This is a genomic window from Desulfitobacterium sp. LBE, from assembly GCF_007830365.1.
In the GTDB taxonomy this organism is placed as follows: Bacteria; Bacillota; Desulfitobacteriia; order Desulfitobacteriales; family Desulfitobacteriaceae; genus Desulfitobacterium; species Desulfitobacterium hafniense.
On the sequence record NZ_VLKD01000001.1, the window covers coordinates 1,627,148 to 1,742,490 of the forward strand.

At 48.4% G+C, this 115,343-nt stretch carries 109 protein-coding genes and 1 pseudogene (1 of these 110 cut by a window edge); 24 read left to right on the forward strand and 86 right to left on the reverse strand.

The window, feature by feature from the left end; translation table 11 throughout:
- From DESLBE_RS07750 to DESLBE_RS07805, 12 genes are all read right to left on the reverse strand, one after another.
- Nucleotides 1-576: the 5' portion of an ABC transporter ATP-binding protein gene (locus tag DESLBE_RS07750; protein ID WP_144676161.1), read on the reverse strand. The gene continues 252 nt to the left of window position 1, outside the view; only the first 576 of its 828 coding nucleotides appear in the window; the start codon lies at nucleotides 574-576; the stop codon falls past the left edge of the window.
- Between the two features lie 15 nt (nucleotides 577-591).
- Nucleotides 592-1,659, reverse strand: coding sequence for an iron ABC transporter permease (locus DESLBE_RS07755; RefSeq protein ID WP_144676163.1), 1,068 nt, complete (start codon nucleotides 1,657-1,659; stop codon nucleotides 592-594).
- Nucleotides 1,659-2,711 (reverse strand): iron ABC transporter permease, encoded by a 1,053-nt coding sequence (locus tag DESLBE_RS07760; RefSeq protein ID WP_144676166.1) that lies wholly within the window; start codon nucleotides 2,709-2,711, stop codon nucleotides 1,659-1,661. Before DESLBE_RS07760 ends, DESLBE_RS07755 begins: the two co-directional genes overlap by 1 nt.
- 21 nt (nucleotides 2,712-2,732) lie before the next feature.
- Nucleotides 2,733-4,451 (reverse strand): ABC transporter ATP-binding protein, encoded by a 1,719-nt coding sequence (locus DESLBE_RS07765; RefSeq protein WP_144676168.1) that lies wholly within the window; start codon nucleotides 4,449-4,451, stop codon nucleotides 2,733-2,735.
- A gap of 94 nt (nucleotides 4,452-4,545) precedes the next feature.
- Nucleotides 4,546-5,532, reverse strand: coding sequence for an ABC transporter substrate-binding protein (locus DESLBE_RS07770; protein ID WP_144676170.1), 987 nt, complete (start codon nucleotides 5,530-5,532; stop codon nucleotides 4,546-4,548).
- Nucleotides 5,533-5,676: 144 nt separating this feature from the next.
- Nucleotides 5,677-6,498, reverse strand: a complete 822-nt coding sequence (locus tag DESLBE_RS07775; protein ID WP_144676172.1) for an AraC family transcriptional regulator — start codon at nucleotides 6,496-6,498, stop codon at nucleotides 5,677-5,679.
- A 262-nt stretch (nucleotides 6,499-6,760) separates the two neighbouring features.
- Nucleotides 6,761-8,227 carry a YcdB/YcdC domain-containing protein gene (locus DESLBE_RS07780; RefSeq protein WP_144676174.1) on the reverse strand — a complete coding sequence of 489 codons (1,467 nt, stop codon included), beginning with the start codon at nucleotides 8,225-8,227 and terminating at the stop codon, nucleotides 6,761-6,763.
- A 74-nt stretch (nucleotides 8,228-8,301) separates the two neighbouring features.
- Nucleotides 8,302-8,529, reverse strand: coding sequence for a type II toxin-antitoxin system HicA family toxin (locus DESLBE_RS07785; protein ID WP_018305155.1), 228 nt, complete (start codon nucleotides 8,527-8,529; stop codon nucleotides 8,302-8,304).
- Nucleotides 8,529-8,738, reverse strand: a complete 210-nt coding sequence (locus tag DESLBE_RS07790) for a type II toxin-antitoxin system HicB family antitoxin (RefSeq protein WP_018305154.1) — start codon at nucleotides 8,736-8,738, stop codon at nucleotides 8,529-8,531. The genes DESLBE_RS07785 and DESLBE_RS07790 overlap by 1 nt, the downstream gene beginning before the upstream one ends.
- A 132-nt stretch (nucleotides 8,739-8,870) precedes the next feature.
- Entirely contained in the window at nucleotides 8,871-9,155 is a 285-nt protein-coding gene (locus DESLBE_RS07795; RefSeq protein WP_026198675.1) for a DUF5316 family protein, read from the reverse strand.
- Between the two features lie 237 nt (nucleotides 9,156-9,392).
- Nucleotides 9,393-10,109: a hypothetical protein gene (locus DESLBE_RS07800; protein ID WP_144676176.1), complete on the reverse strand. Its 717-nt coding sequence runs from the start codon at nucleotides 10,107-10,109 to the stop codon at nucleotides 9,393-9,395.
- A 349-nt stretch (nucleotides 10,110-10,458) separates the two neighbouring features.
- Nucleotides 10,459-10,851: a tautomerase family protein gene (locus DESLBE_RS07805; RefSeq protein ID WP_144676178.1), complete on the reverse strand. Its 393-nt coding sequence runs from the start codon at nucleotides 10,849-10,851 to the stop codon at nucleotides 10,459-10,461.
- A 380-nt stretch (nucleotides 10,852-11,231) separates the two neighbouring features.
- On the opposite strand from DESLBE_RS07805, the gene istA reads away from it, so the two are divergent.
- From istA to DESLBE_RS07820, 3 genes are all read left to right on the forward strand, one after another.
- The gene (gene istA / locus DESLBE_RS07810; protein ID WP_144676180.1) at nucleotides 11,232-12,770 is read left to right on the forward strand and encodes an IS21 family transposase; all 1,539 of its coding nucleotides are present in this window, start codon (nucleotides 11,232-11,234) and stop codon (nucleotides 12,768-12,770) included.
- On the forward strand, nucleotides 12,770-13,513 hold the full coding sequence (istB, locus tag DESLBE_RS07815) for an IS21-like element helper ATPase IstB (protein WP_144676182.1): 744 nt from the start codon (nucleotides 12,770-12,772) through the stop codon (nucleotides 13,511-13,513). Before istA ends, istB begins: the two co-directional genes overlap by 1 nt.
- Before the next feature lie 377 nt (nucleotides 13,514-13,890).
- Entirely contained in the window at nucleotides 13,891-14,892 is a 1,002-nt protein-coding gene (locus tag DESLBE_RS07820; protein WP_144676184.1) for a choloylglycine hydrolase family protein, read from the forward strand.
- A 137-nt stretch (nucleotides 14,893-15,029) separates the two neighbouring features.
- On the opposite strand, the gene DESLBE_RS07825 is transcribed toward DESLBE_RS07820, so the two are convergent.
- Genes DESLBE_RS07825 through DESLBE_RS27250 form a run of 3 tightly spaced genes read right to left on the reverse strand, consistent with a single transcriptional unit; the run spans nucleotide 15,030 to nucleotide 16,050 of the window.
- Nucleotides 15,030-15,353 (reverse strand): DUF86 domain-containing protein, encoded by a 324-nt coding sequence (locus tag DESLBE_RS07825; protein WP_243131257.1) that lies wholly within the window; start codon nucleotides 15,351-15,353, stop codon nucleotides 15,030-15,032.
- Nucleotides 15,354-15,370: 17 nt separating this feature from the next.
- Nucleotides 15,371-15,661 (reverse strand): nucleotidyltransferase family protein, encoded by a 291-nt coding sequence (locus tag DESLBE_RS07830; RefSeq protein ID WP_005809266.1) that lies wholly within the window; start codon nucleotides 15,659-15,661, stop codon nucleotides 15,371-15,373.
- A gap of 50 nt (nucleotides 15,662-15,711) precedes the next feature.
- On the reverse strand, nucleotides 15,712-16,050 hold the full coding sequence (locus DESLBE_RS27250; RefSeq protein ID WP_005809268.1) for an L-lactate permease: 339 nt from the start codon (nucleotides 16,048-16,050) through the stop codon (nucleotides 15,712-15,714).
- A gap of 192 nt (nucleotides 16,051-16,242) precedes the next feature.
- On the opposite strand from DESLBE_RS27250, the gene DESLBE_RS07840 reads away from it, so the two are divergent.
- Entirely contained in the window at nucleotides 16,243-17,931 is a 1,689-nt protein-coding gene (locus DESLBE_RS07840; RefSeq protein WP_144676186.1) for a PucR family transcriptional regulator, read from the forward strand.
- Nucleotides 17,932-17,999: 68 nt separating this feature from the next.
- Here DESLBE_RS07840 and DESLBE_RS07845 read toward each other — a convergent pair whose 3' ends face one another.
- The 8 genes from DESLBE_RS07845 to DESLBE_RS07880 all read right to left on the reverse strand — a co-directional run bounded on the left by DESLBE_RS07845 (nucleotide 18,000) and on the right by DESLBE_RS07880 (nucleotide 27,317).
- On the reverse strand, nucleotides 18,000-19,571 hold the full coding sequence (locus tag DESLBE_RS07845; protein ID WP_144676188.1) for a carbon-nitrogen hydrolase family protein: 1,572 nt from the start codon (nucleotides 19,569-19,571) through the stop codon (nucleotides 18,000-18,002).
- A gap of 106 nt (nucleotides 19,572-19,677) precedes the next feature.
- The gene (gene mdh / locus DESLBE_RS07850) at nucleotides 19,678-20,640 is read right to left on the reverse strand and encodes a malate dehydrogenase (RefSeq protein WP_144676190.1); all 963 of its coding nucleotides are present in this window, start codon (nucleotides 20,638-20,640) and stop codon (nucleotides 19,678-19,680) included.
- 13 nt (nucleotides 20,641-20,653) lie between these two features.
- Nucleotides 20,654-21,988, reverse strand: coding sequence for a dihydroorotase (gene pyrC / locus DESLBE_RS07855; RefSeq protein ID WP_144676192.1), 1,335 nt, complete (start codon nucleotides 21,986-21,988; stop codon nucleotides 20,654-20,656).
- 49 nt (nucleotides 21,989-22,037) lie between these two features.
- Nucleotides 22,038-23,213, reverse strand: a complete 1,176-nt coding sequence (locus tag DESLBE_RS07860) for a M24 family metallopeptidase (RefSeq protein ID WP_144676194.1) — start codon at nucleotides 23,211-23,213, stop codon at nucleotides 22,038-22,040.
- 14 nt (nucleotides 23,214-23,227) lie between these two features.
- Nucleotides 23,228-24,340: an isocitrate/isopropylmalate family dehydrogenase gene (locus DESLBE_RS07865; RefSeq protein WP_144676196.1), complete on the reverse strand. Its 1,113-nt coding sequence runs from the start codon at nucleotides 24,338-24,340 to the stop codon at nucleotides 23,228-23,230.
- A 61-nt stretch (nucleotides 24,341-24,401) separates the two neighbouring features.
- Nucleotides 24,402-25,688 (reverse strand): TRAP transporter large permease, encoded by a 1,287-nt coding sequence (locus DESLBE_RS07870; protein WP_144676198.1) that lies wholly within the window; start codon nucleotides 25,686-25,688, stop codon nucleotides 24,402-24,404.
- Nucleotides 25,685-26,212, reverse strand: coding sequence for a TRAP transporter small permease (locus DESLBE_RS07875; RefSeq protein WP_144676200.1), 528 nt, complete (start codon nucleotides 26,210-26,212; stop codon nucleotides 25,685-25,687). Before DESLBE_RS07875 ends, DESLBE_RS07870 begins: the two co-directional genes overlap by 4 nt.
- Nucleotides 26,213-26,276: 64 nt before the next feature.
- Nucleotides 26,277-27,317, reverse strand: a complete 1,041-nt coding sequence (locus DESLBE_RS07880) for a TRAP transporter substrate-binding protein (protein WP_144676202.1) — start codon at nucleotides 27,315-27,317, stop codon at nucleotides 26,277-26,279.
- 488 nt (nucleotides 27,318-27,805) lie between these two features.
- Here DESLBE_RS07880 and DESLBE_RS07885 point away from each other — a divergent pair, with 488 nt between their 5' ends.
- The 4 genes from DESLBE_RS07885 (at nucleotide 27,806) to DESLBE_RS07900 (ending at nucleotide 31,424) form a co-directional block, all read left to right on the forward strand.
- Nucleotides 27,806-28,153: a GIY-YIG nuclease family protein gene (locus DESLBE_RS07885; RefSeq protein WP_144676204.1), complete on the forward strand. Its 348-nt coding sequence runs from the start codon at nucleotides 27,806-27,808 to the stop codon at nucleotides 28,151-28,153.
- The gene (locus DESLBE_RS07890) at nucleotides 28,150-28,608 is read left to right on the forward strand and encodes a DUF6530 family protein (RefSeq protein ID WP_144676206.1); all 459 of its coding nucleotides are present in this window, start codon (nucleotides 28,150-28,152) and stop codon (nucleotides 28,606-28,608) included. Before DESLBE_RS07885 ends, DESLBE_RS07890 begins: the two co-directional genes overlap by 4 nt.
- A 55-nt stretch (nucleotides 28,609-28,663) precedes the next feature.
- Nucleotides 28,664-30,718, forward strand: a complete 2,055-nt coding sequence (locus DESLBE_RS07895) for an AAA family ATPase (RefSeq protein WP_144676209.1) — start codon at nucleotides 28,664-28,666, stop codon at nucleotides 30,716-30,718.
- Between the two features lie 109 nt (nucleotides 30,719-30,827).
- Entirely contained in the window at nucleotides 30,828-31,424 is a 597-nt protein-coding gene (locus tag DESLBE_RS07900) for a helix-turn-helix domain-containing protein (RefSeq protein ID WP_144676211.1), read from the forward strand.
- A 73-nt stretch (nucleotides 31,425-31,497) separates the two neighbouring features.
- Here DESLBE_RS07900 and DESLBE_RS07905 read toward each other — a convergent pair whose 3' ends face one another.
- The 7 genes from DESLBE_RS07905 to DESLBE_RS07935 all read right to left on the reverse strand — a co-directional run bounded on the left by DESLBE_RS07905 (nucleotide 31,498) and on the right by DESLBE_RS07935 (nucleotide 39,223).
- Nucleotides 31,498-33,225 (reverse strand): ABC transporter ATP-binding protein, encoded by a 1,728-nt coding sequence (locus DESLBE_RS07905; protein ID WP_144676213.1) that lies wholly within the window; start codon nucleotides 33,223-33,225, stop codon nucleotides 31,498-31,500.
- On the reverse strand, nucleotides 33,222-34,964 hold the full coding sequence (locus DESLBE_RS07910) for an ABC transporter ATP-binding protein (protein WP_144676215.1): 1,743 nt from the start codon (nucleotides 34,962-34,964) through the stop codon (nucleotides 33,222-33,224). Before DESLBE_RS07910 ends, DESLBE_RS07905 begins: the two co-directional genes overlap by 4 nt.
- 68 nt (nucleotides 34,965-35,032) lie before the next feature.
- The gene (locus tag DESLBE_RS07915; protein ID WP_172625522.1) at nucleotides 35,033-35,506 is read right to left on the reverse strand and encodes a MarR family transcriptional regulator; all 474 of its coding nucleotides are present in this window, start codon (nucleotides 35,504-35,506) and stop codon (nucleotides 35,033-35,035) included.
- A gap of 52 nt (nucleotides 35,507-35,558) precedes the next feature.
- On the reverse strand, nucleotides 35,559-36,689 hold the full coding sequence (locus DESLBE_RS07920; protein ID WP_144676219.1) for an HD domain-containing phosphohydrolase: 1,131 nt from the start codon (nucleotides 36,687-36,689) through the stop codon (nucleotides 35,559-35,561).
- 213 nt (nucleotides 36,690-36,902) lie between these two features.
- Nucleotides 36,903-37,214: a P-II family nitrogen regulator gene (locus tag DESLBE_RS07925; protein ID WP_058491878.1), complete on the reverse strand. Its 312-nt coding sequence runs from the start codon at nucleotides 37,212-37,214 to the stop codon at nucleotides 36,903-36,905.
- Between the two features lie 52 nt (nucleotides 37,215-37,266).
- Nucleotides 37,267-37,593 (reverse strand): hypothetical protein, encoded by a 327-nt coding sequence (locus DESLBE_RS07930; protein ID WP_011461229.1) that lies wholly within the window; start codon nucleotides 37,591-37,593, stop codon nucleotides 37,267-37,269.
- Nucleotides 37,586-39,223 carry a DUF1538 domain-containing protein gene (locus DESLBE_RS07935; RefSeq protein WP_144676221.1) on the reverse strand — a complete coding sequence of 546 codons (1,638 nt, stop codon included), beginning with the start codon at nucleotides 39,221-39,223 and terminating at the stop codon, nucleotides 37,586-37,588. Before DESLBE_RS07935 ends, DESLBE_RS07930 begins: the two co-directional genes overlap by 8 nt.
- A gap of 220 nt (nucleotides 39,224-39,443) precedes the next feature.
- Here DESLBE_RS07935 and DESLBE_RS07940 point away from each other — a divergent pair, with 220 nt between their 5' ends.
- Genes DESLBE_RS07940 through DESLBE_RS07955 form a run of 4 tightly spaced genes read left to right on the forward strand, consistent with a single transcriptional unit; the run spans nucleotide 39,444 to nucleotide 43,003 of the window.
- Nucleotides 39,444-40,088, forward strand: a complete 645-nt coding sequence (locus DESLBE_RS07940) for a class I SAM-dependent methyltransferase (RefSeq protein WP_018305128.1) — start codon at nucleotides 39,444-39,446, stop codon at nucleotides 40,086-40,088.
- Complete coding sequence (locus DESLBE_RS07945) at nucleotides 40,085-40,987, forward strand: class I SAM-dependent methyltransferase (protein ID WP_018305127.1); 903 nt, start codon at nucleotides 40,085-40,087, stop codon at nucleotides 40,985-40,987. The genes DESLBE_RS07940 and DESLBE_RS07945 overlap by 4 nt, the downstream gene beginning before the upstream one ends.
- Entirely contained in the window at nucleotides 40,980-42,194 is a 1,215-nt protein-coding gene (locus DESLBE_RS07950) for a radical SAM protein (protein ID WP_144676223.1), read from the forward strand. Before DESLBE_RS07945 ends, DESLBE_RS07950 begins: the two co-directional genes overlap by 8 nt.
- On the forward strand, nucleotides 42,191-43,003 hold the full coding sequence (locus DESLBE_RS07955) for an alpha/beta hydrolase (protein ID WP_144676225.1): 813 nt from the start codon (nucleotides 42,191-42,193) through the stop codon (nucleotides 43,001-43,003). The genes DESLBE_RS07950 and DESLBE_RS07955 overlap by 4 nt, the downstream gene beginning before the upstream one ends.
- A 5-nt stretch (nucleotides 43,004-43,008) precedes the next feature.
- Here DESLBE_RS07955 and DESLBE_RS07960 read toward each other — a convergent pair whose 3' ends face one another.
- Together DESLBE_RS07960 and DESLBE_RS07965 are read right to left on the reverse strand one after the other, a co-directional pair.
- The gene (locus DESLBE_RS07960; RefSeq protein ID WP_144676227.1) at nucleotides 43,009-43,392 is read right to left on the reverse strand and encodes an FMN-binding protein; all 384 of its coding nucleotides are present in this window, start codon (nucleotides 43,390-43,392) and stop codon (nucleotides 43,009-43,011) included.
- A gap of 35 nt (nucleotides 43,393-43,427) precedes the next feature.
- Nucleotides 43,428-45,185 (reverse strand): FAD-binding protein, encoded by a 1,758-nt coding sequence (locus DESLBE_RS07965; RefSeq protein WP_243131258.1) that lies wholly within the window; start codon nucleotides 45,183-45,185, stop codon nucleotides 43,428-43,430.
- 145 nt (nucleotides 45,186-45,330) lie between these two features.
- On the opposite strand from DESLBE_RS07965, the gene DESLBE_RS07970 reads away from it, so the two are divergent.
- The 4 genes from DESLBE_RS07970 to DESLBE_RS07985 all read left to right on the forward strand — a co-directional run bounded on the left by DESLBE_RS07970 (nucleotide 45,331) and on the right by DESLBE_RS07985 (nucleotide 47,841).
- Nucleotides 45,331-46,224, forward strand: a complete 894-nt coding sequence (locus DESLBE_RS07970; protein WP_144676231.1) for a LysR family transcriptional regulator — start codon at nucleotides 45,331-45,333, stop codon at nucleotides 46,222-46,224.
- Nucleotides 46,225-46,315: 91 nt separating this feature from the next.
- The gene (locus DESLBE_RS07975; protein ID WP_144676233.1) at nucleotides 46,316-47,107 is read left to right on the forward strand and encodes a lipid II flippase Amj family protein; all 792 of its coding nucleotides are present in this window, start codon (nucleotides 46,316-46,318) and stop codon (nucleotides 47,105-47,107) included.
- 80 nt (nucleotides 47,108-47,187) lie between these two features.
- On the forward strand, nucleotides 47,188-47,613 hold the full coding sequence (locus DESLBE_RS07980) for an exoribonuclease R (RefSeq protein WP_144676235.1): 426 nt from the start codon (nucleotides 47,188-47,190) through the stop codon (nucleotides 47,611-47,613).
- 3 nt (nucleotides 47,614-47,616) lie between these two features.
- Entirely contained in the window at nucleotides 47,617-47,841 is a 225-nt protein-coding gene (locus DESLBE_RS07985; protein ID WP_015943656.1) for a hypothetical protein, read from the forward strand.
- 68 nt (nucleotides 47,842-47,909) lie between these two features.
- On the opposite strand, the gene DESLBE_RS07990 is transcribed toward DESLBE_RS07985, so the two are convergent.
- The 4 genes from DESLBE_RS07990 to DESLBE_RS08005 all read right to left on the reverse strand — a co-directional run bounded on the left by DESLBE_RS07990 (nucleotide 47,910) and on the right by DESLBE_RS08005 (nucleotide 51,167).
- On the reverse strand, nucleotides 47,910-48,134 hold the full coding sequence (locus DESLBE_RS07990; protein WP_144676237.1) for a hypothetical protein: 225 nt from the start codon (nucleotides 48,132-48,134) through the stop codon (nucleotides 47,910-47,912).
- Nucleotides 48,135-48,178: 44 nt separating this feature from the next.
- Entirely contained in the window at nucleotides 48,179-49,084 is a 906-nt protein-coding gene (locus DESLBE_RS07995) for a VanW family protein (protein ID WP_144676239.1), read from the reverse strand.
- 5 nt (nucleotides 49,085-49,089) lie between these two features.
- Nucleotides 49,090-50,001 (reverse strand): phosphotransferase, encoded by a 912-nt coding sequence (locus tag DESLBE_RS08000; protein WP_144676241.1) that lies wholly within the window; start codon nucleotides 49,999-50,001, stop codon nucleotides 49,090-49,092.
- Nucleotides 50,002-50,204: 203 nt separating this feature from the next.
- Nucleotides 50,205-51,167: an AraC family transcriptional regulator gene (locus tag DESLBE_RS08005; protein WP_144676243.1), complete on the reverse strand. Its 963-nt coding sequence runs from the start codon at nucleotides 51,165-51,167 to the stop codon at nucleotides 50,205-50,207.
- 197 nt (nucleotides 51,168-51,364) lie between these two features.
- Between DESLBE_RS08005 and DESLBE_RS08010 the strand changes: the two genes are divergently transcribed.
- The 4 genes from DESLBE_RS08010 (at nucleotide 51,365) to DESLBE_RS08030 (ending at nucleotide 56,016) form a co-directional block, all read left to right on the forward strand.
- Nucleotides 51,365-51,976: an MptD family putative ECF transporter S component gene (locus DESLBE_RS08010; protein ID WP_243131260.1), complete on the forward strand. Its 612-nt coding sequence runs from the start codon at nucleotides 51,365-51,367 to the stop codon at nucleotides 51,974-51,976.
- Complete coding sequence (locus DESLBE_RS08015) at nucleotides 51,973-52,671, forward strand: energy-coupling factor transporter transmembrane component T (protein ID WP_144676247.1); 699 nt, start codon at nucleotides 51,973-51,975, stop codon at nucleotides 52,669-52,671. The genes DESLBE_RS08010 and DESLBE_RS08015 overlap by 4 nt, the downstream gene beginning before the upstream one ends.
- Nucleotides 52,672-52,683: 12 nt before the next feature.
- Nucleotides 52,684-54,165: an energy-coupling factor ABC transporter ATP-binding protein gene (locus tag DESLBE_RS08020; RefSeq protein ID WP_144676249.1), complete on the forward strand. Its 1,482-nt coding sequence runs from the start codon at nucleotides 52,684-52,686 to the stop codon at nucleotides 54,163-54,165.
- A gap of 993 nt (nucleotides 54,166-55,158) precedes the next feature.
- Nucleotides 55,159-56,016: an MBL fold metallo-hydrolase gene (locus tag DESLBE_RS08030; RefSeq protein WP_243131261.1), complete on the forward strand. Its 858-nt coding sequence runs from the start codon at nucleotides 55,159-55,161 to the stop codon at nucleotides 56,014-56,016.
- Between the two features lie 11 nt (nucleotides 56,017-56,027).
- Here the strand turns inward: DESLBE_RS08030 and DESLBE_RS08035 are convergent, their stop codons facing one another.
- The 17 genes from DESLBE_RS08035 to DESLBE_RS08110 all read right to left on the reverse strand — a co-directional run bounded on the left by DESLBE_RS08035 (nucleotide 56,028) and on the right by DESLBE_RS08110 (nucleotide 72,968).
- Nucleotides 56,028-56,318, reverse strand: coding sequence for a DHHW family protein (locus tag DESLBE_RS08035; RefSeq protein ID WP_243131262.1), 291 nt, complete (start codon nucleotides 56,316-56,318; stop codon nucleotides 56,028-56,030).
- A 90-nt stretch (nucleotides 56,319-56,408) separates the two neighbouring features.
- Nucleotides 56,409-57,815, reverse strand: a complete 1,407-nt coding sequence (locus DESLBE_RS08040; RefSeq protein WP_144676255.1) for an MBOAT family O-acyltransferase — start codon at nucleotides 57,813-57,815, stop codon at nucleotides 56,409-56,411.
- Between the two features lie 11 nt (nucleotides 57,816-57,826).
- Complete coding sequence (locus DESLBE_RS08045) at nucleotides 57,827-58,456, reverse strand: SGNH/GDSL hydrolase family protein (protein ID WP_144676257.1); 630 nt, start codon at nucleotides 58,454-58,456, stop codon at nucleotides 57,827-57,829.
- A 260-nt stretch (nucleotides 58,457-58,716) separates the two neighbouring features.
- Nucleotides 58,717-59,991, reverse strand: a complete 1,275-nt coding sequence (locus DESLBE_RS08050) for an ABC transporter permease (RefSeq protein ID WP_018213435.1) — start codon at nucleotides 59,989-59,991, stop codon at nucleotides 58,717-58,719.
- A complete protein-coding gene (locus DESLBE_RS08055) occupies nucleotides 59,988-60,740 on the reverse strand; it encodes an ABC transporter ATP-binding protein (RefSeq protein WP_018305114.1) in 753 nt (250 codons plus the stop codon). Before DESLBE_RS08055 ends, DESLBE_RS08050 begins: the two co-directional genes overlap by 4 nt.
- Nucleotides 60,741-60,752: 12 nt before the next feature.
- On the reverse strand, nucleotides 60,753-62,126 hold the full coding sequence (locus tag DESLBE_RS08060; protein WP_018305113.1) for an efflux RND transporter periplasmic adaptor subunit: 1,374 nt from the start codon (nucleotides 62,124-62,126) through the stop codon (nucleotides 60,753-60,755).
- A 56-nt stretch (nucleotides 62,127-62,182) separates the two neighbouring features.
- A complete protein-coding gene (locus tag DESLBE_RS08065) occupies nucleotides 62,183-62,578 on the reverse strand; it encodes a hypothetical protein (RefSeq protein ID WP_243131263.1) in 396 nt (131 codons plus the stop codon).
- A 245-nt stretch (nucleotides 62,579-62,823) separates the two neighbouring features.
- The gene (locus DESLBE_RS08070; RefSeq protein ID WP_243131264.1) at nucleotides 62,824-64,602 is read right to left on the reverse strand and encodes an ATP-binding protein; all 1,779 of its coding nucleotides are present in this window, start codon (nucleotides 64,600-64,602) and stop codon (nucleotides 62,824-62,826) included.
- 99 nt (nucleotides 64,603-64,701) lie between these two features.
- Nucleotides 64,702-65,394, reverse strand: a complete 693-nt coding sequence (locus tag DESLBE_RS08075; protein ID WP_011461250.1) for a response regulator transcription factor — start codon at nucleotides 65,392-65,394, stop codon at nucleotides 64,702-64,704.
- Nucleotides 65,395-65,412: 18 nt separating this feature from the next.
- On the reverse strand, nucleotides 65,413-66,645 hold the full coding sequence (locus DESLBE_RS08080; RefSeq protein ID WP_018305110.1) for a TolC family protein: 1,233 nt from the start codon (nucleotides 66,643-66,645) through the stop codon (nucleotides 65,413-65,415).
- 20 nt (nucleotides 66,646-66,665) lie between these two features.
- Nucleotides 66,666-67,745, reverse strand: coding sequence for a TolC family protein (locus tag DESLBE_RS08085; RefSeq protein WP_015943643.1), 1,080 nt, complete (start codon nucleotides 67,743-67,745; stop codon nucleotides 66,666-66,668).
- 186 nt (nucleotides 67,746-67,931) lie between these two features.
- Complete coding sequence (locus DESLBE_RS08090) at nucleotides 67,932-69,668, reverse strand: HAMP domain-containing sensor histidine kinase (protein ID WP_018305109.1); 1,737 nt, start codon at nucleotides 69,666-69,668, stop codon at nucleotides 67,932-67,934.
- Nucleotides 69,665-70,351 carry a response regulator transcription factor gene (locus tag DESLBE_RS08095; protein ID WP_018305108.1) on the reverse strand — a complete coding sequence of 229 codons (687 nt, stop codon included), beginning with the start codon at nucleotides 70,349-70,351 and terminating at the stop codon, nucleotides 69,665-69,667. The genes DESLBE_RS08090 and DESLBE_RS08095 overlap by 4 nt, the downstream gene beginning before the upstream one ends.
- A 6-nt stretch (nucleotides 70,352-70,357) precedes the next feature.
- Nucleotides 70,358-71,107: a GGDEF domain-containing protein gene (locus DESLBE_RS08100; protein WP_242833948.1), complete on the reverse strand. Its 750-nt coding sequence runs from the start codon at nucleotides 71,105-71,107 to the stop codon at nucleotides 70,358-70,360.
- 11 nt (nucleotides 71,108-71,118) lie between these two features.
- Nucleotides 71,119-71,439, reverse strand: coding sequence for a hypothetical protein (locus DESLBE_RS26945; protein WP_242833947.1), 321 nt, complete (start codon nucleotides 71,437-71,439; stop codon nucleotides 71,119-71,121).
- 150 nt (nucleotides 71,440-71,589) lie between these two features.
- Entirely contained in the window at nucleotides 71,590-71,805 is a 216-nt protein-coding gene (locus tag DESLBE_RS08105) for a ferritin family protein (RefSeq protein WP_018305107.1), read from the reverse strand.
- Nucleotides 71,806-71,834: 29 nt separating this feature from the next.
- Nucleotides 71,835-72,968 (reverse strand): SpoIIE family protein phosphatase, encoded by a 1,134-nt coding sequence (locus tag DESLBE_RS08110; protein ID WP_005809348.1) that lies wholly within the window; start codon nucleotides 72,966-72,968, stop codon nucleotides 71,835-71,837.
- A gap of 223 nt (nucleotides 72,969-73,191) precedes the next feature.
- Here DESLBE_RS08110 and DESLBE_RS08115 point away from each other — a divergent pair, with 223 nt between their 5' ends.
- Nucleotides 73,192-74,517, forward strand: a complete 1,326-nt coding sequence (locus DESLBE_RS08115) for an alkyl/aryl-sulfatase (RefSeq protein ID WP_018305106.1) — start codon at nucleotides 73,192-73,194, stop codon at nucleotides 74,515-74,517.
- A 188-nt stretch (nucleotides 74,518-74,705) separates the two neighbouring features.
- On the opposite strand, the gene DESLBE_RS08120 is transcribed toward DESLBE_RS08115, so the two are convergent.
- From DESLBE_RS08120 to DESLBE_RS08245, 26 genes are all read right to left on the reverse strand, one after another.
- Nucleotides 74,706-75,104 carry a winged helix DNA-binding protein gene (locus tag DESLBE_RS08120; RefSeq protein ID WP_018305105.1) on the reverse strand — a complete coding sequence of 133 codons (399 nt, stop codon included), beginning with the start codon at nucleotides 75,102-75,104 and terminating at the stop codon, nucleotides 74,706-74,708.
- An 83-nt stretch (nucleotides 75,105-75,187) separates the two neighbouring features.
- Nucleotides 75,188-75,466, reverse strand: a complete 279-nt coding sequence (locus DESLBE_RS08125; RefSeq protein ID WP_005809352.1) for a YciI family protein — start codon at nucleotides 75,464-75,466, stop codon at nucleotides 75,188-75,190.
- Nucleotides 75,467-75,561: 95 nt separating this feature from the next.
- Nucleotides 75,562-76,512: a hypothetical protein gene (locus DESLBE_RS08130; protein ID WP_018305104.1), complete on the reverse strand. Its 951-nt coding sequence runs from the start codon at nucleotides 76,510-76,512 to the stop codon at nucleotides 75,562-75,564.
- A gap of 119 nt (nucleotides 76,513-76,631) precedes the next feature.
- Complete coding sequence (locus DESLBE_RS08135) at nucleotides 76,632-77,522, reverse strand: alpha/beta hydrolase (protein ID WP_018305103.1); 891 nt, start codon at nucleotides 77,520-77,522, stop codon at nucleotides 76,632-76,634.
- A gap of 85 nt (nucleotides 77,523-77,607) precedes the next feature.
- Entirely contained in the window at nucleotides 77,608-78,426 is an 819-nt protein-coding gene (locus tag DESLBE_RS08140) for an ABC transporter permease (protein ID WP_018305102.1), read from the reverse strand.
- Nucleotides 78,423-79,367 carry an ATP-binding cassette domain-containing protein gene (locus tag DESLBE_RS08145; protein ID WP_018305101.1) on the reverse strand — a complete coding sequence of 315 codons (945 nt, stop codon included), beginning with the start codon at nucleotides 79,365-79,367 and terminating at the stop codon, nucleotides 78,423-78,425. The genes DESLBE_RS08140 and DESLBE_RS08145 overlap by 4 nt, the downstream gene beginning before the upstream one ends.
- Before the next feature lie 145 nt (nucleotides 79,368-79,512).
- Nucleotides 79,513-80,583 carry a HAMP domain-containing sensor histidine kinase gene (locus DESLBE_RS08150; protein WP_018305100.1) on the reverse strand — a complete coding sequence of 357 codons (1,071 nt, stop codon included), beginning with the start codon at nucleotides 80,581-80,583 and terminating at the stop codon, nucleotides 79,513-79,515.
- Entirely contained in the window at nucleotides 80,580-81,257 is a 678-nt protein-coding gene (locus DESLBE_RS08155) for a response regulator transcription factor (protein WP_018305099.1), read from the reverse strand. The genes DESLBE_RS08150 and DESLBE_RS08155 overlap by 4 nt, the downstream gene beginning before the upstream one ends.
- A 159-nt stretch (nucleotides 81,258-81,416) precedes the next feature.
- Nucleotides 81,417-81,620, reverse strand: a complete 204-nt coding sequence (locus tag DESLBE_RS08160; RefSeq protein ID WP_018305098.1) for a hypothetical protein — start codon at nucleotides 81,618-81,620, stop codon at nucleotides 81,417-81,419.
- 111 nt (nucleotides 81,621-81,731) lie between these two features.
- Nucleotides 81,732-82,223 carry a pyridoxamine 5'-phosphate oxidase family protein gene (locus DESLBE_RS08165; RefSeq protein ID WP_018305097.1) on the reverse strand — a complete coding sequence of 164 codons (492 nt, stop codon included), beginning with the start codon at nucleotides 82,221-82,223 and terminating at the stop codon, nucleotides 81,732-81,734.
- A gap of 242 nt (nucleotides 82,224-82,465) precedes the next feature.
- Nucleotides 82,466-82,783 carry a hypothetical protein gene (locus DESLBE_RS08170; RefSeq protein ID WP_005809368.1) on the reverse strand — a complete coding sequence of 106 codons (318 nt, stop codon included), beginning with the start codon at nucleotides 82,781-82,783 and terminating at the stop codon, nucleotides 82,466-82,468.
- 118 nt (nucleotides 82,784-82,901) lie between these two features.
- Nucleotides 82,902-83,627, reverse strand: coding sequence for a type II toxin-antitoxin system Phd/YefM family antitoxin (locus DESLBE_RS08175; RefSeq protein ID WP_144678630.1), 726 nt, complete (start codon nucleotides 83,625-83,627; stop codon nucleotides 82,902-82,904).
- Nucleotides 83,628-83,737: 110 nt separating this feature from the next.
- A complete protein-coding gene (locus tag DESLBE_RS26950) occupies nucleotides 83,738-83,911 on the reverse strand; it encodes a hypothetical protein (RefSeq protein ID WP_243131265.1) in 174 nt (57 codons plus the stop codon).
- Nucleotides 83,908-85,428 carry a BCCT family transporter gene (locus tag DESLBE_RS08185; RefSeq protein ID WP_172625405.1) on the reverse strand — a complete coding sequence of 507 codons (1,521 nt, stop codon included), beginning with the start codon at nucleotides 85,426-85,428 and terminating at the stop codon, nucleotides 83,908-83,910. Before DESLBE_RS08185 ends, DESLBE_RS26950 begins: the two co-directional genes overlap by 4 nt.
- Before the next feature lie 116 nt (nucleotides 85,429-85,544).
- Nucleotides 85,545-86,213: a vitamin B12 dependent methionine synthase gene (locus DESLBE_RS08190; RefSeq protein ID WP_026198667.1), complete on the reverse strand. Its 669-nt coding sequence runs from the start codon at nucleotides 86,211-86,213 to the stop codon at nucleotides 85,545-85,547.
- A 30-nt stretch (nucleotides 86,214-86,243) separates the two neighbouring features.
- Nucleotides 86,244-88,220, reverse strand: a complete 1,977-nt coding sequence (locus DESLBE_RS08195; protein WP_243131266.1) for a hydantoinase/oxoprolinase family protein — start codon at nucleotides 88,218-88,220, stop codon at nucleotides 86,244-86,246.
- A gap of 37 nt (nucleotides 88,221-88,257) precedes the next feature.
- Nucleotides 88,258-89,058: a methyltetrahydrofolate cobalamin methyltransferase gene (locus tag DESLBE_RS08200; RefSeq protein ID WP_144676263.1), complete on the reverse strand. Its 801-nt coding sequence runs from the start codon at nucleotides 89,056-89,058 to the stop codon at nucleotides 88,258-88,260.
- Between the two features lie 130 nt (nucleotides 89,059-89,188).
- Nucleotides 89,189-89,821 carry a corrinoid protein gene (locus DESLBE_RS08205; RefSeq protein ID WP_144676265.1) on the reverse strand — a complete coding sequence of 211 codons (633 nt, stop codon included), beginning with the start codon at nucleotides 89,819-89,821 and terminating at the stop codon, nucleotides 89,189-89,191.
- Nucleotides 89,822-89,887: 66 nt separating this feature from the next.
- Complete coding sequence (gene caiT, locus DESLBE_RS08210) at nucleotides 89,888-91,414, reverse strand: L-carnitine/gamma-butyrobetaine antiporter (protein WP_005809382.1); 1,527 nt, start codon at nucleotides 91,412-91,414, stop codon at nucleotides 89,888-89,890.
- Between the two features lie 102 nt (nucleotides 91,415-91,516).
- On the reverse strand, nucleotides 91,517-92,947 hold the full coding sequence (locus DESLBE_RS08215; RefSeq protein ID WP_005809384.1) for a trimethylamine methyltransferase family protein: 1,431 nt from the start codon (nucleotides 92,945-92,947) through the stop codon (nucleotides 91,517-91,519).
- Between the two features lie 30 nt (nucleotides 92,948-92,977).
- A complete protein-coding gene (locus DESLBE_RS08220) occupies nucleotides 92,978-93,610 on the reverse strand; it encodes a corrinoid protein (RefSeq protein ID WP_018305090.1) in 633 nt (210 codons plus the stop codon).
- Between the two features lie 59 nt (nucleotides 93,611-93,669).
- Nucleotides 93,670-95,076 carry a trimethylamine methyltransferase family protein gene (locus tag DESLBE_RS08225; protein ID WP_144676267.1) on the reverse strand — a complete coding sequence of 469 codons (1,407 nt, stop codon included), beginning with the start codon at nucleotides 95,074-95,076 and terminating at the stop codon, nucleotides 93,670-93,672.
- 243 nt (nucleotides 95,077-95,319) lie between these two features.
- Nucleotides 95,320-96,768 (reverse strand): sigma-54-dependent Fis family transcriptional regulator, encoded by a 1,449-nt coding sequence (locus tag DESLBE_RS08230; protein WP_005809391.1) that lies wholly within the window; start codon nucleotides 96,766-96,768, stop codon nucleotides 95,320-95,322.
- A 337-nt stretch (nucleotides 96,769-97,105) separates the two neighbouring features.
- Nucleotides 97,106-98,593, reverse strand: coding sequence for an aryl-sulfate sulfotransferase (locus DESLBE_RS08235; RefSeq protein ID WP_172625406.1), 1,488 nt, complete (start codon nucleotides 98,591-98,593; stop codon nucleotides 97,106-97,108).
- Nucleotides 98,594-98,718: 125 nt separating this feature from the next.
- Nucleotides 98,719-100,167, reverse strand: coding sequence for a Na+/H+ antiporter NhaC (gene nhaC, locus DESLBE_RS08240; protein ID WP_015943625.1), 1,449 nt, complete (start codon nucleotides 100,165-100,167; stop codon nucleotides 98,719-98,721).
- 249 nt (nucleotides 100,168-100,416) lie between these two features.
- Nucleotides 100,417-101,109 carry a Crp/Fnr family transcriptional regulator gene (locus DESLBE_RS08245; protein WP_144676270.1) on the reverse strand — a complete coding sequence of 231 codons (693 nt, stop codon included), beginning with the start codon at nucleotides 101,107-101,109 and terminating at the stop codon, nucleotides 100,417-100,419.
- A 280-nt stretch (nucleotides 101,110-101,389) separates the two neighbouring features.
- On the opposite strand from DESLBE_RS08245, the gene DESLBE_RS08250 reads away from it, so the two are divergent.
- Nucleotides 101,390-102,763 carry a tyrosine phenol-lyase gene (locus DESLBE_RS08250; RefSeq protein WP_172625407.1) on the forward strand — a complete coding sequence of 458 codons (1,374 nt, stop codon included), beginning with the start codon at nucleotides 101,390-101,392 and terminating at the stop codon, nucleotides 102,761-102,763.
- Here the strand turns inward: DESLBE_RS08250 and DESLBE_RS08255 are convergent, their stop codons facing one another.
- The 4 genes from DESLBE_RS08255 to DESLBE_RS08270 all read right to left on the reverse strand — a co-directional run bounded on the left by DESLBE_RS08255 (nucleotide 102,764) and on the right by DESLBE_RS08270 (nucleotide 107,992).
- Nucleotides 102,764-104,353, reverse strand: coding sequence for a cell wall-binding repeat-containing protein (locus DESLBE_RS08255; RefSeq protein WP_144676274.1), 1,590 nt, complete (start codon nucleotides 104,351-104,353; stop codon nucleotides 102,764-102,766).
- Between the two features lie 127 nt (nucleotides 104,354-104,480).
- A complete protein-coding gene (locus DESLBE_RS08260; RefSeq protein ID WP_144676276.1) occupies nucleotides 104,481-105,701 on the reverse strand; it encodes an ABC transporter permease in 1,221 nt (406 codons plus the stop codon).
- Nucleotides 105,698-106,426 (reverse strand): ABC transporter ATP-binding protein, encoded by a 729-nt coding sequence (locus tag DESLBE_RS08265; RefSeq protein ID WP_018305082.1) that lies wholly within the window; start codon nucleotides 106,424-106,426, stop codon nucleotides 105,698-105,700. Before DESLBE_RS08265 ends, DESLBE_RS08260 begins: the two co-directional genes overlap by 4 nt.
- Nucleotides 106,427-106,438: 12 nt before the next feature.
- Nucleotides 106,439-107,992 carry an efflux RND transporter periplasmic adaptor subunit gene (locus tag DESLBE_RS08270; protein ID WP_144676278.1) on the reverse strand — a complete coding sequence of 518 codons (1,554 nt, stop codon included), beginning with the start codon at nucleotides 107,990-107,992 and terminating at the stop codon, nucleotides 106,439-106,441.
- A gap of 283 nt (nucleotides 107,993-108,275) precedes the next feature.
- Between DESLBE_RS08270 and DESLBE_RS08275 the strand changes: the two genes are divergently transcribed.
- Together DESLBE_RS08275 and DESLBE_RS08280 are read left to right on the forward strand one after the other, a co-directional pair.
- Entirely contained in the window at nucleotides 108,276-109,136 is an 861-nt protein-coding gene (locus tag DESLBE_RS08275; protein WP_144676280.1) for an AAA family ATPase, read from the forward strand.
- Between the two features lie 293 nt (nucleotides 109,137-109,429).
- Nucleotides 109,430-110,422: pseudogene (locus tag DESLBE_RS08280) on the forward strand (YibE/F family protein).
- On the opposite strand, the gene DESLBE_RS08285 reads toward DESLBE_RS08280, so the two are convergent.
- The 3 genes from DESLBE_RS08285 to DESLBE_RS08295 form a co-directional block, all read right to left on the reverse strand.
- Nucleotides 110,364-111,899 (reverse strand): GGDEF domain-containing protein, encoded by a 1,536-nt coding sequence (locus DESLBE_RS08285; RefSeq protein WP_242831841.1) that lies wholly within the window; start codon nucleotides 111,897-111,899, stop codon nucleotides 110,364-110,366. The pseudogene DESLBE_RS08280 and the gene DESLBE_RS08285 overlap by 59 nt on opposite strands.
- Before the next feature lie 244 nt (nucleotides 111,900-112,143).
- On the reverse strand, nucleotides 112,144-114,357 hold the full coding sequence (locus tag DESLBE_RS08290) for a hypothetical protein (RefSeq protein WP_144676282.1): 2,214 nt from the start codon (nucleotides 114,355-114,357) through the stop codon (nucleotides 112,144-112,146).
- A gap of 270 nt (nucleotides 114,358-114,627) precedes the next feature.
- Nucleotides 114,628-115,161 (reverse strand): hypothetical protein, encoded by a 534-nt coding sequence (locus tag DESLBE_RS08295; protein WP_144676284.1) that lies wholly within the window; start codon nucleotides 115,159-115,161, stop codon nucleotides 114,628-114,630.
- Nucleotides 115,162-115,343 lie beyond the last annotated feature (182 nt).

Below are 115,343 nucleotides of genomic sequence, written 5' to 3' on the forward strand. Positions count from 1 at the left end.
AGTGCAGCCCTGTTCCCGGTTGAGCTGGTAGAGCAGCTGCAGCACCTCCAGCTGATAAGACAGATCCAGATAGGTAGTGGGCTCGTCGAGAAGGATCAGATCCGTCTGCTGGGCCAGGGCCATGGCGATCCAGACCCGTTGGCGCTGGCCGCCGGAAAGATTATCCACGGCGGTCGTTTCCAGTTCCGTCAGCTTGGTTACCTCCAGGGCCCAGGCGATGATCTTCTTATCCCCGGCCTTAAGCTTGCCCATGCCCCGCTGGTGAGGGAAGCGCCCGTAGGCCACCAATTCACCTACCGTCAAACCGGCCGGAGCCTGGGGAGACTGGGGCAGAATCGCCATCTTCTGGGCCACTTCCCTGGTGGACAGGCGCCGGATATCCTCACCGTTCAGGTAGACCATGCCTCCCTTAGGCTTGAGGATGCGCCCCACAGCCTTCAAAACCGTTGATTTTCCGCAGCCGTTGGCTCCGATAATAGTGGTGATCTTTCCTTGGGGGATCTGCATATCCAGATTGTCCACCACCATTTTATCTTCATAGGCGATGGCCAGACACTCTGTGGCAATACTGTTCATCTACTTCAGCTCCTTTCATGCTGTTTTGCTTTTGGCCAGCAAGTAGAGAAAATAGGGTGCGCCGATCACGGCCACCACGATGCCGGTAGGAATTTCCGCGGGCTGGACGATCACCCTGGCGATGGTATCCGCCACCGCCACCAGGACCCCTCCCACCAAAACACAGGCAGGAAGCAAAATGCTATGCTTCGGGCCCACCAGCCGCCGGGCTAAATGGGGAGCGATCAATCCCACAAAGCTGATGCTGCCGCTGACCGCCACTGAGGAAGCTGCCAAAGCAACGGCTGCCCCAAGGAGCTTGCGCCGTTCCTGTTCCACCGCCACCCCCAGGCCGCAGGCCTCATCCTCACCCAGATTCAGCACATCCAGCACCCGGCTTTTCATCATGACATAGGGAATAAGCAGGAGCAGCCAGGGCAAAAGGGCCAGCACATAATTCCAGTTGGATCCCCAGATACTGCCCGCCTGCCAGGTGGCGACAAAGTCGAACTGGGTGTCGTCCAGCTTAACCACCAGAAGGGTGGTAAGAGCCGAAATCCCCGCCTGGACAGCCACACCGGTCAGGACCAGACGCATGGGCGCGATTCCTTCCCCTTTTTTGAAGGCCAGGATATAGACAAGAACCGCTGTAACCCCCGCTCCTATTAAGGATAAAAAGGGTAAAGTGAAGATGGACAAAAAGGACCGGGCGCCAAAAAACATAACATAGAGAATGACCATCAGTCCCGCACCGGCATTGATTCCCAGAAGTCCGGGGTCCGCCAGTCCGTTCCTGGAAATACTCTGGATAATGCAGCCGGATAAAGCAAGTCCCCCGCCGATGAGCATGGAGATCACGATCCGGGGCAGCCGGAAGCTGAATAAAATCAGATTTTCCTTGCCCGTGCCGCCCCCCAACAGAGTGCGCAGGGTATCCAGGGGAGTCAGCTTGGCATAACCCGAGTTCATACTGATCAGCAGGGAAAGAATGAGCAGTGCCACACATCCGGCGAGGATCACCCGGTGCCGCCGGGCTACTTTCCTTTTGTACATTTCGTTGTTTTGCTGTTGAATCTGTTGTTGAATGTTCAGTTGCGTGTTCATTACAATGCCCTCTTTTGCCTGCGTGCGAGATAGAGAAAGAAGGGGACGCCGACCACAGCGATCAGAGCGCCGACGGGTGTTTCAAAGGGCGGGTTAAGCCTCCGGGCCCCCAGATCCGCCAGCACCATAAGCAAAGCCCCCATGACCGCCGAAGAAGGGATGATCCAGCGATAATCCACCCCCACCAAATAACGGACAATATGGGGAATGATCAGCCCCACAAAACCCACGGCACCTACCACAGCAACGGAAGCCCCGGCCAGGATGACCACGATCAGAGAACAGAGCATACTGATGGTCAGGGTGTTCAAGCCCAATCCTTTGGCCACCTCTTCACCAAGGCTGAGCAGGGAGATGGAACGGGAAAGGATCACGGCCCCCAGCAGAGCACCCAGTATCCATGGTGTCATGATCTTAATCTGGACCCAATTGGAACCGGCTACTCCTCCCACCGTCCAGAACATAATATCCTGAGCTACCTCAAAATACAGAGCAATGCCCTGACTAAGGGCGATCAGAAGAGCGCTGACCGCGGCACCGGCCAGCACCAGCCGCATGGGAGTGGCCCCTCCCCGCCTCATGGAGGCGATGCCGTTGACTAGGGCCGCCCCCAGAGCCGCACCTAAAAAAGAAAAAAAGATCACCTGCATATACCCCATCCCGGGAAAAAAAGCGAAACAGATGGACAGGGCAAAACCGGCTCCGGCGTTGAGCCCCAGCAGCCCGGAATCCGCCAAAGGATTGCGGGTGATCCCCTGCATAATGGCTCCGGCCACAGCAAAGGCCGCCCCGACCAGAGCGCTGGCAATGACCCGGGGCAAGCGGAGATCCATGATAATTAAATGCTGGGTATTGGTAGTGTCAAAGCGGAACAGCACATCCTTGATTACGGAAAGAGGGATTTCCGCCGCTCCCTTGGTGATGGAAAAGGCCATCAGCAGTATAAGCAGTCCCGTTCCGCCCAGAATGATGAGGCTCCCCGCCCAGGTGCGGCCTTTTTTCTTCTCTTGTTCCACCTTAAGCAGTTGTGCGGACTCTTTGATATGTTTCATTGACTGACAGCCCCCTTGTTGCTATGCACCGACCTGCGCCCTATGCAAATTGCTGTAGATGCCATTTTTCTGTAAAAGCTCCTCATGGCCCCCTTCTTCGGCAATACCCTCCTCCGTCAGGACCACGATCCGGTCGGCATTGCGAATGGTGGCCAGCCGGTGGGCAATGATCAGAGTGGTACGCCCCTGGGCCAACTCCGCCAAGGCTTGCAGAATCGAAGACTCGGTCAGGGTATCCAGGGAGGATGTAGCTTCGTCCAGGATGAGAATGGGCGGATTTTTCAGGAACATGCGGGCAATGGCGATGCGCTGCCTCTGTCCTCCGGAAAGCTTTACCCCCCGCTCCCCGATCAAGGTATCCATGCCCTCGGGCTGCTCCCGGATAAAATCGTCCAGCTGGGCCCGGCGGGCCGCCTCCCATAGTTCTTCTTCCGTGGCACCAAGCTTGCCGAAGCGGATGTTCTCCCCAATGCTGCCGGAGAAAAGGAAAACATCCTGCTGCACTACACCGATCTGCTGCCTTAAAGAAGCCAGCTTAAGCTTGCGGATATCCATCCCGTCAATGGTGATGCGCCCTTCATTCGCTTCATAGAAGCGCAAAAGCAGGCTGCATAAGGTGGTTTTACCGGCGCCCGATGTCCCTACGAAAGCCACCGTTTCACCGGCCCGGACAGACAGATCGATAGTGTTCAGGACAGTGCTGTCCTCACGATAACCAAAGCTCACCTGCTCATAGCGGATATCCCCCCGCAGGGAGGATACTGCCACCGCATCCGGCGCATCCTTGATCTCCGGCTCCGTATCGATAATTTCCACAAAGTTCTTAAAGCCCGCCATACCGTTGGGAAAGCGGACGGAGAAAGCTGCCAGCATGCGGATGGGCATGACCATCACATTGGCAATGAGAATGAAGCTGAACAGCTCACCGCCGGTCATCCCGCCGTTCAAAGTAAACCAGCTTCCCCCCAACAGAGCCAGCACCGGCAGCAGGCTGATAAACATATAGGTAACGGCCTCGTTCTGGGCAACATTTTTGAAACCGTCAATTTTGGCTTCACAAAAACGCTGATTGTCCGACACAAACAGCTTTTTCTGATGGTCTTCGTTAGCAAAAGCCTGCACCACCCGGATGCCGCCGATACCGTCCTCCAGCCTAGACAAAAAACCGCCGACGGCGCCGAACATGCGCTTTCTGGTCACCACCAGCCGGCGCATAAAATGCATATTGATCGCCAGCAGGATCACCACAAACAGGCTCAGAGGCAGGGCCAGCTGCCAGTTGGCGTGAAACATCATCACCATGGCACCGGCCAGAGTGAAGGTGGAGATCAAAAAATGCTCCGGTCCATAATGGGCCATATTGCCGATATCCATGAGGTCGTTGGTGATCCGGGAGGCCAGTTGGCCCTGCTTATGATTATCAAAGAAGCGAAAGGACAGCTTTTGCAGATGGGTGTAAATCTCAATCCGCATATCCGTCTCGATGTAGAGTCCCAGTTTTTCTCCCCAATACCCCACCACAAATTTCAGCACCGTATTCACGATATAAATCAAGACGAGCAGGCCACAGGCCCCTAAAATCAGCTTCCAGTCTCCTCTGGGCAGGAGGGTATCGACAATATGTTGGACCGTAAAAGGAAAAAACAATTCCAGCAAGGCGGCCGCTACAGCACAGGAGATATCCAAGAGAAACAGTCCCTTGTAGGGGCTGTAGTACCGCAGAAACCGTCTGATCATCATGGTTGATTTGCCCCTTTTTTCGTCAATAGTTGAAGGTTTCAGCAAAGAGAAACCGAGCGTTGGCCGTCCGAACAGGCAACGCCCGGTAAATTTTCTACTTGCTTGTCAGTGCTTCAACAAGGGAGCGAATCCCGATTTCCATACCCAGAGGTCCGCCGGAAAAGGCAGAGCGATCGACAGGAATCACCTGCCCCGCTTTCACTGCCGTCAAAGACTGCCATACGGAGCTGTTGGCATTTAAATCAGCCAGTTTATCTTCATCCACGGTATTGGTTATTTCGTCATAGAGGATGATAAAGTCAGGATTCAAATCGGCCAGGCTCTCCAGGGATAATTGCCCCGGTTTTTCATAAGGGCTTTTCAGGCCGATGCCTTTTTCCGGATTAAAGGCAAAATCCGGCATCCAGGAATAGATATCCTTTTCCTGAAGTCTGATGAAGACAAAGGTTTTATCCTGATAAGGAGCAAGCTTTGCTTTGGCATCTGTCAGCAAGCCCTCTAATCTGGCAATTTCAGCCTCAGCTTTTGCTTCTTCACCCAACATCATGCCATACTCTCTGATCACCCCCTGCCAGGTGGACCAATTCTCTCCATAGCCGGGGATCGGTCCGCCGGCCACGGCAATGACGGGGGCTATTTTTTTCAAGTCTTCCACAATAGCGCCCTGGGTGCTGTCAATATAGAGGATGACATCCGGGTTAACCTCCACCAATTTTTCCAGATTGGGGGCTTTCGTGGCCCCTACATCAATAATTTCAAACTTCTCCGCATAAGGGATCAACGAACCCCACCCTTTGTAAACCGTCTCCGTATCCGTAGCCGCCACAGGAATCTGGCCTAAAGCCACGATGGGTTCGTAATTATGAAAATTCAGCAGAGCAATGCGCTCCGGCTTCTTATCCAGGACGATTTCATTGCCCACGGCGTCCACATAGGTCCTGGGCCAGGCAGCTTCCTCCCCTGTCCCCGGCGTATTTTCCGGCGGAACCTCAGCATTATTGTTGGCCGGTGCTCCGCCGCAGCCTGTAAGCAGCCCCAGCATCAGTGAGATGGACACTATCAGTACCATTAGTTTTTTCATTATCATACCCCTCCAATAGCGTTTGAGTTAGTTGCAGCTAACTCATCAGTGTCAGTATAGCAAGGGATACTTTAAATTGAAATGGACTAAAATTCAAAACCCTATGGATTTTTGCTGACTCTGCTCCTGCTTGGCTAAGCGAACTTATAGGGCAATGCCATCCCGGTATTCCGACGGCGAAACCCCCGTGTATTTCTTAAAGGCTTTGCTGAAATAAAGACTGTCCGTATAGCCGACCCATCCCGCCACCTGTTTCACAGAACAGCCTGGGGAGCCCAACAGCTCTTTAGCTTTGCTGATCCGGCATTCGATTAAGTAATGGATGGGACTCATTCCCGTATGACGTTTGAATAAATAGGAAAACTGCCGCCTTTCGGTGCTAAACTCATCAGCCACTTTTTGCACGGTCAGTTCATCGGCATAGTTCAAGCGGATATATCCCATGGCCTCTTCGATCAGCTTGCTGTCCTCGTGGCCAGGCTGCCCGCAGGCTGCTGTGAATATTTCCTGCAATAAGGAAAGGAAAAGGACTTTGGTCTGGAACTTTGCCGCCGCACCAGGCATGCTTTGGTTGTCGAGAATCTGCCGTACCAGATGGGGAACTTTGGCGCTGTGGCCATGAACCAGTGAAAAATCTTTGTGAAACAAGGGATATTCGTTCCTCTCATGCTGGGGAATATGGTAGTGAATCACAGCATACTCCCATTCCCGGTCACCGATGACTTCCTTGCTCAGCCGCATACCGGGACCGGCATGAACCACCATCCCCGGTTCTATAACATAAGGCTTGCCGTCGAAGGTAAAACAAGCGCTGCCGCTGAAAGGAATAACCAATCCTCCCCCAGCCGGGTTGGTCTGCCGGTTGAGGACTTTCAACTCGGGAGATATCCTCTCCCCAAAAGCTCCCACAAAAGATACATCCGCTTTGGCATAATAATCGATAATTTCATTAAGGCTGATTTCCAAGACGTTTTCCTCCAAAGGGCTTATTATTTTAGAAGCAATCGCTTTTTCTGAGCATGATAATCATTATCATTTAAATTAAAATATACTACACCCTTGTGGGGATGTCAAGGATGCTAAGTCTTTTTTGTGGATTACTTCCACCCATCTGTGCAATTGAAAACGGCTGCATTTTTTTCGTAATGCAACCGCTTATTTGGGAATTTACTGTCTCCAATTTTCCGACCTGTATTTTCATCCATTTTCCTTGAAAACTATTACCTGGCTAAGGGTTTCTTTTCCAGTGCCTAACTTCCCCGGTAATGGCATCAATATAGCGAATTGGAGTTCTTGATTTAACATCACATAGTCGGTAAACAAGTGTATCTGACTCTTCTTCGCCATAGTTATGATCCCATTTCAACTCAAAATCCAAATGACTCATAAATATTTCCTTGGCTCTCTCTTCTGTCAGTGCCGGTTTTATCGGCAACTGCTGCAGCTGTTCACTATCAAAATCAGGTCCGTTGTAGTAATCAACCAGCCCTGTGGTACGGTTGACAGTAACTGTGACTATGGAGTCTACAGGTATGCCATGACCATTGTGAGCTGTGAAAACGAACGCTTCCTTTATATCATCATCTATATCATCATCCCAATTTTCCTGTTCCTCATTTTCATCTCCAGCTTTGGGTACCGTTAGTTGAAGGAAGCCGAAATACTCCGGGATCACCCATTCTAAAAACTCAATGGCAATGGTATAGCATTCTTCGCGGGTCAGCTGCCTATCACCCTTCCGCTCCATAAACCAGATAAAGCTCCTCACTTTTCCAGAACGTTTGGAAACAAAAGCCTTAACCGTATCTTCTGTTTGCCGCCTGAAAAAGCCGTCCATGGACAAATCCTTTTCCATCACCTGCCAATTACGATCCCGCCAGACAATGCCCCTCTCTTTCCCCATATCCACTTCACGGATCATCTCAAGGTTTTCCGTAATACCCACCACTTCTGCAATTCCTAAGTCTCGGCGAACCTTCTTTAATGAGAAGGTTCGCAGGGGAACATAGGTTTCGCCTTCCCCTTCATCACTGCTCATCTTTGTTTCCGGACATAAATCAGCTGCTCGATATTTCTGGAAAACGGCATTTGGTTCATATACCAAATAAAGACCGCCTTGTTCCACATCATGGATCTCACTATGCAATAAATGAATCTTGAGTCGGAATTGAAGAGCATGGCCTATGTGTTCCTTCAATTTTTCTTTAGATATTTGAGTAGAAGGTATTTCCGGAATTCTCCTTACTCCTTTATAGGAAGAGGAAAAGGTTACAACCTCTCCTAATGAGTCTATATCCATATAACACCCGGCATGTTCTAAAGGTAAGCCCATCACGATTTGTTCGTAATAGAAACGATCAGCATGGGACAGTTTTTTTGTTTTAGAGAAGGTTAAATCTTTCCAAGCATCCGGGTAATGAGTACATAAAAAGAGCTCCGCACATTTTCTTTTTTCAACTTCATCCATGGCTATGGCAGCGGGTTCTTTCTCTTGCCGATCAATGGATAAATAGGTTAAGTTCCCTTGAGCATCAAGGTGAACAGAGATCGCCTCATCCCGCTTTTTATCGGTCCATAAGAAAATGGCTTCTCCTTCTGCCTTTTCGCTTTCAAGATAATCCTCAATAGTCAGCTCATAATCGTCAGGAATCTTTACTACTGAATTTGCGATTCTTAATAATTCCTTGTTCGGCAAACTTGTCACTCCTCTGTTATCTGACCTAGGAGGCCCCTATATTCAAAGGCCGCCAAGGATGGCGGCCCCTTTTACTACAGCTTTGTTGTAAATTCCTCTAAAGTAATTCCTGCCTGCTCAAGTATGCTCTGGAGCGTGCCTTTTGCTACCTCATAGTGATTAGGAACTATAACTGTCTTGATAACCGCTCCTTCTTTGCGAAGTTTTATATGACTTCCTTTCTGTGAAACAACCGAGAATCCAAATTGGTTTAATCCAGATATTATCTCACTTGGCTTTAATACCGGATACTTCGAACCCATTATACACTTACCTCCAGCATTGTAACAAACAACTGCTTCTGTTTGTCTTGGCCGATAGGTATATCTTCGTAATATAACTCCAGAGCTTCTTTAAGATTGTCTATAGCTTCTTCCACCGTCTTTCCCTGAGAAGCCACGCTATTCTCTAAGCACTTTGCAACATACCAATCGTCATCTTTCTGAACAATGACAGTCACTTTATAAGTCATACTTATCTCACTCTCCATATAGGATTCTAACCTTATTCTACCATAAACTCAGAGTATAATGTCATCTTATAAGACCTCTCTGAAAATGTTCCCGTACAAAATGAAGTGCATGGATGCGCTTCCCCCTGCGTCCTATGTCATAATGAAGTAAACTGCGAACGCCGTTAACAGAGATGGTAAACCCAGTAAAAACAGCTTTGTTGATATACTCATTCTTTTTCTAAAATCATCTTCACCAGAATAATTACCTCTCATTCTATCTCCGCTAACAAATACTCCGGCAAATAGGGCCGAAATCGCCGTCGGAATTAAGCCAATAATTAATAACGCATTTACTGTAATTTCCGGATTCCCAACCAACCACGAAATTATTAGTGTCGCTAAACTTACGATAATTCCAATTCCCAAAAACTTCATTTCCCATCCCTCCTTCGCAAAACTGAATTATCTTGCAATAAACTTACGATAATCATCCTCTAGAATGCCCATATAAATATCAGTTTCATATTTGCCTTCAACGACTGCACCCTCTCCGTCTATTCCCTCTATAACAAATCCACATTTCTCATAACACCTAATTGCTCTTTTGTTATATTCCAACACTCGTAAATATATATAAATTCCGACTGCTGTTAGCCTAGTCAATAGTTTCATCTACCCTTTAACATCTATCTGCCCATCTAAACGGACCGTAACTTGATTTATACCAACCTTTTCATTTAATTTTGCCTGGGAACCCAGGCAATTAATTAATTGCTGTTCTGCATACCGCCTGACTCCCTCTGGCACATTTGAGTTTGAGATAACTGCACTTGCACGCACAATAGCTTCAATGTTTCGAGCAGATTGTCCAATTTGTTCATTAAGAAATATTTGTCTGGCTCTTTCTTCTCTCTCCCCGGCATAAACCAAATCAATCAACGCCCCTACCGCGCCTTTAGCATCTACTTGGAAAGGTGATTGCTCGGTAAACGAAGTTATTCTTACTGCCTCAGGATAAGTAAAATCATAGAGGGGGATCTTCCGGTTTCCATTATTATAAAAAACTACTGGTCTTTTATAGCTGGAAATCACCTTCCAAAAACTATCAGGAGACTTTTCATTATCAGCCATAACTACATAATCCTTAAAAGTGCTGTCCAATAAAGATTCAGATGGAAAAATCTCCGCAGAACTTGCCGCTACTGAAAAACGACAATCTTCTATACCCCTGGCCGAAAGCTCGCAAATTCTTTGTACGGTAGTCAATTTCATGTGATTCAAACATGTTTGTTCAAGGTAATGAATAATCCCCCAAACCGGAACCCCTTCCTTACCTAAACAACTCACACTACCAATTTGTATTTCTTCAAACTCCGGATAATCTTCCATCTATTATTCTCCTCTTAAAAATTCTATATCTTTTTGATTTCGCTAAGGTAAGAGAAACGCGTATAAATTTAGCCATTTCCCTTTCTTTGTTCCATAATTTCTGTCTTATAGCTTTGATGTGTTCCTTTTCATGCAAAACTCCCCCCATACACTAAAGAACAATTTTTGTGAATTAGTACTTGGCTTTTAAGTCATTAGATGAATATATTCAACAGTACGCCACCAGATAGTCTGCAGTTCCGTCACCCATGCTCGTCAGATGCCCTGCAGGAAACATCAGATAACGTTTTCACCATTCCCGCAGCGTCATATACATTCATATTTTCTAAGTTGCGGGAAACGAGATACCCTAAACATCTATTTTGAACCCTAAATCAACTTCGTTTGCTGGCTTTCCACCTTTAATTCCCCAGTTTTCCATGGGGGGCTCATATATGACAATGGTAATATCGTTTCCATTAATACCTGGATTCTTTTCAAGGTTACGAACTATTGCAGAGTAAAGATGTCTCTTTGCTTCTAAACTCCGCCCTTTAAACACTGTTAACTCAATCAATATACACTGCTCACTTTTAGTATCGGGAATCTCAAAATGTTCGCTATCTAATTCGTAGAGTCTTTGGTTCCGATCATAATCTGGAATCTTAAATGCCTCCACTAACGCAGAATGAATCCCATCCAAAATAGCCTTTCTGTAATCAACACTTCTCCCTTTCAATATTTCTACCTTTACCAATGGCATATCACTGCCCCCTTTACCTAGATTGATGCTTGAAAAAGACGCCTAATGTCCCGCATGTTCCCGACCAGCCGCAATCCCTATGCACCCAAAAATGTCGCTGCCCGAATAATCAGTGACGACCGGCTTCAATGAAGTATCCGGAAAGTATGCATTCATTAATATAGTTTCTTATATATGGATGCTTCTCCTTCTTTTTGTTGTAAAATAGTTACAAGTGAATAATCCGGGCTAAAATGAGCCACTGTTCCGGACCGCGAGAGCCATGGCTCCGGTTTTTTTGAGCCACCCTTCCGGATGGAGAGCCACTGGGTCAGACTTCTTGGCAGAATGTGTCCAACACTCAAGAGAGGAGTGTTAATACATTCAAGGAGGTCCATCCCATGACCCATTACAGAGAGATTCTACGGCTCTTTAGCCAAGGAATCAGCCAACGGAGCATCGCAGTCAGCTGTGAATGCTCGCGCAACACCGTCGCAAAGGTATTAAACCGGGTCCAGGAACTGAACTTAAGCTGGCCACTCAACCCGGACATGACCAACGGCGAATTACAGAAACTTCTCTTTCCAGAATCTGCGTTACCTTCCACGCGAAAGCGCCCAGACTGCGAATATCTTCATAAGGAGATGGCTAAAAGCGGCGTAACCCTTAGCCTCCTCTGGAATGAATACTGTGAAGCGTGCCGCCTGAGTCATGAGATCCCTCTCATGTACTCTCAGTTCTGCTATTACTATCAGCAGTATGTGTCCAAAACCAAAGCCACAATGCATATTAGTCACAAACCGGGCGAGCAGATGGAAGTCGACTGGGCTGGGCAAACGGCGGGTATCATCGACAGCGATACGGGCGAGATCATCACCGCCTATGTTTTTGTCGCTGTCCTCTCCTGCAGTCAATACGCATATGTCGAGGCGTTTCTGTCCCAGAATCAAGAGGCCTGGATTTCAGCCCATGTCCATGCGTTTGCGTATTTTGGCGGGGTTACCCGAATCCTCGTCCCGGATAATCTAAAAACGGGTGTGGAGAGGGTAGCCTGGTATAGCCCGGTCCTTAATAAGACTTACCATGAATTAGCGGAGCACTATGGCACCGCCGTTATCCCTGCACGAGTCCGAAAACCCAAAGACAAACCCAGCGTGGAAGGGGCGGTCGGGGTGATCTCGACCTGGATCCTAGCGGCGCTTCGGCGGCAGCAGTTCTTTTCTTTAGGCGAGCTCAATGAAGCGATTCGCGAGAAGCTTGAGGAATTGAACCGAAAGCCCTTTCAGAAGAAACCCGGGAGTCGCCTTAGCGTCTTTCTGGAAGAAGAGAAGGCCATGCTTTTGCTACTTCCCGCTGCACCTTACGAATTAGCCGTCTGGAAGGTTGCCACGGTGCAATTTAACTATCATGTTCTGGTGGATAAAATGTACTACAGTGTCCCTTATGAATATATCAAGCACAAGGTCGATGTTCGGATCACAAGCCATGTGGTGGAGGTTTTCTTTCAGGGAAATCGCATCTGTTCCCATCCCAAATTACGGGGACGCCAAGGGCAATACAGCACTGTAACCGAGCATATGCCGGAGGACCATCAAAAGTACACCGCCTGGAATGGAGCGCGATTCGAGTCCTGGGCCAAAAGCATTGGGGAGCATACATCGGTTGTGGTGAAGGCGATCTTAGCTTCCCATCGAGTAGAGCAACAAGGCTATAGAAGTTGTATGGGTTTGCTTAAGCTGGCCGACAAATATTCCATCAACCGGTTGGAAGCAGCTTGTCAGAAAGCGCTCTCCTACACCCCCAATCCGAGTTTCAAAAGTATCCAGACGATTCTTCAGACGGGCCAAGACAAGATTGGCAAGGAAGAACCGGTTGAGGTTTCAGATTCCTCCTCCTTCGGATTTACCCGAGGGGCAGACTATTACAGGAGGAATTCATAATGCTCAACGAAACAACCTTGACTAAACTCTATGAGATGAGGCTTTCCTCCATGGCCGAGTCCTTTCGCCAGCAGATCCAAGATCCAACCTACAACGCGTTAGCGTTTGAAGAACGAATCGGATTGATGGTCGACATCGAATGGGCAAGACGAAAGAACAATAAACTGGCTAAATTGGTCCGCAAGGCGGACCTGAATTTACCCGAGGCCTGCCTGGAGAATATGGAATATCATGCAGACCGCAAGCTGGATAAGGCACAAATTACCCGGCTGTCGACGTGTGCATATATTCAAGACAAGCACAATATTATCATTCTTGGAGCTTCCGGCGCCGGCAAAACCTATCTGAGCTGCGCATTCGGAATTGCGGCCTGCCGCAATTTCTACACGGTAAAATACATTCGTCTACCAGATCTGCTCAATGAACTGGCCATTGCACGAGGTGAAGGAATCTACAAGAAAGTCATGAATCATTACAAAAAGGTGAGTCTGCTCATCCTAGATGAATGGCTGCTCGTTTCCTTAACCCAGACCGAGGCCCGGGATCTTCTGGAGATCATCGAAGCAAGACATAAAAAAGGATCCACGATTTTCAGTTCCCAATTTTCCCCGGCAGGATGGCATGGCAAAATCGGTGAAGGGACTTTAGCCGATGCAATTTTGGATCGAATTGTTCATGATTCGTATACCATCATGATTGATGGTGAGGATTCCATGCGCAAACGTAAAGGAATACCGGACTAAGAGCTTATCTAATGAAGGTGTTGTGGAGAGTACTACCACTCTCCATACACCAATTTTCGCAAAACCCAAGAAGGAAAGATCCTTCGGCAAGCTCCCCTCCCTTGGCTACGCCAAGTACGGGGAGAATTTGCTACCTATTTGTTCGGGAAGGTTTATGGGGATTTTAAGGTTGGCTTACCCACCGGAGCGATGGCTCTATTTTCCCGGAGAGGTGGCTCAATGGGTACCGGAATAGCGGCTCTCGGGAACCGTAATATTCATACAAGTTCCTTGCCGGGGTCCCGGGTGCTCAGGATTCGACAATTTTCCGGCGTGCACAATGCATAGGTTTAAATAACCATTCTGCAATCTTAAAAGGCGCCGGGGAGGATATTAACATGTGCACAGCAATCACATTACAGTCCCAACAGATGGAGAATTTTTTCGGGCGAACCATGGACTTTTCTTATTGGATTGAACCACAGCTCTATGTAGTACCCAAAAATTATGTATGGACTAATATTTTAAACAACCATAGGTTTTATAATTATTACAGCTTCATCGGCATCGGCCAGGAAAGCGATGGTGCACTGGGGTTTTTCGATGGTGTCAATGAAAAAGGCTTTGCCGCTGCAGCACTCTATTTTGCCGATTATGCCCAATACGCCATGCCTATGATCCATTTGGGAAAGAAGCCTGTTGCCTCTTTGGATTTTCTTCATTATATTTTGGGAAGATGTGGATCTATCGAAGAATTAAATATAATCCTGCAGAACCTCTCTCTCATTGGTCTGCCCGATCCTATAACACAGACTGTTGCCCCCTTGCATTGGCTTGCCACAGATAGAAGCGGGCAATGCGTCGTCATAGAATCCACCAAGAATGGTCTGGAACTCTTCCCTAATCCCCTCGGTGTTCTGACCAACAGCCCTGATTTTCAGTGGCAGATGACGAATTTAAGAAATTACCTGGACGTATCCCCATTGCAAGCCAGTGAGACCTACTGGGGAAACATTCAGTTAAAGCCCTTCGGTCAGGGAGCAGGAACCCGGTTGCTGCCGGGAGGTTATACCTCCCCGGAACGATTCGTAAAAACTGCCTATCAAAAAACACATATACCACTGCCAAAGAACAGAATAGAAGCAGTAATGGCCGTCTTCCACCTTATGGAAAGCGTTTCTATTCCCAAAGGAGTCATTATCACCGAGCGCAATACTTACGACTATACCCAGTATGCAGCTTTAATGAATACACATACTTGCGAATACTTCTTCAGGACGTATGACAACAGCCAGATTGCAACGGCAAGCCTTTGGGATCGTTATGAATATAGTGTACGGCCAATCTGCCTGGGAAAACTGAACCGTCCGGTCGTGTTTGAGAAAGTGCCTAATCCATAGCTAAGCAGACACCACGGCAAAGCAGGATTAAAGTAAGCGGAGATTCCGCCTAACGTTTCAAGGGTTTGCGACGTCGGGGTATTACATTCATATTACTCCCCAATGTCGCAAACCCTCTGTTGTGAAGTCCCTGTTTCCTATTTAAGCTCATTTAACATTTGGATTATCAAAGGCTTCGTTCTAGGCAAATCACTCTTAATTATCTCCCAAACTATCTCTGAATCAACTCCGAAATATTCATGAATTAGTATATTCCTCAATCCTATCATGCTTCTCCAAGAGATATCTGGATAATTACTGACTGTCTCTTCTGGGATACTCTTCGAAGCTTCTCCTATTACCTCTAAATTACGAATAACAGCATCGAACACTAAGCTATTCTTCGTAAAATCCTCATATGATAATTCCCCAACATACAGTTCTATCTTCTCCATGCAACCAATAATATCTTCTAAATACATAACATAATTTCTCTTGATCATTGGTATGATACCTCTCTCAGTATATTTTCCTTGATTTGAGGTTTAAGTGCATTAGGAGTTACTAAATCAACTTTTCGATTTAGAATTTCTTCTAAATAAAGCTTTAATTCTACAAATTGAAAACCTACTGGTCGCGTAAACTCAACTATTAAATCTATATCACTGTCTTCATTCTGCTCATTTCGAGCATAAGAACCGAACACACCTATTTTCTTAACAGAATATCGCTTTTCAAGTATCGGCTTATACTCTCTTAACCTTGCTTCAAGAGCATTCTTATCAAGCATAAATAATCACTTCCTCATTAAAAGAATTCTTCATGAAACTTGCTTTTCCTTCAAGCAAGACCCCCTCCCACTAATATTATATACATAAAATGGGATTTCATAATCATGGTCATATGGGCTGAGCTTGCCGTCTGCACGCTTGCGACGAGTTCAGGAGACATTCCTATTTGTTTGGTTACTTCCACTTGGAGATTAATTAACATCGCATTAGACGCTACGTTACTCCCGGTAAGAAAACCGCCGAGCCCGCCCATAACCGGCGAAAACACTATAAATGCGATCGTTGATAAGGTTACCGGAACCCATTGTTTTAAAGACAGCTGAACCGCTCTCTTGATAACATGCTTTTTAATTTTGAATAAAGCAATGGTTCCTGAAGATTGTTCCATATCGCCAAGGGAAATATCATTTTTTGTCGAATATAAGCATTAAGATTCCTTTTTCCGCCCCAGCCTCCTCTCCCCTTTGGGTGATTGTGATCACTTGCATTTAAATGGAGTTGTGGAGGTCTGTTTTTTCGCTGGCCAAAACGGAGCTCTCGTTGTACTGGAGTACCAGGCCTTTGAACTGGAGGATGTTATATGATTACAATTCAAGATGTCCTTAATGCTGATGTTTTTCAAAACTATAATGTTTTAGCCGGTGAAAATGGTCTCTTGCGGGAGGTCACAACGATCACCATCGCCGAAGTTCCGGATGCGGCCAAATGGTTAAGGGGAGGCGAACTCGTCTGTTCAACAGCCTTCTTTATCAGCAACACAGGTTTAGAACAAAGTGAATGGGTTGAAAGTTTAATCATCAGTGGCGCATCCGCTTTAGCCATTAAAACCAGCCGCTTCCTTGGCGTACTGCCCCAAAGTATTATTGAATGTGCCAATAACCATAACTTTCCGATCATTGAACTGGATCATGAAGTTACATGGCCGGCAATCATTGAAGCGTTTATGGATTATGTAACAAATCAACGGATAAAAATAATGCAGCTTATTGAAGACGTCCAAAGGGATTTAATCAATCTTGTTTTGGAAAACAACACCATACAGACCCTTGTGAATAAAATCTCCGAATTAGTAGGAAATACCATCATCATCGAGGATGCCAAACTCAACGTGATTGCCGTGAGCAATGTTGAAGGAGATATCCAGTCTAACCTCGACTCCCCTGTTTTTAAGGCAAGGATTAACGAACATTTCAGGCAAAACGTCTTGAAATCCAACTTTTATAAAGCCGTCAAAATGGGCGAAAAAAAAGAACATCTTGAAATCAATCTCAGCCTACCCAATTCAGAAAAAATAAGAAACTACATGTTTCCCATCTTTTCCAATAAAACAATTTATGGTTTTATTTCCTTGTTAGAGAGCCAGCAAATTTACTCATCCACCGATCTGATGGTATTAAAAAACTCATCAACTGCCATCGCCCTCCAATTAATGAAGCAGTACCTGAACCAGCAGACATACAGGAAAAAGAACCTGGCCCTTATTGAAGATATCATTCATGGACGGATTCATACCCAAATTGTCTTTGAATATGATTTTCTTAACATAAATTTAGCTAACCCTATGGTCGCTGTCCTCATGGACTATGCAGAACCTAATCTTGAAAACAATTATTTTTGGGAACGCTCTGAAGATCTCATCACCATGACGATCAGAAAACATCTCTATAAACACTTTAATCAAGTGATTATCGGCAATAATGGCTCATTATTTACTTTACTGGTCTCCTTTCAGCCGAATCAGATTGAGAAAGTAAATTCCCTGGTTAAAGAAGCTGTAGAACATGCCTTGGCAGAACTAGCGAAGCAATTTGGCGAGGATAAATTCAGCATCGGGATTGGCGGCGCTTATCCTCAGCCGGAACTGGTGGAAAAAAGCTTTAAAGAAGCCAAAACCGCTTTATCTGTAGCCAAGAAATGTAAGATCAGGCGGGGTAATGTGCTTCTTTTTGAAGAAATAGGTATTCATCGCATTATTTTTATGGTTCAGGATACCGCCAAAATAAGAGATTTTTGTGACGATCTCCTCCTCGAACTAAAAAAATACGACGAAAAAAACAGCGATGTTCTCTTGGAAACCCTTCACGAATTCCTCTTGTGCGATTGCGTAGTGAAAGAGACAGCCAAGAAAATGTTCGTCCATCCCAACACGGTAACCTATCGCATCAAGAAAATAAAACAACTCCTTAAACATGACTTAGCTCTCCCGGAATTTAAAATGGCGTATTTATTCGCTTTAGAAGCCAATGATTTCCTGAAGGAATTATTTTAAGCTTTTTATTGAAAGAGCGGATGCCGCGCAGGCATCCGCTCTGAAGTTTCATATCGGCAGGAATTACTTCAGTCGTTTTTAACCAACCTTTCGTAATGACTTGGTTTCCGATCATAGACCAGGTGAGTACCGGGCACCACTGATTTCAGGCGGGCATTGCAGAAATTGCAGTAAGCTCCCGTGGCATGAAGGGGCTTATTAAGCAATGTTGAGGCAATGATACTTCCCGATGGATCAACGATAAAACTTGCCCCATCTGCAGAATTGCCCAGAACGCCGGAATAAACAGCAATAATAAAAATCCGGTTCTCCGCCGCCCTGGTTCGGGCTAAGGGAACTGCCTTCGCCAAGGACATGCCATGCTGCCAAAGAACGGCATCAGCCCCTTTAAGCATCAAGCAGCGGGCAGCTTCAGGCAACAGCATCTCTTGTTCGTGCAGAAAGCCTATTCTGCCCATGGGCAGAGCTTTAACCACGGGGAATTGGTTTTCCGGGTTAGCAACGTCCTGTTGAGGAACCGAATCCTTTGTACGATAGCCTGCTAAGACTCCCTTGTTGGAGATTAAGCGGCTTTTTGTTTGCCCATCTGTGGAACCAGTCACAACAATAAATTGATTGTCTGCCAATAAACCCTGATAGGGTGCAACTTCTTCTTCACCCCTTGCCGTGGGCAAAACAATCAGATTCGGCTCCAGTTCCAAAAGGCGTTTAACATGGGTCATCCGGTCATCTTTTAAACCGCCGTCAGCGAGGGAACTGCTTACGGTGACGAATGGGGTTAAACCTTCGGGAATAACAGGCTCTGTCAAATAGCGATACATCGGCAGCTTTGCTGTTTCAGTGGTTAAAATACCGTACAAGTCCGGACACCTGGGGGGCAGTTCCTCATGGGCAATACATTGAATCTCACCCTGAGCATCCGTAGGAATTTCTACCGATACGATCCCATTCTTATGGGAGGGGGCCTGGGCCACACAGGTTCCCTCCGGGCTATAAACAGCGGAACGGCCTGCATAGGTAACCGTATCTGCTTCCACGCCCCATTTATCGGACACTGCCAGCCATACTTTATTTTCACGGGCTCTGGTAGCCAGCATGTAGTCGATTTGCGCATTGCTTAGTTTTTCAAGCTCCGGTCCGGATGCCGTAAGATTGGCCAGGTCAATAATCAGCTTGACCTTTTCCAGGGCCACGCTGCGGACCAGTTCCGGCAACCGGGCATCTGCACAGATGATGAGACCCACCTTGCCGAACTCCGTATCTGCTGTGACGACTTCTGCTCCTGGTTTAAACCATCTTCTGTCAAAATGCCAGAGATTGCTTTTGGATTTTCTGGCGATCTCCTCCCCTTGGGGGTTAAAAAGACTGGCCAGGTTTTCATTCTTATCAGCATAACCAAAAGCAATATAGGTATGGGTTGTCTGACAGATTTCCTTTATCTCAGCCAAAATCTTTTCCACTGCTTCTTCATACTCCGGCTTGTCAAGGGGAGCTAAAAAGTAAGCAGGATAAACGCTCTCCGGAACAATAAGCAAATCATGATGTTGAGACGCTTCAAGAATTGACTTTCTTATTTCAGCCCAAGCCTGATGAGAGTCTTGCCAGGCCTGAGCCTCAACTTGTAAACATGCTAATCTCATATGTTATTCACCCTTTACTTGGAAACATTCACATCTCTTCCCTATGTGTGTGTTATTTCCTTTCATCCGCTGCTTCTCTATGGATTCATCTTGCGATAAGGGAATTCTAACTGATTAAACTGCATCGCTTATTTTTCTTCCCCTCTAAAACTGCATCAATACCACGTCTTATGGATGCAACAGAGCGTTCGATCAAGTCCTCCTCTTCCGGCAGTAAATCGATGGGCAATATCTTTTCCACTCCCTGCCGCCCAATCACAGCGGGAACATTCAGCACCAGATCTTGATAGCCCAGTTCACCTTCCAAGTGAACTATACAAGGCATGACCCGATGCTTATCCAGCAGGATAGACTCGATCATTTCTGTTAAGGCGGCAGCGGGAGCATAATAAGCACTGCCATTGCCTAACAAATTGACGATTTCCGAACCGGCCTGACGTGTCCGTTCCATAATTTTTTCAATTTCAGCTTCCGGCAATAGCTGCTGAATGGGTATACCATGGACAGAACAATAGCGTACCAGCGGTACCATATCATCCCCATGAACCCCCAGAACAAACCCTGTTACATCTTCGGCAGATACCTTAAGCTCGCTGGCTACAAAATAGCGGAAACGCGCTGAATCAAGAACTCCCGATTGTCCAATAACCCTGTTCCGTTTAAACCCCGACTCTTTGAAAGCAACGTAGGTCATAATATCCACGGGATTGCTTAAAATGATCAGAGTACTATGGGGGGAGTGTTGAACAACCTGCCGGACGACATGGGTGACGATTCCAGCATTAATATCGCATAGTTCGTTGCGCGACATTCCCGGCTTACGGGCAATACCGGCCGTAATCACCACAACATCCGAATCAAGTGTATCCTGATAATCCGAGGTACCCGTTACGCGGACACTGGAACGAGTCAGAGGACCGGCTTCCATGATATCCAGAGCTTTCCCTTTCGTCGGATTTTCGTTTGCCTGGGTATCCAGTAAAACAATATCTCCCAACCCTTTCATAGCCAGCATAAAAGCAGTTGTTGTCCCTGTGAATCCGGATCCGATCACTGATATTTTTGCCATGAAACCGACCTCCTTAGGCACGCTTCACATAGTTGCCATCCCCTGGTTTTCCCAGTAGTTTACCTTCGGACATAATGATTTGGCCTCTCAATAAAGTCATGACGGGTTTGCCGGTGCATTGGAAACCGTTGAATGGTGACCATTTGGCTTTAGAGCAGATCCCATCATCCTGGATGGTCCACTTCTTTTTCATATCAACCAAGACAAGATCCGCATCTGCTCCCACCCGAATGCATCCTTTTTTCGGGTACAGTCCGAGGGCCTTAGCCGGATTCTCGGCATACATCCGGACAAATCCGGCCAGGGAAAGTTTATTGTTATTAACCGCTGTCAGCATTACCGCACTTGTGGTATCGATACCCGGCAGGCCGAAGGGCGATGTCCAAATTGACCCTGAATCTTTATGTCTTTTAGTTGAAGGAGCATGATCGGAAGCTAAAATATCCAGCTCTCCCTTACCCACCAATTCCATTAATTCCTGGGATTCCCGGGCTGAGCGGGAGGGCGGGGTAAATTTACCAAAGGAGCCCCGCGCGGCCAGGGTATTTTCCTCAAGGTATAAATATTGGGGACATATCTCAGCAAGCACCTTGGCCCCGGCCTCTTTTGCCTCCTGAACTATACCCACAACATCGGGGTGGCTTAAATGGGCAATGGTTACATGGGCTCCCGTCTCTTTGGCAATAAAGCAAACATTGGCCACGGAGATAGCTTCTGCAGCTTTGGAACGCCATTCCTGGATTACATGGCCGTCATCCCGGTTATTTCCCTTAAGAATTTTTTCATTCTCCGCAGTTAATGAGTCGTCTTCACAATGAACCAAAACCCTTCCCCCGAAGGAGGCGACTTTAGTAAAAGCACCATGGAGACTGGCGCTGTTTTGTCCGGGAACACCATGGGTTGTGCAGGTAAATACCTTAAAATAGGATATCCCTTCCTGCCAAAGTTTTTCCAACTGGTCATATTGACCTGGCCAGATATGAGCAGCAAAGCCAAAATCCACTAAGGATCGCTCTTCAATATAGCTCTTATAGTTTAAGAAATCTTCAACCGTAAGGATGGGGCGGCTGTGGGTATGTTCAATGACAGTGGTCACCCCGGCCATGGCCGCCGCTGTCGTGCCATGAATAAAATCCTCACGATCGGTTTCCGTTGGATCCATAAAATGCACATGTTGATCAATAAAGCCGGGCAACACGAGAAGCCCCTCAGCATCAATGGTTTGCTTGACATTTGCCAAAGGTGAAGAGCTTATTGCCTCGATTTTCCCGTTATTAATTGTAATATTTCCTTCAATCTGCCCCTGCTCTGTTTGGATTTTTGCGTTGATGATCTGAATGTCGTACATAAGTTACACTCCTAGTTTGTCTGATTTAATTACCTTAATTTTGATTGCCTTAAATGATGGTTAAACCCCGCGGATGTTTCGTCATCCGTTTTGCCCCGTCAGCGGTTACCACAAAATTATCGCCGATCTGTACGGAAGCGCCTTTAGCTTTTACCGTGGGATGAATGGCAAGGTACATGTTCTCCTGGAGAACCATGGGATCAAAAGCATCAAAATAGGGGCGCTCCACCAGCCCGTAGCCCTGGCCGTGTCCGCACAAACGAATTTCGGGATCAAATCCGTTCCTGGTCAGCCAGTCGTTGCAGGCGGCAAAAACATCTTTGCCTCTGACACCCGGTTGGCAAAGCTTGGCGAGATAGTCCTGAAGCTCGATTCCGGCTGCCGCAACCTCCAGCATTTCCGGAGCAGGCGCACCAACATTGAAGTAACGGTGAAGATCGGCATAATACCCCACCATCGTCGGCACCTCGAACAATACATTGAGAGCGTCCCCCGCTTCAATGATCTTGTTCTGATAATGAAGGGCAAACATAGGACCGGCCAGTCGTGACGAACCAACAAAAAGATTGGAGAGGTACTCGTCCGCACCCATTAACAGGGCAAGACGGTAGAGGTCTGCACCAAATTCCCGTTCCATGCGCCCAGCGTAAACAAGGGAAGGAATAGCATAGGCGGCTGCATCGTGCAGGTCACAGGCATCCTGCAGGAAACCCAGCTCTTCTGCCGATTTGACGGCAACCAGATAGTCAAACTCATCAGTAACGTCCACGGTCTCGGTTCCCGGAAGCCCTTCCAGAAGGTTATTGTAGAAACCGGCGGTAATCAGGTTCATGCCGATCAAGCCCAGCTTCCGGCAGCCTTTCTTTTGGATGACCTCCACTGCTTTTTCAGCGGCAAAGGAATCTGCATAACAGGCATTATTAAAAACAGGGATGGCGATATTATTGGTCAGGCCAACTTCCCAAGGTATGGCTTTGCCGCCTGTTCCGCCGTGACTGATCATGGTCATGGCTCCGTCTTTGTCAAATAAAAGGTAAGTGTAGTGCAGAGAACGCACCTCGGCAAACCAGCGGACATATTGGCAGAGGACCCCTTCATTGGCCTGAGTGACAAGGTAATCCAGCCTCCGCTCCTTCATGAATTCTTTAGCCAGCTGCCAGCGGCGTTCCATCTCCACCTTTGAAGGTCTGCCCTGAAAACGATCATTATGTTCAATTTTTACCATGTTTACGCTCTCCCTTACTGCAAATTTTTTACAACTTCCATTGCTTTGAAAACCGCTTCCGCAGTTGCGAAGGTGTTGGCGGTTCCGCCAAGATCTTTGGTTCGGGGGCCGCCGGTGGTTAAATTGTCTTCCACAGCCTTCTCAATCAGCCTGGCACCCCTTCGTAAATTGTCATCGCCGCGCTCATTGCCAAGGGTGTCCAGCAACAGGCCGGCGGTAAGGATACTGGCTAAGGGATTGGCAAACCCCTTGCCTACTGCCCGGGGGAATGTACCATGATTAGGACGAAACTGCGGAGTCACTCCCCCCACGTCCGCCGTGGGGGTAATTCCCATGCCGCCGGTAATATAGGCGCCGATATCCCCGATCATATCCCCGATCATATTCTCACAGGCAATGACATCAAAGCGGTCCGGATCCTTGAGCAAATGCTCTGCCAAAGCATCCACCTGGGTGAATTGCAGCTCTATATCCGGGTAATCGGCACTTACTTCAGTGAAAATCTTCCGATAGAAGTCGAAGCAGGTAACATTGCCATGCTTATTGCCCAAGGTCACCATCTTTTTACCATCCTGGCGGCGCCCATGGCGGCCGCGGGCGAGCCGGAAACAGGTGTCGGCAAATTTCTCCGTGACGTTACGGGTAACGACAATCGTATCATAAGCTGCGTCCTCTCCGATCATATGACCGGGGCGGATATAGAACCCTTCGGCCAGCTGGCGTACCAGAAGCACATCGATCTCTTCTCTGTTCCTGAGGGGACAGTCGATGCCTTTGCGAAGTCTTAAGGGGCGCAGGCCGATACTGTTGCCCATGCCACTGCGCAGGAATTGCAGCACCTGCATACCGGTCTTATACCCCGGATATTCGGACTTGGACATGTCTGCATCATAGTGACCTGCCGAGCCACAGAGCATGGCATCTGCTTTGGCAATGTCTTCACCTAAATTATCCTCACACATCTTGCCGGTTTTGACTGCATACTCAACGCCCGCCTCATAGTATCGGCAATCCAGTTCAAATCCGCCGAGTATCTCCTGTGCCTTCTGCATTGCTTTGGCACCCAGCGGAATCACGTCTTTACCTACCCCATCCAAAGGGATTACCGCGATAGTGTACTTTTTCATAGGTCTCCTCCTCCCGGTGCTGTTATGGATGTCTATCAAGCAGCCCCGCTATTTCTTAAAGTCAACTAAAAAACTTCAGCAAATTAGGCAGCCACAGAGCTACTCCCGGCATATAGGTGAAAATCAATAAGCTTATTAAACTAAGGATAACGAAAGGCATAAGTGCTCTAACCATAGTTATATAGCTGACATTGAACTTACTGACTCCGGCAAAAATGTGTATCCCAAAGGGCGGCGTATTGGTTCCAATGGCTGTGTTTAAAACAATCAGCAAGCCGAATAGGGCGGGATCCATTCCCATTCTTTGAATAACCGGGAAAAGAATGGGGACCATGATGACCATGGCCGAGAAGCCGTCAATAAACATACCCAAAATGATGAACACTAAGGTGATAATCAACAAAACCATGGAGTCGGGAACATTTAAGAGCAACTGTCCAACCGTTTGCGGAATTTGGGCAATGGTCATAACCCATGACATGATTGTTCCGGCCGAGATTAAAACCAAAATCATGGTGCTGGTCTTAGCCGATTCAATCGCGATGCTAAAGATCTCTTTCAGCTTAAAGGAGCGATAGACAAACACTTCGATGATCAAGGCGTATACCACGGCTAAAGCGGCAGCCTCCGTAGGGGTAACAAACCCACCGTAAATACCCCCTAAAATAAGCACCGGAGCTATAATCGTCCAAAAACCTTCTTTTAAACTTTTTAAAAAAGCCTTCAAATTGAATTTACCGGTCACAGGAATTTTATTTTTAATAGCATAGAAAACACCATAGGCAGCTAAAATAACACCGAAGACTATGCCCATACTGAGTCCGACTAAAAACACATCCTGTACCGATGTTCCGGTGATCGTAGCATATAAGATCATGGCGACTCCGGGGGGAATCAATGAAGACAGACTGCTGCTGGTGCTGATCAGCCCGTAAGAAAAAATATCATCGTAATTCCCTTGCCGCAAAGCGACCAGAAACACACTGCCCAGAGCTAACATGGAGGCCGTTCCCGATCCTGATATAGCTCCAAAAACCAGAGAAGCAAGTACTACGGTTATGGCAATCCCGCCTTTGAGATGGCCTACCATCTCCTTTGTTAAATTAATAATTTTTTCGCCCATGACACCCCTGGCAATAATATCTGCCAAAAGCACGAACAAAGGAAGACTTAATAAGGTAAAGGAATTGACCCCTGAAATCATTCTCTGCACCACAATAGTCGGTTCTACTCCTGTTATAAATAAGTGAATGGCTAAAGCCGCAGGCATAGCAAGGGCTACAAATACAGGAAAACCAATGAATAACAAGGCGATCATCATAATTACCAAAAAAACACCTGTTGTCAATTTATTTCCCCCCCGATTGCTTGTCTTAGCTTAATAACCACAAGCTTTAATGCATTAATAGCCATAAGGAGCACACCAACCGGGAAGCCTAAATACACCCACACCATCGATGCGTTAAGGGTTGTCATCGTTTGCCCGGTACTATAGACATCCAACGTCATATTCCAGCCGATATATACCAAGTAGGTCAAAAAGGCACATACCACGGCATAAATAAAGATATCCAAATACAAGACCGTTTTTTTCGGAATAAATCTTGCAATCAAATCCATGGTTACATGCCCGGTGGACCTCATGAGAAGGCTTGCTCCGATGAATATGACCCAAACCATGATATATTGTGTGATCTCGGCTGCCCAAGGAAGTGTTGAGCCGCTCACAGCGCTATACAAAATATTGATAAATAAAATTAATGTCGCTGAAATCATCCCTAAGGATACTGCTGTCTTTTCCAGCTTAGTTTGGATGGTATCGAGTGAAATAAGGGCTTGAAACCTGGATGAGCCTTTAACCGTATCACCCATTGATAGTCACTCCTTTTTGTAATTCCGGAGGGTTGGACTGTACCCAACCCTCCGGAGAAGTCTTTTAATTCTGCACTTGGACTGCCTGTTTAATCCCATCTAAAATTTGCTTGCCTTTTTCACCATTTACTTTTACGTATTCCTCTTCCATCTTGCCGGTTTGCTCTTTGAGTTGATTAACCAAGTCATCGGTTGGTTGATGGAATTGAACTCCCGGCATATCCTTCCTGGCTTTTTCTGTCGTAGCGTCAACCACATTGGCTGCTTCAGGAGCAGCTATTTCTGCAGCATCGGCAATAATCTTTTGCAGATCTCCGGGAAGAGCGTCATACCAGCTTTTATTAACCATGACCAGGCTTGTTAAGGCAAAATGTTTCGTCTCCGTCATGTTTTCACATACTTCATAGAACTTGTTTTCATACATCTGGGAGATAGGGATATCCAATGAATTGATCCGGCCTGTTTGTAATGAGGTATATACTTCGGAAAATGCAATAACATTGGGAGGAACGCCTAAATTGGTGTAATAGGTTTTAGCAATGTTGCTGCCGATAATGCGAAGCTTCATATCCTTTAGCTGACTTGCTTCAGTAACCGGTATCTTAGACGAAATTGTTGCATAGCCTTCAAACAAGGTGGCTAAGGCCTTGAACCCTTTGTCGTCGCCTGCAGCCATAAATGCTTTAAAGGCATCCGTTTTATATAATTCTAATAACTTCTGTTGATCCGTAGGGAAAAGATAGGGAATATCAGGCAAAGTAAAAATGGGTTGGAAATCTGTTACCGATGTTGTCGGGAAAACAACCATCTCAATAGACCCTGTTTGCAAACCCTCAACTTGCTCCTTTGAATTGCCAAGTTGGGAATTCGGATAAATTTGCACAGCTATTCTGCCGTTGCTTTCTTTTTCTACATATTCTTTAATCTTCAGTGACACGGCATGACGCGGACTTTGTTCAATTTGGGTGTGTCCTATTTTCATAACGATCTGCTTTTCGGTTGATCCTGCCTTCGCAGAGTCTCCATTATTATTTGTTTTTGAAGCACATCCAGTGAAGGTAAGGCTTAAAGCAAGGGTCAGCACTAACCCCAACACCTTTTTCATCAATAATTACCTCCCTAAAATTTAGAATTCATCTTTGATACTGAAAGCAATAATGAGGATTTCACAGCCATTAAGGATTTTCTCCCAATAATTTATAATTTTAAAAAGGTACATTCCCCCCTTATCAGAATTTACTACCAAAATTTCAAAGGACACCCTGCTTCAAATCTTGGTATCCAACCGTAAAGTGAATCATTTAAGAACTTTAAATAGTTTTGGCTTTTTCAAATTTTCAAGTTCTTACGATTTATTATACATTGGAAATTTTCAGATTTAATTATCGCTAAGAACCAAAAATATACGAGATAATTTGTTCGTGATAAATAGGGCTAGCTGAAAAAAGCCTAAAAGCACAATCCGCGGCATTATAATCAGCAAAAAGAGGCTATGTTTCTTAACAAGAAAAAGCATAGCCTCAAAACTATTTAGTCTACGGAGCATAGATTGTTTTCGCCAGGTTCAGCCTCTACAATAAAACCGAGGTGAACATGATGGATATCAAAAGAAAAAAACAACTTCTTGAGGAATATAAAAACAGAAAACCGGAAATGGGTGTCGTTTCTTTCCGCTGTCTTGCCACAGGAGAAGCTTTCCTTGGCGTTGCCAAAGATACCAGGGCTGTTTTCAACAGCACCCGCTGTAAACTGTCGGCCAACGGGCACCCTAATCAACGGCTGCAAGAGCTTTGGAACCATTATGGAGAAAATGGGTTTGAACTGTCTGTGCTTAAAGTTTTGAAGTACGAAGATCCTCAGGCTGATCACACCGATGAACTGGAAGCGCTGCGTGAGCAGTGTCTGGCCCAGGATAAACAAGCAAGGAGGATTTGGCGATGAACAAGGATATCGTGATGACTGCCGAGCAGTATGACCGCATCGACGGGAGAAGGGCTTATCGGTCGGATATCAAACGCCTGACCCTGGGCGCACCCACTATAGCCGACAACCAGGCTATGCCTATTGCCGCCCAAGTATGGAAAGAAACAGCAGAGGGCAGATTAGAAATCAGCACCGAACTGCCCCTTCATCAAGTCATCGATCTGATGATTCTCCTCAGCCGCACCCTGCTGCATTTTCGCGAAGCTTACCGGCTGCCCCTGCTCTATGATCCGGAAAAACCGACTGTGGAACGCCTTGGTGTTCAGGGGGGCGTTCTCTCCGTGGCTGTTTGCACCGAAAACCTGGATATCAAGGAGGACATTCAGAAATTTTCCCAAGCCCTCAATGATCTGGGCGAACTGACCGGGGAACGGCTGCGCGTGCTGTCCCGCATCTTAGCAGAACTGGAATAGCTTACTTTAGAAGAGCTGAAATAGCTTACTTTTAGAAGAATTGGAGTAGTTTACTATGGAAAACAGGTGGATTCTGTCGCCGGCCAGACAGCTGACAGAAGAAGAGATATCCCTTGTCTGGCAAAAGCCCGCCACTCATATCGAAAGTGAAGCTGAGCGCCGCATCTCTGCGGAAGTGTACCGGAATTGGACACGGGGTGAAATGAAAATAACCACTATTCTTTTGGAAGGAGATGCCGGCTCCGGCAAGACACAGCTTGCCAAAGCCCTCTCGGCCAACTTTGGTCTGCCTTATACGAAAGTGACCTGTTTCGCCGATATGGATAAATCCGACATTCTGGGTTCCATCCTGCCCGTACTGCCGGAAGACGGAAACAAGGATGAAGACGGGAACAAGGCTGAAGCCGTAACCTACAACTATTATCCCTCGGAAATTGTCCAGGCTTATGAAAAGGGATGGCTGTTGGAGATTCAGGAACCTACGGTCATCCGGGACGCGGCGGTGCTGATGGCTCTTAATTCGGCCTTGGAGCCGGAGGGCAGTATCAATCTGCCCACCCGGATTGCCCGTCGTCATCCCGATTTTATCGCAGTCATTACCACAAACCGCGGCTACAACGGCTGCCGCCCTCTGAACGAGGCTTTGCGCGACCGTGTGCAGCACAGTGAGAAGATGGATCTGCCTGCTGTGGAAGTCATGATGGAACGAGGGTTGGCTAAAACCGGCTGCACCGATCAGGAACTTCTGCTAACCTTTGCCCAGGCTATCGTTTTGCTGGATCAAACCGCCAAAGCCAACGCCATCAAAGGTGTGGCCGGTATGCGTTCCTATTTTTTCTGGGTGGATGCCGTTCTGCAGGGTTCAGAAACGGTGGAGGCCCTCTATCACAAGGTAATTTATAAAATCACCACCGATCCCGATGAAATCCTGATTCTTGAGCAAGCTCTGGCCAAACAGGGCATGTTGGCAGCCCTGGAAAAGGTGTCCCAACAGTCAGGAAGAGCCCAGGGCGAAATCATGGAAATCCACGCCGAAGGAACTATGGATGCCCAGTTCTCCGCCCCGGCACCGGATGATATGCCGGCGGTTGCCTTGCGCAAGTCAGCCGACAGTGAAGGACATGCTAATGATGATGGGGAAAATACCAGCTCTACTCAAAGCTCGGATCAGGGTGAGGACGGGACTCCCATCTATCATGAGCTGCAGCCAACTTCCCCGGAGGAATTGGAGCGGCAAAAGCGGGATTTCCGCAAGCATCTGAACCAGCAAGCCCGGGAAATGGTCAAAGGATCCTGCCACGAAAAGGTCAATCTGATTGTCCACCGACCGGAAGCAACTCTTGCTCATCATCATGAATATGAACAGATTGCCTCCGGCTTGCTGCCGGTCATCCGGGAATTGGTGCGCAAAACTGCTCCCTTGTTGGAACATGAAGTGGCCACGGAATTGGGGAAATCCCGTGTTTATGGAACGAAGTTCCATGCCGAGAAGCTGGCTTCTCCCGATTTTCGCTGCTTTTCCCAGAAGTGCCCGCCCAATGAAGAACCTTCTCTGGCGGTAACACTGCGCATTGACGAATCGGCCTCCATGAGTGCCTTTGGGCGGTTAACAGCCGCCAAACAGGCGGCTGTGGCAGTTTATGAATTTTGTGCAAGCTGCGGCATACCCACCTTGATTTACGGAGATACGGCAGATCGCTCACCTTTGGAGCGGATGTCCCTTTACTCCTATATTGACTATGAGAACCCATCCCTCAACGACAAGTATTCCCTCATGGCGATTCAAGGACACAGCAACAACCGGGACGGCATGGCCCTGCGCATCCTGGGCGAAAAACTGCTGCAAGCTCCCCAAAAGACCAAGCTGCTCATCAGCATCAGCGACGGTCAGCCCAAGGCCCTGCCCGACTACACCGGCGAGGTTGCCCTAGCCGATATGAAAGAGGTCATCCGGGACTACAGCCGCCAAGGCATCCTGTTTCTGGCCGCTGCCATTGGGCAGGATAAGGAGACCCTTTGTGATATTTACGGGCCGGAACGCTATCTGGACATTACCGATTTACGGCAACTGCCGGCCCGGCTGGTTCAAGTCATTGCCAAATATCTCTAGCTGAATCTATACTGGACTTACCGCCCTTGAAACCCGCTGCCTATAGAGGCAGGGGTCTTAGGGCGGATTAGTTCAGTGATAAGCGTATAACTTCCTGGAGGTGATCACTATGGATTGCGCCAAAGTGGGGCGTTTGATTTTACAATTGCGCAAAGAAAAGGGTCTGACCCAGCAACAGGTTGCCGATGTGCTGAATATCAGCAACAAGACGATCTCCAAATGGGAGCGCGGCTTGGGCTGCCCCGATGTTACCCTCTGGTCCGGGCTTTCGGCGGTACTGGGAGCAGATATTCAAAAAATGCTGGAGGGAAAACTCGATCCCAACTTACCCGATGTGGGGAAGATTGATAAAACTCAATTCTATGTCTGCCCAGCCTGCGGAAACATTCTGACCAGTACGGGGAAAGCCTCCCTCGCCTGCTGCGGACGAAAACTGCAGCCCTTAAAGCCGGTGCCCTGCACCGCAGATCATGCCATCACCGTGGAGAAGCTGGACATGGACTATTTTATTACCATTGACCATGACATGATGAAAGACCACTATATCCCCTTTGTGGCTTATGTACTTTATGACAGAATGCTGCTGACCCGCTTGTATCCGGAGCAAAGCGCGGAAGTCCGTATTCCCATACTGAAAAAGGCCGGCCATCTGTACGTGTATTGTACAAGGCACGGCCTGCAAAAATATTCCGGTGTTTTTGAATGAACTTTCAGAGCCATGCCCATGAGCGAATTTTGTTCACGGGCATGGCAGCCCTATACTGCTTTGTGCAGCTTGACTAGGCAATTCTCCACCCTCTGGCCATTTCCTGAGCCGCCCAGAGCCGGGCGTACATACCTTCCTTCTTAAGCAGCTGAGTATGGGTTCCTTGCTCCAGAAGTTCCCCTTTGTCAAAAACAAGAATCTGATCGGCACTCTGAATGGTACGCAGATGATGGGCGATGGCCAATACCGTTCTGTCCTTGGCTAAAGTGCTGATAGCCTGCTGGATCTTGGTTTCATTGACCGGATCAACATTGCTGGTGATTTCGTCCAGCACTACGATCGGTGCATTTTTAAGGAAAGCCCGGGCAATGGAGAGGCGCTGTTTTTGACCACCCGACAATCCCACCCCGTTTTCCCCCACCTTCGTATCATAGCCCTGAGGTAAGCTGCTGATAAAATCATGGATCTGAGCCTTTTGGGCCGCCTCAATCACTTGTTCCCGTGTGGCATCCCGGTTGCCCAGCCGGATGTTTTCATAGATGCTGTCGGCAAAGAGCACCACATTCTGCATGACAATACTGACCTTGGCCAGCAGCTGATCATAATCCATCTCCCGGATATCCACCCCGCCTACTTTGATCGAGCCGCTTTGGCTGTCCCAGAAGCGGAGCAGCAGATTGGTGATGGTGGTTTTACCGGACCCTGAGGGACCTACCAGGGCGGTCAGGGTTCCCTGGGGCAATCGGAAATTAATATTTTTCAGGGCAAACTCATCGGTTTCATAAGAGAAGCCGACCTTTTCATAGGTGATGTCAAAGGCTTCGCTCCTCCTGGGCGCTGCCGCCGCCGGCACAGTGGGAGCCTCCAGAAGCCCCGCTACCCGGCGGTAGCTGTCTTTTACCTGGAGATAATCCAGCCAGTATTTTTCAATCTTCCGAAAGGGCTTGTAAAATTCCATGCTGAAAATGATAAACAGCAAAAAGGTTCCCATCTCCAGGCTTCCCCTGTACAGCAGGAGAGCGCCGGTGATGATCATCATGGCATAAGAAAGCTCAAAAAAGAGGGAAAACCTGCCCACATAGTCCGCCACTGTCTTGGCTTGCCGGCGGGCGCTTACTCCGAATTTTTCGATACTGCCCCGCAGTTTGGCTTCGAAATCCGGGTTTTCCGAAAAAGCCTTCAGCAAAGGAATGCCTTTGGTGTATTCCACAAACAAGCTGACCATATCGGCCAGGTCGTCATTGGTCTTTTCCTGCAGCCTGAGATTTTTGCGAAAGCCCAAGACCAGCATCAGCACAGCCAGGGGCAGGAAAGAGACCATGGCCAGCCCCAAAAGCAGACTTTGGCTGAAAAGCCAAATCCCAAGGATCAGGGCAATGAGGATATCGCTGAGCATCACGGAGAAAAAATGCCCGACCACACCCTCCAGATTGTCCACATCTTTATGGATGATGGTGCTGATTTCACCCAGCCGCTCCTTGCTGTAAAAACCCAGAGAGAACTGCTTGAGCTTTTTGATGATGCTTTCCCGCACCGTGAGCACCACGTCAAAACCGGCAAAGTGTTTGGCCATATCCGCCACCACTGCCATCAAGGTTTTGAGCAGCACAATGGCCAACAGGGCAATCCACAATCCTGTCAGTTCACCGGCCCCCTGATAGGCATGAATATGATTCAGCATGTCGATCACCAGGTACATCAGATAGGCTCCCAAAAGACCTGCCGCGGTAAAAGCCATGGTGGCTGTGGCGATCAGAGCTTTTCCCTGACCGGTAACCACCGAGAGAATTTTTTTAATCATGCCCATACCTCCTGAGTTTGCTTGATTTCCCAATGATCTACTTGCTTCTGCGCTTGGACCATCTCTTGATAAAGGGGGCAGGTGTCAAGCAGCTCCCGGTGTTTGCCGCCGGCAATCATCCGTCCGCCATCCATGACGATGATCTGATCGGCATTGACAATCGTGTTCAAATGATGGGCGATAATAATCAGGGTCTTGTTTTGACTGAGATTCGTCATCGCTTCCTGAATCAGGTGTTCATTATACGGATCAATGGCGGCGGTCGCCTCATCCAGAATAATGATGGGAGCATTTTTCAGCATCATACGGGCAATAGCGATCCGCTGTTTTTCACCGCCGGAGAGCTTTGCTCCCCCTTCCCCCACCACGGTATCGTAGCCCTCCGGCAGATTGTCGATCATCTCGTGGATCCGGGCTTTTTGGGCGGCTTCCATGATTTCCGCCTTGCTTGCCTCAGCCCGTCCGATGCGGATATTTTCCGCAATGGTGGTGTTAAACAGGAAGGTATCCTGCTGCACGATGGAAACCAGGCCGGACAAATCCCCCTCATTGATGGCAGCAATATTTTTTCCGCCGATAGTTACGTTTCCCTGTTCCACAGGCCAAAAGCCCATGATCAAACTGGCGATAGTGGATTTTCCGGAACCGGAGGAGCCGACAATGGCGTTGACGGTATTTTCCCGGAAGGTGAGGCTGACTTCTTTTAAGGCTTCCTCCCTGCCGTCATAGCTGAAGGTCACATCCCGCAATTTGATATCTCCGGGCCCCAGAGATGGGTCCCGGGGATAATCCGGCCGGGGACTTTCACCTGTAATGGTGGCAATGCTCTCCACGGACCGGCCCAGCACAATATCGGCGTGATGGAAGGACATATACCTGATTAAAGAACTGGAAAACAAATTGGCCAGAATCAGGGCCAGAATGAAACGGATCAGGGAAAGCTGCCCGCTGATCATCAGCCCCGCTCCTACGATCACCACCAGCACCAGGCCGATTTCCAGCAGCATCTGAACCATACTTAAGGGGACGGAAACCGTGTACATGATTTTTTTGACCCAGCTGATATAAGCTCTCATGCGGGAAAGGACTGCTCCGGTTTTTTGTTCATCGGTGGCAAAGGCTTTGATGGCGGGCATGGTGGAGATATATTCAATCAAGTCCTCCGACATCTCTTTCGTACTTTGGATGTAACGTTTCAAGGTCTTATCCCATAGTTTGTAAACAACTTTTTGATAAAGCACCATCACCGGAAAAGGTGTGATTAAGGCCAGGCCCAGCCGCCAGTCAATCGCCAGCATGGAAAGAGCAGTCAGTGCAGGAAGCAGCAGAGTGATTTTAATCTCCGGCTGGGCGTGGGCAAGATAGATTTCAATCTGCTCCACATCATGATTGATGATATTGGCCAAATCCCCGGTTTTGCGCTTTTGAAAAAAACTCAGGGGCAGCTTCTTGAGATGGCTCACCATATCCAGGCGGATTTCCGCCAAGCTTCGGTAAGCCGCATCATGGGCCCGTCCGGTTCCTATGGCGTAAAAGACGGCCTTCATGACCTGGAAAAGGACAATGCCCCCTCCGGCCAGGGCAATCTTCTGAATTGACACCTGTTCTGTTATAAACAAATTGACCAGCCAGACCACTAAAAAGGTGGTGGCAATGCCGGACAGTACGCTCACCGTCATGTAACGATCCGCTGCTTTGTTCTTGGTTTTGATTTGTTTGGTTAGGGTTTTCGTATCCAAGGTTAGCCTCCTCTAACTATTTATTTTTCAAAAAGAGTATGGCACCCATACTCTTCAGGTAAAAAAATTTACTCTCCAATCAGATGGCTTAATTCTTCTGCTTTAGTCGTAATCGCGGCTAAAAAGCGCGACAAAAACTGAACCTCATGTTCCGAGGCATTGGTCAGTTCATCCTCTACCATGCCGTTCAAAAGAGCATGATAGTGCATATGATTGCTGTGTGCTTTCTCTCCTTTCTCGGTCAGCCGCAGTGAAAGCTTGGATAAGTTATAATCGTCCGTTTCCTTGACAACCAGAGCCTTTCTCTCCAGCTTTTTGATGATTTCGGAAACCGATCCTTTGGTAATCCCCAAAAGTTCGGCCAAACCGCCCACATGAATACCGGGATGCTCGGCAATGGCCGACAGCATATGAATTTCCGCGTGGAAAATCTGTGTGTCGGTTCCATAATAACGGGCCTGTTTATCCAGCTCTACATAGGTCATGGCCAAATTTAAAATATCATAGCCAATTTGTTGTTTAATGTTTCTAACTTCCTTCATGACCATAGTGTACGGCAACCATACTCTTTTGTCAAGAAGCAATCAAGCCCATTTACTCCGGCACCCGATACCCCTTATCTTTAACAAGATTGACAACGGCATCGACGATGTCCGGGTTATATAAAATGCCTCTGTTCATGAGCAGCTCATCCATAGCTGCATCCATTCCCAAGGCCGGCCGATAGGGCCGGTGGGATATCATGGATTCAAAAACATCCGCCACCCCTACTACCTGCGCTTCCGGAAGTATCTTGTCGCTGCCTAATCCGTACGGGTACCCGCTGCCATTGAAGCGCTCATGATGTTGGAGGACAATTTGGGCCGTGGGCAAAAAGAACGGAATATCTTTTAGTATCTTATATCCGGCTTCCGGGTGGGTTTTTACCAAAGCAAACTCGAAAGGGGTCAGTTTCGCAGGCTTGGACAGCAATTCGCTGGGTATGCCGATTTTTCCTATGTCATGAACAATTCCTGCACGAAAGACCGTTTCACAACGGTCCGGACTCCAGCCCATCTCTTCAGCGACAGCCATGCTGATCATGGCTACCCGCCTTTGATGTCCGGAGGTATACAAGTCTTTATGCTCCACTATGTTGGCAATAGCGAGCATGGTGCCATCCATGGCTTCCTCCAGCTGCCGGGCTTTAATCGCTATCTCACTCTGATAATGAATATTATCTATGGCGATGGCCGCTGTATCCGCAAGAACCTGCAGCACTTTGATCTGCTCAGAGGTCGCACTATGGTTCTCACTCCAATAACAACCGATGGCACCGATCGGATCATTGGTTTTAATCGGAACCATTGCAAGGCTTTTCACAAAGGTCTTTTTATAGACATCAATGGGAATGCGCGAATCAGCGTAAATATCCTCAATAACAGCTGGTTTTTGGTTCATCATCACCCATCCGCTGATACAGGACTCCATAGGGAACCGGCCGCCCTTCCATAAGGGAGAGATGGCATCTTCTTCAGCATAGTAGCAGAAATTATTTTCGCGCAATACAAAGGTTGCGCCGTCGGACCCGGTCAAATCGCGCACTGAATGACGTACAATATCCATAACGTCAGTTAAATCACGGGTTGCCGACAATTCCTGAACAACATGCAGCAACCTTTCCATGGTATATATGTATATAGAATTGTTGAAGGATTCCTTCCGATTCAGCAGAACATCGTCCATAATCTTCACCCACCGACTCAAACAAAAACCTGTAACCAACCTATCGTGACCATTTTCATTAAAATATACTAATAGCCGTCCTTATAATAATTATTATAGCAAAGAAGCTAAAGATATCATAGCCTTCGACATCCCATCTCTTAGGCTTTCCGCTTTAACACACCATAACAATGTGGGTGTACCGGCCGATTTCCAGCCGGTACACCCACATTGTTATTGCTTAATCAGGCATTTTTCAACAGGCATAATAAAGCAAATACCGTTGGCGGGGGAGTTCAGCCCCGCTTTTTGCTGGATGGCGGCCATGATATTTTCCACGGCATCCTCGTTTACGATACTTAAGATGATTTCTTTTTCAGTATCGACGGTAATTCCCATAATCGATTTATGCACCGGGCCGGAACCGCGGGCGTTGATGACGGTCCCTCCTCCTGCTCCTGCCTGGCGGGCGATTTCCACCACCTCGTCGGCGAAGCCGGCGTTGACGATGATGTAGAGAGCTTTAAGGTTGTTATCGTTTTCCATTTTCAATAGTCTCCTGCATTTTTTTAATAAGATCACTCAAAGCGCCTGGAACCTAGCAGCGCTTAGCAACCGATAACCCTTCCACAGGTATTGTAAAGGCAATTCCTGTATTCGGTTGATCAAAGTTGAACTTCTTGATCAGCATTTCCAGCACAGCATCGGATTTTTCGCCAGGCAACAGGCAGGTTATGACCACCTTGTTTTCTTCCGGCACCATCCCCAGTATGCTTTTAAGGTATCCCGCATTGATCGTACCCCTGCCATAGACGATGTTGACCAGCCGCCCTCCCCTCTCCGTGAGAGCGTCTAAAAGTGCCTCTTTTTGTTTTCTTCCGGCGATCAGCGTCAGAAAAACCAAGCCGTTTAAACAATTATTCATGACGATCCTTTACCTCCATGATGAAGCTCTCCTCATTTGTTTCCTTTTTTTGAACATCCCTTGTTTCAGTTTTCCCCGCCTGGGCAGCAAGTGCAGCCAGTTCCTCAAGCTCCGCTGCCTCGACCTCAGTGATGAGCTTCCGTGTCTTGCTAAGCCGTATATCATAAATTATGCCTAAAGCCTGCACAGCGATTAAGGGTGTAACCGAGATAAAGGCAATGATCCCGAACCCGTTGATCAAAACCGACTGGGCACCCGGTCCCGCTGAGGCCGCTACAGCCTGGGCCGTTCCGAGGGTAAGGGGAGTTAAAAAGGCCGATGTCAAGGCGCCCCCTGTAACTCCCCCCGAATCGAAGGCCAGACCCACGAACAGCCGGGAGGAAAATCTGAGCATAATCAGCGCTATGGCATAGAGAGGAATCAAAAACCAAAGAATATTGATTTGGGTCAGGATCTTCACCATGCAGATCAAGGCGGCAAAGCCTATACCGATAGCCAGGGTGATGCGTATAGACATTTTTGTAATATGACCGTTGGTTATTTCTTCAAGCTGTTCCCCCAGTACGGTGACGGCCGGTTCCGACAGGGTAATGGCAGCGCCCAGCACAAACCCCACCAGCAACAGCAGCCATTTAAACCAACCAGGACGGGCAGCATCCAGAAAAACTTCACCAATGTATTTGCCGGCAAAGGCAAAGCCGAAGTCGATTCCCGACAAAAAGATGAGCAGACCGACATATACGACGAGGGTTCCCAGCAGGATCTTGATGAACTCCCTTTTGGACAGCTTAATCAGAAACAGCTGAAAGGGCAAAAATACAATCACAATCGGAAATAGGGCCAGGGCAACGCCTCCCATATTATCCAGGATGATTTCACCCAGATGCTCCACAGCTCCCGGATTATACAGCCCGGCGGGAGGAATTACTCCGCCGTAGACCCCTTTGAGCACGATGCCATAAATAAACACCGCCAGAATCGGACCTACTGAGGCCAAGCCAATGATGCCGAAGGTGTCTTCGTTGGTTTTGGATTTGGACATAGTGGCGGAAATCCCTAGACCCAGCGCTAGGATAAAGGGCACTGAGACATCACCCGTGGTGGCTCCGCTGCCATCGAAGGCCAAAGCGATGAACTGTTCGGGAACAAAAATAACCACAATAAAGATCACGATATAAAACACGGCGAAAACGATTTTGATATTCAGGTCTTTCAGAATTCTGAACAGGGAAAACCCGACAAACAGACCTATTCCCGTGCTCAGAACCCATACGAAAACCATTTCGTTAACGCCTGCCATAATCATGTGGGTCTGCTTCGCCAATACCCACAGGGCCGGTTCGGCGACGGTGGCCAGAAGTCCAAACAAAAAACCGACGATGATAATGAAAAGGGCTTTTTTCAGCCGGATCAGCGAACTACCCACCAGCTTTCCGATGGGCAGAATACTGATATCCAGTCCGTTCAAAAACAAGGCCTGTCCGACAACCACACCCAGATAGCCCACGGCCAGCTTGACGTAATCGTAAGCATTTTCCATGGGCGCTACAAAGCCGCACACAATGATAATCACTGCGGCCAGGGGCAGGGACGATATGAAAACTTCTTTAAGGGTGTTAAAGTATTTCATGCTGATTATTATAGCACAGGCACAAGTATCTTGTCTTTTTCTGCCAACACTTTATCACGGAAAGAAGTCTCCTTCAACCACCGGAATGGCCAAACATTATAGACAGAACCTCCCTTATAGTGTAAAATTACACTATAAGGGAGGTCTTTCTTATGACTGAACATCAGTTTTCCACCGCTCTGGCCTACATAGAGAAAAAGTTTAAGAGCATGGTGCTGTCATGACCAGTATCCTGTTTGATGTTTTTTACCGCTCCTATGATAACTTTATGAAAACTTTCCGGCTGGACGATCATGAGGCTATCCTCAGCCAGATCAGGGCTCTGGCCGCTAAAGGCCGGCCCGGCCCGCCAGAACCCTTTAAGATCGCCGACATCGGCGGGGGTACGGGGGTATTGGCTCATAGCCTGCTGGAGCTGGGCCATGACGTTACCATCATCGACCCGGCCCAGAGGATGACGGCTATCGCTAAAGAACGAAACCCCCGGGTTACAGTCATTAATGAAGCCTTGGCGAAGGTAAGCCCGGAGCCCCTCTACGATGTAATCATTTTAAGGGATTGTTTTCACCACATTGCCGACCAGGGGCCGGCACTGAGCAAGCTCTCCCAAATCCTTCAGGATGACGGGCTGCTGATCATTCAGGACTTCTCTCCTAATAGTTTAAGAGCTCAACTGCTCTTTACACTGGAACGGTGTCTGCTGGAAAAAATATATCCCATTCCTTCCTCCGACCTGGCCGCCATGATGGCCCGGGCCGGTTTTAGCAGCACCATTATCCGGCTGAACAGCCGCGATTATTTGGCGATAGGGACTAAATCAAGTAAGCAAAGCACTAAAGAAAAACCTGCCGAGGTGGAACAATGAGCAAACTTCGTTTGTATCCTAAAGTGGCCCGCTTGTTTCTGGGAGGGCACATCGTAGCCGGCGAGGACATCGCCAACTCCTACAGTCTGGTCAGCCCCGGCTACGAGCAATGGTTTTTAAACACCATGCACCGCTACAATGATGAAATGATTGGGGAATTAAGCAAACACCTGGACCCTTCCCAATCCTTACAGATTCTGGACCTGGCCGCAGGAACCGGCTATAATGCCCAAGCCATGCAGGGGTTGTTTCCTGCCTCCCGGCTGACCCTGGTGGATATTTCCCCCGGCATGCTGAAGGAAGCCCGCCAAAACCTTGGTGAAGACGTTTCCCTGATCACCTCCGATATGCTGAACTATTTGGCAAACTGTGCTGACAACACCTTTGATGTTGTAATCTGTGCCTGGGCCATCAAATACCGGAATCCCCTGCAAGTCATCCGGCACTGCCACAGGGTTCTGAAACCGGGAGGTTATCTGGCCGTTATCGTCAATACCAAAGACACCCTGCCCCAAGTGGCCCGCATTTACCCCCAGCTGTTAGCCCGGCATGTCCCTAAAATCACCAAGTTGATGCTGCCTCTGCCCAATCCCCGGGATTTGGCAGCCTTCGATGGCTGGTTCCGGAAATATTCCTTCACTAAAATCAAGAGCCAAAAGGGCTTTCAGGATTTTATCTTTCCGACAAGCCGGGAGTTAGCTGAGTTTATCGTATCCACCGGAGCCCTGGCGGGCTTCGATGTCATGCTGGATTTAAGAGACCCCGCCGTTTTTGCCGATCTGGTCCAGCTCTTAGCAGACCATCATTTTACCGGAACCACCCACCGCTATGTGTACGGGATTTACCAAAAACTCAGCTGCAGCCAACGCAATCTTCGGAGGAGGAAAGCCAATGAATAAACGGATGATCGCCCGCATGTGCCTGGACAAAGGGACTCTGGCCAATTTTCTGGAAATCCACCGCCGGTTCTCCCCCTCCCCCAACTACCGGCTGAGGAACATGGTAAAATGCGGCCTCAACGCCATTAAACACGACCGGTTGATCCGGCATGAGCAGAGCTATCTCCTGAACTCCTTTATTCCCCCCCTTAATTCTCCCGCCTTTTTGAACATAGCCCTGCAGGTACCGGGAGAAGGGCCGGATTTCTTCGATAATCATGTTCAGGGAAAGCGCCTGGCCCCCATTTCCACTTATATCGCCGTCACCGGAAAATGCCGGTACAATTGCTGGCATTGCAGTGCGGCCTCCGCCGGACAATCTGCCGGACAAAAGGAACTGAGCACCCCGGCCCTGATCAGGATTGTGCAAAAACTGCAGGATCTAGGGGTGGGAATCATCGGTTTTACCGGCGGCGAGCCCCTGCTCAGGGATGATCTGGAGGAGATTATTGCTGCTGTGGACCGGCAGAAAAGCATGGTCCTGGTGTTTTCCACCGGCTTTAACCTGACTTTAGAGCGGGCGGCGGCTTTAAAGGGGGCAGGATTATTCGGCATCGCCCTCAGCCTGGATTCCGTGCGGAAAGAGAGGCACGATGAGCTGAGAGGCTATCCGGGAGCCTACGACCAGGCTTTGAACGGGATCAGGAATGCCCGGCAGGCTGGACTGTATACTATGAGCCAGACGGTGTGCACCCGGGAGCTCATGGCAGAGGGGGAAATATTCGAACTGGCCGAAATGCTCAAAGGGTCAGAAATCCACGAGATGCGGATCATGGAACCCCTTCCCTGCGGCAGATTGTCCGATCCCAGCTCTGCCCTGCTTTCTGCTGAGGAACAAAACCAGCTCAAACAGCTGCATATTACATTAAACGGCGATCAACGCTACCCGAAGGCTTCCGTTTTCCCTTATTTTGAATCCGCCGAGCAGTTCGGCTGCGGTGCCGGCACCCAGCACAGCTATGTGGATGCCGCGGGCAACTTCGGGCCCTGTGACTTTTTAGAAGACCTCAGATACGGAAACCTTTTGACCGACGATGTCCGGGAAGTATGGCAGAAAATGCATCAGGCCTCCGGCGGACCAAAATGCTCCTGTCTGGCTAAAGACCCGGAACAGTGCAACTCTGCCCTCCCTAAATTTTACCGCCTGCTGGGTGGGATTCGGCCATGAAATCAGGCCACGGCACCCTAACCTATGGCGGCTTTTCTATCCACTACGCCTTATACGGCAAGGGCAGCCCTCTCCTTTGCCTCCATGGCCTGAACTTAGATGGAAGGATGTTTGCCGGCAAAAACATGAAAGAACTGTTTCCGGACAGGATGATCGTGGCCCTGGACCTGCCCGGTTATGGCCGATCCGACTTTCTCCCCGGGGCAGGCGTACTGGAAATCAGCAAGCTGATCGATCAGTTGGCCGACAAACTGGAATTGAACCAGTTTGAGTTGTGCGGATTTTGCCTGGGGGGAATTTTTGCCCTGGATTATGCCATCCGCAACCCAGACCGTCTATCCAGACTGTACCTGATCGAAACCATGATCTATCTGCCCTGGTGGATGACCCTCTGCAATACCTCTGTTTTCCGTATTCTTTACAGAGGGTTCAGCAGGAACAGGTTGTGCCTTGCCCTCCTGGAAATGGTCCCCGCCCTGAAGGGTCTGAGAAAAATGCAGAGCCTGAAGCTTACCTCCAGGCTCTGGAACAACCGGGTTAATTCTTTCTATATCAACATGATGAAGGAATACCAAAAAATCGATCATCTGCAAAGAAGCAAAGCGGTGTCCTGCGAGACCATGCTGATCTTTTCCGATCAGTCTTTCAAGATGATTCGCAAGACCAACTATGGCTTACAGGCAGCGCTTAGGCACTCTACCCTATATCGGCTTCCCAATGACGGGCATTTTTCTCCGGTATCCGGCTTGACCTTCCCGATCTGCCGAGGAGGACGGGAAGAACAATCAATCTTAAAAAACTCACGGTAACGCGCTTAATACTTAATGCCGGCCGCATCAAAGCAGGCCTTAGCGGCTTTGACGACCGCATCGGAAGTCACGGTTGCACCGGAGACGCTGTCTACAACGGGAGCATTTTTCTCAACGATGGCCTTAGCCAGGGTAGGCGCGGCGAGCTGTCCGATATCAGGCGTCTCGTTAGCTGCGTCCACATCGCAGGCAGTAACCACACCTTTATCAAAGGTGATAGTAACCTTCACTTCGCCCATGCCTGAAGCAGTGGCTTCCTGAGTTCCGGTGTAAGCCGCACTGGTAGGTTCTGCCGGAGTGCCGGATGCCGGGGAGTTTCCGCAGCCGGTCATCGTAAGGGCCGTTAAGCAAATAAGAAACGGAACAATAACTTTTTTCACAAAAAACATCCTTTCTCTTGGGGAAACCTATAGTGTACTGGGGATTATGCTTCTTTCAGTCTCTCAGCCAACAGATAAGGGAAGGTGTTGCAGGTGCTGGACAGATTGTGACCGCAAATAGCGAAATTATAGGTGTTGGCATACATATCGCCTACCATGATCCCGATGTTGTACAGACCTTCAATAGGTTGGTCGTTTTCGTCGCAGACCTGCATTTCCGGGTTGGTGCGCAAACCGCCGGTCACGCACAGGAAATTGGCGAAGCCGATGGTATACTTCATGCCATAAAAGGGACCGGTCTTGATGGGGGCCAGTTCTTTGGCATTTTTTAAGAAGTCGGGATCGTAGCCTGCCTCGCAATACTCATTGTATTTTTTGAGGGTTTTCAGGGCCTGATCGCCGTTTAAGCCTTCCAGCTTGGTGACCAGCTCCTCCAGCGTATCGGCCTTGACATAAGTGCCCTTCTCGACTCCTTCTTCCCAAGCGGCCAGCATTTCTTCCGGCGTCTTGGTTTTCGGACCGTTCCAGGCATTGTCTCCGCCCAAAGTGGTGCCGAAGGTTGCCCACTCGTCATAATGGTGGGCATAGGCAGAATCCCAGATATAGTAGGCAGCTTTTCCGGGCTGCTGCTTGGTGGCCCAGGCGGAATAGGAGCACAAGGTATCCTCATTCATATAGCGAACGCCCTCCGCGTTGAGGTTAATGGTGCATACATTGCTGATCCCCTTGCTGTAAGGACCGTTCAGATTATCCACCATGGCGGCGTTGGGATAGGCCTTCTGCCAGGCGGCGCCGGCCCACAGACCCATCTTGTGCCCGTCACCGGGATACAGACCGCCGAACTGGAAACCGGCATTGTAGTCGATTTCCCTCTCGGCCAGAATATCCAGAGCCTGCGGGCAATAAGCCTTCATCATTTCCTTGTTTTGGGAGAAGTCACCGGTAGCCATGACAATCGCCTTCTTGCCCACATACTTGATATACCGGCCGCCGGAGTCTTTAGCGATTACGGCGGTAACGCGTCCGCTCTTGCCGTTGGCCTTGTCGCCGCGGATCAGATACAGGGCGGTGGTCCCGTAGTCGATCTTGCCGCCGTTCTTGAGAATCTCGTACTCATACATATCGTTGACCAGCGCCTGGCCAAAGGCGGCGCCGAAGAACGGGTTGCTCTTGAAGACCTCGCTTGTGCCCTCAGGAAAGACAAAGTTGTGGGAAGCAGGAGCAAAGTCAAACAGGTAATCCTCGTCATGGTAGCCAAGCTCCAAGGTGACGCCGGCACCATGGTTTTCCATCTTGTCGATCAGCCAGTTCATGGATTCGGTATTGTGCTTCAGCCAGGTACTCCACTTTTCCTGATCCACGCTGTATCCGGCCGCCATGAATTCCTGCTTGAGACGGTGGGCCATATCTTTCGCCTTATAATTGATACCCTTTTTCTGCTGGGTTTTGGTATCAGTACCGTGGTTGGAACCGCCGCGCTCAACATGTTTGACGGAGGCAGCAAAGACGATGACGGAGGAGCCCAGCTCAGTGGCCCGGCAAGCCAGGCACAGACCGGAGACTCCGGCACCGATCACAATGATGTCGGCGGTTTTGGTTTCGGCTATCTTATCCTCCGGAATGGCCTCCGGCTCCATCATAAAGGAGGGGACGCCGGCTTGAGCCTGGGAAACTCCCGGCGTATCTGTGCCTGAAGGAGGCGGATTGGTGCTGCCGCAAGCAGTCAACAGGCCCAGTGCACCGGCGCCGACCGTTGCTGTAGACATACCTTTGATAAAGTCGCGGCGAGAAAAATTTTTCATCATTCATGCCTTCTTTCCTTTGTCTTGGGGTTAAATAGTCAACCCGATTGTGTTAATCTTAACAAAGAGCCAATACTTGAAAAAGCACTTTATGTTTGACATAAAGCAACTGCAAGTTGCATGTTAAGACCAAAGGAGAGAGCTTATGATTGAACTGCATCAGCTCAGGTATTTTTCGCGTGCAGCAGAGACCCTCAATTTTTCGCGGGCAGCCGCAGAACTCTTTATTTCACGGCAGGCACTGACCAAAAGCATTCAAGTACTGGAGAAAGAATTAGGATGGAAGCTATTTAAAACGAACAACGGCAAGATTTCATTGACACCTATGGGGGAGGTCATGCAGGCTCAGTGCCAGCCGGTGTTGGCAAGCTACGACATGATGCTGGTGCAGCTGGAGCACTATGCACCCCACAAAATGCACCTTCTGCGTGTCGGAGCTGCCGTGGGTACCATTCTTTCCCTGCCGGAAAATTGCATCCAGAGTTTCTGTGATGCACACCCTGATGTGCAATTGGCGATCGAACAGACCTCAACGGACAATGTGCTGCAGATGGTGCACAGCGGTGAAGCAGATGTGGGGCTTGTGGGAAGCATTCCCGACTATCTGAACGGCTTCAGCATACAGCGCCTGGTACAAAAGGGGACCTATGTCGGCATTTGTCCCGGGCATCCGTTGTATGGACGGGACAGCCTGGAGCTCCGGGATTTGAAAGATCAGCCCTTCGTCACTGCCGGAGCGAATAATCATCTGCACCGCTTCCTTGTGCAGGCTTGCCATAATGCGGGATTTTCTCCCGCCATCGCCTTTATGAGCAGCAGTGAGGATGTATTGCTTCAATATGCGCTGGAGCACAAAATGTTATTTTTTGCTTTTGGGGACTGGAGTTGCCAGATACCGGACGGCCCCTTGCAAATAGTGCCTCTTAAGGTCGAAAAGGGAAAGAGTTTCGGCACCTTTCTCGTCTGGAAAAATGAGTTGAAACCGGTCTCGGAGCAGTTTCTGGCGTACCTGCTGAAGACTGTGGACACTACTATGTGAAAGAATTTGCTCAGGCACAAGTCTGTGCTGAAAAATTTTAGTTATTTTACCCCCATCCTGGCCATAGCATAGCAAAGACGGGGGTGAATCTATGCCTTTCAGTCTTGGTGAATTATTGGTTGTGACGCTGATCATTCATATGATCGATACCTTTGCCTACGCCGTGCGCCTGAACTCTGTCAAAACCGGCCAGTTTGCTTTATCCGTTACCCTGTTCAATCTCTTTTACCTCATCTCCCTCGTTGCCCACACCATTCAAGCCCCTTTGATCGGCAGCCTGATCGACAGTTCCCTCAGCCAGAGCATAGATCCCCTTCCTCAATTGCGCAGGCTCATCTTGGCGGCCACGGCCGGCACCTTTGCCGGTATCCTTTTTATGCCCACCTTTTTGCAATTCTTCCACCGCGCCGTATTTAATCTGGAGAGAGCCGGCTCCGTTCCTGCCATTGTGCGGGAAGCTGTAAAGATACGCAGCCCGGGCCGGTTGCTGCATTATTTTACTTTGCCGAATAAAAATATGATTCGCAATCTCCCCTTCCAAAAGATCCCCAAAGAACTGATCGCTCTTAACGCCCTGGTTACCGGCATATACACCGTCGGGGGCATGTCGGCCTATTATGCCGCTATCCTTGTTCCGGAAGGACACCGCCTGGCGGCGGCTGCTTCAGCCGGCTTCCTTAACACCTCAGCCAATATCATTTTCATGCTTTTTGTCGATCCTAAGTCTTCGATTATCACCGATCAGGCCTTGCGGGGCAACCGCCCCTACGCCGATGTCAAAGCCCTGGTCGTTTTTTTGATGAGTGCCAAGCTCCTGGGAACATTCCTGGGACAATTGCTGCTGGTTCCGCTGGCCCAGGCAATTGCCGCTTTTTATCTTTAAGTGATGGTTATACCTTCTGTACATTCTGGTCATACTGTACATAAGGTACAGCATATGATACCATTGGAGGTGAGGGAGGAATGACCATGTTGACTGAATTACAGTTTACTGAAGCCAGAAGTCAGTTTTCAACCCTGTATGACTCTGTATTCAACTCTTTCAGCCCGGCTATTGTTAAAAGGAAACAGACTGAACAAATCGCAATGCTTCGGGTTGATCTGCTCAAGATGGTGCTGGAAGATTACAAATTAAATCCGGATATTATTCAAGAAGATGATGGCTCAATAACACTTGCTCTTGACGCACTTGAGGTTTATATCAACAACTCAACATTAGATTTAGCCGCTGCGGATTTAATTGAAGACCTTAAGCTCTATGCTCAAGATTATTTAAAACGTTCCCAGCTATTTCTCCATTCGCCAAACCGAACACACCATTTTCCCTATATATTGAGGATTATGTTGTGCGAAAACGATGATGAAATCCGTGCGCTGGCAGGGTTATAAACTATGGCACCAAAGTTTGGAGATTTGAAGCGTTTTTGTGATAAAAACGGTTGGATCATGGTCCTGAACACGGATCATTGGTACTATGAAAAAGTCCTGAATGATGGAACTCTTCTGCGAACCAAAATAAGCCATGCCGTTAGCAAAGAGATTCCCCAAAATCTATGGGATAGAATTCTGCGCAAACAACTTCATATAACTGAGAAAGACTTTTGGAAAGGACTTTAATTGACCCTAAAAACCATATGTATCATCCAAAGCAGCCCTAACCGGCTGTTTTTTTGCTCTGCCGGCTTTCATTTGGCCCGCCTTTGCATGACAGACCCTATACCAGCCGCCAATAACCCCTCAACGGCTGAAACCAGCGCTTTAAAAACCACCATATGCTTTACGCTTTCAACAAAGTATTCCATCGGCGGAGCATATAATTTAATCCGAAAACCCGGCCAATAGCAAAGCATCAAATATACGGCGATAAACACAGCAACAAATAACATTAAAGAAGTAATCGGCTTTTTCATTGATCCCTTCCTACTCTCCCACTTCAAAATATAACTTATCTTGTCTATGATTTCGGATAATACCTCGTAAATTCACTGTCACACGATATATCGTGCAGAGTCGTGGACGGCGTTGTATCGCTTTCCTCCCCCGCTTGAAGCAAGGGCTCATACATCATCAGCGCATGATTCTCTGTGACAAACTCATCGGCGAGCAAGCCGCCACTTAGATCAAACGTCTTCCGCTTGATCACATTGTGCCTTGTATAAGCGCCCCACCATTCCTGCTTGATTAAGTGTTCGCTTTCGTAAATTTGGAAGGTGCGTGAACTGGGATGCTCACATCGCCATTCCCCTTCCAAATCATTATCCCCTACTCTAACCAGCAGTTGATATTCATAGGGAGTATCATTTCTGATCTGGAGATCCACGTAATTATAGACAACCGTTGCACCACTGCCGAAGGGCTGAGTCCGGTTGGCATCGGGAAAAACGTCATGGGTGTGGCGCCAACGTTCCGTAATCGTCAAGGGGGTATGAAGAGTCATCCAATAGATCAGGTTGGAGAGCTGGCACAAACCGCCGCCCACACCCGCCGTAAATGAGCCGTTTGTCAAAACCATTCCTTTTTGATAGCCTTTAGCTTGCGTCGGCTTTCCGACCAAGCGCCAAAAGGAAAAAGTCTCCCCTGGCTTCACCAGGATCTTGTTAAGTTTTCCACAAGCCAGCTTCAAGTTGGTTGCTTTATTTTCCTGCAGCCACATATCCACATGGCGCAAACGCCTGTACAATGGCGTTTTATGGACTGCCACACTATGAGCAAGCTCCCTCTCTCCTGAGCTCAAGGCATATCTGTTTGACCGGTTAAATGTCCACTGCCAATATCGCCGCCAGGTGAAATATATCCTCCCTAAGATCATGCGCAGTTTTGAACGGGAAACCGGCTTGCTGGTTTGATAACGATAGTCCAAGCCATTTACCCCCTCTCCATTAAAGAGTCCTGCAAGTACCAAGTTGGAACAGGGTTCCTCATATCATCAAACCAGCCTAGTACCTCCTCTGCCTGTTTCTTCATTGTGACAACTTCTTCTTCGCCGAAGGGAATGGCCCAGGGAATTGAGGAGAGCAGGTTGCTGGAAATGTAAAATGCCAACAGCCTGAAAAATTCAAGGGGAGGTTTCCCGCCAAAATAGCCGTCAAGCTGACCTGTGGCGAATTGGGGGCTGACTGCTGCGCTCCACACAATGCGATTGAATTCCTCCCAGGGGTCACCAAAATCAAAGCGGTTGAAATCAATGATGGACAGGGTATTCCCCCCTGAGATGATCATATTGCCGACATGATAATCACCATGCTGATAGCACTGTGGTCTGCCGGCAAGGAGATGACGGTTATTTTCGATATATCCAGTCATTTCAGTGTCACCGTTCAGCTTTATCCCGCAAGCCTTATATTTTTCAATTTTCTGGCTGGCCTTGCGGTTAAAGCGGCTGCTCCATTCTTCCCCTTCTTCCGGAGCGGGAAGGGAATGAATCCGTTTGAGCAGTTCACCGGACTGCTTTCCCAGCCGATACTGCTCTACCTCTGTCAATCGTGGCAGAACAAGCTCCGCATCCTCGCCCTCACACCATGTAAGCAGCAAATACACACTCCTGCCATTGTCACATATTCCAAAATCCACAGGTCGGGACATGGGCACACCTAAGGCCGCAACCTGCCCCATCATGGCAAACTCGGTCTTTTTTCTGCTGTATTCCGAGCTATCGGCTATGCGCAGAAGGAGCCGCCTGCCCTCCGCAGTTTCTATGTAATATTTCTGATCACCGGACCAGCCTTTATGGAGCGGCTTTACTTTGACAAAGGTTTCATAACCCCTGATATTCTTCATTTGTCCCCCTCCTTTTAGACTCTAAATGAGTGAAGTCATTTTCTTCAACCCTATTATGTTTGTAACAGCGTTACACTAGTCCATCTTCTCTTATTCTAAACACAAAAAGGCGGCTAAATCTATAGGAAGATCATTGAGATCAATTCCCAAGAGACAACCGCCTATCGTGTATAGTAGGATAACTTTCTTTCGACCCGGCCAAATCAGCCTGATATTTTCCGGTACTCACCAGGCCGTAAACCCGTGTTCTTCTTGAAGAGCTCGGCAAAACGGCTGGCACTTTTATACCCCACGGTTTGGGCAACCTGACCGATGGTAAGATCCGTCCCGGAGAGCAGATATTGGGCCCGGCTCATCCGCCGCTGCTGGATGTACTCGGTGATGGTGCAGTCATGAACGATCCGGAAAGAGGTTTTCAGCTTGGTCGTGCCCATGCAGGCAATTTTGGAGAGCTGCTCCAGGGACAGTTCGCAAGGGTAGTGGTCGTTTATATAAGCGGTTACGGTTTCGATCTGCTTTCTGTCACGGTCTGCCAGTTGGAGCTTCGTGCTCTGAAGATGTCCTTTATGCCGCTCTACCACCAAAGATACCGCCTCGGCTACCTTGCCTTCGTAAAACAGCTTGGCCGCGATACCGCTGCCCCGATAGTTTTTCACCTGATCCAGCAGCCGCACCATCTCTGGGAAATGCTCGGTCTGGTCAAGAGTTTGAAAGGCCGCCAAAGGATTCACATACTCCCCGGGATATTGCCGCTTCAGATAATCCTCATAATAGGCCGGCATGATCTCAATGCCAATGCAGCGAACGGGGATTCCCCCGTGAATCAGCACTCGGCAAGGAGTATCGCCCCCTACAAAGGCCTTGATGCATCCGGCGCTCAGGGGACGACAAGGGCTCAGCTCCTCACCCGAAACCGACTCATAATAGGTAATGCTCAGACAGGCCGGCAAACGGAACTCAATCATCATGTCCTGATTAAAATAAAAGTCATGGATCTTGATATCAAACAGATCTCTTTGCCCATAGGTCCAGTAGTATCCGGCGCCATGCTCCCCGATCAGCTCCCAGCACAACCCCATTGCACCGAAACGCTTATTTTCCGGTCTGGGAACAAATCCGTTTTGGGTAAGGATGGGGGCATAGACTTCCTCAATAACATCGGTCACTGGGATCACCCTCCTGCCACGATCGGACGCAATTTTATCGGAAACAGACGAAGCTCCGCAAGAGCCATTGCCCGAAAATCCCCGGCATAGTATGTTTGAGATATCACTGTTAGCCTCGTCTAACTGTGATATTAGCACATATCCAAATTGCCGTCAATCGGAGGGATATGCCAGCTTTTATTGAGGAGGATTTATTTATGGCCAATCAAACTTACCTGAACAAGCTGGGCCTGACCGTTAAGGATCTGGTCACCATCGGCATTTTTACAGCCCTGCTCTGGGTTACCATGCTAATCGGCGGACTGCCTCTGGCTCCCAACCCGGTCACCACATTTTATATGCCTTTGAGTGCTGCACTCTTGGGCGGCCCCGTGTTTCTGCTGCTTGTGGCCAAAGTGCCCAAGCGGGGCCCCATCGCCCTGGCGGGGATATTGATCGGCATCATCTGGTTCGCCGCCGGCATGCACTGGGCAATGGATCTCGGGTATGTCCTGGGCGGTATACTGGGTGATTTCCTTGCCGGAACGAAGAAGTATAAGAGTGTCAAAATGAATATTCTGGCCTATATCTGCCTGAGCCTTGGCTGCACAGGTTCCTATCTTTGCTTTTTTGCCGACCCGGTCACCTGGGGCAGCTATATGCTGGAGGGCGGCACCTCGGCAAGTTATATCGAGACCATGAACGCCGCAGCCCAAGGCTGGATGCCCTACGCAATCATTCTTGGCACCGTGGCCGTGGCGGCCCTCAGCGGCTGGGTGGGGAGCAGGCTGCTGAAAAAACAATTTGCAAAGGCGGGCATCACGGCATGAACGGAAGCCCTCACCTTAGGTTCGATCCCCGGACCAAAATCCTGCTGATTCTGCTCTGCGTCCTCTCTACCGCTATGGCCCCCAGCCTGAGTTATGTGCTGGGGCTGGTGTCGCTGATTGCTCTCCTGGGGATTTTAGGTGGGAAAGGACTCTACGCCTTGGTCGGGCTGATGGTCTACGCTGTCCTTTTTCTTTTGACAAAAGCCGCCCTTGCCGGTGGGGAGACAACCCTGCAAACCACTCTGATCGCCTTTCTGGGCCTGTTCCATAAGGTCTACCCCTGCGGATTTCTGGCGGGGATCGTGATTGCCACCACTAAAGTCAGCGAATTTCTTTCCGCTATGCATCGAATCCGCGCTCCCAAATCCCTGACCATCCCTCTGGCGGTCATGCTGCGCTACCTGCCCACCATCCGGGAGGACTGGCGCTTCATTAAAGACGCCATGGGTCTGCGGGATGTGTCCCCTTCCCTCAAAGGGCTCCTCACCCAACCTGTCATGACAGCGGAATGCCTGTACGTCCCCCTCATGATGTCGGCCTCCCGGGCTGCGGACGAACTGTCCATTGCCTCAGTCACCAGAGGAATTGAGAACCCTGCCCCCCGCACCTGTCTGACCCAGATCCGCTTCGGGCTCGTGGATTTGTTGACGGTGTTCTGCTTTGGGATTTATTTTGCCGCAGGGCAGTTCCTGTAAGGAGGGGAAGCTGTGATCCAATTTGAAAATGTTTCTTTTGCCTATGCCGGACAAACCTCCGGAAACCTCAGCGAGTTAAACCTAACTATTGAAAGCGGCGAATGCGTCCTGTTCTGCGGCCGCAGCGGCTGCGGAAAAACCACCGTCACCCGGCTGGTCAACGGTCTTATTCCCTACTTCTTCGCCGGGGAGCTGACCGGGCGGGTGGTGGTCAACGGTCTGGACATTGCCCAAACCCCTATGTACCAAATCGCCGGGAAAGTGGGATCCGTATTCCAAAACCCGCGCACCCAGTTTTTTAACGTGGACACCGACAGCGAAATTGCCTTCGGCATTGAGAACGAAGCTCTGCCAACCGAAGAGCTTCACCGGCGGGTCAAGGGAACGGCAGAGGACCTCCACATCGGTCAGCTGCTGGGGCGGAATATTTTCGAACTGTCCGGCGGCGAGAAGCAAAAAATCGCTTTTGCCTCTGTTTATGCCATGAATCCGCAGGTTTATCTGCTGGATGAACCCTCTTCGAATCTGGACATGAAAGCCATCCGGGAACTTAAGGACCATCTGCGGCTGATCAAGAGCCAGGGAAAAACAGTGCTCATTGCCGAACACCGGCTCCACTATCTTATGGATCTGGCGGATCGGATCGTCTATCTGGAGGAAGGGCGGGTCGCCGGAATCTACACCCCCTCCCAGCTGGCAGCTTTGCCCGATGATGCGCGCTCCCTCATGGGCCTGCGGGCCGTGGACCTCAATAGGGTCCATCCTGTGGAAAAGCGCACCCTTACCGACTCCCCTGTCCTGACCCTGCAGAATGTAGATTTGCGCTATAAAAAGCACACCATTCTTAAGAATATCTCCCTGCAGGCTGCCGGCGGCGAAATCATCGGTGTGGTCGGGCATAACGGGACGGGAAAAACCACTTTCTCCAGAGCCCTCTGCGGCCTGCACAAGAACTGCGGGGGCAGGTTTCTTTGGAAAGGCAAGGAAGTCCAGCCTAATGCCAGGCGAAAAAGCGCCTATATGGTTATGCAGGATGTGAATTATCAGCTTTTTGCTGAGAGTGTGAGCAAAGAGTGCGCCTTCGGCATCAAAAATCCGGACCACTCCCTGATCGAGAAGACTCTCACAGAGCTTGGCCTGCAAGGACTGAAGGAGCGTCATCCCAACACCCTCTCCGGCGGACAGAAACAGCGCGTCGCCGTAGCGGCCAGCATGGTATGCGGCAAAGAGGTGCTTGTCTTTGACGAGCCCACCAGCGGCCTCGACTATGACGGCATGGTCCAGGTGGCGGAACTCCTGAAAAAGCTGGCCCAGCAGGGCAAAATCATCTTTGTGGTGACCCATGACGTCGAATTGATTTGCCAGGCTTGCTCCCGGGTCCTCCATTTCGACGCGAAGGGAGTGCCGGAAGATCTGGCGGTAACCCGTGATAATGAGGCAAGACTCCGGGCTTTGTTCGGGATGGCCCAGCCTCAAATTGCAAACAAGCACTGAACAAGTTGTTCAGTGCTTAATCTAATAATTCCATTTGGTCTCGTTTCGCCATAATATCATTAATCGCTCGCATAATTTCACCCCCAAGCATATTATACCGTATTTTTCCATAACAATAAACCCTTTGGGCTATCGTATAACGTCCCGGGAAGTCCCGCAGCGTCATCTTACATTCATTAACTCTTAGATTCGGAAACTGCCTGTTATGTAATTGCCATGGATGGCAACCGGCTCAATCAACCCCTCTCTTTTTCTGGGATTTCATTGAGATTATGAAATAGTGCCTGTATTATCGCATCAATACGGATAAACTGGTCCATTGACTACATCGCTTGCATAGTCCCCTCGATGTTCAGGTTTTGTTGCTAGATTTTCTAACTGCTCATGGTCAAGCAATTCATTAATACATGCCTGTGAACCACCAATATAAGTCCATCTGAAATCGATCTCGGTCGCTACACACCAAGTACGGTCATCCGGCCACCACAAGCTGGGACTGAGAGGCTCTAAACCATTTTTGTCCGTAAACACACCTTTGGCAATCTTATTTAACGGTACATTCAGTAAGTAATAGCTTCGATCTGGTAGTTGAATACGAGGCACAGCTTTATTGACACGTTGTATAGCTTCATTGATCCCTCCGCTATTCGTGTAAATCGATAGCAGCTCTGTTAGCGGAATTAGCACTTCCCTTGGACACTGGCCCACCAGCGGTGGATTACTCCATGGTTTTGGAGCTACAGTAGAACTAACAGGTTTAATAGTATAGGTGGTGTATATCGGATTACCCACGCCGTTGTTCGTGCAACATACGATTTTAACGAATCCCCCGTCCGCTTGTCAGGATAAAGGATCTTGACCCTAATTAGCAGAGAGTACTAATGAAAAGCAGAAACTTTCAAACTATACTAAATACATAAAAGTATGGGATCTCCTTCCAGGAGAGCACTCAAAATTAGTGAAGGTAAGATCAATTGTAAGGAGGATGCTAACTTGAAGCTGACAGTTCTGGTGGATAACAACACGATTTTGTCCAATAATCCCCATTTCCAAGACAGGTACTTTCTAACTGAACCCGGGCTTTCTATCTATATTGAAGCAGACGGAAAAAAGGTTCTTTTTGATACCGGTCATACCGGTATTTTTCTGCAGAATTCTGAAAAAATGAATCTTGACCTTTCTGACCTTGACTATTTGGTTCTTTCCCATGGGCATATCGATCATACGGGAGGGTTAAAAAGTTTAATTGATTTTTATCAAAATCAAGGAAAAACCAACTTAAAGGATAAACCAACTTTAATCGCCCATCCGGAGTGCTTTTTGTCTAAAATAGACAGTCCCTGGGGTGAAATAGGCTGCGGAATTCCTGAAGCCGAAATAACTTGCCATTTTCAACTGCAACTCAGCAGAGAACCCTTATGGCTTACCGAGAATTTAGTATTTTTAGGAGAGATCGAACGAAGCAATGATTTTGAAAACCTCACCCCTTTGGGGAAAGTCTATAAGAATACCGAAGGTCAAGACGATTATATCCTGGATGATTCAGCCCTCGTCTACAAAGGCAGCAAAGGGTTGATTATTATCACTGGTTGTTCTCATGCAGGAATATGCAATATCACGAAGTATGCGCAAAAAGTCTGCCGGGATGAACGTGTTATTGATATTATAGGTGGGCTTCATTTAATTAATCCGGGTCCTATCCAGATGGAAAAAACCAAAGAATTTCTTGAAAACGTTGCTCCCCAGACCATTCGGGCCTGTCACTGTACCAGCTTGCGGCCCAAGATCGCCTTGGCAAAAAGTTTAAATGTGGAAGAAGTCGGGACGGGATTGCAGCTTGAGTATTATTAATCTGCGTCGGTTTAGATTGGGGTAGATGCCCGTAAAATCCCCCTGGAACTCTTCTCAATATACACCCAAAAATTCCGCAAGGGAAACTGATCGGAAAAATAGGACTCTACCTTGCGTTCATAACTGCCGTCGATTACCTCCTCAATATGAAAAACAGGCCATTGGGCTAAATAGCGCCGCTCCACTTTCGAAAAGGTCTTATCCGGCAGAGCCAGATGCAAGATCAACATAGCAAGTATCAATAAAAAAGGAAGCATACCGACAGCATGCCGGAGCATGGCAAAATTTCCACTGTTTCTCATTCTTATATCCTCATATCCATATTTTTGTATTCCACGTATTCTCATCTCCTCATATCCTTATATCCCCATCTCCAATCTCCTTCCTCCGGGCTAAAATCGAAAATAAATAAAGGGGTTATAGGTTGATCCCACCATAGAGGCCGTCGCCAAAAACAGCAGCACACAATAATACAGGCTCACCGCCCATTGATGGTTACCGCCACAAACTCTTTGCCATAACGATGCCAGTTTCCCCGGTCCAGGCGATGCGGCAAAGATACCAACGCTGTATAAAAGGGCATAAGCCTTTAGCTTCATAATGGCATGGGCATCAATAAACCCCTTTCCTCCCCTTCCCAACATACTTCCCAGAAAACCCAACCCATCCGCCAGGCTGGTAAATTCAAAGAACACCCAGCCTATAACGACCAGCAGCAACAGGTAGCTGTGCCGGACGGCCCGGGGCCAGCCCGGCAGCCGGGTCTGCAAAAACAACTTTTCTATACCTATTAAAGTTCCAAAATAAAGCCCCCATAAAACGAAATTCCAGCTTGCACCATGCCAGAGCCCGGTGAGAAACCAGACGATGAGCAGATTCCGCAGCAGTTTCCACTTCCCGGCACGGCTCCCGCCCAGTGGAATATAGACATAGTCCTTAAACCATGAGCCCAGGGAAATATGCCACCTCCGCCAAAATTCCGAGACGCTTTGCGCCATATAGGGATGCCGGAAGTTTTCCTTAAAGCGGAAGCCAAACATCTTGCCTAAGCCGATGGCCATATCGGAATAGCCGCTGAAATCGAAATAAATCTGCAGGGTAAACGCTATAATCCCAGCCCAGGCCAAAAAAGCCGACATTTCTGTACCGGGCATGGCTTTTACTTCGGCCCAGAGCAGGCCCAGAGGATTGGCCAGCAGCATTTTCTTGGCCAGGCCGCCCAGGAACCGCCCCATCCCGGCGTAAAATGCCTTGAAGGTCATGCTCCGGTTCCCTAACTGGGATTCGATGTCTGCATACTTCACAATCGGCCCGGCCACCAGCTGAGGGAACATAGCAATATACAAGGCAAAAAGCAGCAGGCTTTTCTGAGGTTTTATTTTTCCTCTATACACATCGATCCCATAGGATAGGGTCTGAAAGGTGTAAAAGGAGATTCCCAGGGGAAGGGCCGGTGCTTCCCCCGGCACATTCCAGCCGCCCATGGCTGTGAACGTACTTAGGATCATGGCCAAATACTTAAAATAAATGAGGGAGCCTAAATTAAACACCAGGCTGATGATTAAAAAGAGCTTCCTCTTTCCTCCACCGGCCTCATCGCTGCCCAAAAAAGTGCCCAGTCCATAATTGATCAGGATGGAACCGCAGAGCAACAACACATAGACGGGCTCTCCCCAGGCGTAGAAAAACAGGCTGGCCGTAAGCAGAACACTATTCCTCAGCCGCCTTCCCAAGCAATAATAGAGAAGAACGGTGACCGGCAAAAAAGCAAAGGTAAAGAGCAGGCTGCTGAAAAGCATCGGTCTCTCCTCTATAACGATTCAGAGAGTTTCTGCAGCCAGAGCTGATAAAATTCTTTCTGAAAGTGGATACCATCTTCAGCATATAAAGCGGGATTTTCCCTGGCCATGACTCCGATATCGACATAATGAACCGCTGATTGGCCCGCCACCTCTTTTAAGATCCCGTTATATTCCCCGATTCCTGCATAGCGGGGTTCTTGTTCTAAGGCTTCCTGAGCTACAGGGGTTATGGATTGGAGATAGATTTCAGCGCCGGGCAGCTCTTCCTTGATCCTGTTGATCAGCTTCGTCAAATCCTCTCTGAATAATTCCTGAGGATCCTCCACCGGCATGAGGATATCCACGGATCCCAACATGATAAAGACCTGATCCGGCTTCTTCTCAGCCAAAGCATCCAGATCATCATAAGAAAATCCGGCTGTGGCACCCGCCCCCGCGATAACCTGTTCTCGGGGCAGGATTTCATTAAAGGCAAAACCTTCGGTAAGGGAATCGCCTATAAATACACTGTTCTCAAATTTGGCCGCGCCATCCGTCACCTTAGCCACATCCTCTTCGGCAGTCCCGGTCCCCTTCCCGCAGGCCGTCATACCCAGCAGAAGTATCCCCATCAGGAAACCTGCGATTATCTTTTTCATCTTAACAACCCCTCTTTTCTTGATCGGATGAACAGATGTTACTACAGCCAAATGCAGAACAGGTGCAGATGAGGTCAAGTTGGGATATGTCTTAGGCTGCATTGCAGTTTTTATTAAACAGATCAACTAAAACAGGCCAGCGTTGTCACTGCCGGCCTGTTTTGCTGTACCTCTGCTTATCTTACTCTCTTTTTTGACATTTCCCCTACTCCCGCTGGGCAAGATTTAGGAAAGAAAAAAGCCGCTATCCACTCCCTATCTTATTCATAGCGAAGGGCTTCGATGGGATCAAGTTTGGCAGCTTTATTGGCTGGATAGTATCCGAAAAATACGCCAATCACCATGGTTACCGAAACGCTTAAGATGATGATGCCGATGGAGGTGCTTGCCGGGTATCCTAAAAGGGTCGAGCCAAGCATGCCCAGGACAAGACCCAGGATAATACCGATGATACCTCCTATAACACAGATAATCACCGACTCCACGATGAATTGCATCTTGATATAAGAATTCCTGGCCCCCAAGGCTTTCCTTGTCCCGATCTCACGGGTGCGTTCTGTAACTGATACCAGCATAATATTCATCACACCGATACCACCGACTAACAAGGATATGGCAGCGATGATGGAAATGGCGATGGAAACCGTGCTCAGCATGGAGGTCATACTGGAAATCGTACTCTCCATGTTCATGACGCCCACTTCCCATTTCGTGTTTTTTTCGTAAACCTTGGCGAAGTAGCTTTTGATGTCTTCGGTAAAGGTGGCGGCATTCACACCGGTTTTGGTAACGATGGTAAAGGACTGATAGTTTTTGGTGGTGCTGTCCTGTTTGGCTAAACTGACCGGTATATAAAAGTTAGTCCTTGTATCCCGCTCTGAAGAAGAGTCCGGTCCAAAGGCCGAAGCTTCATATTGGTAAACCCCAATAATGGTGTAGACTTCGATGTCATCTGAAGAATAGATTTTTATTTCCTGGCCTAAGGGATCTACTCCGGCTGAAAACATGTTATTCACCAATTTATCCGATACCACGGCAACTTTTTTTACGGACTTCACATCTTTCTCCGTTATAAACCGGCCGAAGAGAAGATCTAGATTATTGGCCTTTTCATAGCCATCATTAACTCCGGTTACACTGATATTGGCATAGAGCCTGCCGTCCTGAGCTTTCGCACTGCCGACACCTTGGGATAAACTGATGGCTTCAACTCTGTCCCCGAATCGTGAGGCAAAGGCTTCAATCGTGTCCTCTGAGAAAAGATCGCTTTCTTCCGGGGTAGCCGCAGCCTGGTTGGGGCCACGAGGTCCGCCGCCAAACTCATCCCCTCCTCGTTCCCTGACACTAACCACAATCGAATTGGCCCCCATCTCTTCCATCGTGGATGTGATCGAAGCCGTCAGGGAGTTGCCGACGGTTACTATGGCGATGACCGAGGCGATGCCGATAATGATCCCCAGCATGGTTAAGATTGCCCGCATTTTATTAGCCTTTAAGGCGGCCAAGGCCAGTAAGATATTTTCAACCATGTTCACCCGTTCTCACCTCGCTCCTCACTCTGGCACCCGCTGCCTATAGAGGCGGGGGTCTTAGGGCGGATTTGTTCATCGATAATTATGCCGTCTTTCAAAGTCACGATCCGATCTGTTTCTTCAGCCAACTCGTAATTATGGGTGATCAGGACAATGGTGGTGCCTTTGGTTTCATGGATCTGATGAAAAAGGTCCATGACCATCCGTCCTGTGACCGAATCCAGGGCGCCCGTGGGTTCATCCGCCAGGATGATCGCCGGATCATTGGCCAAGGCCCTTGAGATGGCGACCCTTTGTTTTTGTCCGCCGGAAAGCTCATTGGGCAGGTGATCCAGGCGATCTTCCATCCCGACGAGTTTTAAAAGATCTTCAGCCTTTTCTCTTCTTTCTCTGTTGCCCATTCCTGCATAGAGCATGGGCAGCTCAACATTTTTCAGGGCGGAATTGCGGGGGATGAGATTAAAGGTCTGAAAGACAAAACCTATTTTCCTGTTTCTAATATCGGAAAGCTCGAGATCCGACATATTCTGGATTGGCGCGCCGTCCAGTATATATTCACCTGAGGTAGGGCGATCCAGAGCACCGATGACATTCATCAGGGTACTTTTTCCCGATCCGGAGGCTCCCACTATGGATATGAATTCCCCTTTCCCTACCGTGAGTGAAATATTCTTTAAAATTTCCAATTCATTGGGGGTGTCAATATAAAACTTTTTGACAAGGTCGCGAATTTCTATCATCTTTTCATTCATAATGCCTCCGCCTTATTTCATAGCTGCCCCGGGGCGGGCCTTATCCCCGGTTCCGGCACTGGCAGCATTATTCACTACCAGGACACCGTCAGCCAGCCCTTCTCCTGAAATCTCAGTATAGTAATCTGTCATCATGCCCACTTCTACCACCGTCTCTTCCATCCTTTGCTGGCCATTTTCTCCGGTGAGGATATAGACAATACTTTGTCCCTGGTCGTTGACGCTGACAGCATCATAAGGTACTGAGTATACATCGGCTTTCTTTTCGATAATGATGTTAAGCCGTGCGTTCATGCCGATTTTCAACTGGTCATCAGGCTCTAAAATATCAACTTCTGTCTCAAACTCTACCGTTGTATTGGAAGTATCGGTGGTGCCATTGGCGGTCTTGGTGGAGGCAGGGGAAATTCTCACCACCTGACCGGCAAAGAGTTCATCTTCAGTTGCATCTGTTTTAATATTGACCATCTGCCCTGGCTTGACTTTATCGGCGTCATATTCTTTGACATAGGTTGTTATGGTAAGCTTCTCCGCATCCTCAACCACGAATAAGAGACCGTTTCCCGGCGAACCCGCTTCAGCATACACGGCGGTCACAACACCGCTTATGGGGGCTTTGATCGTGGCGTCGGCGAGATTTTTTTCCAGCTTATCCAGCGCTATTTTCTGGCTGTCATTGTTATAGTCAGCCAGAGCACTGTTGTAGTTTGCTTCGGCTGTTTTTACATCCTGGGCAGCCTTTATTTTGGCGGCTTCCAGGCTTGCCGCCGCTTTATTATAGGTGTTCTGGGCCAGCTTGTAACCGGCTTCCGACTGATCCAGCTCCTGTTTGGATACCGCGCCGAATTTATAGGACTCTACATTGTTTTCATAGGTATTTTTCTTCGTTGTTAAATCATTTTCTGCCGACTTCAGACTGTTTTCTGCATTGAGCAGTTCCGTATTCATGCCATTTTCATATTGCTTTTTCGTATCTTCATAGATCCGCTTTTTGCTTTCTAGATTTATGGTTCCGGTTTTTTGCGACGCTTCAAAGGTGCTGCGCTGTTGCGCTATATCAAGCTCTAAGGACGATGTGTCCAGCTGAGCCAGGGGCTCCCCGGCCTCAACTTTGTCCCCAATATTGACATAGATTTCTTTGACTGAGTAGCTTAAGGTTGAATAAACTTTTTGGGTGTTTTTGCTTTTAATACTCCCTGATACATCGACACTATTGATCAATTCAGTTTTAGCGAGTTTGGTATGGGCCACATTGGCAGAAGCGCTTTTACTCCCTCCCAACAAAGCTGTTATCCCCCATATGCCAATGACCACAACCGCCAGAGCGGCTATAAGGGTTGTTCTTTTGGGTTTTCTCAGTTTTTTCAGCAATTTTGATTTATCCATCCTGGCTCCTCCTCAATGACGTTTCTGTTTTTAATTTTGTGGAACTATCCATTACTTCAAAAAGAACTTAAGTTTCTATGATTATTCAAGCGGTCTACAACTAAAATAGGGAGGTCGGGAAAGGCCTGGTGAACTTCGTAGACAAAATTCCCCGGTTCCATTTTTTCCGGCTCCCCTACTACCAGCTGCCTGATGCACTCGTGCCTTATATAATCGATGGCTATCCGGTTGACATCCTCTCCCCAGTATACCTTCATTTCCGCATTCATTGACTTGCACACATTAAACAGATATTCCAGATAGGTATCTTCAAGTTTTTGCACCTCTTTAGATGGCTGTACGCTTAAGATCTTCATCTTCATGGCCGGGGATTTGGCAAGGATATCCCCTGCTTTTATGAGCCTTGCACAGTTTTTCTGGTCTGTGACACACACTAAAATTAGTTTTTCCAACCCCATTCCATTCACCTGATTTCTTTGCTTAATAACTAAAATCATAACAAAGCATTGTGGCAAGAAAATGGCATGAGGATGAAAGATTATGGCAAGCATAAACATACAAGGGCAGATGACTTCCGGTATATACGGGAGTCATCTGCCCTTGTAAACTATTGTTAGGCATTATATTTTACTACCTAACTTATACTCATACGATAGTGTTCTGATTAAAAGAAGCATCTCGTCGGCGGGTTTGCATTTCAGGAGGCCGAAGCACCGTTGTAGGATAAAGTGAACGTAAAGGTACTGCCTTCATCCAAATGGCTTTCCACATAAATTTCTTCACCTAAACGCTGACTGATTTCAAAGGCGATGGCCAGCCCCAATCCCGTTCCCTGCGTGGAGTGGGCCTTATCGGCTTTGTAAAACCTTTCAAAGATATGGGGGAGGTCTTCCGGAGCAATCCCCATTCCCGTATCCGCTACAGAAACTTTAACCCTATCTTTATCGAGGACAGTGCCTAAGGAAATCCCGCCGCCTGATTGAGTATACTTTATGGCATTATCCAGAAGAATGATCAGAACTTGTTCAACTAAATCCATGTTGCTCATGACTTTCAGATCATGGACCAATGGTGAATAATCAAATCTTAAGCCTTTTTTCTGGGCCAGCGGTTTATACCGTTCAGCTACACTGCCCGTTACCTCGTTGATCAGGAATGCTTCGGTGTGCACCGGCTCTGTGTGAGACTGCAGGCGGGACAGGGTAAGCAGATCGTTGATCAGTCGTGTAAGCCGCATGGTTTCATGGAGCATATGATTGTAGTAGCGGTTTTTGGTCTCCTCATCACTTACCATGCCGTCGGCCAGTGTTTCCGATAAAGCCCTGAGGGCCGATACGGGTGTGCGCAGTTCATGAGAAACATTGGCAACATACTCGCGCCTGGTTTGCTCCAACCGTTCTGATTCTGTTATATCGCGGAATAAACCAACGACACCGGCAATATGATGGGTTTCATCCTCCAGCGGACAAATTGTGACTCTTAAAAGCATCTGCTTCCACTGCAAACTGCGGACGATGGTATATCCTTGGGCGAGAACAGCGTCAAAATCTTCCCATAGTTCTTGACTGGGTATTAAACTCATCCGTCCCTCGCCTGAGTTTTCACCAAAAATCCTCTGGATTGAAGGATTAATATGAGTAAAATTCCCCTCATTATCTATGGCCACAATTCCTTCGGCGAGACCATCAATGGTTTGTTTCAGCCGGTTTCTTTCCAATTCCAATGCGGCAATGGTCTCAGATAACCTTGCGGATAAATAGTTAAGGGAGTGGGCCAGTTCGCCGATCTCTCCCCCATATTTTTCATTGGCCTGTTCCTTAAGATTGCCGTTTGCCATACTAATGGCTACATCACGCATTTGTTTTAATGGATGAGCAATATACCGTGCGGCTCGATAGAGGGGAAAAGATAACAGCAAAAGAACGCCTAAGGCGCTTATCCAGATGGAGCGGTTAAGTCCGGATAGGGCGGTAAAAATCTCGATCTGCGGCTTGCCCAGGAAAACCATGCCAACAATGCTGTCGTTATGCATAATGGGCTGGCCTACTATCAAAAAGGGCCCCTTGTTAGCAACCACACTATCCCCGGATAAAACGGAGCTGAAATATTCTTTCAAAACAGGGTTAAGGTTCAGCCCAATCTCCGCATTTTTTCCCCGGAACAAAGTGGTTAAAATTTCTTCATTTTTAATAATCAGGTTGCCCTGCACATCATAAACATGAACAACAAAGTTCCATATCCCTTTGTTAAGATTAAAATGTTCCTCAAGATCATCTTTGCTCATAGTCCCCTGTTGATAGTTCAACACCAAATCAGCGATGGCTTCCGCACTGGGTTTAAGTTCGCGGGTTTGCAATTCCCTGAACATATCATTGGTTGTAAACCAAAAAAAGATGGTGATCAGGAAGCTATACAAGGCAATTGTGGTGATCATTAGTATTAGGATGCGCTTAAGAAACGAGCTCTTCTTCTTCACGGTACTTCCATTCCTGCTGTAGCAGCCTCTAGTGATGGCTGCAGCCTTTGCAAAGATTGACTGCATCTACAGCAAATCCTTTTGTATAATTCACTTTTGTTAACTTAACACCTCAAATTTGTACCCTACTCCATAAATGCTTTTAATGCCCCACTTCATCTTCTCACCGGCCAGTTTTTGGCGAATGCGCTTGATCTGTGTATCCACGCTTCGCGTATCGCCGAAGTAATCGGAACCCCAGACATTCTGAATGATCTGCTCCCGGTTAAACACCTGGCCCGGATGAGCGGCAAGCAGATATAAAACCTCAACTTCCTTGGGCGTGCAGCTGACCGGCGTTCCATTCAGGCGCAGTTCATAGGATGAGATATTGATCTCCAGTCCGTCATATTTCAAGATGGGCTCAGTATCTTTGCTTTGGGGAAGCTTGCGGCGCAGAACGGTTTTTACCCGGGCCACTACCTCCCTGGGGCTGAAAGGCTTGACAATATAATCATCCGCTCCCAGCTCAAGCCCCAGGATCTTGTCGATTTCCTCACCCTTGGCGGTCAGCATGATGATGGGGACGTCCGTGGTTTTGCGCAGGGTCCGGCAGACTTCCATACCGCTGAGTTTGGGCATCATCAGATCAAGGATAATCAAATCCGGTGCGGTTTCATAAGCTTTTTGCAGAGCCTCTTCCCCGTCATAGGCCGAACCGTAAGTAAATCCTTCCGCTTTCAGATAAGCTGCAATCGTCTCGTGAATGATTAACTGGTCATCACAAATCAAAATATGTCCCGCTGTGCTCAATGAAAACTCACCTCAAACCTATTTTGTCAATAAGCTGTTTAATTCATCCACCGCTAAACTATAAGCATTGATTGCTTTTTGGAGCTTGACTTTTTGCTGGTTTAAGGCAATGGTATCATCCACGACACTGCTCCCTTTGGCCGTTCCCAATCCTTCCTTGGATTGCGTGATACTCAATGTGTACTCGGCATCCTCAAGGTTGATTTTTTCTATTTCCAGATCCCCTTCAAGATTCTTTAATTCATAGTACTTATTCCAAAGGGTTGCTTCCAGATTGGGCTTTACTTGTTCCAGTTTAGCCTGGTTATTGCTGACGCTTGCTTCAAGCTGGTGAAGCTGATTCAGGTTATTGTCTATATAGGTATTATACCTGATGATATCACATTCTATCTCGGCTAGTTCCAATTGGCCCTGCTGGCTTAGATAGTCATAGCTGTCTTCCCAAGCTTTGCTTATCTCGTTGGCAATATCCCCATCATCAAACAGCACCGGTTCTCCAGCTAATGGTTCCAGCTTTGTTTGCCCGGCCAGTTTTACGCCCAGATCTCTTTCCAGCCCCTTGAGATTAAGGCTGATCTGCCTCTGGGTTGCTTCTATCCTGGACAGCATCTGAACTCTTTGGGCGTCATATTGCTTTAAGGCTGATTGGGGAAGACTCCCTGAGTTGATTTGGGTCTGTGTATGTTCTATGGTTTTATCCAGGGCGGCCAGCTCACTCTGAGTATTGGCCAGCTCTTCCTGAAACACGCCTATCTCCAGATACTGTTTCTTGACACCGGCTTTCAATTCCTTTAATTTTTCTTCTCTTTCATGTTTGGCTCCATCCAGTTCAAGCAATCTTTGTTTGGGATATAAAAGTTCTTCTTTCCTATAGGTTACATTCTGCTCTTCATCGCCGCCAATGAATTTTCCCTTGGCCCAGTCCGATCTGGCCACGGCCTCCTGGTATTGCTTTTCATAGAGGTTAATTTTGTCATTCATCAGTTTTAATTCCTGGTTATGTTCTTCGATAGTCTCATAAGCTTTCTCTAAAGACAGTGTATCAATAACTGTAACTGCCTCAACTGCCTCAACTGCCTCAACCGTCTCAACTGACTCAATTTCTTCAACGGCCTCAACAACCTCACCTGTTTCACTCTTAACCGTTGTATTATCCGCACCTGCTGTTTCCTCCCCGGCCAAAGTCGCCATAGGAACGGAAACTGCAATTATTACTATCAAGGCCATGACCAGGCTTAGTATCTTTTTCATGATATACCCTCCCTATTCGTCTATTGTGATATGCCAGGGCCTATGCCGCTGGCCAGCTCCATCTTCATTTGAAAAAGCCAGGCATCCAATTCCGCATTTTTCACCTGGATCTGAGCCTCCATATAGTCTTTTTCCGCAGTGATCAGCTCGTCCTTGCCTGCTCTTCCTAAATCATAGTTTTGTTTGACAAGATCATAATCACTTTGCGCCGACTCCAGGAGGATTTTGGTGTTTTCCCAAGTCCTCAGCCGTGACTCAAGTTCGCTGTATCCTGAAGTCAAATCAAGCTCTACCTGGATCCTGGCTTTAGCGATTTCATTTTGCCCCTGGGCCAGGTCATACTGGGTTGTGGCCTGATAATAATCAAGGGGCATGCTCTGGCTTTTATCCGGAGCCTCGATGGCCTGCCTAACTTTGGTTACTTCCAGAGAACTCTCAGCACTTGTCACTTCATATCTGCTGGCTAGACCGGCTTGGATATAGTCCTCCAGAGGTCTGAGGGTGGCCGACGGTTTGATGTTTTGGTCTATAAAGTTTGCGTATTTATTCAGCACCGGCTCTCCCATAACTTTATTTAAATTAATCACATCGGCATCGTATGATCTCTGGTATTTTTTAAGGGTAATCCGTTCCTTGGCCAGATTCGCGGCGATCATCCCGGCATCATATTCCGATATCCCGCCGGATTTAAGCTTATTCTCCGCATCTTCATTTTCAATTGTAAGTTTATCCACAAATTTCTGCTGCAGCTCGACTTTGTATTTGTTTTTCAACATCGTTATGTAGTGCTGATAGGCACTCAATCTTACCGAGCTTTCGGTTATTTGCAGGTCTCCGTAACTCAGATCAATCTGATACTGGGCATTCAAGGGAGCATAGATCACACTGCTTGCGCTCCAGGCATTGGTCACATGCAAGTCCTTGCCGTATCTGTCAAGAGTAAGATCGGCCGCACTTGCTTTAGCTTTAACCTCTGTTGAGTATTGGATCGCTTTGATGGCAACTTTTTCGATATCCAGACTATCCTCTGCTCCATAGGCCGTGTAAGCACCAAATACCATGATCAAGGCCGCAGAAATCCCTACTATGTATTTTTTCACCGTATTCACCTGCTTTGTTAATGTATTGTATCTTGAACAATAGCAAAAGAATATGGCGGAAAAATGGCATGGCTATGAAACATTGTGGCAGACTCAGCGTTAAATAATTACAAATTAATAAAAGACAAGGGGTTTAGAGATCGCCCAAAACGGCGGAAATCTAAACCCCTTGTCTTCGTCACAAAATCAGGGCCGTACCGGCAAGGTAAAGAAAAAGCGGACGCCGTCCCGGGTATTTTCCACACCATAAACCCCATGATGAAGTTCCAGTATCTCCTTGGACAGAGCAAGTCCCAGACCCGTACCTGCTTTGGCTGCCCTCGCCTCCCCGCGGTAGAATTGCTCCCAGATCTTTTTCCTGTCTGCTTCTGCCAGGGGGCTTCCCTGGTTTTCTACGCTTATTTCCGCAGTCTGCCCCTGATCGCTGACCGCAATGACGATAACCCCGCCCTTCTCCGTATGCCGGATGGCATTACTGAGAAAATTGGTGATCACGCGGCTGATCAGTCCTTGATGCCCTACGACCCGCAGAGAACAAAGGTTTAAGGTAAGGGTGAGATTTTTCTCCCCGATGGGCTCAGCCAATGACCTGGCTGCTTCGGCAATCGCCTGATCGATGGCAAAAGGAGCCATTTCCGGCTTATAGGTGCCTGAGGCAAACTTAGCCAGATCCAGCATATTCACAACCAGCACATCCATCCGCTCTATTTCCTCTTCCATGGCCTGAAAATAATGCTCTCTTTTTTCAGAGGCAATGCCGTCTTTGATAATCGCCAGACAACTTTTCATCACAGCCAGGGGGGTTTTCAGTTCATGGGATACTCCGGCGATAAATTCCTTCCGTGTCTTTTCCAAGCGCTTTTCTTGATCGAGATCCCGCTTCAATTGCTCAATATATCCTTCCATCCGGCTGGACAGGTGATTGATATTTCGGGATAACTGGCCGATCTCATCCTCAGAACCCACCGGCAGCTTTTCGGTAAAATCCATCGCCGCTATCTTCCCTGTGATCCGGTTGATGGATAGGAGAGGCTTGGCCAGCCATTTGGAAAGAACGAAGGCCAAAACCAGCATGCACAGCAAGGCAACTCCTAAAAAGTAAGGATAGAATTGCCGGATCACCCCGATGGCCTCATCCACCGGCTGGAGAGAAGTCATGGCGAAAATATATCCCTTTGCCCCATGTTCCCTAATCGGTTCGCTGATCAGCTTATACTCCGCAAAATTCTCTACAGCCCCCCACTCTTTGCTGTCCTGAAGAGGCTGCCCCTGCTCAGCCAGCAGACCGGCTTGAAATTCTTTGACCTGTTCCAAAAAATAATGTTCCTGATAGGGAAAGGCAATAGATTCCGGCCGTTCCGGAAATACGGTTTTCGTTACCGTTCCCTTGTACAGCCCGGTGCTCAGGTGACTATAGGCTTGATCGGCCTGAGGCCCATGGAGCTTGTTGGCAAGATTTAAATTGACAACACCTGTGGAGCCGGTCTGGATATGATAAGGTATCCTTTCCTCTCCTATATTGACCGTATCGATAAGGACCCCGTCCCCGACCTTTAGGGATGATAGCACATCGGCAGAAAATTCCCCGGCAAAAGAGTACATGGGGATCCGCCAATGATCCTGCGCCTCATCCTTTAACTTCACTTCAATATAGTAATTTTCCACATCGCGGATCCGTCCATATTCATCCAATTCCGTAATCCAGACCCGGTTATGCTTATAGAGCTCTTGGGAAGCCGCTTCCGCTCCCATCATTGCCGCCCGCTCTGTGTATTCCTTCATATCCAGTCTGAGAGTATCAGATTTCCTGTCAATATAATACTTCTCAAAAAAGTAATTCTGGGTGATGCCCATGACTAAAAACAGCGTGGAGAATAAGAGAGCGGTCAGCAGGAACCATTTAAAGACAATGCTTTTCGTCATAGCTGTTCCTCTGTGAATTTATATCCCGAACGGATCACCGTAACAATGCTGCTGCCTTTGCTGCCCAGCTTGGAGCGCAGGTTGCGGATATGGCTGTTCACTGTCTTTTCATCACCATAAAAATCATAACCCCATAGTTTCGTGATCAATTGTTCTCTGGTTATGACCAGCCCTTTGTTCTGCATTAAGTAAGCGAGAATTTCGAATTCCGTATGGGTCAGATTGATGGGATCGCCCTCTACGGAAACACATCTTGACCCCAGATTGAGGAGAATTCCGCCGGCTGAGATCTGCATTTCCTCCACAGTGTCTGAGGTTTTTTCCAGAAACCGTTTTACCTTGGCCATGAGCACCCGGGGACTATAGGGTTTGATCAGATAATCATCCGCTCCCAGCTCATAGCCCAGGAGAGAGTCATCCTCATCGGAACGGGCCGTCAAAATGATAATGGGGATACCGGAATTCCTGCGAATTCTGCGGCATACCGACCAACCGTCAACCTTGGGCAGAACAATATCCAAGATCACCAAATCCACGGAGTTGGCTTGAAAGAGCTCTAAGGCTTTTTCTCCGTTTGCAGCCTCTAAGGCCTGATATCCATTCTCAACCAAATAATCGACAATCACTTCGCGCAATATATCTTCATCTTCAACCACCAATACTTTATTCATCCCATACCTCATCTGGCTTTATACTTCAGCCGCCTTCCTACAGCAGTTTTTTCCATGGGCTTTGGCCATATAAAGGGCCTGATCGCAAAGTTTATAAAGCATATCAATCGTTGTTTCCTGATCCGGAGTGATGCTGCAGTACCCCACGCTTATGGTATAGTTTATTTTAAGGCCGGTGTCAACAGAGGAGTTCGCGATGGTCCCCCGCAGCCGCTCCGCAACTTCTTTAACCTGTTTCTCATCTGTCCCGGGAAGCAATATGGCAAATTCCTCTCCCCCATATCTGCCGAACAAGTCATAATCCCGCAATTGTTTTCTAAGGGTATCGGCAAAATCCTGCAGTACGGCATCCCCGACAAAGTGCCCGTACTTATCGTTGATTTTTTTAAAGTCGTCAATATCAATCAGCAAGAAAGCGATTTGCTCTTGCTCTCTCAAGTACAATGAAATAACCGCATTGGAGCGCTCGATAAAGGTTTTGCGGTTCAATATATTGGTTAAGCCGTCAAAGGACGCCGCTTTCAGCAGTTCCTCGTCCTGTTTTTCTTTGTCCAAGAGAATAAACCCGGTGCTTCCCACCAGCATTACGATGTAGAGGAGTAAAAACAGCCAGGTATTGAAAATGCTTGTCGAGGCCAAATTCATATCCATGTCTGTCGTTAAAGCCGCAACCGCCCTGAAGAGCAGAAACAGTATGGTAATACTGTAAAGGACGGCAATTCCTTTCTGCAGCCGGGAAGCTTTCTTATCTCTAAACAGCTTATACACGGGATATACCATTAATATGGCTGTGATCGAGGAGGCAAAGGTGATCCTGACGTTTTCCGGAAAGCCGTATGCTGTCGCCCCAATAAAGACAACGATGCACCCGTAAACAAGGCCGAATTGCCCACCGCTACCAAAGCCATACTGGGCACAGCACCTCGCAGGCCGAGAATAAGCCAAGCGATAGGCTGGAGAAATTTCGCCAATAGAAACATTTTGACCGCCTTGCTTCGGTCTTGTGGCCCTATATAGGCAATGATCAGCGCACCTGTTAAAAGATGGCCTAAAACGAGAACCACTAAAATAGTCGCCATATTGATGTTGAAAAGAATCATTCAGTATCCTCCCACAGTTGCGAAACTAAATCTTATTAGAACAGTTGTTATTATACAGCAAAAGAAAGTCCGGTAAAATAAAGCTCCATCCTAAGAAAGAAATACGCGCTAGCGTAAAAAATAAAAGCAGGAAAAATTCCTGCTTCAAGATCAGATGTTCTCCCGTTGGTCCGCTGCCTGCAATTTCATAAAAGCTTCGTAACGGGTGCGCAGGGCCTGCTCATGCTCTTCCTCATCTTTTTTCAATTGTTCAAAGAACTTTTTGACCTTCGGGTCCGCCGCATTTTCAGCCAGCGTTTGATAATGTTTCTGGGCCTTTATCTCATCCTCGATGGCCTCTAAAATACCATTCAATATTTGCTGCATACAAACTCCCTCCTCTCCTCGGCCAATGCTTAGCTCAGTTTTACTGCAACCAATGTGATATCATCCCTGATTTTTTCATAGCTTAAAAAACTGGTAAAATCTTTATGAATTTCTTCCACTATCTGAGTGGGCTTCAAGCAATAAATTTCTGTGATCAGCTTTTTTAAGCGCTCCTGATAGAGCCCATTCTCAGACTGCTGCTCAGGCAATCCATCGGACATAATAAACAACGTCATGTTTGGCGATAAATGGTGGCAGGAATCCCCATACTTTAACAGGTCAGGGTGTATACCTGTGGAAACAGGCAGTCCCCCATTATTCAGCTCTATGATATGCTCTTCATCCTTGATTAATAGAGGGCAAATGTGAAACCCCGCATTGCAATAAGTTAATTCTTTGGTCTTTAAATCAAAAACAACCATGAACAGGCAAACCAGGTATTCTTCGGGATACCCCTCTTTTAGATAGTGCTCAACAAAAAAATCCACGATTTCCTGGGGAGACAGCATCTGTCCCGGGATATGCTTCAGTCGGAAAAAACTATTGATCGTGTCTTTGACAAAAATGGCCAGCATCGCGCTGTCCAGGCCATGTCCGGAAACATCGGCTATGTAACATACATATTGTTCAAAATAATCATTGAGCAGCCCGTGATCGACTCTAAAAGCATCGAAGATATCTCCGCCCAATTCTTCTGCCGGAATATATAAGGAAGCAAAAGAGATCTGCTCCGTATCAGGAAGGCGCTCCGGCAGGGTGCGTTTATGAATCTTAACCGCATTCGCTATTTCAACATCCAGCTTTTTTCGTATTCTCTCATACTCAATATATTTTTCATTGCCATAAATATAGATATACTCTTCCTTCAGCAGAAATTTGAGGTGAAGGCTCACAATCCCTTGCTGGCCTTTCAACAAAAACCTCTCCCAGCCGGATGGCTCCGCCGCACTGGCTATAAAGGCTTTGGCCTTATCACCATGCCTGTCTTCAACGATATCCCAAAAACTCTTATGTTCTAACTCTGCTTCTTGATAGCCTAAGCGGGCCTGCATGATCCGATTGGCAAACACAATCTTCCCTTCAGTATTGCAAACCAGGATATGGTCATCCAGCATATCGGTTATGGTTTTCGTTATTTTTACCAGCTCAAAGTTGCTCTCCACCGATATGTACCTCCCAACCCTTTATAACGGGTTCTTCCTTCCATCTCGAAAATCCTCTTTGATCCAATTATAACATCTTATCCAAAAAATGCTTTAAAAAATCGTCTTAAATTTGCATTTTTCGACAAACGAAGTTCTATTTATTTTTTCTTGTAATTACTTTGATATCCAAGTAATATAGAGATAAAGATAGTTTGATATCAAAGTAAATGGGGGAATTTCAATGAATCGTTATCTGGGTGAGCAAAAACTAATAGAAGAAGCAAAGACCGGTTTTCCTAAAGGCATCACCAAAATTACGGACCGGGTTTATTTTATGTTGGGCTATGGCGGCAGTACCGCAACCTTGATCGAAGGCAGGGAAAGCTGTGTCCTGATCGATACCCTGAATGGACGTGAAGCTGCCGAAGAGGCCTTAGCGGAACTTCGCCAATTCACAGCTAAACCGATTAAAACCATTATCTTCACCCATTACCACCACTTTGACCATACCGCCGGCGCCGGAGTTTTCGCTGCCGGGGGGTGTGAAATTATCGCCAGAACTCCGGCCTATCCCCAATACACACGCTCTGAGCTGCTCAAAGATATCGCAGCTATCCGGGGAGCAAGACAATTTGGCGTGGGCCTGACACCGGAAGAGGTTATTTCTGTAGGGATAGGTCCTATGAATGAGCTCAACAGCACCAAAGCCACCCTGAAGCCGACACGGTGGTTTTCCGAAGACTGTTTAACACTGAACCTCGACGGTATTGAAGTACACCTGGTAGGGGCCCCCGGAGAAACCGATGACCAGTTATTCATTTGGCTGCCCCAGTTTAAGGTGCTGTGCAGCGGGGATAATTATTACCATTCCTGGCCCAATCTTTACGCCATTCGCGGCGGACAATACCGGGACATCAGTCAATGGGTAAGCTCACTTGACGCTATGCTTGCCTATGATGCCGAGCACCTCTTACCAGGCCATACTAAGGCGATCAGCGGCAAGGAAGCTGTCCGGGAGAATTTAACGAATTACCGTGATGCCATTCAATACATATTGGAAGAAACCTTAAAGGGTATGAACAAGGGCATGACCATGGATCAGTTGGTTGACACAGTCAAATTGCCTGAAAAGTGGGCGGCCCTGCCCAATCTCCAGGAGTATTATGGCACCGTGGAGTGGACTGTCCGTTCCATTTACACAGGCTACCTGGGCTGGTTTGACGGAAATCCTACCAAATTAAGCTCTTTGCCGATGAGGATTAAAGCAGAAAAAACCCTGGCCATTATGGGCGGAGCTGAAAAAGTCTATGCTGAGGCCAAACAGGCTATTGAACATGAGGATGAGCAGTGGGGTGTTGAGCTGTGTGATACTCTCCTGGATGCCGGGCAAAAAGTGGCAGAAAGCAAAGCCCTTAAAGCGGAAGGCCTCATCCACCTTGGCCGGATGCAGGTCAGTGCCAATGCCCGGCATTACTATCTGGCATGTGCCAAAGAGCTTCTGGGCAAGGGCGGTCAGGCTAAACTGGCCGGCGCAGCCATGGACATGGCTAAGAGGAACGAGGGATAAGAGTTCCCCATAAGCGATAACCAGCATAAGTGATAATCAAAATTCAAAAGCAAAAGTAAATTTAAAAGCAACCAAGTTTTGATCTGCCCTGTCAACGGACAGCCCTCAGTCTTGGTTGCTTTTTTTGATGGACATTATTTAGATACCTTCTTTATCCCGATGTTATATTGATCCCGATGCCCTATTGATCAGGAAAAGTTCATATAGATGCGCTCCAGGACCTTTCGGAAGCTTTCCCTTTCTTCAGCACTGATCCCTTGGTACTCCAACCTAGCCAAGCTTTGGGAGATCTCAAAAAAAGCCGGTTCCAACTCTCTTCCTTTTGGAGTAAGAAAAACCAGGGTTGACCGGCTATCCTGAGCATTCTTCATCGTCGCCAGATAACCTGAATCGATCAACTTATTCACCGAATTGGTGACTGTGGAACGATCCCGGTTGACTCGTTGGGCAATTTCGCTCATGGTTAATTCGGAGTCCCGGAATAAAGCGGCCAACACAGCCCCGTGGGAAGGAGCTATATCCGTAATCTCCCGCTTTTCAAGCTCAGCGAGGATAAAACGATTGGCCCGCTCATTGATTCTGCTCATTAGATTAATTGTATTATCTGTCTCTATCTGCTTCATGAACAAATTATAATTTGATATCAAAGCAAATGCAAGCCGTTCCTTGGCTATTCTCCCAGCAGATAATTATTCCCCTCATTGGCTTCTGCCAAGGTTCTCATCTCAAAGGATTTGCATCCTGAGGCAATAAAAGGATCCGCTTGAGCTATACTGGTAGCTTCAGCTAAATCCTCAGCCAGGAGAACGACCATTCCCCCAGGATAATCTGTAAAAGGCCCGCAAAGTACAAGTCTGCCCTGACTCTTCAATTCTTTTAAATATTCCACGTGGTCCTTGATGATTTCCTCATGAAGAGGCTTTATGTTCTTCATTAAATATACATACATTATCGTCCATCTCCCTTGTTCACACCTTACAAAATTGCTTCCAGCTTTCCTCTTCTACTCGATAAGTACCTCCCACGTGAATGTGCAGCCCATTTTCACCGGTATACTTGATTGGCATACCGGGAGCGCATATACCAAATTAGGGATATAAAATAGCCGATGATCGGTGACAGACCATATCCCATCAAGGGGACGGGAAAGTTGCCAGGCACTGTGGCAACTAGAATGATGAGATAATAAACGCCGATGCATCTTGAAATTAACCCGGCATTTTCAGGAGGAAATAATAGAAAAGGTATCGGTAAGATTGCCAGGGAAACCATTGCCATAATTAACCACAAGAACCCTATATCCGCTACCATACTTACTATTCCCTCCACATGATTTACTGGAGGCAGATTGTCCAGATACACCCAGGATAAAATAGTACATACTGAAAAAACGCTTAGTATAAATAAACGTAATCGTTTACTTTTCGTCTGGCTGCCGATCAAAATCATCATTGGGATCGCAAACCCAGCCAATTGGGAAGCATCCGACTGAAGAAGCAACATAAATACTGTCCCTATTGCCGCAATGCTGCCCAACCCAAGTTCTTTCGTCTGCACTAGCTGTCCTATCCTAATCATAATTATTGGCAATACAATCATGGCGATGTTAAGCCTTATGATTCCAATCGATATCCACCGGTGTACGCCTTCCATGCCGGGGTTTAGAAAAGTCAACAATATAAGGCACATGGCGAGGGACAAGAGGATGGTTTTATGTTTACTGCCACTGAAGAAATCAAACTTGTATGTAACCACTATCCAGTAAATCAAGCACATTGCCAGAAAACAGACAATATTTTGGCCCCAAACCAGAGCTGGAACATGATTTAGATACATGGCCAGCACTCCTATGGCTATAGAAGGCACCGCTGTCATAATTGGTATCAGCCTTTGTAAGAGCAATGGATTCACTTTCCTTTCGAGCACCATAATCCATGGGGCCGGGACCTGGCTATTCCCTGCCTGGCTATTTCCCTTGCCGGACAGATCCGGCAATTGTTCCCGATCCTCTGTCGGCTCTTTCCCAAAAGAGCCTCTGAGCAGAGTTCAAATGTTGCAGCGCTGCATCATTTGAACTCTTCCCCATCGGCTGGTGGAGAGCATCCGCTCGTACGTTACCGAAAATCAGCTATCTTCTTCATCAGCACATCGGGGCAATCAATTAATGGAGAGTGACCGCTGTCTTTTAAAACGATCAGCTCCCCTTTTTCTCCCAAAGCCTCAACAGTTCCTTTGGCAGCAGCTTCCGGTATGATACTATCCTTCTCACCCCAAAGGCTCAGCACCGGGGCCTTTATTTTATTGATCAGGTTAGTGCCCTCCGTGTACCCATTGTGTTTATCAGAAATATTAAATAAGGCCAAGGCCCAGTAGATATCTACTAAATTCCGCTGCTTTAAGGTTGCATTGATATACAGTTTATTGTCTTCCGGCAAGGGTTTGCGGTGAGAATAAATAGCTCTGTCCCATAAAATGCTCATCGTCTGAAAATTCTTATTTTCAATCGCCTGAAGGCAGGGAGCGACTTCCGGGTCTTCAGCCATTTCCGCCCTATCTTTATAGACCTGCCCCATCAGCACTTTCCCCTGCTCATCTTTTTTAAACAGAGGGCAGCCGCTATGGCCTACAGAGTCTATCAGTACGATTTTCTTTACTCTATCCGGATAATCGGCACTAAACTGCAAGCACACGCTTCCTCCCGCAGACCAGCCTATTATTGTAAAATTCTCCACTGCCAATTTATTGACAAAGGCAGACAGATCATCAGAAAGCTCTTTGATCGTATCGATTCTATTATTATAGGTGCTGTCGCCAAACCCTCGCAAATCGATGATATAGGCTTTGAAGCCCGGCGGCAGTCTTTCAGCTATGGGCAGAAAATGAACTCCCGAGCTCATATTGCCATGTACCAGAAGCAAAATATTATTGCCATTGCCGGCTTCCCGATAAGCCAATGTTTCACCATTTTCCAACTTCAATTGTTTTACCGTTAAATGATCAGCCATTTCATAAATCTCCTTAGATATGGTGCTTGGTTCCCTATACTTATTATATACTTTCCCGGCCTTAATAGCGATAATGGCCCCTATTCTATCGGTTTTTTTCGCTCCTGGCGAAAAAGAAGGTGCCGATGATCAGGCAAAGCACTGTCAGCCCGACAATAGCGGCAAAATTGACCACCGGATTAAACATCACCACACTGCTGTATTCCGGTGTACCCCTATACACCACCGCCCGCACCAGGTCCAGGCAATAGGTCATGGGCATCATCCGGCTCAAAACCAGTAAAACCCCGCTGGAATGATTAATGGGAATAATTGCGCCCGATAAAAACATTTGCGGCATGGTGATCAGCATAACAGCCAGGTTCGCCGTCTTTCTATTTTGAATCAGCCCAATCAGAATCATGGCCAGAGCCCCGGCTGAAAGACAGATCAAAGGGGACAGCGCCAAAATCAACAGCAACTGGGTGAAGGGCAGGGTGATGCCCATGATCAATCCGACAATCAGCGTTCCCACCATACTGAGGACAGCGCCGAACATGGAGCCAAAAATCTTGCCGTTCACGATCCCATAGCGGGATACCGGAGCAATCAGCATCTCTTCACTGAAATTAGAGTCATGGTCGTCCACTAAGGAAGCCACTCCCATGGTGGTGGTCATAAACAACATGTTCACCAGCATCCCCACCAGCATGAAAGTACCGAACTGAAAGCCGAGGCCCCCCGCCATGTTCTGCATCAGATTGCCGCCGATCATGCCCATCATGATCATGGGCATAGCCAGGCTCATGATCAAAGTGCCGGGGGATTTCAAGGCCACGGTAACCTCCCTTGCGAAAATCGCCAGAACTGTACTTGCCTCCCGATAGATCCGGGACTTTTTCCGGGTTAAAACCTGCCCGCTCATTGTGCTTCACCTCCTGATTTGTTTAAGAACTCGATATAGGCGTCCTCTAAGGACGGTTCATGGATTCTGAGTACCGTCAGCGGTGTTTGCAGCCTGGCGATCAGTTCCTGCGCTGTTTGCCCCTGCAGGGGGACACTGATCTGTCCGTTGAACTTATAGGACAGATTTAACCCGGACAGTTCGGCGGTTAAAGCGTTTCTGTCGGCAGCGTCCACAATCAGCTCCTGGCGGAGCAAGCTTTGTTTCAATTCAGTCGGGGACTGGCAAGCCGCGATTTTGCCGTGGTTGATAATACAAACTTTATCCACCTTTTCCGCTTCATCAATATAGTGGGTGGTGAGAAACACCGTCGTACCGTACTCCTGGCGCACCCTATCGATATAATCCCACAGCCCCCTGCGGCTTACCGCATCCAATCCCTGGGTCGGTTCGTCAAGGAACAGAACCTCGGGCGTGTGCATCAGGCTGCGGATGATCTCCAGCTTGCGCTGCATTCCGCCCGAAAGGTTTTTGACCGGCTTGAACAAGGCATCCTCAATGCCCACAATTTCAGCTAAGTCCAACACCCGCTTGCGATAGGGGGCCGGCATAAGCTTAAAGCTGGGCTGATAGGTGCACATGCCATAGAGTGCGGCGTGGAAGCGGATATTTTGCTCTGCGGTAAGCTGAACGTCCAGGCTGGGCTTCTGAAAAATGATGCCTATTTTTTCCCGCACCTGCTGCGCTTCTTTTTCTACATCAAACCCGGCAATGTTCACCTCTCCGGAAGTTTTAGAAAGGGTGGTGGTGAGAATAGAGATCGTGGTGGTTTTGCCTGCACCATTGGGGCCGAGAAAAGCAAAGAACTCCCCCTTGTTCACCGTAAAGCTGACTCCATCCACAGACGGGGTTTTGGCGCTTTTGTACTGCTTAACCAGATTCTTCACCTCGATTACGCCCATGATGACCCCTCCTTTTTGACCAGAATAGAGCGTATTAGTTTGTTCATTCCATAAAATAAGAGCATAATCACTGACATAGCAAAACCTCCGTTTCCTTTGATACCCCTATGGTAAAGGTTCAAAATAAACGGAGGTTAAATGGAGTTTAAACGCAATGTAAACCAGGCAGAAAAATTTCAAAGGTTGTCCCTTTGCCGATGGTACTCTCGACCCTTATGCTTCCTTCATGCAGGTCTACAATCTTTTTGACCAGGGAAAGCCCCAGTCCGTTGCCGCCTGCCGAACGGGCGCGGGCTTTGTCGGCCTTATAAAACCGCTCAAAGATATGAATCCGGTCCTCCGGCCCAATCCCGATGCCGGTATCCCCAATGGTCACCTGGGCTGTATCGCCTTCCTGTCTCAACCCTATGCTGATCTGTCCGCCTTCCGGCGTAAACTTAATAGCGTTATGCAGGAGGTTGGTCCATACCTGGGACAGCAGATCTTCATCGCCACAAAGGATGCATAGGGGTAGATCCGCCTCCAGGGTCAGGTTCTTTGCCGACCATTGGGGTTCCAACAGCAGGGCGACATTTTCCAATTGTTTATCCAGTCGGAAATCCTGCCTGTTCAAAGGCAGTTTGCTGTTATCCAGGGTGGTCAGCTTCAGCAGGTTTTCACTCAGGCTGGATAGCCGCTTGCTCTCCGCTTCAATAATCTCCGCATAGCGCCGGCGCTGTTCGGTGGGTAAATCCTCTTTTTTCAGCAGCCCCGCAAACCCGCTGATGGAGGTGAGGGGCGATTGGATCTCATGGGAGACGTTGGAGATAAAGTCCTGTCGCATGGTTTCCAGATTGCCAAGTCCCCGGGCCATGTCATTGATGGCTTCGGCCAGGTCATGATGCATATCGGTTGCTTTGGCGTCCAGAAATACATCAAAATTCCCTCGGGCGATCTGGGCCAGAGCATCGGTCAGGATATCATGGATGTTTTCATGGGGTCTTTGTCCCCTCCGCATGCGCCATGAGGCTGTCAGCCCTATCACCATGGCAATAAGGGCCAACGCCGTGAGACCGGAAAACACTTGCCGCAGCAGCTCCGACGGCGGCCCTGTGACACGGTAAATCAGGGCCGTGATCCCATATCCTCCCGCCAAGGCGCTGCCATAGACCAGGATCAGCATCAAAATTCCCCGGATCACAGAAAGAGGTCCCGGTCTGGGACGTTCATTCCTCATACCTGCACCTCCAGCCGATAGCCCAACCCCCGCACGGTGGTAATCTTAAAGCCGGATTTCTCGGCGGGAAACCGTTCGCGCAAGCGGCCAATGTGTACATCCAGCGTTCGCTCATTACCGTCAAAATCATAGCCCCACACGCCCTCAAGGAGCTGGTCCCGGGTAAAGGTCCGTCCGGGAAAGCCTCCCAGTTTGAACAGCAGCTCAAATTCCTTCATAGGAATATCCTCACCCACCCCGTTGAGGATGACGGAATAGCTGTTTTTGTCAAGGGTGACATAACCGATTTGAATGGTTTGGGAGGCTTCAATTCTGTATCGCCGCATAAGCGCTTTGACCCGCAGGAGCAGTTCGTCCCCATCAAAGGGTTTCGTCAGATAATCGTCCGTCCCGGCTTCAAACCCTTTCACTTTGTCGGGCTTTTCATGTTTCGCCGTCAGCATCAGGACGGGCAGATCCTTGTAATACTGCCGCAGTTGGCGGCAAAGCTCATAACCGTCCATATTCGGCATCATCAGATCAATCACCGCCAGGCTGGGGTTCGCCTCGCTTATTTTTTCCAGCGCCTCGCAGCCGTCCCTGGCTTCACACGTTGCAAACCCGTCGTTTTTCAAAAGGGTGCAGACCAGTTCCCGGATCGTCGGGTCGTCGTCCACAATCATAATTTTGCTCATCATCATTCACCTCGCCACTGCGTCACTTTGTATGCAGGGTACTACATCAATGTAAACGGAAGTTAAACGAATTTCATCTTAAGATAAAACAAAAAGCACAGTCAGTTTGACGATGCTTAGAATCCTTGCCCTTAATTTTGCCCTCCGCTTGCTTAGAGGTTATATAATTTTTTGCTCCAACCTTGTTACACGTTCTTTAACGCGTTCAAGATCGACGTAAAGACCCTTCTCAATGTGTTTATTTATGTCCGACACATCTTTCTGGATGGATTTTACAGACTTCTCGATTTTGTCAAGACGCTTAAGCTCTACATGCATTAGCTTAAGTTCGCTTAATATAGATTCTAATACAGCATTGTCCATCGTCTATCCCTCCTGAGCTTATGTTAGCACAGCAGTGGGCAAAATTAAAGGTAGGCTTTTTAAATCATTTACGCCGTTGTCAAAGAGTGTTCTGCGGCAAGCTCAGTATAATCAGCAGGGCTGTTTAGCTCTGGCGTATTCTTTGGCTTCCTTGCCGGTGATGTGTTCGACGTCAATAGCCATAATGTAAGCTTGGGTACATTTGCTTATCTCCTGCTGTTTGGCTTCTTCAGACTGATCCCCTGAATACTTTTCCACCAAAGCCTGAAAAGCTTCCAGCCGTTCATCGCCTTCCACAATTCTTGCTTTGCCAAAAGCGATCACGCTGCGGAAATAGGACGTATATTCTGCACTTACTATGGTATCTTCATCGATTACTGCAAAGGATACCTTGGGATTCTTTATCATGGCCTCGAATTTATGTCCGGCTTTTGCTATATGAAAGTAGATCTTATCATTGAAATAGACATAGTTGAGGGGAACGGCGTAAGGGTAGTCATCATCACCCAGGCAAGCCAGAACACCATTTGTGCATCTGTTCATGACGGCCACGGTATCTTCCCTTGATAATAATTGTTTACCTCTTCTCATCTCTCTGAACATTGATATTTCCTTCCTTCTATTCCTAAATTCTTGACCGGTACCGGTATGCACAAGTCCGCGAGCTGTGAGCCGCCTGCCTTGTATATAGCCATGGACCATCTGCCCACCAGCTCGCTTTGCTGATTTACCATCTAGTATTCCATAATACCCCATTGCTTGTAAAGGATTTAGAGCCAAAAGCCAGAAAAGCCCATTCACCCGAAATGAATAAGCTTTTATAGCACCTTTGTTAATCAATTCCACTAAAGTTTTTCTATTTTGATCTCAACATCTCGGGGTAATGCCAACCCGCAGGCGACCTCAATCCCTTTTATGACAGCGGATGGTACGGGACAGGCAGGATGCTTGCAGTATTTCTTGCCCAGTTCATAGACCTGAGATTCCCCCAGCTTGGCAAAACACTCTTTAAATCCATCCACTTCTTTCAGTTCCTGTTCCAAAGGCTTAAGATTGGGGCAGGCTGTCTGAAATTCAATCAGGGCCTTTTGCTTATCTTCGGAATTCACCTTGATGAGGGATTTCAGACCACAGACACCCGGGTTCACTTTTACTTCCACCATGTACTTCTATCTCCTTTCTCTATTTCCCCATTTCTTCATTTTAAGTAATCTTCAAAAATAGTAATTTCCGCCTTTTCAGATAACATTTTATGATGTTTTTGGGCTCTAATCTCATCCACTATAAAAACATATCCGCCAGCGCTGCCTTCAGTCCCTTAAAACAGGCCGACTCTACATAATCATGAGCCCCTTTATGAAAGGCCGCGCTGTCGGTTATCTCATTTTGGTCAAGGCTATAAATGGTTACCAGGTTGTTTTTCGGATCGACCATCCAGTATTCCTTAATTCCGCATTGTTTGTAAAGCTCCAGCTTTTTCAGGATATCCTTACTTCTGGTGGAAGGTGAAAGGACTTCAACCACCAGAGTTGGCACCCCTCGGTACTTGCCTTTTGGATCCATATTATCCCTGTCGCAGATCACGATAATATCCGGCTGGACAACACAAATATTGTCTTCGGCCTTGAACAGGGTAATGTCAAAAGGTGACGTGAGAGGAATACATTTCTTATTCTTGAACCAGTTATAGAATGTGCCATGAATTTCATTAACAGCATATTGGTGCTCATAAGAAGGAGACGCCAGATTATAGATGACGCCGTCGATCAGCTCAAAACGCTGCTCGGAAGCCTCCACCAGCTCCAGAAACTCTTCGTAAGTCACCCTTCCTTCACGGGTTTGATATTCAGCGGCCCCTTCCGCCACCAGACTTTTCTGGGGGTCGTCACAAGGCAGGATTCTGGCGATATCCTTACCGTTTTTGGTCACAATGATCTCTTCATTGACCTCCACAAATTTTAAATACTTGCCAAAATTATTCTGGACCTCCGTCGAAGGAACTCTCATCATCAGCCCTCCACATTAGCTATTTAACTACAATTATTCATAAATCTAGCTAATATGTCAAGTTCATCTTTTAGTAATTAGCTAATCAAAATTCGTCAGCTGGATTTTACTTATCTCCTGCTTCTTATTTTTCCACCTCCGCCCCTGGCAATTTTACATTGGGAATGAGAATGCACTTCCCGCAAAAAGACAAAGGCAAAAAGGGCGGAACATACCAGCTCCAAAGCATAGAGCAATCCGGTATGTTCCGGGGTGGTGTACTTTTGGGCGAGGGACTGCATCACTGCAGCGGCTTCTTCTCACCCTCGCCCAAGGCCTTAACCATGCTCACTACCATCAGGATCATAATGATCATGAAAGGAAAACTAAAGATAAAGGCGACTGTCTGAACTGCGGAAAGCCCGCCGGCAACGAGAAGCATGGCAGCTATGGCTCCCTCCACAACACCCCAAACAATTTTCAGCCTGGCATCCGGATTAAGATCGCCGCCGGAAGTAAACATGCCGACAACGAAGGTCGCGGACTCAGCCGAAGTGATGAAAAATATCGCCAATAAGATCATCGTCAGCAAAGCCACAGGACCGCTTAAAGGGAAATGACTGAGCATGGCAAAAATACCGCTGGAGACATCTTCGGCAACGGCGGCGCTAATTCCTCCACTGCCAAACAACTCGATGTGAAGCGCGCTGCCGCCGACGATGCTGAACCATATGGCACTTAACAAGGGGGGCGCAACAAGGATACCCAGTACAAATTCACGAATGGTTCTCCCTCTGGAAATCCGGGCAATAAAGCTTCCCACAAAGGGAGCCCAGGTGATCCACCAGGCCCAGTAAAAAACCGACCAGGAACCAACCCAATCATAACCTGTACGTTCGGCCACAGCTCCCTGAGTATCCAGAAAAAAGCTCAGGGACACAAAGTTTTGCAGATAATTACCCATGGATTCAAAGAAAGTATTCAGGATATATTTTGTCGGTCCGGCGATCAGGAGGAAGAGCATCAGCGGGAAGGCAAGAACCATATTGGTATTGCTGACGAATTTAATGCCTTTATCAATTCCGCTGGCAGCCGCAATGGTAAACAAAGCGGTGATGATCGCGATTATTACCAGGGCCATAGAGGTGGTGTTCGGCAGACCATAGACGTAATTCATTCCGGTGGTAAGCTGTTGGGTGCCCAGTCCGAGGGATGTCGCGACTCCGAATAGCGTTACGACAACGGCAATGACATCAATGATTTTGCCAACCGGACCTCTGATGCCCTTCTCTCCGATTAACGGGTAAAATGTGGAACTGATTAGGCCGGGCAGGCCTTTGCGGAATTGAAAATAAGCCAGAGACATTGCCACCACTCCATACAAAGCCCAGGGATGCAGCCCCCAGTGGAAAAACACCGTACGCATGGCAATGCTGGCTGCTTCCGGCGTCCTGTTGGCTGCGAAAGGAGAGGTGTCAAAATGCATAATCGGCTCGGCAGCGCCCCAGAACACCAGACCGACGCCCATGCCTGTAGCAAACAGCATGGCAAACCAGCTACCCCGGCTGTACTCCGGCTCTTCATCGTCCTTACCAAGCTTGATATGGCCGTATTTGCTTACGGCCAGACCAATACCAAAGGCAACAAACCCAGCCGCCGCTAACATATAAGCCCAACCCATATTCTTAGTGAAAAAAGAAAAAATGGCATTGAGGATTTGGGAAACACCCGATGGAGTCACCAGTGTAGCGATGATAAAGGCTGACGAAACGAGCAGTGAACTCCAGATTATCGGTTTATCTACTTTACTCACACTTTTCATAGAACCCTCCATAGAATACTCCACTCTACAACAGAGCCCGGATTCATCCGGGCAATAGCATCAACCTGTCATTCAAGTTCTTGACAACAGCGTGTTTATGTTTTTGATCAAAAGCTTCATTGAATTATTCGCTCGTACATATCCGGATCATATACAGCTTTTCTGTTAGGACATTGTTTAGGACATAACATACAATTCTCATAGTTCTCGTTGGGAAACCAAATCCCGGAAATAGATTTCAAGGGCAGCAGCAAGGAGCTGCTTGTCAGCTCAACCCCTATCAGTTCTTTGACATCCCCGATTATGGCCAGCAGTTTCCTTTGTTCCAAAATACTCCAATCCACAACCGAACCCGGATTCATCTGGGCAAGGGAGTCTGTTTTATAATTCTCCTGCAGATGAACCTCCAGAGCGGCTTTGGCTGAACGCATGGCTTTTTCACTTAAGGCGTTGGCCCAGAAATTTAACACCATGTCATCAATGGAATTCGCCCATGCCGCAAGCTCTTCGCCACAGGTCACAACGGCCGGGAAAAAGTCACTCACCTCACGCAAATTAACCCTGAGCACCCGGCTGTTTAGCTCAACTCCCTCAATCACCACAGAGCTGTCCCCACTCGCTTCCAGAACAGCTTTTTTATACACTGCTTTAGGGCGGGCGATGGCCGTGGCCTGTTCAACCAAGGCTTCAAACTTATTGACATAGGATGGTCTGACATGCAGTTCTTTCAGCAGATCGGGCAGACTGACATTGAAAGAAACAGAGTCCAGAACAACCGGTTCCATCTTCAGCACCTCCTTAACCTAACCGGCAAGCTAATCGGCATCCAACCAATGGGGACGGCCTATAATCGCTGCCTGAACTTTCGTATAAAGGTACAAACCTTTGGCATAACTTGTACCGGCCAGATGCTCGTCGGCAAAATTCACCATCACTTCGTAATCAACGACACCCGCCTTCTCTGCCGAACGCGCCGCCGCTTCTTCAAATTGCCGGCGGGCATAGTCTTTAGCCTCCGTCAAATCGGCAAAGGTTCTGCGCTCCCAAGGACTATGCAGGATAAAGTCACCTTGGGCGGTGTGCCGAATCAGGGCCTCCAGGGTCTCTATGTGCCGGCCTGAAGCAGCCCCTACGGCATTGGCCACTTCAGAATGCCCGGGAATAATCAGGCGGCACTGTAACTTCTCAGCAACCTTAGGCAAATAATCCTTGACCGGCGCCCCGATGGCAATCACCGGGAAGTTCACCTGCACCGACAGATTTAAAGGTCTTTCCGGGCAAGGCGCAAACAGCTCATCCAAAAAAATTTCCGCTTGAAGGCTCCCCTTGCTGTGACCGGACCCTTTTGTATAATTTAACATACTCTCCAACAAAGCCAGGCTCAGCTTTTCTGTCACCTGATGCAGCGCCAGGTCGATGAACTCCTCAGCAGACACACCCAGTCTGTGGGCCATCATCTTTATCCCCAGTTGGGCAGCGCTGACATTCCCCGGAGTATAGGACCCCCGGACATGCAGAAGATCCGTGGGGGTAACCGATGCTTTAACCAGCAGCCCAAATTCCACGAGACGTTGCAGATTTAAAAAGTGCGGCTCTATACCCAACTGTTTGGCCAGAGTTAAATGAGTATGGGGTCCGGATTTCAGGTTTTGCAGGGCTGCCGATTCCACCTCATTCAAGGTCAGGGGAGTTTTGTCTTTGAGAAAAATATAACTGTCCGCGGGCTGGGCAAAAGGCACCGTCCACACCGCCTCCAGCTGCTCCTGCAGCTCTTCAACAAGGTAAGGGTACTGCCCCGCAGCCATGGCCAAGGGCCAGACCCGCTGGGGGCCAACCAATACCTGACCTTTGTTATCGATCTTAATATAGCTGTCGCCACCCAGTCCGTAAGTAAAGATAGCAGCGGCCCGGACCCGGGTCAGCCATCCCCCCACAGTCGCCCCGGCCGGGTTCACCTTGGGAACACCATCTTTTAACACGGCGATATCTGTGGTTGTTCCTCCCATGTCCAGAATGATTGCCCGCTCAGCCCCTGTTAAAGCCGTCGCTCCGACAATGCTGGAAGCGGGACCGGAAAGAAGGGTCTCAATGGGTTTCGCCATAGCCCCTTCCTCTGTCAATAGGGTGCCATCCCCTTTAACGATCATCAACCTGGCCTGAATCTTAAATTCCCTTAATACTGTTTTTACCGACACCATCAATGCTTGAATGACGGGAATCAGTTTGGCATTTAAGACCGCCGTAACGGTACGCTCCTGGAAACCTAAAGAGGATGTAAGCTCGTGGGCACACACCACCGGGACACCTAATACTTCATCCACAAGCTCCCGTACCCGCAGTTCGTGTTCAGGGTTTCGAACGCTTAAATACCCTGAAATGGCTATGGCATCCACTTTTCCCTGCCATTGAACGAGGGTTGCGCGGATTTCCCCAGGATTCAGATCGGCTTGGGGATTGCCGGAGATATCGTGCCCTCCCTGCAGCACTGCATAATGCTGGGTAGGGAGGGTGCCGGCAGGCTCACTTCCGATCAATAATAGCCCTGCCTCGCACCCGCGCCCTTCCACCACAGCATTAGTCGCCAATGTCGTCGATAAAGAGACGAGCCTGATCTGCTGCCAATCATGGACCTGCTGCCCACCATGCTCCTGAAGATTAATCAGGCAATTGCGAATACCAATGACCAAATCCTGATGAGTGGTCAAGGCTTTGGCCTTGGCGATGACCTGCTGCCTGGAGTCTAAAAGCACACCATCGGTATATGTTCCGCCTGTATCGATCCCTAATAGCAACGGAATCCGCCCCCCTAACCAACCTCTGCTCTGCAAATCAGTCTTCGTATAAGCCCTTGCGGTGAGCCGTCAGGTAATTCATACAATAGGAGTCCTGACCCAATAACGCCAGGGATGCATACACAACCCCCATCATCCCTTTATCGGTAGGATTGAGAATATAACCATCCATCCCCATGGTCATGGTCTGGACCACGAACAGCCTGTTTAATACTTTGCGGTTGGGCAGCCCATAGGAAACATTGCTGAGGCCGCAGGTAAAATGCACCTTAGGGTATAACTGCTTAATCAGTTTGATGGACTCCAATACTTCAACACCCGCTTTTTCCACCGCACTGATCGGCTTAACCAGGGGATCAAAGTAAATATTTTCGTCTGCCACACCGGCTGCCGTGAGCTTCTGATAGAGGCTTTGGGCAACACGCACCCGATCCTCACCGGTTTCCGGCATGCCCGTATCATCCATACATAAGGCCACAAGTTTCGCCTTGTACTTAACCGCTAAGGGCAGGACCGCCTCAAAACGCTCCTTCTCGTCGGAAATGGAGTTGATCATGGGCTGACCGTATTTAGCAAGCCTTAAACCCGCTTCAATAGCTTTGGGATCGGGGCTGTCAATACTGAGGGGAGCCTCCACCGCTTCCTGGACCGTATTAACCAGCCATTCCATGACCTCGGCCTCGTTATTCACCATCGTTCCGCAGTTGACATCAATATAATTGGCTCCGGCTTCCAACTGCTCCCTGGCCACTTGTTTGATATACTCAGCATCTTTCTTTTCTACTGCTTCTTTAATCGCTTTTCTGCTGGTATTGATCAGTTCTCCGATAATTAGCATCTCATAACCCACTTTCTCTTCGTTTTATTTTCCCGGACAGTAAGTTCAAAAGGGTTCAGGTAGTGGTATGACTACCTGAACCGTATCCCGCTGGTACTCTGCAACACTTAAAACCAGCCTTGACCGTAAGTTAAACCGCCAGTTTCTCACACAGCTCCTTGGCGGCCATGGCATCCGCCGCATAACCGTCCGCACCGATTTGGCTGGCAAATTCCTGGGATAAAGGTGCTCCGCCCACAATAACCTTTAAGCTCTGGCGCAAACCGGCTTCTGTCAGGGCATCAATGGTATCCTTCATCGCCGTCATGGTCGTTGTCAACAAGGCGGACATACCGATGACCTGAGGATTATATTGCTTGGCCGCTGCCACGAATTTTTCCACCGAGACATCCACACCCAAATCCACAACCTTAAAGCCGCCGCTTTCCAGAATCATGATCACCAGGTTTTTGCCGATATCGTGGAGATCCCCGGCCACCGTGCCAATGAGGATCGTTCCCTTGGAAGGAATATCAGCATCCTGAATCAAAGGCTTAACCACCTCCATGCCCACGGCCATGGCTCTGGCCGCCATCATAACCTCCGGCACAAACATTTCCCCGGCTTTAAACTTAGGGGCTACGATATCCATACCGGCGATCAGCCCCTGATTGATGATGGTTAAAGGCTCCACCCCACTATCGATAAGCTCCTTGGTGATTTGACCGGCATTGCCAAAATCCCCCCGGAAAACAGTATCCGCTAACTTCGTTAAATCGCTCATGAGTTACTCCTCCTTGTCAAAATAATATATCTTTTCAAATACACTCAGCTTACCATTACACCCAGCTTACTGTTTGTCGGATTCTTCTCCCCAGGATTTCCCCGCAGTTTTGAAAAACCCGATCAAGATGATGGCCATAATGATCATCGTCGGCAAAGAACCAGCCGTTGCCGCCGTTTGCAGAGGTGTCAGTCCTCCCAGGAACATTAAGGTCAGAGAAAGACCGCCAATGATGATGGCCCAGGATAAGCGGTTCCATTTCGCCGGATCTTGCCCTTTTTCTAATTTGTTCGATGAAACCATGGCCAGGGTGTAAGCAATGCTATTGATGGAAGTAGCCGTGGAAATAAACACAAGTATCAAAATAGCTACCAGGAAAACACTGCTGAAGGGCAAGGTACTCCAGATTTCTACAGCAGCTCTGAACCCGCCTGATTCCTCAACAATTCTGCCAATGTCAACTTTGTTATTCACGAAAGCATCGATGCTGTAGTTACCCAGGACAGCGAAATACAAGAAAGCGCAGAGGACACCTGAGAATGTTGCGCCTAAAGTAAATTCTCTTACCGTTCTTCCTTTGGAAATCCTGGCCAGGTAAATTCCTGTGCTGAGGGCAAAAGCTAAAAACCAGGCAAAGAAGAAAATCGGCCAGTTTTGAGGAAATCCCGTTCCCAAATGGGCGTCAGTATAAAAGCTCATCCGCAAAAAATCGTTCAAGTAAACGCCAAGGGCGTCGAAGGTATTGTTAAGCATAAAGGCCGTTGGGCCTAAAATGGCGACCAAAGCCAGGATAGCATATCCTAAATAAATCCGGAAATTACTTAAACGGGCTATTCCTTTTTCCAGACCACCATAAACGGATATGGCAATAATAACTGTCCAGATCAGGATGATCACAGCATCCACTGCGAGAGTACGGGGTTGCCCGGATAATTTAGTGAAAATTTCACTGATGATCGGGGTACCTAAACCAATGGAGGTAGCAACACCGGCGATGATCCCGATCATGTAGAAGATATCGATAACTTTTCCTAACGGACCGTGGACGCGCTCCCCTAAAAGACCCTCGCAGGCAGTGCTTGGTCTGAAGACATCCTTTTTGAGAACGTAGAAAAAGTAGCCAAAAACCACACCAACAGCCACATACAAACCGTAAGCGCTTATTCCCCAATCGAAGAAGCTGAAAGCCAAAGAATACTTCCAGGCTTCCGGGGAGAGGGGCTCCGCCCCAAAAGGCGGAGCCGTGAGGAAGAAATAAAATTCCATGCTGCTCCAATATAAAATCGTTCCCGTGGTTCCGGCACTGAATAACATGCCTAACCAGGTCAGGGTACCAAATTCCGGTTTTTCATCTCCCAATCGTTTATTGGCGAATTTGCCAAAGATAAAATAGAGAATGATCCCCAAGTTGGCAAAGACGAACAGCTCGTAAGCCCATCCCAAATCCCCGGTAACGAAAGCAAACACCTTGTTGATTGTAGCGCTTCCGGCTTCAGGGTATTTAATAATATAGGCACATATTAATGAAACTAACACTAACGGGGGAAAGAATATTTTTTTATCTATTTTGACGGAACCTTGTCCCTCGTTCATAACTTCCCTCCTCGTAAATGAGAAACTGAAATTCACTGCTTTTCTTTCAGTTTCAAGTATAATCAGCCTGCTTTGTCATGCACTTAACCTCATTGCCCATCCTTATGCTTGAAGTTCCCTGATCAGTTGTTCATTAAATCCGCAGCCAAGGACATACTCTGTTAACTTATCCTTTATATCCGCCGGCATTTCGGGCTTGCAGTAGCTCTCAAGCATTTTATGTTCTTTTTTCTGGACATTATTGAGGAGACTTTCACCGGGATCACCGGCAACTGAACCTCTTAAGCTGATATCGGGCAGGAAAGGCTCCTTACGGCAATGCTGCATCGTATGCACCGAACTTAAAAACTCTCCGGCTACCCCCACCTCCTGTATCACATCCAGGGCCAGGGTTTCTTCATTAACCGCTAAGCCGGCCACATAGCGTTTGACCATCCCGATGATCTCCAGGTCAACGATAAACTTCTCATAACTCATGGCGTTGTAGCTGTCCATAATCCCGGCACTATGAATAATGACATTTGTTTTTGCCGTATAGGTGGCCAAAAATGTCAGCATGCTTTCATATCCGGCCTGTACCGACAAGGCCTTGGCATCACTGATGGCACCGCCGCCCCGGCAAGGCAGACCATAGGCCTTGGCTAAACGGGCGGCATACTGATAGCACAACGCCCCTTCCGGCGAGCCGCAGGCAATACTTCCTGTTTTCATATCGGAGGTCGTGGATTGAGAACCGTAAATGACCGGGGTACCCGGATTGATCATTTGGGCCACGGCAATGCCTGCTAATACTTCCGCATTGGTGATCGCTATGGTAGCAGCAAGAGTGACCGGTGCCGTCGTCCCCGCCATTGCACAAGCGGCGATAACGATGGGCTGTTTATATTTGTTGAACACCATCATGGTATCCAGCATATTGGTATCCAGCTGGAGGGGGGAATTTGTATTGACTATGGTCAGACATCTGGGTTTCTCCACTAAAGCTTCTTTACCGCCAAATACAATGGCGAGCAGCTCCATCAGCTTCTCTGTATCTTCGGCACTGCCCGAACCCGCAACAAGTACCTTGTCCGAGTGCACTATCGCAGTATAAAGCATGGCCACAATCTGAGACTTTGCGATATCATTAGGCTGAACCACTACTCCGCCATTGGCCTTATGATGCTCTGACTGATGAAAAAGCTTAAGGAATTTAACATAGTCACTCATTAGCGCATCCCGTTTTTTTCCGTCTGCACTGCACACGAAGGGAGAACCATATCCCGGTAAAAGCTCTACATGGTCGCCGCCAACTTCAAAGTCATACTTGGAATTTCTGGCATACATCTTAAATTGGCTGGGAGCCTTGCTCACCCATTCCATCAGCTGGATACGGGTAAAGAAAGCCGTTGAACCTTCGACTTTGACCCCGTTTTCTCTTAAAATGTTTACTACTTCAGGATGGTTGAACCGCATACCTGTTTGTTCCAGGATAATCATCGAGGCTTCGTGAATTTGTTTTAAATCACTATCCATCGTTTCAAGCGCCATCATAGAAAAATCCTCCCTTATCCTGTCAGTTTTTTATCCTGCCAGTTTTTCGCACAGTTCCTTGGCGGCCATGGCATCCGCCGCATAACCGTCCGCACCGATCTGGCTGGCAAATTCCTGGGATAAAGGCGCTCCGCCCACAATAACCTTTAAGCTCTGGCGCAAACCGGCTTCCGTCAAGGCATCGATGGTATCCTTCATGGCCGTCATGGTCGTCGTCAACAGCGCGGACATACCGATGACCTGAGGATTGTGTTGCCTGGCCGCGGCCACGAATTTTTCCACCGAGACATCCACACCCAAATCGACAACCTTAAAGCCGCCGCTTTCCAGGATCATGATCACCAGGTTTTTGCCGATATCGTGGAGATCCCCGGCCACCGTGCCGATGAGAACCGTTCCCTTGGAGGGAATATCCGCATCCTGAATCAAGGGCTTAACCACCTCCATGCCCACGGCCATGGCTCTGGCTGCCATCATAACCTCCGGCACAAACATTTCCCCGGCTTTAAACTTAGGGGCTACGATATCCATACCGGCGATCAGTCCCTGATTGATGATGGTTAAAGGCTCCACTCCACTATCGATAAGCTCCTTGGTGATTTGCCCGGCACTGCCAAAATCCCCCCGGAAAACCGTATCCGCTAACTTCGTTAAATCGCTCATGATTATTCCTCCCTGATCTTTTTTGAAATTTCTTATCCTAGGGTTGACTCAAATTCAACCTATTTCTCTTTATATTTTCTTAAAGCGGCATCAACGTCTTTGTCCAGAACCGGTTCTACATAGTCATCGATCAGCTTCTTCCAGCGGATGTTGGCTCTCTTTTCTGCCGTAAGAGCACCGTCTGCTTCCCACTGGGTGGGATTGTTGCGATCGCTGAGGACCGGGCGGTAGAATTCCTTGCGGAAATGGGTGAAGGTATGAACATGGGTGAGGAATTGGCCCTGGGGACCGACCTCCTTGGTGACATCGAAGGCCAGGGTGTCTTCATTGACCACCACGCCCTGATCAATGCGGCGGACCATGCCGATGATTTCATCATCGATCATCATCTTTTCCAGGGAAACCGTGTTATAGGTGTCGATGATTCCGGCGCCATGCAGGATGAAATTGCCGCCGGCCATTTGGGCCATGCTCAAGGTCAGCATCGACTCGTAAGCTGCCTGAGCATCGGCGCATTTGCTGTCGGAAAGAGCGCCGCTGATCCGGCAGGGCAGGTTATAGAATTTAGCCAGCTGACCGTTGACAAGGGAGAATACCGCATCTTCCGGGGTGCCAATGGCCAGGGAGCCGTTGCTCATTTCCGCATTGGAAGAGGATGCGGAATAGATGATCGGTGTTCCTTCACTGACCAGCTGGGAGAGAACGATCCCGGCGAGAACTTCCGCATTCTGGAGGGCAACCGTGCCGGCCACGGTGACCGGAGTGGTGGCCCCGGCGATGCAGAGGGAGTTCACTAACTGGGGCTGGCGGTGTTCCGCATAGGCGATAATAGCCCCGGCCATTTTGTCATCATAGCTGAGGGGGGTTAAGGTGCAGGGAATGCCGACCACAATGGGCTTGTCTTTAATGGCCTCCAAACCGCCGAAAACGATGGACGCCATCTCAATGTTCCTTTTCGTCATCTCATAGCCCAAAACGGTGGCCATCAAGGGCTTGTCACTGTGTTTCAGGGTCTGATAAACCATCTCCAGACTGCGCATCTCCGGGTCCACGTCCTGAGGCTCACAGGGAATGTGGCTCATGATGTCGATGTTGTTCATCTTATGTTCAAGCTTGCAGAGGTTAATGAAATCCTGCAGCTTAGCTAAACGCCGGCCATTGTCCATATCCATGACAAAGGGCGCTCCATAAGGACCCACATAAGCTGTTTTCTGAGTATTGATCAAAACATTCTTTTCCGGATTCCTGGCGTAAAGTGTGAAGGAAGCAGGAGCTTTCTTTCTTTCCCTTTCCACCATAGCTCTGGGGAAATAGACCTTTTGCCCATCAACCCTGGCCCCTCCTTTGGCCAGAATTTCCCGGGCCGGAGCATAACTAAAAATCACACCCACTTCCTCCAGAATCCGTAAGCTTGTCTCGTGGATTTGTTCAATTTCATTCTGTGACAGAATCTGATACCTTTGCATCGCTGCAACCTCCCTTAAATTTTTTATGACCCGCCCTAAATTTATGCAAAATTCATGCCATTGAAAAAAGTCAGAATTATGCTGTTGCCTTTGTCCCTGAGAGCAGGCTTTTGACTAAAATCGTTTAGAGTTCACAACGATTGTCTAATAATGTTTAGTATTGTTTTGAATTTCTGGAAAATTTGTGCATCAAAAAAGGGGTTAGTTTTTTCAACTAACCCCGCTCATGGCCGGTAAAATGCACTAGGTAATTTTATATTTTTTAATCCTGTAGATCAGGGACTGACGATGCATCCCCAACTGCTTGGCCGTTTTGGAAACATTCCCTTGATTCTCCATTAAAGCCTTGATGATCTGCTCTTTTTCTTTCTGAACAATGGCTGAAAACACACCGGTACTTTCCGGTTCCGGAGGTTTACTCTCTCTGTTTCTATCCACAGGCTCTTTGGGGGGGCTGCTGCCCTGGGCTCCATGATTCGCTGCATTATCGATTGAAAACAGATACACCGGCAGATGGTCCTTGCTGATTCTAAGATCCTCATCGGTAACGAAGTTCATGGCCGATTCGATACAATGCTTCAGCTGCCTGACATTGCCCGGCCAGGGGAATTTCAGGAAAAAACCCAATACCTCATCATCAAGGGCCAGGATATGTTTCCGGAAGCGCTCATTAAACACGGAAATAAAATGATTGGCCAGCAGGAAAATATCGCTTTTGCGCTCAGCCAAACTGGGGATCATAATATTGACCACGGCCAGGCGGTAGAAAATATCCTCCCGGATCTGTTTGCTGCTGATCGCCTCCTGAGGGGGAGTGTTGCTGCTGCTGATAATACGCACATCGACTTTAATGCGTTCATTACTCCCCAGATGAGCGATCTCCTTTTCTTCCAGGACGCGCAGCAGCTTTGACTGTGACACCAGGGGCATGGAATTGATTTCATCCAAAAACAAGGTGCCCCCTTCCGCTTGCTCGAAAAGACCTTTCCGCTCCAAGGCCCCGGTATAAATTCCTTTCGAAGTGCCGAAAAGGATGCTTTCCAGAAGGGTTTCCGGAATAGCGGCACAGTTAATGGCCAGGAAAGGTCCTTTGTTCCTGTCGCTGTTCTGATGAATACAGCGGGCAAAGAGCTCTTTGCCGCTGCCCGTTGCTCCGGTCAGCAGCACGGGAGAATCGCTTTTGGCAGCCCTGATGGCCATTTTCTTGCATTCCTTAAAGAGAGGATGCTCGCCAATCAGGCTGTCGATGCCAAACCCTTCGGAATCACCTGTCGGTGAAAACATCTCTTTCTGAAAGCGGATATTCCGCTCGATAACCTCCATAAGATGGGTCACATCTTTTTGGATGGTATAGGCGCCAAACTTTTTCCCGTCTAAAAAAATGGGACGGGCATTGCAGATTTGATAAATCTCACGGCCATTGACATCATAGCGGAAACTTATATCCTCCAAAGGCTTTTCAGAAGTTAAGGCCCTGAGCATCGGGCTTGTTTCCTCATCCAAGCCATAAATCTCAGTGACAGTACGTCCGTAAAGCTCTTCGTTGGTATAACCATCCAGCCGCTCGGCAGCTTTGTTGACATAGAGCAATCGGCCATTAATATCACAAAAATAGACTGAGGCATCAATCGTATTGAGTATATCGAAGAAAAATGGGTATTGAGCTATGATCTCCTTGAGCCTGGTCTTCATGCCATCACCTCATTCTGTCACGTTATAATTCAGAAGGGGCTTTAGAGGTATGTCAATAGTTCTTTCTGATGAAAATTATGGGATACTCCCCATCTTGTTCATCTTACCATGACTCTATTTTTGCTGTCCAGCTAAGGCGCAAAGCGTGATAAAGTTGCCTCTTTCAATAACAGCTGTTTCACTTTTAAATATAGATGGACAGATTGACCGTAATGGTAATCACTTCATACCGTTTAATTTCGGAAGCTGAACAACTCTGAAAATCAAAAGGAGGCGTATTTTCATTAGAAAATACGCCTAGTCCGCTCTCAATCTTAAACATGAATCATGTCAGGAATCAGAAGCTTCTGGCAAACAGATCATCCTCATCGTCGTCACCTTTTAAGGACAGATCCTGATCTGCGGAAGCTACGCATGCTTGTTGCATGGCTGGATAGCCGATGGTTCCTTCAACGCCCACGACATGCTGCACTTCGCAGGACGCAGCTCCGGGAACACGGAATTTCCGGATATCCAGCATGGGCACAGGAGTTTCTTTCGGTTCAGGAAGCTGCGGCACATAGCTGTAAGGATAACGGTAAGCACGGTAATAAATCGTGGCCGGATTATCATTAAAGGGCGAGATAAACTCCCAAACCACTTCCTTCATCCGGGTTACCTCAAAGAAACGTCCCCCGCACCCTTCCGTAATCAAGGTATTGCCATTGGGAAGGCGTTGGGCCGCACTGGTTAAAGGACTGTAGAAGCGGTAATCGGAAATTCCGGGCTGTCCGTAATCCATCAATTCGCTGGCCTTGAGCTGCCACACCACTTCCATGGTGACCGGATTCAGCTCAAGGACCCGGGAACGATCGGCCATGTCTACTTTGGTTCCATCTTTCGAGACATTATTGGGGGCGCCATAGCCCGCCCAGCCTCCGTTGTCAAAGATCAGGATGTTGCCGGCACCGGGAAGACCTTGGGGGATCATATGAACATGGTGTTGCCCGATGATTTGGCCGATCTTTCTCAGCTTTTTATCCTGAGCAAAATCCGGCCCCATTTTCCAGACCACTTTGCCGGTTTCTTTGGAAATGATGGCCATAATATTGGCTTCACGGGCATCCCAGATAATGTTATCGGGATGGAACCGCTCATCCCCTTGATCATACCATTTGTTAGGACCCAGGATACTGGCGGAATTAATATGCATCCAGTCCCCCATGCCGCCCCCGGCCTCATGCATGTTGGGATTGCGGTAAATAGCTAATTTCGCCGCTGCGCTGAATCCATACTCATGAAAATGATCGACGGCATGCCATTCCCAGACGATATTCCCATCCCAGTCCACTTCAATGATCACATCATCTAAAAGCTGCTTATCCGAGATTTTTTTGTGATAGCAATTTTGATGACTAAGGATTAGGGTGTTGCCACTGTTGGTCTTGCACTCCATTCCCGGAACATAATACCCCACAGGGTTTCCCTCTCTTTGATAGTCATGATGCTGACGGGCCATCCACTGGGGCTTTTCCCCTTCATCTTCAATATACTCCTTTTTAGCAAATTCCCAAACCACTTGGCCATCCCAGTCCACTTGAACCAGGTCAATTTGATCCTGATAGCCGAATTTGCCGTTCCTCCGGCCACGGCTGCCCATCACATAGCCTCCGGGGAGCAATTTATTGGGAAATCCATGCAGATCCTTAAAGACGCGAACCACATTCCCATTCATATCGATTAAAACGCAGCCTAAACCGGGGGCCTGCATAATGGTATAACCATTAAAGCATTTTTCAGGATTATAGATGGTCACTCCGGTAGGATGCACAAAAGGCTGACCCATTTCAACCACACTCCTTATTCTTTAATGAAATCCGGGAATTCCCTTTTGCCTGAGCTTCTTAATTTATTCACCTATGAATCATTCACTTGTTAATGATCCTTCACTTATCAATTATCCTTCACTTATCAATTAAGGAAGGAATCGTTCCCTGAGTCCTTCACCTCAGGAGCAGGCTTGCGTATGGGGGAGTTGTCCGCCCGCCAGATGGCAAAACCCGTATAGCCATAGATTATGGAGAATATGGGGACAATCCAGCACATAAAGGCATAGGGGGCGTATTCATAAGCACTGACGCCGAGGACGCCCAGGATATAAAAAGCATGCACGCTCCAAGGCAGAAGGGGGCTGGCAATACAGCCGCTGTCTTCCACGGTTCGGGAAAGAACCCTCAAGTGCAATCCTCTTTCCTTAAATACAGGTGCATAGGCCCGGGCGGGAATAATCATGGCAATCGCCTGGCTTCCTGTCCCGATCAACATGATATAGCTGGCAAAAATGACTGAAACAATGAGTCGTCCAGTCGTTGTCGCCCACTTTAAGCTGGCATCAACAATAACTCCCAGCACCCCGATTTTCTCCAACACGCCGCCAAAGGAAACCGCTGAGATCAACAGCATCACTGTGCCGGTAATACTATTGATTCCCCCACGGGTAAGCAGGGAATCCAGTTGTGCCACACCGCTGCTGCCCACATAGCCCTTGATGGTTGAGTTAATAATTGCAATCATGGACTGCCCCTGGAATAAGGCGGCCACAATGGCCCCGAGCACAACCGATACCATAAGCAAGGGGACTGCCGGAACCCGGCGATAAGCCAGAAGGATCAATAACACAGGCGGCACCAAGGTCCATAGGGAAAGATTAAAGGTCGTTTCCAGTGATTGCAGGAGAATGGTAACATCCGCTCCCAAATCGCTGCCGCCGCTGTGATTGATACCCATGATGATGTAAATGACGGCGGTTACTACCGCGGCAGGTATAGTGGTCCACATCATCGAACCAATATGGCTGAATAAATTCACTTCACAAACAGAAGAAGCAATATTGGTTGAATCGGATACCGGAGACATCTTATCCCCAAAATAAGCTCCGGAAACGATGGCACCCACTACTAAGGGCAAGGGATAGCCAAGAGCCTGACCAACGCCCAGTAAGGCAATACCGACTGTTCCCATGGTGCCGAAGGAGCTTCCTGTTGCCGTTGAAGCAACAATACACAGTAAGAACGCTGTCACCAGATAACCGGACGGGGAAATAAGCTTTAGCCCCCAGTAGATAATCGTCGGAATAGTACCGGCAAGAATCCACACACCAATAAGCATACCTACAGCTATTAATATTAAAATCGCGATATGAACCCGGTAAATAGAATCAAACATCCCTTTTTGCATTTCATCCCAGGAATAGCCCCAAAGCTTACCAATCAGGCAGGCAATTGTTGTGGCAATAATAATGGGAAGAAGCGCAGGCAGCTTGGCAAAAACTACCCCCCAAAGGATAACAAGTACCGGAATGATAAAAGCTACGACAGCCAACATAAGCCCTGGTTTTTTTCTGCTACCATCATTATCCATTAACTGACCCCCATTCAATTATAATTTAACTCCATGCATGGACCCTTCTAAGGCGATTATATTATCTGAATCTTTCTAAATCTGTTGTCGGATTAACATCTTGAAAATTTATTTTATTTTTTATCCTTAAGTTTTTAAAATCTTATCCTATTCCATCGAAGAGCAATCATAGCAAAAGGGAGTACCGCCTGCCGCCTCAAAAAGCAGCCAAGGGGTACTCCCTTCATGAATTGTCCGGCTTAGGGGTGCTCAGGCTTCCATAACCTCTTTTAATTTCTCCGGATCATGGATGATGATAAGATGGGTGTGTTCTTTTAAGGCCTGGATCTCTTTCAAATGCTTCAGGGCCTGATTGACCGTCACCCGATGCATCCCCAGGGTATTGGCTATATCCTCCTGGGTCAGAGGAATGGATGAACTTCCTCTTTTATCCTCAAGGATACGTCCTTGATGGAGAAGATAAATCAATTTAGCCACACGGGCAAGGGGTTTATTAAAAACGCAGTCTTCCACCTGGGTGGATAGGATATGAACCTTGCGGGAAAGGGTTTTGATAATAGATATGGTGAGGTCAGGAAATTTGGGGATGATCTCCTGCATAATTACCTCCATGGGATAAATATATATTTCACAATCCGTGACAGCAAAAAAGTTGTAGTCACAGGGTTTGCGATTAAAAAAAGGCGTCTCGCCGAAAATAGACCCGGCTTCAATATACCAAAGAATTTTTTGACTGCCGGAAGGACTCTGGGCAACTGTTTTGATCCGTCCCTTATGCAAATAATAGATGTAGTCTATTTGATCACCGCTATGGATAATGATTTCCTTCTTTTTGAATCTTTTAAACATCCCATGTGCAGCAGGGGCAGTCCAGTTAGCGTGCGGATTTTCGCATATCCAAGGTGAACCCAGCAATTCGAAATCATTTGATCCATCATTCACAAAAATCCCTCCCCCACCTGATTCCGTTAATTGCTTTTAAAATAGCATACTTTTCAAAACCAAGCAATCACCTATTCTCTTTCCGGAATTCTGTAGAATAACGATAAAACAAGGAACCACCAGGAACACATGCCTATTTATCTAAAAATAAAAAATTCTTTAAAAGATGTTAATCTGACAACAGAATAAATAAAAGACAGCTCCTATAATCATTTTTAGAAGGGTGCCAAATCCCGTCGGCAATCTTTTAAACGATAATGAAATGTTAGGAGAGATGATCATGAAAACCTATCCTGCAGAACCCTTTCGGATTAAGGTCGTTGAACCCGTTCGGTCGATGAAGCGGGCAGAACGTGAAGAGGCCATGGAAGAAGCAGGCTACAACACCTTTTTGCTGAAGAGTGAGGATGTCTATATTGATCTGCTCACAGATTCCGGCACTACTGCCATGAGCGATAAACAATGGGCCGGTATGATGATGGGTGATGAAGCCTATGCCGGGAGCAGGAATTTCCTGCACCTGGATCGGGTGGTTAAAGAATATTATGGCTTCAAGCACCTGGTCCCTACTCATCAAGGACGGGGGGCGGAAAACCTGCTCTCCCGGCTGATGATTAAACCCGGGGATTATGTTCCCGGCAACATGTATTTTACCACCACAAGATACCATCAGGAAGCCAACGGAGCTACCTTCAAAGATATTATCATTGATGAAGCCCATGACTCAGCCAACCGGCATCCTTTCAAAGGAAATATCGATCTCAAGAAACTCCAGACCTTAATCGATGAAGTAGGCGCGGAGAAGATTCCTTACATCTGCCTTGCCGTTACTGTCAATCTGGCCGGAGGGCAGCCCGTTTCTCTGGAAAATATGAAGGCGGTCCATGAGCTGGCCCACAAACACGGCATCAAGGTGTTTTTTGACGCAACCCGCTGTGTGGAGAACGCTTACTTCATCAAAAAGCGGGAAGCAGGCTACCAGGACAAGGCCATTAAGGACATTCTCTTGGAGATGATGAGCTATGCCGACGGAGCCACCATGTCGGGCAAGAAGGATTGCATGGTTAACATCGGCGGTTTTCTGGCTATGAACGACGATGAATTATTCCTCAGGGCCAAAGAGCTGGTTGTGGTCTATGAAGGAATGCCTTCTTACGGCGGCATGGCCGGCCGGGACATGGAAGCCATGGCCATCGGGATTACCGAATCGGTGGATTATGCTTATATTGAACACCGTGTGGAGCAGGTGGCCTATCTTGCCGACAAACTGTTAGCGGCGGGGGTTCCCATTGTGGAGCCGGTGGGCGGCCATGCTGTCTTTCTTGATGCCAGACGGTTTCTTCCCCACCTTGATCAGGACCATTTCCCGGCACAGGCTCTGGCCGCCCAATTATATATAGAATCCGGGGTACGCTCTATGGAAAGAGGAATCATCTCCGCCGGACGTGATCTTAAAACAGGGGAAAACCGCTATCCCAAACTGGAGCTGGTAAGGCTGACGATTCCCCGCCGGGTTTATACTTACGCTCATATGGACATTGTGGCCAGGGCGGTTATTGAGCTTTACCAGCAAAGGGAGACCATCAAAGGGCTTAAATTTGTTTACGAACCGGAAATGCTTCGTTTCTTCACCGCCAGATTTGAACACATTTGATTAATGCTTCACCAGCTCATGAATCTGATACTCCAAGGTGGCCTGAACCGATTCTGAGTTCCCGACCACTGTGGCCTCTGAGATATATCCCTTATTATAAAGCAGAGAATAGCTGACAGCGGCAGGAAGGCTGTCCTGGGGAACACTCATGACGCAGCCCCCTACTTTGGCGGCTAAAGCGGCAGCCAATAAAGCGTCTCCCTTAGGCTTTCCCTGAACTGCATCCTGAGGAGAAACTAAACTCGAAGCGATATAAACGGGAATTTCATGGGTGAGGAGATTCTGGAAGATGATCTGCTGGGTTCCATAGCGATCTGCTCCGCCCCAGCGCTTCACAGCGTATTGGCCGCTAAGCTGGGTTTCCACAGCGGAACTGATGATGCCGGTCCCGCCGAGCATCACCACTTCCCCAGGCGAGATTTGCTTTAACCGGTTTTGGGTCTCTTCCGGCAGGCTGTGGGTATCCGTCAGCAAGATGGAAGCTCCTTGGGCTGCCGCAAAGGAGCTTACGGCAATAGCGTCAGGCTCTCCGTATCCGTAAGCAAGATAGACTCTATCTGATGGACCGACCAACTCCGCTATTTGCGCAGCTGTATCATAACGGTTGGCACCTGCCAAGCGCTGGGTGGTTATCCCGAAGGTTTGCAATTCGCTTTCAATTTCGGCGGAGATGGCACCCGTTCCCCCGATCATATAGACTGTTTCCGCCCCCAGATTGAGAATTTCATGAAGAACTTCATTGCTCAGGCGCTGGGAAGGGGTCATTAAAATGGGAGCATCATATTTTTTCGATAAGGGCACGGCGACCATAGCATCCGCCACCACATCGTCCCGGGTCAGAATGACGGTGGAGGCCTTTGCCCATCCGCTTTGAGCCACTTCCACCGAGAGCTGCATGTTATCGGCAGCCTGAGCGCCGATGCGGCTGCCCGGGGTGTAGGCCGGCACAACTTCCACAGTCCCCACCACATGCCCGCCATAGATAATGCTGACAGTGCCCGTCTTTTTGGGGGTGATGGTAAAAGTAAAGGTGCCGTCAAATAACGTAGTGTAGTTCGACGAGCCGGCACCGACTTCTGTCCCGTCCACAGTAAGGGATTGGCGGGCAAGGACTCTGCCATCAGGGTCAGCAATCTTTACGCTTACCTTGCTTTCCGAATGAACCACCGGCTTGCCTGTTAGGGTGATGACCGGTTCAACCACTTTAACCGTCCCGCCGGCATAATTATCATATTGATCCCACAGAAATATGGAGTAGCTGCCCAGCTTATCAAAATTAAAATTGGCTATGGAATAGTTCCCCTGACCCCCGCTTATAGAAACATAAGTCACCTCATCATCAGGATCGGTAATATAGCCGGATACCGAGCCGCTATAGGGATCGCCGTTCAAATCATACAATCGGAAATGGATGGTATCCGCAGAACCGATCACCGTTTGCGCATCCCCTGCATCCACGACTAAATAGGCCAGCACCCCTTTGTTCCAATCCACATCATCATCAGCTGCCCGGACGGTTCCGGGAATTAGGGTTACCAGCAGGACAAACAGGCATACTGCAAGAGCCAGGCTCTTTTTCTTTTTGGCCACTACTCAGATTCTCCTCTCTTCTTAGTACTCTATAACCACCTAATTCCTTATTCCTCCGCCTTGTCCTACGAAAATTTTCCCCGCCGGGCAAGGCAAGGTTAAGGTGTTACAGAGCACTGGCGCAAAATCACTCATACCGCAAGGCCTCAATCGGATTCATGGCAGCGGCCTTTTTGGCCGGAACGACGCCGAACACAATCCCGATCAGGGCGGAAAAGCCAAAGGCTATGCCCACCGAGGATAGGGATACACTTGTTGTTACACCGAAAAGCCTGCTGGCGACCAGAGAGCCTCCCCATCCCAAAAGGATACCGAGCATCCCGCCAATCAGGCTGAGCACCACCGACTCGATGAGAAACTGGAAGAGTATATCCCCTTCCCCGGCTCCGATGGCTTTGCGTATGCCAATCTCCCGGGTCCGCTCCGTAACGGATACCAGCATAATATTCATCACACCGATTCCCCCCACCAGCAGGGATATTCCGGCGATGCCCCCTAAGAGCAGGGTCATGGTCTGGGATATTTCTTCCATGGACTCCAGAACTTCGGCCTGGTTGGTAATGGTAAAATCATTTTCCTGGCCGCTTTGAATCTTATGAGCCAGCTGCAGGGCATAGGTAACCTGGTCCTGAGCCTCAGTCATCAGCTGAGCCGACTCGGCTTCAATATAGATCTGGCGCACGCTTTTGCTCCCCACCAGACGGGACTGTACGGAGGAAATGGGCGCATAGATCATATCGTCATTATTAGTCATCCCGGACGAGCCCTGGCTCACCGTAACGCCAACCACTTGATAGGGAATATTATTCAGTTTGATGTTTTTGCCGATAATATCCGCGTTGGCATCCCCGAAAAGGTTTTCAACCACGGTAGGGCCAACAACCGCCACACGGGCGGATTTCGTGATATCCTCTTCGGTTATAAACCTTCCCTGGGCTATTTTGATGCTGCGGACATCGGCATATTCCGCAGTTGTCCCCATGACACTGGTGGAGGTATTGCCCGTGCCATAGACCACCTGAGCATTGGTATTCACCACCGGAGCCACCGCCTTGACCGCGGAGCCGGCAGTTCTCACCTTCGCCACATCCTCCATGGTCAAGGTGTTGGCACTCCCCGCCCCGCCCCGCACCCCGCCAAAGCTGGACTGTCCGGCAGAGACAATGAGCAGATTGGAGCCCAGCCCCTGAATATTGGCGGTTACGGATTGGGTTGCCCCATTGGCTATGGCCACCATAATAATCACGGCAAAAACACCGATGATAATTCCCAGCATCGTTAAGGCCGAGCGGAGCTTGTTGGCATAAAGAGCCCGTAAAGATACTTTCATCAATTCCAGGAAGTTCACACCGCTCCTCCTTTCTCCCGGTCAAGGGGAGCATTAGCCACGCGGGAGTTTTCGACGGCTTCGTCTTTCTCGATCTCCCCATCGCGGAAGCGAATAATGCGTTGGGTATACTCGGCTATATCCGGCTCATGGGTAACCAGTACAATGGTATTGCCCTCCCGGTGCAGGCGCTGAAAGATAGCCATCACTTCCTCACTGGCTTTGCTGTCCAGATTGCCGGTGGGCTCGTCGGCTAAAATAATGGCCGGCCGGCACACCAAAGATCTGGCTATAGCCACCCGCTGCTGCTGTCCTCCCGACAGCTCTTTGGGCCGGTGGTATACCCGATCTCCCAAACCCACCGACTCTAATGCTTCCACCGCTCTTTTGTGACGCTCCTTAGCATTGATCCCGGCATACAGCATGGGCAGCTCCACATTCTCCAAAGCCGTGGTGCGCGGTAAAAGATTAAATCCCTGAAAGACAAAACCGATCTTGCGGTTGCGGATTTTGGCTAATTCTTTGGCCGTGGCCTTGGCCACATCCACACCATCGAGGAGATATTCTCCTTCTGTAGGAATATCCAGACAGCCCAGAACATTCATCGTTGTGGATTTCCCTGAACCGGAGGGCCCCATGATTGATACGAACTCTCCGGCCTTGATATGAAAGTCCACCCCCCGCAATGCGTGGACCTGAATATCCCCGGTTGTATAGATTTTCTTAATTCCTTTAAGCTGGATCACCCTTGGTCCCCCCTATCTTATGGGCCGTGCGCCTCCGCCAAATCCGCCTCCGCCGCCCATACCGGGCATCACCCCGGCGGGGGAGTTCATATTCCTGTTGGAATTGGCATTCGTGTTGGAACCGGATGAGCTTGTTCGTGTCCCTGCCACAATCCTTTGCCCTTCTGTTAAACCGCTTTTAATCTCTACATTGGTCCCATCATCCAGACCCGTCTCGACGGGAACAAACTGTGCTGTCCCCTGGGGTGCGGACCTCTCCGAATTCCTGGGTTCAGCGGCTCCTGCCTGAGCGCCTTCCCCTTGGGCTTGTTCCTTTTGAGCTTCTGCTTGTTCCCCTGGAACTTGTTCCCTTTGGGAAGGCCTTCCCTGCATCTGCCCCTCTGGGGATGGACTGCCTGAAGATGGCGGATTGGAGAGCAGGAGAACCCCTTTCTGATCTCCCTGGGTTTGTACGGCTGAACTCGGTACGATGAGGACATCTTTGGCTTCGGCTATGATAATCCCCACATTAGCATTCATTCCCGGCCGTATGGCGTCTGTTACTTCATCCATTTGCATCGTCACCTGGAAAGTGGTTACATTTTGAGTCGTTGTTCCTTTTAGGGCCACCTGGGTCACCGTTGCGCTCATATAATCCTCCGGCGCGGAATCCAGGGAGATATTGGCCTTCTGACCTGTTTTAATCTTTGTCACTTCATCCTGAGAGACATAGGATTCTACGATCAACAGCTCTCCTCCGGTGGCTAAATTGAGCACGGTGGTCGTATCGCTTAAGGCCTGCCCTTCTTTTACCGGAATTTCAATAATCACACCATCCGAAGGCGCAACCAAGGTTGCTTTGGCCAAATTCTCCTGTGCTTTCACCACGGCGGTTTCTGCCTGGGCCAGGGAAGTTCTCTCCTGAAGACGAGCTAATTTCACTTCGGCGATTTCCAGATCGGCTTTTGCTGAGTCCACAGCCTGTTCCGCTCCGCCATTATATGTATTTTGAACATTGATCAGGTCAGACTGGGCCTGAGTGAGGGCGGTTTTGGCCTGTAAGATACTCGATTCATCTCCGCTTAGTTGGCTGGCGGCCAGATTATTGCCGGCAATCAGGAGACTTTGTTCCGCAATGGCCAGCTGATTCTGCAAATAAGCCGGATCAGCGTTTTGCTCCGCCGTCCGGAGCGCTTGCCTGGCTTTAACCAGCGCCCCTTCCGCCTCCACTTTCTGTTGCTGCCAGCTCAGCTCAGCTTCTTTCAGACTGGCCATACTCTCGGTCACCTCCTGCTGCAAGGTTTCCGTATCCATCTGAGCCAGAGCCTGACCTGCTGTTACCGCATCGCCGACTTTTACATAGATTTCCCGCACCTTGCCGTTTTGTTCGAAGGCCAGGGGAACCTCTTCAGGATACATCACGGTGCCTGTCGCCGTAATCTCCTGGATAATATCACCCTTCTTAACTGTGGTTGTCATTAAGGACGTTTGTTGGGGTTTCTCCTGAAAATGCTGGTAAGCCCAGAAACCTCCCCCGCCCAATACAACAACTCCAAGGACCAGAGTAACCACCAACTTTTTTTTCATACCCGCTCTCCTCTATCCCTAGTTTCTGCCCAGACTAGCTGTTTCGTTAATCATTTCCAGATTGCTCCTCCATAATTATAACGGCCCATGCTTAAAGACTACTTAGTGTTAGCTGAAAATTAACTGAATGTATGCCAGGGAACGTGGGACACAAAAACGCCGCCCATCTTAATGAGCAGCGTTTTTGTGTGATATCGTACGGATTGCCACATCCATTGCCGTGGTGATAAGATTAACTCAAGAACGCATGGAGGATCGCTGAAATGAGCATGAGGTGTAACAAATGATGTATTTAGAACAGTTTACCTTTCCCGACGGAGACAGGGAATCCATCTTCTTCCAGAGCAAGGTTAAACGAACCTGTTACGACTCCTATTATCCCTTTCAGGTCCTGCCGGGACGGGGGCTGGAAAGGCTTGATTTTGAGCCCACCACCATTTTATATGGAGGAAACGGCTCGGGAAAATCGACCCTATTAAATATCATCGCCGAAAAAACGGAAATCCCCCGGGATTCCATCTATAACAAATCCAGTTTCTTCCCCGACTATGTTACGATGTGTGGGATGGAGCTTAAAGCCGCCCTCCCCGCAAACAGCCGGATTATTACCAGCGATGATGTGTTTGACTATATGCTTAACATACGCAGCTTAAATGAAGGAATTGACCGGAAACGGGAACAGCTTTTCGGCGACTATCTGGAAGCGAAATATTCCCGGTTCCAACTAAAATCTCTGGCCGACTACGAGGAGCTGAAAAGAGTAAACCATGCCCGGTTTAACTCTCAGTCCCGTTTCGTCAGAAATGAGTTGATGGATAATGCCCGGGAGTATTCCAACGGGGAAAATGCCTTCCGCTATTTCACGGGAAAAATAGATGAAAAGGGCCTTTATCTGCTGGATGAGCCTGAAAACAGCCTTTCCCCAAAGCGTCAACTGGAATTAGTGCAATTTATCGAGGACTCGGCAAGGTTTTGGCAATGTCAGTTTATAATCGCCACCCATTCCCCTTTTCTCCTGGCCCTCAGGGGAGCCAAAGTCTATGATCTTGATGAACGGCCCGTAGCTGTGAAACGATGGACGGAGCTGGAAAATGTCCGCATCTACTATGATTTTTTCAAAAAACGAGAAAGGGAGTTTGATTAACCTTTTAGTAAAGTCATGATAGTGGTTAGGCCACTGTCATGACTTTTTATCATATACGGCGAAAAGACTTTCTTGCCGTATAGATACATTGGAATCTTTTTAGAAGAATAATCTTGAATCATACACATAAATATTAGGGACAACCTTTGCCCAAGGAGGATGAAGTGAAGAAAAATCTTTATAAATACATCGTTTTGGGGATCATCTATATAGCGTTTTCCTTTATATCTTCAAGCCATATCTGCCTGGCTGCCGCCGAGATATCATCATCCCCTTCAGAGAAACAAGAAAAAATGGTCCGAGCAAGAATTATCAGCATTGATCTGCAAAAGCATCAAAACTCCGCTCAGTCTGTCGAGTTAATTACCTTAGAGGGGGCGCATAAGCAACAAAGATTTGTTACGAGTTTTTATGCTACCGGTATTTTTTACGGAATTACTCTTAGAGAAAACGACGAGGTGTTCGTTACCCTTTTTCTTAACGGGGATGGGGCTGTGGAGAAAGTCAGTATTACAGAGATTGCCCGCGATAAGTATATGACCTACCTCTTATTGGGTTTTATTGGGCTTCTCGTATTAATCGGAGGATCCAAAGGCATTCGGGCTATTCTTTCCCTGCTTGCAACCTACTTTGCGATTATTTACGTTCTTTTTCCGCTTATTTTACAAGGCTATGATCCAACCTATATTACGATCGGTTTATGCTCGGTTATCGCAATTTTTACGTTGCTCTTAGTCGGAGGCCATAATAAGAAAACTTTTGCCGCTCTTATCGGAACCCTCTGCGGTCTCTGCGCTGCAGCCTATCTTACAATCACAATCGGCGATTTAGCACATTTTACCGGAGCCATTGATGAGGACTCCTATCTGTTGGAATATCTTCCCTAAGATTCTATATTCAGTTATCAAGGCTTATTTTTTGCCGGAATCATTATCGGTTCTCTCGGCGCGGTCATGGATGTCAGCATGTCCATTGCTTCAGCCGTAAATGAATTGAAAGAAAAGACCTATTCGTTAAGTTCTTTCCAATTAATCAAAGCAGGTATGAATGTTGGAAAAGACACCATTGGTACCATGGCCAATACCTTGATCTTGGCTTATACAGGCGGTTCCATCTATATGCTGCTCCTTTTATCTGCCGAGAATATATCTTTGCATCAGCTTATCAACCGGGAAATCATTGCTTCGGAAATCTTAAGGTCTATGGCCGGAAGCATCGGCCTTACGATTACGGTTCCAATAACTGCGATTGTTGCCGGCCTCCTTTTTCAACGGCAACATCCCTGACCAGACTTTTCATCGTCCTGTTCTTGCCCTGGCTTTTGGCACTGTACATGGCCTCGTCCGCTTGGGTGATCAGCTCTCTGACCGGAACCCGGCCTTCCGCCAGGCCGATGCTGAGGGATAGGGTCAAATCCCCGTAGTGCTCCGGCAAGATCAGAGCATTCACCTTCGTCCTGATTGCCTCCGCCGCCAGGTAGGCCTCATCCTTCCCGGGATTCGCAAAGATCACCACGAACTCATCCCCGCCGAACCGTATGACCTGTGCCTCGCTCCCTATGCTGCACCTGATGCATTCCGCCACGGATTTCAGGATACTGTCCCCGGCCAGGTGTCCGTAAAGATCATTGATGGATTTAAAATTGTCAATATCGATAAACAGCAAAGCCGTATTGCCCAATTCTGGACTTTCTGCCTTATCATAGTCCAGCATATACTGCTTATTGAAGAAGCCGGTCTGCGGATCGATGGAAGACCGTTTCATCAGCAGCTCTTTTTCCTGCTTCAGCTTCAGCTTGGCGGAGGTTATATCGTTGACCACCAGGAGCTTGGTTGAATCCCGATCATCCGGGTCTATGGGATGCTGGGTCATTGTGAGATATTTTTCTCCGCTTTCCACCACAATGGTTATCTCCTGCTGTTTATAATTCGTGTCAAAATCGTAGGTTTTGATCAGCTGCGTTATCTTATCCCCCGGCTCAATGGCCTTATTCTCCAGAATTTCTTTGGCCAGGTTGTTGATGCTGACGATGGTTAAATGCCGGTTGATGATGAGGATGCCTTCGCCGGAATTTAAAAACAACCTTCTGTACACATAGTCGGACTGTATATTCAGGAATTTGAACTTGATGATGGAGCGGAAAATATAAACAATAAAAATAAGAATGGCAAAATACATGAGAGAAAGATTGCTCTCCAGCCCAAAGTAAGCAGGCAGGATGTATTCGGAAACTATGCTGATCAGACAGGCCAGTCCGGTCCCGCTCAGGACAAATCGCAATTGGGTTCTTAATTTGCCGTCCCGCGTCATTTTATAGTGCCGCACAATAAGCATCAGGGCGAACACAGCCGGCAGACTGAACAAGGCGGACATGACCGGCGCAACGACCGGGTCGGTCAGCCGCCAGAAGGTCGGATCCGCATAATCGATGGGAAACAGGTACCTGGCCAGAATGGTCAGGGTGTTGATGGTCACCGACATATAAAATAACCCGTCCAGCTTCCTGCCGATAAACCGGTAGATAAACAGCAAGAAAGCAACCGCCATGTTGAGCATGCTGTAAAAATAGATCGTTTTCAGCACCAGCCCCAGGGTGGAAATATCGTCGCCGGCGATGCTTATGCTTAGAACCATCCAGAGGATAACCACGGTTAAGAAGCCCAAAAAGGACTCATTGACTTTATCCTTGCTTTTATTCAGATACACAAAAGTCCAAATAAATATCATAATCCCATAAACGATGGAAAAGGTAATATACTGCACGTTGCGCCCCACTTCTTTCCGCCAGGTGTCCGGGGTATTTCAGCCCAAACGGCCTTATACCTAATTATATGGATTTTGGCGGGCAAATCCAGAGAAAAAAGTACGGCGGCGGGGTCCCCTTTGCGGCGGAAGGCGGGGTGTTTGCGGCACCGGTGTATATGAAGCCGGAGCAAGGGCTGTTCCCTGCGGTTTCCACCGTTAAAATCCGGCAGTTTGCAAAATTACGAAGCCTGCTTCCTGATTTTTAAAAAGGGCGGATTTTCAACATGGTTTCCGACAGATCCTCCACGATGTCCTGCCAGTGGCTGACCGGCTCCTGCCGGAGCTCTTCCCGCACCCTCTCTTCCAGCCCGGTCAGCCGCTCCTCCCAATCGGCTTTGACCTGCCGGACCGCTTCCGCCACCCGGCCCGCATGGTTATGCTGTTCCAGGATCTCCTGTGCGATGGCCCGGCTGATTCCGGCCTCCAGGCTTTGTTCCAGACTCTCCCGCAGGACGGATGCGGGCGGTATCACCTTTCCTTTGTCGTAACGCTGCAGCTTCTCCTCCAGCCAGGCCAGAAACTGGGGGGTGCTCATGGCATTCAGTTCCACCCTGTTCCTCTGCAGCCAGCCCTCCCACTGAGGCTCAATATAGCTGGCCACCCCTCTTCTGCGTCCTGATTTTTCCACCTTTTCTATTTCCAGTTCCATAGCCACGGCTTCTTCGGGCTCCAGCCCCAGATTAATGATCTTTACCTTTCTGCCGGGCCGGGCTCCCGTTTCGTTTTGCAGAGTTTCATAGATGGTGGTGCCATAGGCGTCCGCGTCATGAATGCAGAGAAAGATGATCTCCTCCTCGGCATGTTCCCCCAGGGCGTCCAGCAGGTCCCGGACCGCCCGGCTGGCATACCCTTTGCTGGTGAGCAGGGCCATGTCGTATTTTTCCGGGATTTTTCTTTCCTTGAGCACATTGAAGAAGCCCTCTTTTTCGATATAGAGAACTTTGTTGAACGTCCAGAGGGGCTTGCGGTAATTCTCCACCGCAATAGTGCCGATGGGGATATCCTCGCCGCGATGGGGATGATAGAGGGTTCCCCGCTCATCCCGGTACATGAGGGGGATGTCGCCGTGCCTTGCCTCATAGCCCCCCACCAGGTCCCGGCAGAAATAGTTGTAATCCGGCTCTCTGCCGGTCTCCCGGATTACATAGGGCCTTACGGCATAATAAAGCTGGCGCAGGCTGAAGCGGTACTCGCCGTTGCCGCTGGCTTTGGCAATGGCCTGCTCCAGGCAATCCGCCACGATCTCCTTATGGGATCTCTTTTTGCCTGCGGGCAGCCCCATCAGGGCTTTCCCGGCCCGGCGGACGGCCCGGGCGGCTGTCTCCTCGATGACATCCTCCACGACGGAAAGATCCGGCTCCTTCCCATCCGTCACCAGCGGCATATAGGGGGTCATGATATTGAGCAGAAGCCGGACGGGCTTGCTCCGAAAAGAGAGGTACAGCCCGCAGCCCAACAGTCCCAGTTCATGCTTCTCCCGGTCGTAGAGACTGACTCCGCCCGTGATGGGGGATTTGTTGAGCAAGACCGTTATGTCGGGGCTGGAAGAGGCTTCGGCGTAGACTTCGACCGCAAAGGGGATTTCCGCTCTATGTTCCCCCTTGGCACTCTCCACATAAAAGACGCCCTCCCCTTTGCTGTAGCTGCTCCATTCCTCCCGCTCCCCGATCCGCCCCAGTCTCGCCGGCCTGACATTTTTGACCGCCGTTCTCATTTCCCCCAGCAACCCTTCCGTCTCGGCAAAGGTCAGGTCCCCGGCGGGAGTTTTGGGATAGAGGGCGGCGATTTTCCCCCCTTTGCCCCCGGTGCAGCCGTCAAATTGCTGGATAAGCTCCCGGACGGTGCCGCCGAAGGCCTGGAACAGCTCGAAGAAATTCTCACTGGTATACCACCAGGGGGAGGTCTTTCCCCGGTAGCTCTCCCCACCGGCATAGCGAACCGCCGTCTGCGCCCAGCTTGAGTTGATGGGCAGTCTGCCCAGCTGGAAGCTGATCATGGTCCCCATTTCCTGAGCATCGCCCAGGTTCTCGGGCCGGGCCGTCCCGTCGGGCTGAAAATGAATCCGGTAACGCCTGCCCCTTGTGGAAACATACAACTCCCCCCCTGAAGCGGCCACCGCGCCGGCCACCACCCGCAGACCGTTCCCCAGCGCTCCCCGGGTGGGCAGCCTCAGGTATTTGGAGGATCTTAAAGGCCTGTTGATGGAAAAAAGTGCGGGGTCCAGCCCGGGCCCCTGATCCCTGACATAAAAAAAACCGTCTTCAAAACCAATCTCACAATGGCCGCACACATCCAGGGCATTATCCGCCAGTTCCTTGCAGACCAGCATGGACAATTTGCTTTTAGGTACTCCCGCCTTTTGGGTCAGTGTCTCCATATTCCGGAACAGTTTCCAGTCTTCACGCTCGAAAAGCATATCCTGCACTCATCTCCCTGCATAAATAAGGATGTCGGCAATTTATGGAATATGATATGCTTCCACCCCCGCAAAGGGGAACCCCTGCAGCACGAAAAGACGCCCGCCTTTCTTGTACAGGAAAAGCCGGGCGTCCTGAGTACAACGGTTCCATCAACAAGATGAGGCGATTAATATAAATGAAACTACCACATATAATGCGGTAGTTTCAAAAGCAGCCTAAAATCTTTCGGGTTCAACGGACAGCTCTTTCCCATAAAAAGTGGCGGGCTATGTGTCGCACAGCTCCTTTAAAAACGGCGGCACATGAGTGTTGAAGATGTGCACCACGGTCTCCACCGGCACAATCATGCCGTCTCTCCCCCACTTTGTGGTGAGGGAGGCCAGCGCCCGGATGGTATAGTCAAGTTCAAGCAGCTCCGCTTCCGTCCAGCGGTGATGTTTGCGGACCGCAACATTGCGCTTCACCGCAGAATATCCTCCCCTGTAGCCGTATTCCAGGATCGAATTGTTGTCGTTTTCCCAGTAGATTTTGCCGAAAAGAATCTTATGCTGCAGAATGTTCTCAAACATAATACGATGACCCTCGTCCCAGGTAAGGCCGTCACCGATCTTATAAAGGGAATGTTCCATCATGTCGTCCCATATCCACTGCGGAACAGAATAGATATCACAGAAATAAGAATAAAAGGTTGACCTCGGTATGCCGCTCAAGCGGCAAACATCCATCACCTTAATCTCCGAAAGGCTCCTTGTCTGAAGCAATCTTTCCAGAGTTTTTTCCAGAGTAGTGCAGAGCTTCATCTGTCCTTCCCGCTGCCTTACCCCACTAAGATTCACCTCCAGTTGCGGACGCTTCTATATCTACAGAGGCATCCGGACATTTCGTTTTATGTACATTTTATCACAAATTTTTAAAAATGTGAATCCATTAGAGCATCCCAGCAAACCTGGCTTGGCCTTTCCTGGACAGTTTTCAGTATCTG

What these genes read in the sequence shown, in the direction of transcription:
- DESLBE_RS08125 (WP_005809352.1), bottom strand. Translation starts at nt 75,466, where the DNA reads ATGTATGTATATTTAATGAAGAACATAAAGCCTCTTCATGAGGAAATC.
- DESLBE_RS08045 (WP_144676257.1), bottom strand. Translation starts at nt 58,456, where the DNA reads ATGAAAAAGATAATCGCAGGTTTCCTGATGGGGATACTTCTGCTGGGT.
- pyrC (WP_144676192.1), bottom strand. Translation starts at nt 21,988, where the DNA reads ATGTACGACATTCAGATCATCAACGCAAAAATCCAAACAGAGCAGGGG.
- DESLBE_RS07965 (WP_243131258.1), bottom strand. Translation starts at nt 45,185, where the DNA reads ATGAAAAATTTTTCTCGCCGCGACTTTATCAAAGGTATGTCTACAGCA.
- DESLBE_RS08275 (WP_144676280.1), top strand. Translation starts at nt 108,276, where the DNA reads ATGATGTATTTAGAACAGTTTACCTTTCCCGACGGAGACAGGGAATCC.
- DESLBE_RS08105 (WP_018305107.1), bottom strand. Translation starts at nt 71,805, where the DNA reads ATGCAGCAAATATTGAATGGTATTTTAGAGGCCATCGAGGATGAGATA.
- DESLBE_RS07890 (WP_144676206.1), top strand. Translation starts at nt 28,150, where the DNA reads ATGAACAAGGATATCGTGATGACTGCCGAGCAGTATGACCGCATCGAC.
- DESLBE_RS08190 (WP_026198667.1), bottom strand. Translation starts at nt 86,213, where the DNA reads ATGGAACCGGTTGTTCTGGACTCTGTTTCTTTCAATGTCAGTCTGCCC.
- DESLBE_RS08115 (WP_018305106.1), top strand. Translation starts at nt 73,192, where the DNA reads ATGAATCGTTATCTGGGTGAGCAAAAACTAATAGAAGAAGCAAAGACC.
- DESLBE_RS07880 (WP_144676202.1), bottom strand. Translation starts at nt 27,317, where the DNA reads ATGAAAAAGGTGTTGGGGTTAGTGCTGACCCTTGCTTTAAGCCTTACC.
- DESLBE_RS07840 (WP_144676186.1), top strand. Translation starts at nt 16,243, where the DNA reads ATGATTACAATTCAAGATGTCCTTAATGCTGATGTTTTTCAAAACTAT.
- DESLBE_RS07990 (WP_144676237.1), bottom strand. Translation starts at nt 48,134, where the DNA reads ATGAAAAAGCCGATTACTTCTTTAATGTTATTTGTTGCTGTGTTTATC.
- DESLBE_RS07945 (WP_018305127.1), top strand. Translation starts at nt 40,085, where the DNA reads ATGAGCAAACTTCGTTTGTATCCTAAAGTGGCCCGCTTGTTTCTGGGA.
- DESLBE_RS08295 (WP_144676284.1), bottom strand. Translation starts at nt 115,161, where the DNA reads ATGAAGCTCTGCACTACTCTGGAAAAAACTCTGGAAAGATTGCTTCAG.
- DESLBE_RS07975 (WP_144676233.1), top strand. Translation starts at nt 46,316, where the DNA reads ATGCCTTTCAGTCTTGGTGAATTATTGGTTGTGACGCTGATCATTCAT.
- DESLBE_RS08220 (WP_018305090.1), bottom strand. Translation starts at nt 93,610, where the DNA reads ATGAGCGATTTAACGAAGTTAGCGGATACGGTTTTCCGGGGGGATTTT.
- caiT (WP_005809382.1), bottom strand. Translation starts at nt 91,414, where the DNA reads ATGAACGAGGGACAAGGTTCCGTCAAAATAGATAAAAAAATATTCTTT.
- DESLBE_RS07955 (WP_144676225.1), top strand. Translation starts at nt 42,191, where the DNA reads ATGAAATCAGGCCACGGCACCCTAACCTATGGCGGCTTTTCTATCCAC.
- DESLBE_RS07875 (WP_144676200.1), bottom strand. Translation starts at nt 26,212, where the DNA reads ATGGGTGATACGGTTAAAGGCTCATCCAGGTTTCAAGCCCTTATTTCA.
- DESLBE_RS08225 (WP_144676267.1), bottom strand. Translation starts at nt 95,076, where the DNA reads ATGCAAAGGTATCAGATTCTGTCACAGAATGAAATTGAACAAATCCAC.
- DESLBE_RS08230 (WP_005809391.1), bottom strand. Translation starts at nt 96,768, where the DNA reads ATGAAGACCAGGCTCAAGGAGATCATAGCTCAATACCCATTTTTCTTC.
- DESLBE_RS08175 (WP_144678630.1), bottom strand. Translation starts at nt 83,627, where the DNA reads ATGAGAGTTCCTTCGACGGAGGTCCAGAATAATTTTGGCAAGTATTTA.
- DESLBE_RS07925 (WP_058491878.1), bottom strand. Translation starts at nt 37,214, where the DNA reads ATGGAAAACGATAACAACCTTAAAGCTCTCTACATCATCGTCAACGCC.
- DESLBE_RS07790 (WP_018305154.1), bottom strand. Translation starts at nt 8,738, where the DNA reads ATGACTTATAAAGTGACTGTCATTGTTCAGAAAGATGACGATTGGTAT.
- DESLBE_RS08135 (WP_018305103.1), bottom strand. Translation starts at nt 77,522, where the DNA reads ATGGCTGATCATTTAACGGTAAAACAATTGAAGTTGGAAAATGGTGAA.
- DESLBE_RS07980 (WP_144676235.1), top strand. Translation starts at nt 47,188, where the DNA reads ATGACCATGTTGACTGAATTACAGTTTACTGAAGCCAGAAGTCAGTTT.
- DESLBE_RS08250 (WP_172625407.1), top strand. Translation starts at nt 101,390, where the DNA reads ATGAAAACCTATCCTGCAGAACCCTTTCGGATTAAGGTCGTTGAACCC.
- DESLBE_RS07825 (WP_243131257.1), bottom strand. Translation starts at nt 15,353, where the DNA reads ATGTATTTAGAAGATATTATTGGTTGCATGGAGAAGATAGAACTGTAT.
- DESLBE_RS08095 (WP_018305108.1), bottom strand. Translation starts at nt 70,351, where the DNA reads ATGAGGTATGGGATGAATAAAGTATTGGTGGTTGAAGATGAAGATATA.
- DESLBE_RS08010 (WP_243131260.1), top strand. Translation starts at nt 51,365, where the DNA reads ATGGCCAATCAAACTTACCTGAACAAGCTGGGCCTGACCGTTAAGGAT.
- nhaC (WP_015943625.1), bottom strand. Translation starts at nt 100,167, where the DNA reads ATGGATAATGATGGTAGCAGAAAAAAACCAGGGCTTATGTTGGCTGTC.
- DESLBE_RS07760 (WP_144676166.1), bottom strand. Translation starts at nt 2,711, where the DNA reads ATGAAACATATCAAAGAGTCCGCACAACTGCTTAAGGTGGAACAAGAG.
- DESLBE_RS07885 (WP_144676204.1), top strand. Translation starts at nt 27,806, where the DNA reads ATGATGGATATCAAAAGAAAAAAACAACTTCTTGAGGAATATAAAAAC.
- DESLBE_RS07765 (WP_144676168.1), bottom strand. Translation starts at nt 4,451, where the DNA reads ATGATGATCAGACGGTTTCTGCGGTACTACAGCCCCTACAAGGGACTG.
- DESLBE_RS08150 (WP_018305100.1), bottom strand. Translation starts at nt 80,583, where the DNA reads ATGAGGAATGAACGTCCCAGACCGGGACCTCTTTCTGTGATCCGGGGA.
- DESLBE_RS07800 (WP_144676176.1), bottom strand. Translation starts at nt 10,109, where the DNA reads ATGGAAGATTATCCGGAGTTTGAAGAAATACAAATTGGTAGTGTGAGT.
- DESLBE_RS07755 (WP_144676163.1), bottom strand. Translation starts at nt 1,659, where the DNA reads ATGAACACGCAACTGAACATTCAACAACAGATTCAACAGCAAAACAAC.
- mdh (WP_144676190.1), bottom strand. Translation starts at nt 20,640, where the DNA reads ATGGCAAAAATATCAGTGATCGGATCCGGATTCACAGGGACAACAACT.
- DESLBE_RS08040 (WP_144676255.1), bottom strand. Translation starts at nt 57,815, where the DNA reads ATGCTTTTCAGCAGCCTGCTCTTTACCTTTGCTTTTTTGCCGGTCACC.
- DESLBE_RS27250 (WP_005809268.1), bottom strand. Translation starts at nt 16,050, where the DNA reads ATGGAACAATCTTCAGGAACCATTGCTTTATTCAAAATTAAAAAGCAT.
- DESLBE_RS07930 (WP_011461229.1), bottom strand. Translation starts at nt 37,593, where the DNA reads ATGAATAATTGTTTAAACGGCTTGGTTTTTCTGACGCTGATCGCCGGA.
- DESLBE_RS08015 (WP_144676247.1), top strand. Translation starts at nt 51,973, where the DNA reads ATGAACGGAAGCCCTCACCTTAGGTTCGATCCCCGGACCAAAATCCTG.
- DESLBE_RS07985 (WP_015943656.1), top strand. Translation starts at nt 47,617, where the DNA reads ATGGCACCAAAGTTTGGAGATTTGAAGCGTTTTTGTGATAAAAACGGT.
- DESLBE_RS07805 (WP_144676178.1), bottom strand. Translation starts at nt 10,851, where the DNA reads ATGCCATTGGTAAAGGTAGAAATATTGAAAGGGAGAAGTGTTGATTAC.
- DESLBE_RS08035 (WP_243131262.1), bottom strand. Translation starts at nt 56,318, where the DNA reads ATGAGAAACAGTGGAAATTTTGCCATGCTCCGGCATGCTGTCGGTATG.
- DESLBE_RS07940 (WP_018305128.1), top strand. Translation starts at nt 39,444, where the DNA reads ATGACCAGTATCCTGTTTGATGTTTTTTACCGCTCCTATGATAACTTT.
- DESLBE_RS26945 (WP_242833947.1), bottom strand. Translation starts at nt 71,439, where the DNA reads ATGATTCTTTTCAACATCAATATGGCGACTATTTTAGTGGTTCTCGTT.
- DESLBE_RS08000 (WP_144676241.1), bottom strand. Translation starts at nt 50,001, where the DNA reads ATGAAGAATATCAGGGGTTATGAAACCTTTGTCAAAGTAAAGCCGCTC.
- istB (WP_144676182.1), top strand. Translation starts at nt 12,770, where the DNA reads ATGCTCAACGAAACAACCTTGACTAAACTCTATGAGATGAGGCTTTCC.
- DESLBE_RS07820 (WP_144676184.1), top strand. Translation starts at nt 13,891, where the DNA reads ATGTGCACAGCAATCACATTACAGTCCCAACAGATGGAGAATTTTTTC.
- DESLBE_RS08170 (WP_005809368.1), bottom strand. Translation starts at nt 82,783, where the DNA reads ATGGTGGAAGTAAAAGTGAACCCGGGTGTCTGTGGTCTGAAATCCCTC.
- DESLBE_RS08145 (WP_018305101.1), bottom strand. Translation starts at nt 79,367, where the DNA reads ATGGGCGTAATCGAGGTGAAGAATCTGGTTAAGCAGTACAAAAGCGCC.
- DESLBE_RS08055 (WP_018305114.1), bottom strand. Translation starts at nt 60,740, where the DNA reads ATGAATGAAAAGATGATAGAAATTCGCGACCTTGTCAAAAAGTTTTAT.
- DESLBE_RS07785 (WP_018305155.1), bottom strand. Translation starts at nt 8,529, where the DNA reads ATGGGTTCGAAGTATCCGGTATTAAAGCCAAGTGAGATAATATCTGGA.
- DESLBE_RS08140 (WP_018305102.1), bottom strand. Translation starts at nt 78,426, where the DNA reads ATGAGCGGGCAGGTTTTAACCCGGAAAAAGTCCCGGATCTATCGGGAG.
- DESLBE_RS07895 (WP_144676209.1), top strand. Translation starts at nt 28,664, where the DNA reads ATGGAAAACAGGTGGATTCTGTCGCCGGCCAGACAGCTGACAGAAGAA.
- DESLBE_RS08290 (WP_144676282.1), bottom strand. Translation starts at nt 114,357, where the DNA reads ATGCTTTTCGAGCGTGAAGACTGGAAACTGTTCCGGAATATGGAGACA.
- DESLBE_RS08200 (WP_144676263.1), bottom strand. Translation starts at nt 89,058, where the DNA reads ATGCTAATTATCGGAGAACTGATCAATACCAGCAGAAAAGCGATTAAA.
- DESLBE_RS08235 (WP_172625406.1), bottom strand. Translation starts at nt 98,593, where the DNA reads ATGGGTCAGCCTTTTGTGCATCCTACCGGAGTGACCATCTATAATCCT.
- DESLBE_RS07830 (WP_005809266.1), bottom strand. Translation starts at nt 15,661, where the DNA reads ATGCTTGATAAGAATGCTCTTGAAGCAAGGTTAAGAGAGTATAAGCCG.
- DESLBE_RS08090 (WP_018305109.1), bottom strand. Translation starts at nt 69,668, where the DNA reads ATGACGAAAAGCATTGTCTTTAAATGGTTCCTGCTGACCGCTCTCTTA.
- istA (WP_144676180.1), top strand. Translation starts at nt 11,232, where the DNA reads ATGACCCATTACAGAGAGATTCTACGGCTCTTTAGCCAAGGAATCAGC.
- DESLBE_RS07920 (WP_144676219.1), bottom strand. Translation starts at nt 36,689, where the DNA reads ATGGACGATGTTCTGCTGAATCGGAAGGAATCCTTCAACAATTCTATA.
- DESLBE_RS07960 (WP_144676227.1), bottom strand. Translation starts at nt 43,392, where the DNA reads ATGTTTTTTGTGAAAAAAGTTATTGTTCCGTTTCTTATTTGCTTAACG.
- DESLBE_RS08060 (WP_018305113.1), bottom strand. Translation starts at nt 62,126, where the DNA reads ATGGATAAATCAAAATTGCTGAAAAAACTGAGAAAACCCAAAAGAACA.
- DESLBE_RS08270 (WP_144676278.1), bottom strand. Translation starts at nt 107,992, where the DNA reads ATGAAAAAAAAGTTGGTGGTTACTCTGGTCCTTGGAGTTGTTGTATTG.
- DESLBE_RS08215 (WP_005809384.1), bottom strand. Translation starts at nt 92,947, where the DNA reads ATGATGGCGCTTGAAACGATGGATAGTGATTTAAAACAAATTCACGAA.
- DESLBE_RS07970 (WP_144676231.1), top strand. Translation starts at nt 45,331, where the DNA reads ATGATTGAACTGCATCAGCTCAGGTATTTTTCGCGTGCAGCAGAGACC.
- DESLBE_RS07845 (WP_144676188.1), bottom strand. Translation starts at nt 19,571, where the DNA reads ATGAGATTAGCATGTTTACAAGTTGAGGCTCAGGCCTGGCAAGACTCT.
- DESLBE_RS07905 (WP_144676213.1), bottom strand. Translation starts at nt 33,225, where the DNA reads ATGATTAAAAAAATTCTCTCGGTGGTTACCGGTCAGGGAAAAGCTCTG.
- DESLBE_RS08080 (WP_018305110.1), bottom strand. Translation starts at nt 66,645, where the DNA reads ATGAAAAAGATACTAAGCCTGGTCATGGCCTTGATAGTAATAATTGCA.
- DESLBE_RS08155 (WP_018305099.1), bottom strand. Translation starts at nt 81,257, where the DNA reads ATGAGCAAAATTATGATTGTGGACGACGACCCGACGATCCGGGAACTG.
- DESLBE_RS07865 (WP_144676196.1), bottom strand. Translation starts at nt 24,340, where the DNA reads ATGAAAAAGTACACTATCGCGGTAATCCCTTTGGATGGGGTAGGTAAA.
- DESLBE_RS07950 (WP_144676223.1), top strand. Translation starts at nt 40,980, where the DNA reads ATGAATAAACGGATGATCGCCCGCATGTGCCTGGACAAAGGGACTCTG.
- DESLBE_RS07770 (WP_144676170.1), bottom strand. Translation starts at nt 5,532, where the DNA reads ATGAAAAAACTAATGGTACTGATAGTGTCCATCTCACTGATGCTGGGG.
- DESLBE_RS07795 (WP_026198675.1), bottom strand. Translation starts at nt 9,155, where the DNA reads ATGAAGTTTTTGGGAATTGGAATTATCGTAAGTTTAGCGACACTAATA.
- DESLBE_RS08165 (WP_018305097.1), bottom strand. Translation starts at nt 82,223, where the DNA reads ATGTTCAGAGAGATGAGAAGAGGTAAACAATTATTATCAAGGGAAGAT.
- DESLBE_RS08205 (WP_144676265.1), bottom strand. Translation starts at nt 89,821, where the DNA reads ATGAGCGATTTAACGAAGTTAGCGGATACTGTTTTCCGGGGGGATTTT.
- DESLBE_RS08120 (WP_018305105.1), bottom strand. Translation starts at nt 75,104, where the DNA reads ATGAGCAGAATCAATGAGCGGGCCAATCGTTTTATCCTCGCTGAGCTT.
- DESLBE_RS08160 (WP_018305098.1), bottom strand. Translation starts at nt 81,620, where the DNA reads ATGGACAATGCTGTATTAGAATCTATATTAAGCGAACTTAAGCTAATG.
- DESLBE_RS07900 (WP_144676211.1), top strand. Translation starts at nt 30,828, where the DNA reads ATGGATTGCGCCAAAGTGGGGCGTTTGATTTTACAATTGCGCAAAGAA.
- DESLBE_RS07860 (WP_144676194.1), bottom strand. Translation starts at nt 23,213, where the DNA reads ATGGTAAAAATTGAACATAATGATCGTTTTCAGGGCAGACCTTCAAAG.
- DESLBE_RS07935 (WP_144676221.1), bottom strand. Translation starts at nt 39,223, where the DNA reads ATGAAATACTTTAACACCCTTAAAGAAGTTTTCATATCGTCCCTGCCC.
- DESLBE_RS08185 (WP_172625405.1), bottom strand. Translation starts at nt 85,428, where the DNA reads ATGAAAAGTGTGAGTAAAGTAGATAAACCGATAATCTGGAGTTCACTG.
- DESLBE_RS07915 (WP_172625522.1), bottom strand. Translation starts at nt 35,506, where the DNA reads ATGAAGGAAGTTAGAAACATTAAACAACAAATTGGCTATGATATTTTA.